We start from the raw sequence: 113,819 nt of genomic DNA, 5'->3' as shown, positions 1-113,819 counted from the left end.
AGGAGCCGACTCCCAGGCGGACCGGGTTGGATGGGGCCCGACCGCGCAGCTGACCGACCGGAGGGGACCCGACACCGCATGGGACCGTTCACCGACCTGCTCGACTGGCTCGCCGGCCGCGGCCTGGAGATCGTGCTGATCATCCTCGGCTCGGTCCTGGTGGCCCGCTTCATCAGCTGGGTCGGCGACCGGATCACCAGCCGCATCGACGCCCGCTCCACCGGCGGCGACGTGCTGGTCCGCTCCGAGGCGGCCAAGCACCGGCACTCGCTCACCCAGGTCCTCACCTGGACGCTCATCGTGCTCGTCTACACGGTGGCGGCGTTCTACGTGCTCGACCGGCTCGGCGTCCCGGTCACCGGCCTGGTCGCGCCGGCCACCGTGCTCGGCGTCGGGCTCGGCTTCGGCGCCCAGCGGGTCGTCGGCGACGTGCTGGCCGGCTTCTTCCTCATCACCGAGCGCCAGTACGGCTTCGGCGACGTCGTCTCGATCCAGGTGGTCGGCGGCGGCGACCCGGCCAACGGCACCGTCGAGGACGTCACGCTGCGGATCACCCGGCTGCGCTCGGCCGACGGCGAGGTGGTCACCATCCCGAACGGGCAGATCGTCAAGGTGGTCAACCTGTCCCGCGACTGGGCCCGCGCCGTCGTCGACGTGCCGGTGCCCACCACGGCCGACGTCACCCGGGTCAACGACGTCCTCCGCGACGTCGGCCGGGCGGCCTTCGCCGACCCCGAGCTGCGCCGCCTGCTGCTCGACGAGCCGAGCGTCATGGGCGTGGAGAGCATCGACCTCGACCAGGTCAACGTGCGGGTGGTGGCGCGCACGCTGCCCGGCCGCCAGTTCGAGGTGGGCCGCGACCTGCGCGAGCGCATCGTGCTCGCCTTCGCCCGGGAGGGCCTGACCATCACCCCCGAGCCGCCGGCCGCGGCGCCGGCCCCGGCGCGGCAGGGGGCCCAGCAGTGAGCGTCCCCGGGGCGCCCCGCCCGGCCGACGGCACCGTCGGCGACCCCGCGGGCCGCGGCCGGTTCGGCCTGTCCGGCCTCCTGCGCCGCTCGCCCGGCCGCATCGGCCGGGCCCGCACGTCGACGCTGGTCCTGGTCGCCCTGTTCCTCGGCCTCGGCCTGCTCTACCTCTACGTCAAGCCCGCCGACGCCGGCACCGACCCGGCCGGCGGCACCACGACGGTCACCACCCCGGCGCCGGCCCCGGCACCGACGACCGCCCCATCCACGACGGAGGAGGCGCCGGGCACGACGACGCCGGAGGAGACCGCGCCGACGACGACCGCCCCGGACACGACGGCGCCGGAGCAGACCGCGCCGGACCCTCCGCAGGCGCCGGCCCCGACGACGGCCGTCCCCACCACCGGCAGCGCGCCCACCTCCTGAGCCCCCGGGCTGGACGTCGCGCCTCCGCCCGCTAGGGTCGCCCCAGGCTCCTGAGTGACAGCGCGAAGTACCTGGCTGGCTGTCCGGCAACCTCTCCTCCGTCTGAGGTGCTCCCAGGGGAAGAGCCGGCCGCGCTGCGCCCGCAGCACGGCAAGGACGGAGCACCTGTGCGCCGCAGGTCCTCCGGTACGAGAGGAGACGGCGCGATGACCGACCCGCAGAGCTGGAGCTTCGAGACCCGGCAGATCCACGCCGGCACGAGCCCCGACCCCACCACCGGCGCCCGCGCGCTGCCGATCTACGCCACCACCAGCTACCAGTTCCGCGACACCCAGCACGCCGCGGACCTGTTCGCGCTGGCCGAGCTCGGCAACATCTACACGCGGATCATGAACCCGACGCAGGACGCGCTCGAGCAGCGCGTGGCCTCCCTCGAGGGCGGCGTCGCGGCGCTCGCGGTGGCCAGCGGCCAGGCCGCGGAGACCCTGTCGCTGCTGAACGTCGCCGAGGCCGGCAGCCACGTCGTCGCCTCCGCCTCGCTCTACGGCGGCACCTACAACCTGCTGCACCACTCGCTGCCCAAGCTCGGCGTCGAGGTGTCCTTCGTCGAGGACCCCGACGACCCGGAGAACTGGCAGCGGCTGGTCCGCGAGAACACCAAGGCGTTCTACGGCGAGTCCATCGGCAACCCGAAGGGCGACGTCCTCGACATCGCCACGGTCGCCGAGGTGGCCCACCGCAACGGCGTCCCGCTGATCGTCGACAACACCATCGCCACCCCGTACCTGGTGCGCCCGCTCGAGCACGGCGCCGACGTCGTCGTCCACTCGGCCACCAAGTACCTCGGCGGCCACGGCACCGCGATCGCCGGCGTGATCGTCGACGGCGGCCGCTTCGACTGGACGCAGGGGCGGTTCCCCGGCTTCACGACGCCGGACCCGACCTACCACGGCGTCGTCTACGCCGACCTCGGCGCGCCCGCCTACGCGCTCAAGGCCCGCGTGCAGCTGCTGCGCGACCTGGGCCCCGCGATCAGCCCGTTCAACGCCTGGCTCGTGGTGCAGGGCATCGAGACGCTGTCGCTGCGCATGGAGCGACACGTCGCCAACGCCCAGCGGGTGGCGGAGTTCCTCGAGGCCCACGACGAGGTGGAGTCGGTGCACTACGCCGGCCTGCCGTCCTCGCCGTGGCACGCCGCCCAGCAGCGCTACGCCCCGAAGGGCGCCGGCGCGGTGCTGGCCTTCGAGATCCGCGGCGGCGTCGAGGCCGGCCGGCGGTTCGTCGAGGGGCTGGAGCTGCACAGCCACGTGGCCAACATCGGCGACGTGCGCAGCCTGGTCATCCACCCGGCGTCCACGACGCACTCGCAGCTCACGCCCGAGGAGCAGCTCACCACCGGCGTGACGCCCGGCCTGGTGCGCCTCGCCGCCGGCCTGGAGGGCATCGAGGACATCCTCGCCGACCTCGAGGCCGGGTTCCGCGCCGCCAAGGGCGCCTGACGTGTCCGGGGTGCGGGACGCGGTGGCGTCCCGCACCCCGCCGCGCACCGGCGGGTGGCGCGAGGGCGACCCCGCCGGCGACCGGCTCTTCCTGGACCTGGACGGACCGGTCCGGCTCGAGCGCGGCGGGGTGCTGCCCGGCGTCCGGGTGGCCTACGAGACGTGGGGCGCGCTCGCGCCCGACGGCGCCAACGCGGTGCTGGTCGAGCACGCGCTGACCGGCGACAGCCACGTCACCGGCCCCGCCGGCCCCGGCCACCCGACGCCGGGCTGGTGGGCGTCGCTCGTCGGTCCGGGCGCGCCGCTGGACACCGACCGGTTCTTCGTCGTGTGCGCCAACGTGCTCGGCGGCTGCCAGGGCACCACCGGGCCGTCGTCCGCCGCGCCGGACGGGCGCCCGTGGGGCGGGCGGTTCCCCGAGGTGACCGTCGGCGACCAGGTGCGGGTCGAGGCCGCGCTCGCCGACGCGCTCGGCGTCCGGCGGTGGGCGGCCGTCGTCGGCGGGTCGATGGGCGGCATGCGGGTGCTCGAGTGGGCTGTGGCGCTGCCCGACCGGGTGGCCGGCCTGTTCTTCCTCGCCTCCGGCGCGGCGGTCACCGCCGACCAGCTCGGCACCCAGACCACCCAGCAGGCCGCCGTGCGCGCCGACCCGGGAACCGGGCTCGGCATCGCGCGGCGGATCGCGCACCTCACCTACCGGAGCGCGCTCGAGCTCGAGGAGCGCTTCGGCACGACCGTGCAGGACGACGGCCGCTTCGCCGTCGCCTCCTACCTGGAGCACCACGCCGACAAGCTCGTCGCCCGCTTCGACCCGGGCAGCTACGTGGTGCTCACCGAGGCGATGAACACCTGGGACGTCGGCCGGAGTCGCGGCGGGGTGGAGGCGGCGCTGGCGCGGGTGACCGCGCGGGCCGTCGTCGCCGGCGTCGACTCCGACCGGCTGTACCCGCTGGAGCTGCAGCAGCGGGTGGCCGACGCGCTCGGGGTGCCGCTGCACGTGGTGTCCTCGCCGTACGGGCACGACGGCTTCCTCATCGAGGCCGATGCCGTGGGCGCGCTCGTCCGTGGTCTGCTGGGCACGTGAGCGACGACCTCGACGCGCTGCGCCTGGCCTGCGACCGGGCCCTCAACGCCCACGGGCCGGTCCGCGCCGGCGCCCTGCTGGCCACCGTCCCGGCCGACACCGCGGTCGACCGCTACGGCGCGGGCGGCGTCGTCGCGGAGCTGGAGACCGAGGTCGCCGCGCTGCTGGACAAGCCCGCCGCGGTCTACCTGCCCAGCGGCACCATGGCCCAGCAGGCGGCGCTGCGGGTGCACGCCGGCCGCACGATGCGGCGCACCGTCGTCGCCCATCCCGAGTGCCACCTGTTCCGGCACGAGGGCGGGGCGCTGGAGCGGCTGCACGGCCTGGTGCCGCGCCCGGTCGGCGACCGCAACCGGCTGCTGCTGCGCGCCGACCTCGACGCCGTCGCCGAGCCGCCGGCCGCGCTGGTGGTGGAGCTGCCCCAGCGCGACCTCGGCGGGCAGCTGCCGCCGTGGGACGACGTCGTCGAGCAGGCCGCGTGGGCGCACGACGTGCACTCCGTGGCCCACCTCGACGGCGCCCGGCTGTGGGAGGCCTCCGCCGGGTACGAGATGCCCGCCTCCGACCTGGCGGCGCCGTTCGACACCGTCTACGTCAGCTTCTACAAGGGCGTCGGCGCGCTCGCCGGGTGCTGCCTGGCCGGGCCGGCCGACGTCGTCGCGGAGGTCCGCGAGTGGCGCCACCGGCTCGGCGGCACCCTGTGGGGCCTGTGGCCGGGGGCCGCCTCCGCGCTGACCTGCCTGCGCGAGCGGCTGCCGCTGTTCCCCGCCTACCTGCAGCGGGCCCGCGAGATCGCCGACGCGGTCCGGGACCTGCCCGGCGTGCGCGTGGTCCCCGACCCGCCGCAGACGCCGATGCTGCACCTGCTGCTCACGACGACGCCCGAGCGCTTCCGCGCCGCCGTCCGCGGGCTGGCCGAGGACGGGCTGTGGACCTGGAACGACGCCGCCCCGACCGCCGACCCGGCGGTGCAGCGGGTGGAGCTGTCGGTCGGCGACGCGACGATGGCGCTGCCGGTCGAGGAGGTCCGCGGCGCGCTGGCCCGCCTCGCCGGCGCCGTCTGACGCGCTAGTCCGCGGCGTCGCCGGGGACGTGGCCGGCCGAGGGCAGCGGCCGGCGCACGACCGGCCGCACCCGCCGCGCGGCGGGCAGCCGCTCGGTGTAGGCGAGCGCGTTGAGCCGGATGTGCGTGAGGTCGTCCTCGGTGGCCTGCCGGATCACCTTCGCCGGCACGCCGGCCACCAGCGAGCCGGGCGGCACCTGCGTGCCCTGGGTGACGACGGCGCCCGCGGCCACGATCGAGCCCGACCCGATGTGCGCCCCGTTCATCACCACGCTGCCCATGCCCACGAGCACGTCGTCGTCGACCCGCGCGCCGTGCAGGACGACCCGGTGCCCCACGGTGACGCCGCGGCCGATGACCAGCGGGAACCCGGGGTCGGAGTGCAGCGTGCTGCCGTCCTGCACGTTCGAGTCCTCGCCGATCTCGATCACCTCGGCGTCGGCCCGGGCCACCGCGCCGTACCAGATGCTCGACCGCGGCCCCATGGTCACCGCACCGACCACCACCGCCGTCGGCGCCACGAACGCCTCGTCGTCGATGGCCGGTGCGCCGTTGTCGAGCTCCGCGATGTAGTTGTCCGCCACGGCCCCACCCCAGCACACCGGACCCCGCGCGGCCGCCCGGGGCAGACTCCTCCCGTGCCCGTCGACCTGCCGTTCCTGCCCACCACCGTCGTCGGGAGCCTCCCGCAGCCCGGCTGGCTCATCGACCACGACCGCCTGGCCCACCAGTTCCCGCCGCGCGTGCGCGCCCGGGAGCTGTGGCGGCCCGCGCCGGAGCACCTGGAGGAGGCCCAGGACGACGCCACGCTGCTGGTGGTGCGCGCCCAGGAGGCAGCCGGCCTCGACCTGGTCGGCGACGGCGAGCAGCGCCGGGAGTCCTACTCCAACCACTTCGCCACGGCGCTCGACGGCGTCGACGTCGACACCCCCGGGACCGTCCTCAACCGCTCCGGGCAGCCGATCCCGGTGCCGCGGGTGACCGGGGAGGTCGCGCGCCGCGGGCCGATCCAGGCGCGCGACGTGCGGTTCCTGCGGGCGGCCACCGACCGGCCCGTCAAGATCACGCTGCCCGGCCCGTTCACCATGGCCCAGCAGGCGGCCGACGAGCACTACGGCGACGACCGGGCGCTCGCGCTGGCCTACGCCGACGTCGTCCGCGAGGAGATCGCCGACCTGTTCGCCGCCGGGGCCGACGTCGTCCAGATCGACGAGCCCTGGCTGCAGGCGCGGCCCGAGGTGGCCCGCCGCTACGGCGCCGAGGCGGTCACCCGCGCCGTGGAGGGCGCGCCCGGACCGGTGCACCTGCACCTGTGCTTCGGCTACGCGGCGATGGTCGCCGAGCGGCCGGAGGGCTACTCGTTCCTCCCGGAGCTCGCCGACACCCCGGTGGACACCGTGTCGGTGGAGACCGCGCAGTCGCACCTGGACCCGGCACAGCTGCGCCCGCTGCGCGGCAAGGGCATCGCGCTGGGCGTGCTCGACCTGTCCACGCCGGAGGTGGAGACGCCGGAGGTGGTGGCCGACCGCGTCCGCCGCGCCCTGGACGACGTCGACGTCGACCGGCTGGTGCTGTCCTCCGACTGCGGCCTGAAGTACCTGCCGCGGGCCTCCGCCGAGGGCAAGATGCGCTCGCTGGCCCTGGCCGCCCGGACGCTGCGCGCGGAGCTCTGAGCGCGGCTCAGCCGGCCCGCACGCTCCACCGGGCCAGGAACTCCTCCGGCCCGACGGCGGCCATCTCCGCGCGGACCGCCGTCAGCACGTGGGCGGTGCCGTCCTCGCTGGGCACTCGGAGCACCTCGGTGCCGTCGTCGCGGCGGCGCACGACGACGTCGTGCACGGTGGGCTCGGGCACCAGACCCTGCGCCAGCCCCGCGGCGAACGCCCCGGCCACGCGGGCCCAGTGCCGCACCCGCCCGCCCGGCCGGGGCTCGAGGGCGGCGGAGTAGCGCTCGTCGGCACGGTCCACCCGCACAGGGTGGCGCAGCGGGCGCCGCCGCCGCCAGGATCGCCGTCGTGACGCTGCCGACCGACCTGCCGGTGCTCGCCTTCCCCGACCAGGCCGCGTTCGAGGCGTGGCTGGAGGCCGAGTCGGCCACCGCGCCGGGCATCTATGTGAAGCTGGCCAAGAAGGGCGCCGGCGTGCCCTCGCTGACCCGCGACGAGATGGTCGAGTCGCTGCTGTGCTTCGGCTGGATCGACGGCCGCGCCAACAGCGTCGACGAGCACTGGTACCTGACCCGCGTCACCCCGCGGCGGCCGCGCAGCGTGTGGTCGGCCAAGAACGTCGGGATCGTGGCCGAGCTGGTGGCGGCCGGCCGGATGCGCCCGGCCGGCCTCGCGCAGGTGGAGGCGGCGCGGGCCGACGGCCGCTGGGAGCGCGCCTACGCGGGCCCGGCCACCATCACCGTCCCCGACGACCTGGCCGCCGCCCTGGCGGCCGAGCCGGCCGCCCAGGAGGCCTTCGCCGGGCTCGACGGCGCCAACCGCTACGCGGTGCTCTGGCGGGTGCACACGGCGGCGAGCCCCGCGACGCGGGCCAAGCGGATCGCGGCCCTCGTCACGATGCTCGCGGAGGGCCGCACGATCCACTAGGCGGCGAGCGGGTCGGCGTCCTCCGGGGCGACGCCGGGCCGCTCCTGCCAGAAGCGCCCGTCGCGCCGGCGCCACACGAGCATGAGCGCGACGCCGGCCAGCATGATCCCGACGCCGATCACCAGCGGCGGGCCCACGCCGAGCCAGGCCTGCCCGGTGTAGCTGTTGTCCGGGTCGGCGAGGTCGCGCACCGACAGGACGAGCAGCCAGGCCAGCAGCGCCGCGCCCACGAGCGGGCCGACGCCGAGCAGCAGCGCGTCGCGGAGGCTGTGCGCCAGCCGGCGGCGGAAGTACCAGGCGCAGGCGACGCCGGTGAGGGCGTAGTAGAGGGCGATCAGCAGCGACAGCGCGGTGATCGAGTCGAACAGCGCGTTCTCGCTGACCAGGTGCACGCCGACGTACCAGGCGACCGCCACGCCGGCGACCCACCAGGTGGAGACGTCGGGGGTGCGGAAGCGCTCGGACACCGACCCGAACCGCGCCGGCAGCGCCGCGCGCCGCGCCATCGACAGGCCGGTGCGCGACGCCGGGATGATCGTCGTCTGCGTGGAGGCGATCGCCGAGGTGGCGACGGCGGCCAGCACCACCCAGTCCCAGCCGCCCAGCGCCTCGGTGGACAGCAGCGCGAAGACCGCCTCCTCCTCGTCGGCGTTGCCGGCGAGGAACGCCGTCCCGGCAAAGGAGACGACGGCGACGGCCACGCCCACGTAGGTGAGCAGCAGGACCACCGTCGACCACACGCCGGCCCGGCCGGGGGCGACCCGCGAGTCGGTGGTCTCCTCGGTGAGGTTGACCGCCGACTCCCAGCCCCAGTACGCGAAGACGCCGAGCAGCAGCCCGCCGGTCAGTGCGGCGCCGCCGGCGCCGAAGGGGTCGAGCCAGTCCCACGCCGGCGTCAGCCCGCCGAAGGGCGAGTCCCCGCGCACGCCGCGCACGATCGCGACCACGGCGAACACCAGGAGCGCCGCCGTCTGGGCGAGGATCAGCGCGTTCTGCAGGCGTGAGGAGATCTCGGTGCCGAGCACGCAGACCGCCGACATGACGAGCACCAGCAGCACGCTCAGCGCGATGACGGCGGGCGTGGAGTCGGCCAGGGCGTCGAGGCCGACCATCAGCAGGGTGAACCGGACGCCGACCTCGGCCAGCGACCCCACCACCAGGACGCCGGTCATGGTGATCGCCCAGCCGCCGATCCAGCCGGCGGTCGGGCCGAAGGCGCGGGTGACCCAGGAGAACGTCGTCCCGCAGTCGGGGTCGGTGCGGTTGAGGGCGGCGAAGGCGCCGGCGATGAGCAGCATCGGCACGAACGACGCCAGCATGACTCCGGGCGCGTGCACGCCCACGAGCGCCACGACCGGGCCGATGACGGCGGCCAGCGAGTAGGCCGGCGACGTCGCGGCGAGGCCGATGACGAGCGAGTCGAGGAAGCCGATGGCCCCGGGCCGCAGTGCGGGCTCCGGTCGCGGTAGTGCCCGGGTCACGGTCGGCCACGGTACGGCCTGCCGCCGCCCCCGGCGCGGGGGCGGGCCGGAGGGCCGGGTGCGGCTAGGCGACGCGGACGGCGCCGCGGTACCCCGCCTGGTCCACGCTGGTCACCGCGACCGGCTGGCCGAAGGTGCGGGCGTGCACCATCTTCCCGTCGCCGATGTAGATGCCCACGTGGCTCACCGGCGAGTAGAAGTAGACGATGTCGCCGGGCAGCAGTTCCGAGCGCGAGACCGGGGTCCCCATCGTCGACTGGGCCTTGCTCGAGTGCGGCAGGGAGATGCCGGCGGCGGCGTAGGCGTACTGGGTCAGCCCCGAGCAGTCGAAGCCGTCCGGGCCGGAGGCGCCCCACACGTAGGGGTCGCCGATCTGCCCCAGCGCCGTCTGCACGGCGGTGGCGGCGGCGGGGCCGGGTGCGGCGGCCGCGGCGACGGCGGCCGACGGCGCGTCGAGCACGGGGCCGGCGAGCGCGGCGGTCACCCGCGTCTGCTCGGCGGCGGTGAGCCGGGCGAAGTCGGCCTCGTAGGCGTCGACCTGGGCCTGCACCTGCGCCTGCTGCTCCTGGAGGGTCGTGAGCGCGGCAGCGGCCTCGGCGGCCGCGGCATCGGCCGTGGCGCGGGCCTGGTCGGCGGCGGCCTGGGCGACGGCGACCTCGGTGAGCACGCCGTCGGTGTGGTCGGCGATGAGGTCGAGCATCGTCATCTGCGCGACGAGGTCGTCGGCGGAGTCGCTGCCGAGGAAGGCGGCCACGCGCGAGCGGGTGGTGCCGGTGTAGCCGCTCTGCGCGATGGCGCGGATGGCCGGCTCGAACTGCTGCAGCGTCGCCTCGGCGACGGCGGCGGCCTGGTCGGCCTCGGCGGCGGCCTGCTGCTGGGCGGCGACGGTGAGCTCGGCCTGGTGCACCTGCTCGTCGACCGCGGTGAGCTGCCGGCCGGCCTCCTCGACCAGCTGGGCGGCCTCGTCGGCGGTCGACGGCGCGGCGGAGGCCGAGCCGGGCGCGAGCACGAGGGCCACCAGGCCGGTGGCGGCGACGACCGCACCCGTCCAGCGCCGTCCCGTCGTCCGGTTGCGCTGCACGTCCGGCCTCCTCCTGCCGCCCCCGCGGGCGACGTCCCCCTGGTCTGGTCCGTACGGACGGTAGGGAGGAGGTGAGCGGAGCGTGTGCAGGGCGCGCGGTGATCAGCGGGCGGGACGGTCCCACCGGCCCCGTTCGTCCCACCCGCCCCGCGGGTCGCGGGAACGGGCCGGTCCTGTCAGGGGGCGGTGCTCCGCCGGCGGTCGGGAGCGAGCGGGACCAGCGCGTCGGCCACCGCGCCGGTGACGAAGGAGTAGACGGCCTTGCCGGCGAGGTCGACGACCCGGTCCCGGCGCGACCACGTCCACGGCGGGTCGCCGACGCCGGTCGCGTTCTCCAGCGTCTGGTCGGTGGCCAGCCGGACCGAGGTGTGCCAGGCCGAGGCGCGCCAGCCGCGCAGCCCGCTGGCCGCCCACACGCCGCGCAGCGCGCCGACGGCGGCGCCGGTGCCCCAGTGCATGAGGTGGTTGCGCACGAACGGGCGCTCGGAGCCGGGCGGACGGCGCCGAGTGGCCAGCGCCGTCAGCGTGCGCGCGGGCACGTAGGAGTCCGGCCGCCCGGTCACCTGCTGCTCGGCCTTCTCGGCCAGGGTCATCGCCGCGGTGCCGGCCAGTCCGGCCAGGGCACCGCGCATCGCCGCTCGTCCCAGCATGGCGACGTCCGTACCCCGCCGTCCGCGCGCGAAAGGCGGTCCGGGGAGGTGCCCCGACCGCGCGCCGCGGTGCCCGACCTCGCGCTGCAGCGAGAGGTCGGGCACCGCGGGGAGAGGGCGGGTCCCGCCGGAGGGCGGGAAGGTCCTTCCTCAGCCGGCGAGGGGCTCCTCGGCGTCGAGCCCGGCGACGACCTCCAGGTCGCGGAGGACGGCGGAGAGCTCGTCGGCGGTCCACGGCTCGCAGCAGTCGCAGCCGTCCTCGGCGAAGCAGCGCAGGCCGAGGGTGCCGCCGGCCTGGTCCTCGTCGATGGCCAGGTGCCCGCCCACGGGCGAGCGGTGGCAGGGGCAGCCGGCGGCGCACAGCCCGATGCCCCAGCCGGAGACGACGACCGTCCGGCCGTCGTCCCAGATCCTGCCGACCTGGAAGACGGACGGCTTCTGGTTGCGGGTCATGTGGGTGCTCCCCTCGCCGGCCCCACTGCCGGAGGCCTCCTGCGGTTGCGCGGAAAAATAATCCGGGAACCGTGTTTGAGGGGAGGTGCCGTGCGGTACAGGTGCGGGATTTCACTCCCCCGTCACAGGCGCCCCACGCGTGCGGCGGGCCGTCACACGTCGGTGACGCGCAGCCCCGCGTGCGCCTTGTACCGGCGGTTGACGCTGATCAGGTTGGCGGTGAGCGCCTCCACCTGGTGCGCGTTGCGCAGCCGGCCGGCGTAGACCCCACGCATGCCCGGCACCGCGGACGCCAGCGCCTGCACCAGGTCGGTGGCCTCGCGGTCGTCGCCGAGCACCATGATGTCCGTGTCGACCTCGGCCACCTCCGGGTCCTCGAGCACCACGGCGCTGACGTGGTGGAACGCGGCGACGACGCGGCTGTCGGGCAGGAGCGCCGCGGCCTGCTGGGCGGCCGAGCCCTCCTCGACCGGCAGCGCGAAGGCGCCCTGCTTGTCGAAGCCGAGCGGGTTGACGCAGTCGACGACGACCTTGCCCGCGAGCTCCTCGCGCAGGCCGGCGAGCAGCTCGCCGTGCCCGTCCCACGGCACCGCCACGACGACGACGTCGCCCGCGCGGGCCGCCCCGCGGTTGTCGTCGCCGGTGACGTCGCCGCCGGTGGCCGCGGCGAGGTCGGCGGCCGTGGCGCCCGCGCGGCCGGCGTCGCGGCTGCCGAGCACGACCCGCACCCCGGCCGCGGCGAACCGCCGGGCGAGCCCGCGCCCCTGCGGGCCCGTGCCGCCGAGCACCGCCACGGTCAGCTCCTCGGGCACGCCGGCCCCGGTCGCCTCGGTCACTGGACGCCTCCTCGCCGCGCTCCCCGGCGGAGCGCCCGGGTGCGGACGCTAGCTGACGCCCGCGTCACATCGATCCGCGGGACCCCGCTCAGGCGGCGGGCGGCACGTCCGCGCCGATGGCCCGCACCCACACGGTGGTCAGCGTGCGGAGCAGGGCGTCCCGGTCGAAGTCGCGGCCGAGGTTGAGCCACACGTAGCAGGTGTGGTCGACCATCGCCCCGAGCACCTCGGCGGTCAGCACCGGGTCCAGCGACTTGTCGGCGATGCCCGCCTCCTGCTGGTGGGCGATGCCCCGCGCGGCGCGCTCGACGAACGCCTCGCGCACCTGCAGCCGCAGGTGCTTGAGCTCGGGGGTGAACGTCCCGACCTGCTCGACCAGGGCGATGATCCGGGCCCGCGGCCGGTAGGCGTCGACGAACCGCTCCATCGCCGCGTGGGCCCGCTCGTACGGCGTCCCGGCGTGCGTGTCGGCCCGCAGGGCGACGAGCATCTCCCCCACGACCCCGGTGGCGACCGCCTGGAAGACGGCGTCCTTGGAGTCGAAGTAGGTGTAGAACGTCCCCTGGGCCACCCGCGCCTCGGCGACGATGTCGGCGACCCTGGTGTCGAGGAAGCCGCGCTTCTCGAAGACGCGGCGCGCGGCGTCGAGCAGGGCGGCCTTGCGGGCCTGGCCCTTGCCGGTCAGCGGCCCGGCCTCGCGGCGCTCCTGCTGGCCGGCGCTCGCGACGGCGCCGACACCCGCTCCCCGTGGTCCGCTCACCGGCCGCTCCTCCCGCTCGGGTCCCCGGCCCGCGTCACCCGACGGTGACGTCGCCGTCGACCGGCGTCCGGCCGTTCGGGGACCGCAGGATCGTAACGGCTGGGGCCTCTGTTCCCCACCCGTTGACCCCTGTCGCCCCAGACGGGGGAGCGCTACCGTGCCGCCATGCCAGTTGACACGCGCGTCACACGCATGCTGGGCATCGACGCCCCGATCATCTCCGCGCCGATGGGCTGGGTGGCCCGTCCCGAGCTCGTGGCAGCGGTCTCGGAGGCCGGCGGCATGGGCCTGGTGCCAGGCTCACTGCCGGTCGACCAGGTCCGCGAGGACATCGCGCGCACCCAGGACCTCACCGACCGGCCGATCGGCGTCAACATCCCGCTGGCCTTCGCGAAGGACCCGGCGGTGGTCGACGCCGTCGTCGACGCGGGCATCCGGTTCGTCACCACCTCGGCGGGCTCGCCGGACCGGTACACGCCGCTGCTCAAGGACGCCGGGCTGACCGTCTTCCACGTCGTCCCGACGCTCGCCGCCGCGCGCAGGGCCGTCGACGCCGGCGTGGACGGCCTCGTCGTCGAGGGCGTGGAGGGCGCGGGCTTCAAGAGCCCGCACGAGGTGGCCGCCATGGTGCTGCTGCCCCTGGTCACCCGCGCGGTCGACGTCCCGGTGGTGGCCGCGGGCGGCATCGTCGACGGCGCCTCGCTGCTCGCCGCCTTCGCCCTCGGCGCGGAGGGCGCGCAGATGGGCACCCGGATGCTCGCCTCGGCGGAGTCGGCGGTGCACGCCAACGTCAAGGACGCCGTCCTGCGGGCCACCGAGACCGACACCGTGCTGCTCAACCGGGAGCGCCGCCGGCCGATGCGGGTGCTGCGCACCGACCTGGTGGCCGCCGCCGAGGCCGATCCCGATCGCGATCCCACGCCGCTGCTCGGGCGGGTCCTGGAGACCTACCGCGACGGCGACCTCGAGGCCTCGCTGCAGCAGCTCGGGCAGGTGGCCGGGCGGATCGACGAGGTGATCCCGGCCGCGGAGATCGTCGCCCGCACGATGGCGGAGTTCGAGCACCTGCTCGGCACGCTGGCCGCGCGGCACCTGCCGGTCCCGGCCTGACCCGGTGGCCGGCCGGCGCCCGTTCGGCGGCTGGCGGGTCGTCGCGGCGCTCGCGTGGACCAGCGGCGTCACGGTCGGCGTCAGCTTCTACGGCGTCTCGGTCTACCTCGAGGCGCTGACCACCGGTCCCGGCGCCCTGCCGGTCGCCGTCGTCTCGCTGGCCACCGGCGCCTTCCTGCTGGTGAGCGGCGTGTCCGGGCTCGGCGTCGCCGCGCTGCTGGACCGGCTCGACCCGCGCTGGGTGGTCGGCGGCGGCGCGGTGCTGGTCGCCGCGGCCGCGCTCGGCCTCGGCCGGGTGCAGACCAGCGGCGAGTTGCTGGCCGCCTACGCCGTCCTCGGCGTCGGGTTCGCCGCCACCGCCGCCATCCCGGCCAGCACGCTGGTGGCCCGCTGGTTCGTCCGCCGCCGCACCACGGCGCTGTCGCTGGCCTTTCTCGGGCTCCCGATCGGCGGCGCGGTCCTCACCCCGCCGGTGGCGCTGCTCGTCGACGAGCTCGGCGTCGCCGGCGCCTCGCCGTGGCTCGCCGGCGGGCTGCTGGTCGCCGTCCTCCCGGCCGCGCTGCTGCTGCGCGCCGACCCTGCGTCGGCGGGGCAGCGGCCCGACGGCGACGCAGGCCCGCCGCTGCCCCCGGCCGGCGACGGCGGCGGCGCCCCCGGCGTGGGCCCCGCGCTGCGCACCGGCTGGTTCTGGGTGGTCACCGCCGCGCTGACCCTCGGCATGCTCGGGCAGGTCGGCACGCTGTCGCACCTGTTCAGCGCGGTCACCCAGCGGCTGGACACCGCGACGGCGGCGCTGGCGGTCTCGGTGACCGCCCTGGCGAGCCTCGCCGGGCGCCTGGCCGGCAGCTGGCTGCTCGCGCGGGTGCGCCTCGCACCGGCCGCCGTGGCGCTGCTGGCCGTGCAGGGCGTCGCGACGGCGGCGACGGCGGTGGCCTCGGGCGCGCCCGCCGTCGTCGGGGCGGCGGCCCTGTTCGGCGTGACGATGGGCAACCTGCAGGTGCTGCACCCGCTGCTGGTGGCCGAGCGCTTCGGCGGCGGCCGGGCCTACGGGCGGGTGCTCGCGGCCTCCAACCTCGTGGTCACGGCCGGCATGGCCGGCGGCCCGGCCGCGGTGGGCGCGGTGCGGGCGCAGACCGGCGGCTACACGGCGGCGCTGTGCCTGGCCGGCGCCGCCGCGCTCGCCGGGGCGGCGGTGCTGGCCGCCGGGGCCCGCACGGCGGGGCGGCCCGTGGCCGCCGGACCGGGCCGCGCGGCCGACGGCGTCGCCGTCCGGCCCGGGTGACCCGCCGGGACGGCCAGGGCGGCGGGCGACCTCAGAGGCGGGCGACCTCAGAGGCGGGCGACGAGCTCGTTCTTGCGGACCTTGCCCGTGGGGTTGCGGGGCAGCTCCACGAGCACGTGGTACTCGACCGGCACCTTGTAGGACGCCAGCCGCGCGCGGCACATCTGCTCGAGCGCCTCGACGGTCGGTGCCGGCTGCTCGCGGTGCTCGACGAAGGCCACCACGACCTCGCCCCACGTCTCGTCGGGCCGGCCCACGACGGCGGCGTCGGCGACCCCGGGGACGTCGGTGAGCACCTGCTCCACCTCGGCGACGTAGATGTTCTCCCCGCCGCGGATGATCATGTCGCGGCTGCGGCCGCCGAGGAACAGGTAGCCCCGCTCGTCCATCCAGCCGCGGTCCCCGCCCCAGAAGTAGCCGTCGTGCAGGGCGGTGGTGGTCAGGTCGGCCATGTCGAGATAGCCGTCCATGACGCAGTCGGTGCGGGCGGCGATGTTGCCGACGACGCCGGGCGGGCACGGGCGGCCCTCGTCGTCGAGGATGCGCAGGTCCACGCCGAGGATCGGCTGGCCGGCGGAGGCGAGCAGGTGCTCCTCCCCCGCGAGGGCGCGGCGGTGGTCGTCGGGGCGCAGCAGGGTCTGCAGGCCGGACTCCGTGCCGGCGCCGAAGAGGTTGTAGAAGTCGACCGACGGCCAGCGCTCCAGCGCGCGGCGCAGCAGGCTCGGCGGCATCGGCGCGGAGCCGTAGAGCAGGGTGTCCAGCCGTTCGCCGGGGCCGGGGCCGCCGTCGGCCTCCATCACCTGCTGGATCATCGTGGGCACGAGGAAGCAGCCGGTGAGCAGGCCGGAGGAGATGGCCCGGGCGACGACGTCGGGCTCGAACTGCGGGTGGATCAGTGACGTCGCCCCATGGGCCACCTGGTTGAAGACGATCGCCCAGCCGGCGATGTGGAAGATCGGCGAGGCCGTGTAGCGCACCGCGCCGGGGCGGGCCGCGGTCTCGCCGCCCATCCAGAGCATCGTCTTGAGCATCCGCGCGCTCTGCACGACGCCCTTGGGCAGGCCGGTGGTCCCGCTGGTGAACATGATCCCGAGGACGTCGTCGTCCTCGACGCGGACCTCGGGAGGCACGGGGCGGCCCTCGGCGACCAGCGTCTCGACGTCGTCGTCGAGGCAGCCGTCGAGCGACCAGAGCCGCACCTCGCCGGGCAGCGTGCCGAGCACCTTGCGGGCGGTCTCGAGGTAGCGCTCGCCGACGAAGAACCAGCCCGGCCGCGCCCGGCCCAGGACGTTCTCGATCTCGAAGGGCGCCAGCCGGTAGTTGACCGGCACGTAGGTGAGGCCGAGCTTGAAGCAGGCGCCGAGCAGCTCGGCGTAGGCGAAGGAGTCCGTGTCGAGCAGCGCGACCCGGTCGCCCTTCCGCGCCCCGCGGGCGGTGAGCGCGTCGCAGATCCGGTCGATGCGCTCGTCGACCTCGGCGAAGGTGCGCGACCGGCCGTCGACGGTGGTCCAGCACGCCCGGTCGGGCCAGCGGCGGGCGGCGTGGGCGAAGAGGTGTCCGAGGGGCCAGGAGGTGCTGGTCGTCGTCACGGGGAGGGCTCCTGCGTCGGCGGGGCGGGGGAGCGGGCGCCCGGGGCCGGCCGCGCGGCCGGCCCCGGGCGGGTGGTCAGCCGGTGATCGCGCGCTCGGCGACCGAGGTGTCGAGCTCGGTGAAGCCCTCGTCGTCGACCGGGGCGAGCGTCCCGTCGTCCTGGACCTCGAAGAAGATCGCCTCGTGGCTGCAGGCGCCCGGGCGGCCGGGCCACTGCTCGCCGTCGCAGGTCACCTCGGGCCCGAGGAACGTCTTGAAGTCCTGCACGGCCTTCATCGCGTCGGTGACCGCCTGCGCGGTGATCTCGCCGTCCATCTCGTCGAGGATGGTGGCGAGGTTGACGATGCCGGCGAAGGAGTACAGCGACCGGGCCGACAGCTCGTCCTCGTAGCCCACGGCCTCCATGGCCTCGGAGAAGGCGTCGAGCTCCTCCTGCACCTCGGGGGGCGCGTTGTCGTAGGAGCGCGGCACCCACAGGCGCGGCTGGACGATGGCGCCCGCGGCCTCGCCGCCGAGCTCCTCGATGAACTGGGAGCAGGAGCCGGCGAACATCGTGCCCTCGAAGCCGTTCTGCCGGAGTGCCTGGACCAGGCCGGTGCAGGCGTCCTCCGGGAGGGCGATGACCCCGGCGACGTCGGGGTCGCTGGCCAGCTCGGTCTGGGCGAGCACCTGGTAGTTCAGGTTGTCGACGGTGGTGTAGACGCCGGTGACGTCGAGGCCGAGCTCCTCGCCCAGCGGCTTGACCAGCTGGTCGACGTAGCCGTGCGACGACGGCGCGTCGGTGACGGCGAGCGCGGCGGTGGCGGCGCCCTGGTCGGAGAGCACGGTGACCATCCCCAGCGCGCTGGTCTCCAGTGGGCCGGAGAAGTAGAAGGCGGTGCCGTACTCGGCGGCCTCCGCCACTCCCTGGCCGGCGAGCGTGCCCACGATCGGGATGCCCGCCTCGGCGAGGATCGGCGTCATCGCGCCGACGCTCGTGCCGTCGTAGGCGTCGAACACGACGGGGACGTCGGAGCTGACGAACCCGTTCGCGCAATTGACACCGGTCTCAGGTGTGCCGTCGCCGGAGCAGATGTCGAGCTCGAGGGGGCGCCCGCCGATCCCGCCGAGCTCGTTGTTCACGTACCACTCGGCCGCCTCGGCCCCGTAGGTGTTCTGCGGGTAGGCGACCGGGCCGGTGTCGAGGGACTGCACCCCGATCACCACGGGGTCGCCGCTGAGGTCGCCGCTCGAGTCCGCGTCGGCCGCGGGCTCGCTGCACGCGGTGGCCAACAGCAGGACCGCCGCGCCGGCCGATGCGGCCGCCAGTCGCTTCATCTGACTCTCCTTCGAGTCCGGGTGGTGCGGACGGGACCGGCCGGGGCCGGTGGGGTGCCACGGCCTGTGGCACGCGTCACGCAGCGGAGCCTGGCCTGACCTGACGTTGACGTCAAGGTCTAGCGGTGCGCGGACCCGTCGGAGGACGCGAGGACGTCGTCGAGGGCGGCGAGCAGCGCTCGCTGGGTGCCCGCGACGTCGTCGAGCACCAGGTGGTGGGCCGCCCCGGCGACGGTGTGCTGCGGCACCGGCCGGCCCCACCGGCGCGCCAGCGCCGCCGCGGCGTCCGGGCCCACCAGCGCGCTGTGCTCGCCGCGGACGACCGACACCGGGCAGGTCACGCCGTCGAGGGAGTCGGTGAGGCCGGGGCGCAGCACGACGTCGAAGATCGCGCCGTCGACCTTCCACCCCACGCCGCCGGGCACCGGCCGCACGGAGCGCCCGGCCACGTACGCGAGCGCGGCCAGGTCGCCCACGTCCTGCGGCGGGGCGAGGCGGTAGGCCGCGACCGCCGCGGCGACGTCGGGGAAGACCCGGGTCCCGCGCGGCCGGGAGGGTGCCGGCGGGGGCTCCGGCGGGCGTGCGGGCTCCTCGGGGATCGAGTCGAGCAGCACCAGCCCCGACACCGCCTCCGGCGCCCGGGCGGCGGCGCCGGCGGCGACCAGCCCGCCGACGCTGTGGCCGACCAGCACCGGGCGGTCCAGGCCGAGCGCGGCGACCACGGCGAGCACCTCGGCCGACCAGCCGGCCATGGAGTAGCGCGCGCGGCGACCGCTGTCGCCGTGCCCCGACAGGTCGAGCGCGACGACGTCGTGCCGCCCGGCCAGCGCCGGGACGGTGCCGTGCCACCAGCCGGTGTGGGCGGAGGTGCCGTGCACCAGGACCAGCGACGGCGCCCCGCCCGGCCAGCGCTCCCAGGCGACGGCGGCGCCGTCGACCGAGACCGTGCCCCGCTCCGTCAGGAGGCCACCACCGCGGCGCTGGTGGCCCCGCTGCCGCCGGCCCCGCCGTCCGCGGCCCCGCCGGGGACGTCGCTCCCGGCGAACTCGTCGGCGCCGAAGTAGGCGGCCTCCACCTGGTCGCGGTGCGCCAGGAGGTCGCGGGCGGCCCCCTCGAGGACCACGCGGCCGTGGTTGAGGATCACCCCGCGGTCGGACACCGACAGGGCGAGCTCGATGTGCTGCTCGACCAGCACGACGCCGATGCCCTCCTCGCGGGCCAGCGCGCGGATCGAGGGCAGCATCTCCTGCACGATCTTGGGCGCGAGCCCGAGGCTCATCTCGTCGATCATGAGCACGCGGGGCCGGCCGAGCAGCGCCTTGGCGATGGTGAGCATCTGCTGCTCACCGCCCGAGCACAGCCCCACGCGGCGGCCCAGCAGGCCCTTCAGCGCCGGGAAGCGGTCGAGGACGGCGGCCTCTCGGGCCGGGTCCTGCCTGCGCTGGGCCAGCCGGAAGTGGTCGCGCACGGTGAGGCCGGGGAAGATCCCGCGGTCGTCGGGGACCAGCAGCACGCCGCGCCGGGCCAGCTCGTGCGGGCGCCGCACGTTGACCGGCCGGCCGAGCGCCGTGACCGACCCGGCCATCGGCGGCACCAGGCCGACGATCGCCAGCAGCGACGTCGTCTTGCCCGCGCCGTTGGGGCCGAGCACGGAGACGACCTCGCCGGCGCCGACGGTGAACGACAGGTCGCGGATGGCGGGGACGCCGTTGTAGCCGGCGGTGAGCCCGTCGACGACGAGCAGCGGGCCGCCGTCGGGGGCGGTGGTGTCAGGCATCGACGGTCTCCATCGGGGCTCCCAGGTAGGCCGCGACGACGGCCGGGTCGGTGCGGGCCACCGCGGGCGGCCCGGTGAAGATCGGCTTGCCGAACTCGAGGACGCACACGACGTCGCAGACGCCGAGCACCAGCGACATGTCGTGGTCGATGAGCAGCACCCCGGGGCCCTGGGCGGCGATGCTGCGCACCCGCTCGGCGAACTCGAGGCTCTCGTTGGAGTCCAGGCCCGCGGCGGGCTCGTCGAGCAGCAGCAGCCGGCAGGTGCCGGCCAGCGCCCGGGCGACGCCGACCAGCTTCTGCTGGCCGAGGGTCAGGTCGCGGGCGAGGGTGCCGGCCACGCCGGTGAGCCCGACGGCGTCGAGCGCGCGGCCGACCACCGCCTTCCCTGCGGCGTCCCGGCGGCCGAAGACGTCGCGCCACAGCGCGCCCGCGCCGCCCGGCCGGGCCGCCACCAGGATGTTCTCGGCGACGGTGAGGTTGCCGAACAGCTCCCCCGACTGCCAGGTGCGGGTGAGGCCCAGCGCCCGGCGGCGGTGCGGGGGCAGCCCGTCGAGCGACTGCCCGTCGAGTTCCACGGAGCCGGTGCAGGCGGTGAAGCCGGTGACGGCGTCGACGAACGTCGTCTTCCCCGCGCCGTTGGGGCCGATCAGGCCGACGACCTGGCCGGGCTCCACCGACAGCGAGATGTCGGCGTTGGCGACCACTCCGCCGTAGCGGACGGTCAGGGACGTGGTGTGCAGACCTGCGCGGGGCTCAGACACCGGTGGTCTCCCTCGGCTTCTCGGCGGGGACGGGGGCGGGCGCGGCGTCGGCGGCCGCCGGGGGCGCGGCGCGGCCGGAGCGCAGCTTCCTCTTGACCCACTCGACCTGGTGCCGGGTCTCGCCGGCGATGCCCGAGGGGTTGAGGACGGCGGTGAGGATCAGCCCGATGCCGGTGATCAGCGGGTAGGCGTTGCCCATGTCGAACACCGAGTGCAGGGCGGTGTAGACCAGCCCCAGCGGGCCGAGGACGCCGGCCACCAGGGCGCCGCCGAACGAGGTGATCCCGCCGAGGTAGGCGACGGCGAGCACCGAGAGGCCGACGACCACGGAGAACGACTCCGCCGACAGCTCGCCGCGGCTGTAGCCGATCAGGCACCCGGCGACGCCGGCGATGAACGCCGACAGGCCGAACCCGATGAGCTTGGTGCGCCGGACGTCGATGCCGACCGAGGCCGCGGCCCGCTCGTTGGCGCGGACGGCGAGGAAGGCGCGGCCGGTGTCGCCGCGGGCGATGCGGACGAACAGCAGCACCATCAGCACGAGGATCGCCAGGACCATCAGCGAGAACTCCAGCCGGGCGAGGTTGCGGCCCTCGCGGATGGCGAAGTCGATGCCGAAGAGCGTCGGCCGGCCGATCGGGTTCCCGGTGGGCGGCGTCAGGCTGTAGTTGTCGAAGACGAACCGCTCGATGGCCAGCGCCGCGGCGATGGTGACGATGGCCAGCTGCACGCCGCGGATCCGGAAGGCCGGCAGCGCCACGAGCATGCCCAGCGCCGCCGCCAGCGTCGCGCAGACGACGATCGCGATCGGGAAGGGCACGTCCCACGCCGTCGTCAGCTTCGACAGGGCGAACCCGGCGGCGCCGGCGAACGCCGACTGGGCCAGCGAGATCTGCCCGAGGTAGCCGGTGATGACCACGTAGGACAGGGCGAGGATCGCGATGATCAGCGACGTCGTCAGGCCGAAGCGGTAGCTCGGGGTGAAGAACACCAGGCAGGCGACGGCGATGCCGACCAGCAGGGCGGCCTTCCAGGGCACGAACCGCGGGACGACGACGTCGGGCAGCCGCACCGACTGCAGCGAGCCGCGGGCCGGCAGCCGCTTGCCGAAGGCGAACAGGATGATCATCACCAGGAGGAAGGGCAGCACCTGGTCCAGGCCCGACTGCGCCCACTGCGGCCACCAGCTGCGGGTGGCCAGCAGCGACAGCTCCGACTGGATGATCCCCAGCCCGATCGCGCCGGCCACCGCCAGGCCGATCGACTCCAGCCGGGCGATGAGCACGACGGCGAGGGCCGGGACGACCAGCAGCGTGTAGTTGGCCGGGCTCAGGCCGGTGAGCGAGCCGCCCATGACGACGGCCATCGTGCTGACCAGCGAGGCGAGCACCAGCGCGATGAGCGCGAGCCGGTCGGGCGAGAAGCCCATGAGCACCGCGCCGCGCTCGTTCTCCGATGCCGCGCGGGTGGCCCGGCCGGACGCGGTGAGCCGCAGGTAGGCCCAGACCGCCGCCGCGAGGACGATCATGATCGCCACCATCGTCAGCTCGCGGAGCGGCACGGTGGCGCCGAGGAGCTCGATCGAGCCGGTGGGCAGGATCGACTCCACCTGGATGCTGTTGGGCCCGAACCGGATGACCGCCAGCGCCTGCAGCGCGACCATCAGGCCGATCGAGACGACCACCTGGGCCAGCGCCGGCGCCCGCCGGACCGGGCGGAACACCAGGTAGTGCGCCAGCACGCCGAGCACGACGGCATTGGCCAGGCCGACGAGCAGGGCGACCGCCGTGCCCGGCGGCTCGGGGAACCAGATCGTGCCGATCGGCAGCACCAGCTCGCCGTCGTCCTGCACGCGGGCGAAGACGTAGGCGCCCCACATGGCCATGGCGCCCTGGGCGAAGTTGATGATCCCGGTGGCCCGGTAGACCAGCAGCAGACCGGTGGACAGGCCGATGTAGACGGCTCCGAGCCCCAGCCCGAGGGCGGCGAACTCGAGAAGGGTGGTCATCGTTGACTCCTCGCGGTCAGCGGAGGCCGGGGGTGCGGGCGGGCGGGGTCAGGTGCCGACGACGCGCTCGGCGACGGCGGTGTCGAGCTCGGTGAAGCCGTCCTCGGAGACGGGCGCCAACGTCCCGTCGTCCTGGACCTCGAAGAAGATCGCCTCGTGGCTGCAGGCACCCGGGCGGCCGGGCCACTGCTCGCCGTCGCAGGTGACCTCCGGGCCGAGGAAGCTCGGGAGGTCGCGGACGCCCTTCATGGCGTCGGTGACCGCCTGCGCGGTGAGCTCGCCCTCGACCTCGTCGAGGATGTTCGCGAGGTTGACGATGCCGGCGAAGGAGTACAGCGACCGGGCCGACTGCTCGTCCTCGTACCCGACGGCCTCCATGGCCTCGGCGAACGCGTCGAGCTGCTCCTGCACCTCGGCGGGCGCGTTGTCGTAGGACCGCGGCACCCACAGGCGGGGCTGCACGATCGCCCCGGCCGCCTCGCCGGCCAGCTGCTCGATGAACTGCGAGCACGACCCGGCGAAGACGGTGCCCTCGAAGCCGTTCTGGCGCAGCGCCTGGACCAGGCCGGTGCACGCCTCCTCGGGCAGTGAGATGACGCCCGCGACGTCGGGCTCGCCCGCGAGCTCGGTCTGGGCGAGCACCTGGTAGTTGAGGTTGTCGACGGTGGTGTAGACGCCGGTGACGTCGAGACCGAGCTCGCCGGCGAGCGGCTTGACCAGGTCGTCGACGTAGCCGTGCGACGAGGGGACGTCGTTGACCGCCAGCGCCGCCGTCGAGGCGCCCTGGTCGGCCAGCACCGTGACCATGCCGAGCGCGCTGGTCTCCAGCGGGCCGGAGAAGTAGAAGGCGGTGCCGTACTCGGCGGCCTCCGCCACTCCCTGGCCGGCGAGCGTGCCCACGATCGGGATGCCCGCCTCGCCGAGGATCGGCGTCATCGCCCCGACGCTGGCCTGGTCGTAGGCGTCGAACACGACCGGGACGTCGGAGCTGACGAACCCGTTCGCGCAGCTCACCCCGGTCTCCGGCGTCCCGTCACCGGAGCAGACGTCGAGCTCCAGCGGCCGCCCGCCGATCCCGCCGAGCTCGTTGTTGACGTACCACTCCGCCGCCTCGGCCCCGTAGGTGCTCTGCGGGTACGCCGAGGGCCCGGTGTCCTGGGACTGGACGCCGAGGACCACGGGGTCGCCGGACAGGCCGCCGGAGGTGTCGGTGTCCGCCGCCGGCTGGCTGCAGGCGGTGAGGGTGACGGCGAGCGCCGCACATCCGGCGAGGGTCTTCCTGGTGCGCAAGGGGGGTCATCCTGTCGTCGGCGGTCCGCCCGGCGTCGTCGCCGGGCGGGCTGTCGGGGGGCGGGCGGCGCCGCGGGCGGGCGCGCCCGGGTCCGGCCGCGGCGGCGTCGGACGCCGCCGCGGGACCGGGAGGGCGGTCAGGCGCCGGTGAGCCCGGCGGCCTTGAGGGCCAGCTGCTTGGCGCGGTCCATGTCGTAGTGCCGGCGGGTCACCAGCCGCTGGGCGAACATGCCGCCGCCGGACTGCAGGTTGGTGACGTGGTGCCAGCCGCCGTAGGCGTCCGCGGTGGTGTCGCGGATCGCGTGGAACAGCTGGGTCCGGTACCGGCCGCTGACGTCGTCGCCGGTGGACATGTACTTCTCGAGGAACGGCGCGAGCGTCTCGTTCTCGAAGTCGGAGTTCGACGGCGCGGTGAGCACGGCCCCGCCGGCGATCTCGTGCAGGTGACGCACCATCTTCGAGAACTGCGCGGCACCCTGGAACTTGGTGACGTTGGTGTACATGTCGTCGGGGTAGTAGTACCCCTGCGGCGTCGCGTGCGCGTGCAGCAGCGCCGCCTCCAGGCCGGCCCGCAGCAGGGTGGCGTGGATCATCATCTCGTCGATCTTCTCGCGGATGTGCGAGATCTTGGCCGCGCCGTTGGCCTCGGCGATCAGCTGCGCGAGGCCCACCAGCTCGTCGGCCTGCTCGACCATGAACGCGGTGCCGCCGAGGCGCTCCCACAGGCCCAGGGAGTGGGCGAAGACGGCCGCCTGCTCGGCCTGGCCGTCGAGGAAGACGCGCTCGTGGGGCACGAAGACGTCGTCGAAGATGCACATGCTGTCGGGCACGCTGATCTTGGCGCTGGTGGGGTGGTCGCGCTCGTCGCGGCCGTAGGGGTGGTAGCTGGTGTTGGTGATGTGCACGCCCGGCGCGTTCACCGGCACCGCGGCGCAGATCGCCCAGTCCTCCTCGCCCGGCCGCATGTTCTTGGTGGGCATGACCATGAGGTCGTGGCCGAGCGCGGCGGCGCTGATGTGCAGCTTGGCGCCGCGGATGACCACGCCGTCGGCGGTCCGGTCGACCACCCGCACGTAGGAGTCGGGGTCGTCCTGGGCGGCGGGGTGCCGGCTGCGGTTGCCCTTGGCGTCGGTGATGCACTCGGTGATCCGGATGTCGCGGCGCTTGGCGTCCTCGACGTAGGCGGTGATGCGCTCGACGTACTGCGGCGCCACGGCCTCGATCCGCGGCGCGGCCACCAGCAGCGTCATCAGCGACTGGTAGGTGACGTTGAGCAGCAGGTCCATCTCCATGAACACCGGGATCTTGTCCCGGAGCTCCTCGGGGGACCGCGGGGCGTCGATGAGCGGGTTCACCGCGCCGGGCTCGCTCGAGTAGTGCTTGTCGTAGCCGTCGGCGGCCACCTGCAGCGGGACCGCGAGCGCCGGCTCGGTCTCCATGTCCTCGATCTGCCGGCCCTGGAAGTAGACCTTCCGGCCGTCCTTCAGCGAGTCCTTGTACTGCTGTCCGGTCAGCATCCGGGGAGCTCCTCGAGGGGTCGGGGACCGCCGGCACGGGCCGGTCGGCCGGGCTCGCGGAGGGGGTCCGTCCGGTCCGGCGAGCAGAGAGTGACAGTGACGTCGGTGTCACATTGGCAGTGAGCCAGGACACTGTCAAGGGCCCTCCGGGACGCCCCCGTCCGCGGTCGGGCGGCCCGGTCGCGGGCACGCCGGAGAGGCCCCCGGGCGCCGCCCGGGGGCCTCTCCGCGCCCGTGCGCTAGACGCCGCGGCTGGGGCCGCGGGCGCCCTCCACGAGTCCTGCGACGGTGAGCGCCGCGTGCTTGGCGGCGTCCATGTCGTAGTGCTTGCGCGTGACGATCCGCTGGGCGTAGAGCCCGCCGCCGGCCTGCACGTTGGTGACCTGCCGCCAGCCGCCGAAGGAGTCCGCGGTGAGGTCGCGGATCGCGTGGAACAGCCGGGTGCGGTACTCGCCGTCGACGTCGGCCCGCGTGGACATGTACTTGCGGGCGAGCGAGCCGACCTCGGGGTTCTCCAGGTCGGCGAGCGTGGGCGCGGTGACCACCGCGGCGCCGGCGATGTCGTGCAGGTGCCGGACCATGAGGTTGTAGGCGGTGGCGCCGGTGTACTTGCCCGCGTTGGTGTAGAGCTCGCTGGGGAAGACGGCGCCCAGCGCCCCCGTCTCGGCGTGCACCAGCGCCGCCTCCAGGCACGCCCGGACGACGGTCGCGTGGATGACCATCTCGGAGATCTTCTCCTTGACGTGGCCGATCCGCGCCAGGCCGTTGGCCTCGGCGACCAGCTGCGCCAGCCCCACGAGCACGTCGGCGCCGTCGGCCATGGAGCTCAGCCCGCCCAGCCGCTCCCACAGGCCCAGCGAGTGGGCGAACACGGCGGCCTGCTCGGTCTCGCCGTCGAGCAGCACCCGCTCGGTGGGCACGAAGACGTCGTCGAAGATGACGAAGCCCTCGGGGAAGTGCTCCTGGCCGGAGATCGGGAAGTGCCGGACGTCGGGGTGCCGCGGCGCGTAGCTGGTGTTGATGATCTTCACGCCCGGCGCGTTGACCGGGATGACCGCCGCGATCGCGTAGGCCTCCTCCCCCGGCTTCATCGCCTTGGTCGGGATGGTCATCAGCTCGTGGCCGAAGGAGGCGGCGGTGATGTGCAGCTTCGCGCCGCGGATCACCACGCCGTCGGGCCCGCGGTCGACCACGCGCACGTAGGCGTCGGGGTCGTCCTGGCGGGTGGGCGGCAGCGAGCGGTCGCCCTTGGCGTCGGTGATGCACTGGGTCATCCGGATGTCGCGGGCCTGCGCGGTCCGGACCACCTCGTCGAGCCGCTCGACGTACTGCGGCGCGGTGGTCGCCAGCCGCCCGGCCGCCGTCGCCAGCGTCATGATCGACGTGTAGTTGACGTGCGCCATCATGCCGGCGGTGTGCACCAGCTCGACCTTCTCGCGCAGCTCCTCGGGCGTGCGCGGGACGCCCGCGGCGGGGTTGACGCCGTCGACCGCCTGCGAGGCCAGCCAGTCGTAGCCGTCGGCCACGTTCTGCACCACCTGGCCGAGCACGGGGTGGCCGGGCAGGTCCTTGACCCGCTCGCCCTCGAAGTAGGTGGCGCGGCCGTCGTCGAGCGTGGCCTTGTACTGCTCACCGGTGAGCACGGGACCTCCAGGGTGGGGACGGGTCAGGAGAGCTGGGCGCGGCCGCGGTCGAGCAGGCCGGCGCGGCGGCGCTCGACCTCGGCGGGGTCGTAGCGGGCCGACCACTCGGCGCAGGTGGCCGCCTCGATCTCGAGGCCGTCGCCGACCAGCTCGGCCTCGATGTCGCGGTAGGAGCGCAGCAGCCGGCGGACGGCGGCGCGGTCGTTGCCGGCGATGGTCGCGGCCAGCCGGCGGGCGGTGGGCAGCAGCTGCTCGTGCGGCACCACCTCGGTGACCAGGCCCGCGCGCAGCGCCTCGGCGGCGGGCAGGTGGTCGCCGGTCAGGCTCATCCGGCGGGCCAGGCCGCGGCCGACGGCGAGCGGCAGCAGCACCGACAGCCCCCAGCCGGGCAGGATGCCGACCCGCGCGTGGGTGTCGGCGAACCGGGCGCGCTCGGAGGCGACCAGCACGTCGCAGTTGAGGGCGAGCTCCAGGCCGCCGGTGACCGCCGCGCCGTTGACCGCGCCGATGACCGGCTTGGACAGCTGCGGCCACGGGTGCCAGGAGGGCCGGCCGCCGTCCCCGTCCCCGAGGGACAGGTTGTCGCCGCTGCTGCCGAGCTGCTTGAGGTCCAGCCCGGCGCAGAAGGCGGGGTCGGCGCCGGTGAGCACGACGGCGTCGACGTCGTCGTCGGCCTCGAGCGCCGCCATGGCCTCCCGCAGGCGGGCCATGAGCCCGGCCGACAGGGCGTTGCGCGCGGCGGGCCGGTTGAGGGTGACGGTGGCGACCGGTCCGTCCCGCTCGACGAGCAGCACGTCCTGCGCGGTGCCGGTGGCGGGCACGGCGGTCACCGGCCCCGCCAGACCGGCGGGCGCTTCTCGGCGAAGGCGGTGGCGCCCTCGCGGGCGTCCTCCGAGCGCGCGACCGGCCCGGCGATGACCTCCTGCTCGCGCCAGCCCTGCTCCTCCGGCCAGTCGAGCGCGGAGGCGACGATCCGCTTGCTGGCGATGACCGCGAGCGGGCCGTTGGCGGCGATGCCGGCGGCGAGCTCCAGCGCGGCGTCCAGCGCCGTGCCGTCGGGGACCAGCCGGTTGACCAGGCCGAGCTCGCGCATGCGGGGCGCGGGGACGTGGTCGCCGAGCAGCGCCAGCTCCATCGCCTGGTGGTAGGCGATGCGGCGGGGCAGCCGCAGCAGCCCGCCGCCGGCGGCGACCAGGCTGCGCTTGACCTCCGGGATGCCGAAGGACGCGCCCTCGGCGGCGACGACGAGGTCGCAGGCCAGCACGATCTCGAACCCGCCGGCCAGCGCGTAGCCCTCGACGGCGGCGATCAGCGGCTTGGCCGGCGGCCGCTCGACCAGCCCGGCGAACCCGCGGCCGGCGACCACCGGCGTCTCGCCGCGGACGAAGGCCTTGAGGTCCATGCCGGCGCAGAACGTGCCGGCGGCGCCGGTGAGCACGCCGGCGCGCAGGTGCTCCTCCTCGTCGAGCCGGTCCATCGCCTCGGCCACCGCGGCGGCCAGCGCCTCGTTGACGGCGTTGCGCGCCTGCGGCCGGTTGAGCGTGACGACCAGGACGCCGTCGCGCTCCTCGGTGAGCACCTCGTCGCTCATGGGGTCTCCTCTGCGGGGTCGGGGCCGGTCAGGCCGGCTCGAGGACGGCGTCGGCCAGCCGGGCGGCGGCTGCCGCCCGCCCGCCGAGCAGCGCGGCGTCGCTGACGGCGCGCTTGTAGTGCAGGTGGGTCGGGTGCTCCCAGGTGAAGCCGATGCCGCCGTGCACCTGGACGGTGCTCTTCGCGACCCGCAGGTGCGCCTCGGCGGTGACCACGGTGGCGAGGTCGGCGGCCAGCTCCGGGTCGTCGGTGCCGGCGTCGGCGGCCCAGGCGGCGTGGTAGGCGGCCGAGCGGGCGTGCTCGACGTCGACCAGCATGTCCGCGCAGCGGTGCTTGACCGCCTGGAACGACCCGATGGGCCGGCCGAACTGCAGCCGCTGGCGGGCGTACTCGACCGAGGAGTCGAGCATCCGCTGGGCGCTGCCCACGGCGGCCGCGGCGAGCACGACCGCGGCGGTGCGCCGGGCGGTGGCGACGGCGGCCGCGGCGGTGGCGGCGGCGGCGGACCCGACCGGGCGGGCCACGACACCGTCGAGGCGCAGCCGTGCCTGCCGGCGGGTGAGGTCGAGGCCGGACTGGACCTCGCGGGTGAGGCCTGCCGCGTCGCCGTCGACGAGGAACAGCGCGGGGCCGTCGTCGGCGGCGGCGAGGACGAGCAGCGCGTCGGCGGCGGCTCCGTCGAGGACGTGCGCCTGCTCGCCGGTGAGCCGCCCGCCGGCGCCGGCGGCGACCGAGGGCTGGGCCGGCGCCCAGCCGCCGCGGTCGTCGGTGGCGGCCAGCGCGAGCACGGTGGTGCCCTCGACGACGCCGGGCAGCAGCTCCTTGGCGACGGCGTCGTCGCCGGTGGCCAGCAGCGCCGGGACGGCCAGCGCCACCGTGCCCACGAGCGGGCCGGGCAGCAGTGTGCGGCCGGTCTCCTCGGCCAGCAGCGCGAGCTCGACCAGCCCGGCGCCGGCGCCGCCGTGCTCCTCGGGGACGGCGAGGCCCAGCAGCCCGACGTCGGACCCCAGCCGCCGCAAGACGGCGCGGTCGAAGCCCTCGGCGGTGCCCATGAGCCGGCGCACCTCCTCCTCGGGGGCGGACCGGGTGCAGACGTCGCGGGCGACCTCGCGCAGGGCGCGCTGCTCGTCGGTGAACTCGAACTCGACCACGGGCCGGTCCTCCTTAGAAGGTGCCGCCGTCGACGACGACGCGCTGGTCGGTGAGGTAGGAGCAGGCGGGGTCGACCAGCGCGCGGACGACGGCGGCGACGTCCTGCGGCGAGCAGACCCGCCCGAACGGCGAGCCGGGGTCGAGCAGCCGGATGTCGGTCACGTCCTGCGTGGCGCGGACCAGGCGGCGGCCCATCTCGGTGTCCACCAGGCCCGGGGCGACGATGTTGACCCGCACGCCGTGCGCCCGCTCCTCGCGGGCGAGCACGTGCGCCATGGCCTCGGCCGCGGCCTTCGCCATGGCGTAGGGGGCGCCGTTCACCGGCCAGGCGTCGCCGACGGCGATGCTGCTCACCACGACGACGTCGGAGCGCTCGTGCGCCCGCAGGTGCGGCAGCGCGGCGCGGACCAGCTGGTGCGGCCCGACGGCGTGCACGGCGAGCAGCCACTGCAGCTCCTCCGCCGTCGTCGCGGCCACCGGCAGGCCCGTGCTGGCCACGCCGGCGTTGCTGACCAGCAGGTCCAGGCCGCCGAACTCCGCGACGGCGGCCTCGACGGCGCGGGCGGAGGCGGCGGGGTCGTCGACGGACGCCTCGACCGCGAGCACCGCCGCGCCGCCGGCACCCAGCTCCTCGGCGAGCTCCTCGGCGGCGGCCCGGTCGCGGCGGTAGGTGAAGGCCACCGCGGCGCCGGAGCGGGCGAGCTCGGCGGTGATCGCCGCGCCGATCCCCCGGCCGCCGCCGGTGACGAGGGCGACCCGGCCGGTCAGCGGGCCCGCCGCCGTCGCGCGCCGGGCCGCCGTCGATCGCTCGGCCGCGGGGGCCTCAGCCACGGGGCACCTCGCGCCACGGCCGGCCGGTGTCCACCCGGATGTCGCCGGGCAGGCCGAGCAGCCGCTCGCCGAGGATGTTGCGCAGCACCTCCGACGTGCCGCCCTCGATCGTGTTGGCCCGGGAGCGGAGGAAGGCGCGCTGCACGTCGTGCGGGCCGGCGTGCTCGTCGGTCTCGTCGTCGACGCCGTCCGGCGGGTCGTAGGAGCCGTAGAGCGTGGCCTCGACCCCGAGCAGGTCCATGCAGAAGTCGTAGACGGCCTGGTTGAGCTCGGCGCCGACGAGCTTGCCGATGCTGCCCTCGGGCCCGATCGGCCGGTCGCCGCTCTCGACCCGCTGTCGCTCGCCGGTCAGCCGCGCGGCGTCGGCGAGGGCGAACAGCGCGGTGAGCCGGTCGCGCAGCGCCGGGGTGCGCAGGTCGGGGCGCTCGCGCCACAGCTGCAGGGCGGCGCCGATGCTGCCGCTGCCGCGTCGGCTGCTGCCCCCGCCGATGGCGCGCCGCTCGTTCATCAGCGTCGTCATGGCCACCCGCCAGCCGTCGCCGACCTCGCCGAGGCGGTGGGTGTCGGGGATGCGGGCGCCGTCCAGGTGGACCTCGTTGAACTCCGCGGCGCCCGTCATCTGGCGCAGCGGGCGCACCTCGACGCCGGGGTCGGTCATGTCGAGGACGAAGTAGGTGAGGCCGCGGTGCTTGGGGGCGTCGGGATCGGTGCGGGCCAGCAGGAGAGCGCGCCGCGCCCGGTGCGCCAGCGACGTCCACACCTTCGCGCCGGTGACCACCCAGGTGTCGCCGTCGAGGACGGCGCGGGTGGCCAGGCCGGCGAGGTCGGAGCCGGCGCCGGGCTCGCTGAACAGCTGGCACCACAGCTCCTCGCAGGTGGCCAGCGGGCGCAGCAGCTCGGCGGCCACCTCGGGGCGGGCGTGCTCGACGACCGTGGGCCCGGCCATGCCGTAGCCCATGGGGTTGATCGAGAACGGCACCGGCCCGCCGGCGCCCTGCAGGATCGAGTCGGCGACGTCCTGCAGGCCCGCCTCGACGCCGAGCCCGCCGGACCCGCGCGGGAAGTGCACCCAGGCGAGGCCCGCGTCGAAGCAGGCGCCGAGGAACTCGGCGCGCGGGGTGGACTCCGGCGGGTGCTCGGCGACGACCCGGCGGGCGGTGTCGGCGACCAGGTCGCGGTGGGTGAGCGGGGCGGTGGTGGTCACCGGTGACCTCCGGTCTCGCGGGTGGTGGCCGCCTTCCGCGCGCGGGAGGCGGACAGGGCCATGAGCGCTACAAGGGCCCTCTCGGGCGTCAGGCGTCGAGGAAGGACGGGGCGCGGCGGCCGCGGAAGGCCAGGGCCGCCTCGTCGGCGTCGCGGGTGTAGCTGGTGAGGATCTGCGTGCGGTTCTCCAGGTCGATGCCGGCCTGCAGGCTGCCGACCTCGAGCTGGCTCCACATGACCTCCTTGGTCATGCGCACGCCCATCGGCGAGTTGGCGAGCACCGCCCGCGCGGTCTCCAGCGCCGCGTCGAGCACCTCGCCGTCGGGGACGACGCGGCTGACCAGGCCCGAGCGGTCGGCCTCCGCGGCGTCGACCAACCGGCCGGTGAGCAGCATCTCGAAGGCCCGCGACGCCCCGACCAGCCGCGGCAGCAGCCAGCTGACGCCGATGTCGCAGCCCGACAGCCCGATCCGCACGAACGCCACGTTGAACCGGGCGCTCGCCGCGGCGATCCGGACGTCGGAGGCCAGCGCCAGTGCCAGTCCCCCGCCGGCCGCAGGGCCGTTGACCGCGGCGACCACCACCTGCGGCAGCGCACGCAGCTTGGGCACCAGCGCGGCGATGGACTTCTGCAGCGCCAGCCGCCGCTGCGGGCTGTCCCAGTCGTCGCGCCGGTCGGCGCCGCCCATGTCGTAGGCGGTGAGGTCGAGGCCGGCACAGAAGCCGCGGCCGGCGCCGGTGAGCACGAGCACCCGCACGGCGGGGTCGACGGCGAGGCGGTCGAGCGTGGTGTGCAGCTCCAGCAGCAGGTCCGGCGAGAGAGCGTTGAGCCGCTCGGGCCGGTCGAGGGTGAGGACGGCGATGCCCGGCTCGGGGTGCTCCAGGCGCAGGGTCGTCGTCTCGTCGGTGGTCTCGGTGGTGGTCACGGGGCGCTCCTCGGGTCAGGCGCGGCTGCGCTGGGAGAAGGGCAGGTCCTTCTCCGGGTCCGGGTCCTTGGGCAGGCCGAGGAGTCGCTCGGCGATGATCGTGCGCTGGATCTCCGAGGTGCCGCCGGCGATCGAGGTCTGCTTCATGGCCAGGAACTCATACGCGGCCGCCGGCAGCGGGGCGCCCTGCGGCCAGCCCAGCGCCGTCACCGGCTCCACCTCGGCGGCCAGTGACCCGGCGGTCTCCTCCAGGCCCGAGCTGACCAGCTTGCGGATCGACCCCTCGGCGCCGGCCATCGCGCGGCCGGAGGCGACCGAGGCGCGCACGGTGGTCATCTGCAGCACCCGCTCCTCGACCAGCATCGCCAGCAGCCGGTCGCGCAGCACCGGGTCGGCCCAGGTGCCGGCCGCCGCGGCGCGGCGGGCCAGGTCGTCGGCGACGCCGGGCCCGACGGCGGGCCGGCCGCTGAGGCCGTTGCGCTCCTGCATGAGCGTGGTGATCGCGACCGCCCAGCCGCCGTCGACCTCGCCGAGCAGCGCGTCGGCGGGCAGCACGACGTCGGTGAGGAAGACCTCGTTGAACTCCGCGTCGCCGGTCATCTGCTTCAGCGGCCGGACCTCGAGGCCGGGCGTGCGCATGTCGACGAGGAAGTAGGAGATGCCGTGGTGCTTCGGCTTCTCCGGCGACGTGCGGGCCATCAGCAGGCCCCGGTCGGCGATGTGGGCGAAGGAGTTCCAGACCTTCTGCCCGTCGACGCGCCAGGTGCCGTCCTCCTGCCGCACCGCCCGGGTGGACAGCGCCGCGAGGTCCGAGCCCGCGCCCGGCTCGCTGAACAGCTGGCACCAGCGCTCCTCGCCGCGGGCGATCGGGCGCAGGTACCGCTCCTTTTGCTCCGGCGTGCCGTGGGCGAGCACCGTCGGGCCGGTGAGGGTGAGGCCGATGAAGTCGTCCATCGGCCGGTTCGCCCGGTAGCGCATGAGCACGTCGGCGACGGCGGCCGCCTGCTCGGCGGAGAGGTCCAGCCCGCCGTACTCGCGCGGCCAGGTGGGCGTGGCCAGGCCCGCGTCACCGAGCGTGGCGAACCAGCGGCGCATGCCGTCGGCGTCGGCGAGGTGCGCGGCGACGACGGTGCGGTCGTCGTCGAGGACGGCCTTGAGCCAGGACGGCGGCAGGTTCTCGTGCAGCCAGCGCTCGGTGGCCGCGGCCACCTCGTCCTCGGTCGCGGTGGGGGACAGCTCGATCACGACGGCACCTCCGTGTGCCCGGGGGCGACGAGGTCGGGCAGGACCAGCGGGACCAGGGCGGCGCGGTGCTCCGACGGCGGCCCGGTGAGCGTCGCCGCGGCCCGGGCGCGCCGGAGGAACAGGTGCGCGTCGTGCTCCCAGGTGAAGCCGACGCCGCCGTGCAGCTGGATGGTGTCCTTCGCCGCCTGCAGGAACGCCTCGCCGCAGTACGACGCCGCCACCGCCGCGCCGAACGCCTCGTCGGCCGAGCCGGGATCCTGGAACGCCGCCCAGGCCGCGGCCGAGCGGGACATCTCCAGCTGCACCGCCATGTCGGCGAGCCGGTGCTTGACCGCCTGGAACGCCCCGATCGGCCGGCCGAAGGCGCGCCGGGTGCGGGCGTACTCGGCGGTGCGGGCCACCAGGGTGTCCATGGCCCCGACCTGCTCGGCGGCGACCAGGACGGCGGCCGCGCGGTGCACCCGCTCGACCACCCCGGCGCCGCCGCCGGTCAGCCCGAGCGGCCGGGCGGGGACGGCGGCCAGGTGCAGCCGGGCCATCGGCCGGGTGAGGTCGAGGACGTCGAGCCGCTCGACCGTCACGCCCTCGGCGTCCCGGGGGACGGCGTAGAGCGTCGGGCCGCCCTCCGCGCGGGCGAGCACGAGCAGCAGGTCGGCGTCGGCGCCGTCGAGGACGAGCTCCTCGGTGCCGCTGAGCACCGCGCCGTCCCCGCTGCGGGCGGCGACCGTGGTCGGCGACGACGGCCGCCAGCGGCCGGTGCTCCCCAGGACGGCGAGCGTGGCGGTGCGCTCGCCCTCGACCAGGCCGGGCAGGTGCTCCTCGAGCGCGGCGTCGTCGCCGGCGGCCAGCAGCGCCTCGATCGCCAGGACCGTGGGCAGCAGCGGGCCGCCGAGCAGCACCCGGCCGGCCTCCTCGAACACCAGCGACTGCTCGACCCGCGAGCCGCCGGCGCCGCCGTGCTCCTCGGGGACGCCGAGGGCGAGCAGGCCGGCCTGCTGGGTCATCGCACTCCAGGCGGCCTCGTCGCGGCGCTGCCCGGCCTCGGCCAGCTCGCGGGTGCGGGCCAGGGGCGCGCGGGTCTCCAGCAGCCGGCGGGTGCTGCTGCGGAGGTCGAGCTGCTCCGGCGTCCAGGTGAACTCCATCGTCCCTCCCGGGTGGCTCAGCGGCCGGTGAAGCGCGGGTCGCGCTTGTCGTGGAAGGCGGCGACGGCCTCGGCGAGGTCGTCGGTGGCGAAGTTGATCTGCTGGCTGCGCGCCTCGTCCTCCAGGGCCCGCTCCAGGCCGGTCTCGAAGGAGTCGGTCAGCATCCGCTTGGACTGCCGCATGGCCACCGGGGCGCCGCTCGCCAGCCGGGCGGCCAGCGCGGCCACCGTGGCGTCGAGCTCCCCGGCCGGGACCACCTCGCGCACCAGCCCGGCCTCCAGGGCCTCGGCGGCGCCGATGATGTCGCCGAGCAGCACGAGCTCCTTGGCCCGGCGCAGGCCGACCAGCCGGGGCAGCAGCCAGGAGCCGCCGAAGTCCACCGACATGCCGCGCCGCACGAAGATCTCGGAGAACCGGGCGCGGTCGGTGGCGACGACGAAGTCGCAGCCGAGGGCGAGGTTCATGCCGGCGCCCACGGCCACGCCGTCGACCCGGGCGATGGTCGGCACCGGCAGCCGGTGCAGCGCCAGGCACGCGTCGTTGACCTCGGCCATGCTCGCCATCGGCGCCGTCGGCCGGTCCTCGCGGGCGGAGAGGTCGGCGCCGGCGCAGAAGTCGGTGCCCGCGCCGGTGACCACGAGCACCCGCGCGTCGGAGCGGCCGACCTCGACGAGCGTCTCGCGCAGCATCCGCCACGCCTGCGGCGTCATCGCGTTCTTCCGCCGCGGGTTGGCCAGGGTGAGCGTGGCGACGTCGCCGTCGCGCGCGAGGGACACCGGCGGCGGCGAGCCCCCGTTGAGGGTGGCCGGGGCGGCCGGGGCGGTGGTCATCGGGCGGTCCTCCCGGGAGGGGTGGGGCGGGCGCCGGTCACAGGTCCAGCGCCAGCTGCTTGAGCTGCTCGACGGTGCGCAGCCGGTCGGCCCGGTCGGGCTGGACCAGGGAGGTGACGAGCGTGGTGACGCCGGCGTCGCGGAAGGCGGCCAGCCGCTCGGCGACCCAGCTCCGCGGGCCGACCAGCGAGGTGGCCGCGACCATCTCGTCGGGCACCGCGGCGGCGGCCTCGTCCTTGCGGCCGGACAGGTAGAGGTCCTGCACGGTGGCGGCGGCGTCGGGATAGCCGTAGCGGACGGTGAGCTCGTTGTAGAAGTTCTTGCCGCGGGCGCCCATGCCGCCGATGTAGAGGGCGAGGTCGGCGCGGGACTGCTCGCGCAGGCCCTCCAGCCCCTCCCCGATCGCGCAGGGGACGCCGACGCGCACGTCCAGCGGCCCGAGCGCCGGGTCCCGCCGGGCGAGGCCGGCGTCGACCGAGGCGCCCCAGGTCTCGCGGGCCTTCTCCGGCACGAAGAAGATCGGCTCCCAGCCCTCGGCGATCTCGGCGGTCATCTCGACGTTCTTCGGGCCGATCGAGGCCAGCGTGATCGGGATCCGCTCGCGCACCGGGGTGTTGATCAGCTTGAGCGGCTTGCCCAGGCCCGTGCCCTGGTCGGGTGGCAGCGGGATCGTGTAGTGCCGGCCCTCGTGGACGACGCGCTCGCGGCGCCACACCATCCGGCAGACCTCGACGATCTCCCGCAGCCGGGCCAGCGGCGCGTCGTAGCGGACGCCGTGGAAGCCCTCGACCACCTGCGGCCCGCTGGCGCCCAGGCCCAGGGTGAACCGGCCGTCGGAGACGAAGTCCAGGCCCGCCGCCGTCATCGCCGTCAGCGTGGGCGTCCGGGTGAGCGCCTGGAGGATGCCGCTGGTCAGCTCCATCCGCTCGGTGACCGCGGCGAGGTACCCGAGCTGGCTGACCGCGTCGAAGCTGTAGGCCTCGGCGATCGAGACCATGTCGAGGCCGGCCTTCTCCAGGTCGCCGATCTCCTGCGCGGCCTCCCGGAAGCCGCCGCTGTACTGCACCCGCATGCCGATGCGCATCGCGCCCGTCCCCTCTCCCCCGCGACCGGTCAGCGGGCGCCGGCGGGCTGCGCCGCCGCGTCCGGGCCGGGAGCGGGGCTCTCCACCGGTTCGGCTGGGAGGTCCCACAGCCGCAGCTCGCGCTTCAGGATCTTCCCGCTGGCGTTGGTCGGCATCGCGTCGACGAGCACGAGGTCGCGGGGCACCTTGTACCGGGCCAGCCGGCCGCGGCAGTGCTCGGCGAGCTCCCCGGCCGTCACCGTGGCGCCGGTGCGCAGCGTGACGAAGGCGCGCACCGCCTCGCCCCAGTGCTCGTCGGGGACGCCGACGACGGCGGCCTGCGCGACGGCGGGGTGCTCGGCGAGGACGGTCTCGATCTCGAACGGGTAGATGTTCTCCCCGCCGCGGATGACCATGTCCTTGCTGCGCCCGTGCAGGTACAGGTAGCCCTCCTCGTCGAGGTAGCCCATGTCCCCGGCGCGGAACCAGCCGTCGCGGAAGGCCCGCGCGGTGTCCTCGGGCATGCCGAGGTAGCCGTCCATGACCATGTCGCTGCGGGTGGCCACCTCGCCGACGGCGCCGGGCGGCAGGTCGCGCATCTCCTCGTCGACGATCCGCATCGCCACGCCCAGCGAGGGCCGGCCGGCCGAGCGCAGCAGCTCCTCCCGCCCGGCCAGCGCCCGGCGGTGGTCCTCGGGGGTGAGCACCGACTGCAGGCCCGCCTCGGTGCCGGCGCCGAAGGCCTGCAGGAAGTCGCAGCGGAAGGTGTCGATCGCCCGGCGCAGCAGGGTCGGCGAGATCGGCGCCGCGCCGTAGGTGATGAGCTCCAGCCGGTCGTAGTCGTACGCGTCGACGCCGTCGAGCTGCAGGATGCTGCTGATCATCGTGGGCACGAGGAAGACGGCGTTCACGCGGTCCTCGGCCATGAACCGGTGCACGGTGGCGGCGTCGAACTGCGGCAGCAGCAGGCTGGTGAACCCGCGGGTGACGCCGGCCAGCAGGCCCGAGACGCCGGAGACGTGGAAGGTCGGCGCTGCGCAGTAGCGGACGTCGTCCTCGCGCATCCGGTACTCGTTCAGGCAGATCGTGACCATGTTCTTGTGCATGCGCTGCGACTGCACGACGCCCTTGGGCAGGCCCGTGGTGCCCGAGGTGAACGCCAGGGCGAACGGGTCGCCGTCGCGGCAGACGACCGGCAGGACGACGTCGTCGCCGGTGGCGAGGAGGGCCTCGTAGTCGCCGTCCGGCCCGTCGAAGGTGATCGTCAGGCGCAGCGAGGGGTGGGCGGCGGTGACGCCGTCGAGCAGGCCGGCGTAGCGGGCGTCGGAGAACAGCGCGACCGGCTCCGACCGGCGCAGCAGCACGTCGACCTCGGGGCGGGTCAGCCGGTAGTTCAGCGGCACGAACACCGCGCCGGTCTTGGCGCAGGCGAGCACGACCTCCATGTACCGGTGCGAGTCGAGCGCGAACAGCGCCACGCGGTCGCCGCGGCCGACGCCCTGCCGGGCCAGGGCCGAGACGAGCCGGTCGACCCGGGCGTCGGTCTCGGCGAAGGTCTGCGCGCTGCCGTCGGGGAAGAGGAAGGCGGGCTTGTCGGGGTGCCGCCGGGCGCTCAGCGGGAGCATCTCGCCGAGCGTGATGCCGAGCCCGTCGGGCCGCTGCGGGCCGTGCGTGTCCATCGGGGTCCTTCCTGCGTCGTTGCGGGAGGCGTCGTGCGGGAGGCGGGGTGCAGGTGGGCCTCAGCCGGCGAGGGCGGCGGCCTGCGCGGGGGCGAGGCCCCACTCGTCCAGGACGGCGGGGTCGCCGGCCGAGGGCGGCCCGGAGACGACGGCCGGCGTGCGGTCGAAGCGCGGCGCGGGCGCCGGCTGGGTCACCCCGCCGAGGGTGAGGAAGGCGCCGCGCTCGCGGGCCTGCGGGTGCCCGGCCGCCTCGCCCGGGGCGAGCACCGGGGCCACGCAGGCGTCGGTGCCGTCGAACACCGCCGTCCACTCGTCGCGGGTGCGGGTGCGGAAGGCCTTGGCGAACGCGGCGTGCACCTCGTCCCAGCCGTCGCGGTCGAGCTGGGCGGGCAGGTCGCCGGCGGGGATGCCGAGCCGGTCGAGCAGCAGCGCGTAGAACTGCGGCTCGATCGCGCCGACGGCCACGTGCCCGCCGTCGCTCGTCTCGTAGGTGCGGTAGAACGGCGCCGCGCCGTCGAGCAGGTTGCTGCCGCGCTCGGGCGTCCAGGAGCCGGCGGCGAGCATGCCGTGCAGCGAGGCGGTGAGCAGCGCGGCGCCGTCGACCATTGCGGCGTCGACCACCTGGCCGCGGCCCGAGCGCCCGCGCTCGACCAGCGCGGCGAGCACGCCCGTGGCCAGGAGCAGCCCGCCGCCGCCGAAGTCGCCGACGAGGTTCAGCGGCGGCACCGGCGGGCCGCCGCGGGTGCCGATCGGGGACAGGGCGCCGGCCAGCGCGATGTAATCGATGTCGTGCCCGGCGGCCGCGGCCAGCGGGCCGGTCTGGCCCCATCCGGTCATCCGGCCGTAGACCAGCCCGGGGTTGCGCTCCAAGCAGACGTCGGGCCCGAGGCCGAGGCGCTCCATCACGCCGGGCCGGAAGCCCTCGACCAGAACGTCGGCGCGGTCGACCAGCGCCAGGACGGCGTCGCGGGCGGCCGGGTCCTTGAGGTCGGCGCCGACCGCGTGCCGGCGCCCGCGCAGCAGTACGTCGGTGTCGCGGGCGGGGACCGCGCCCGGGCGGTCGACCCGCACGACCTCGGCGCCGAGGTCGGCGAGGACCATGCAGGCGAAGGGAGCCGGCGCCAGGCCGGTGAACTCCACGACGCGGGTGCCCGCCAGGGGTCCCGAGGCCATCTGCCCTCCCGGTCGTTGCGGCGACGTCTCCATGGAATGACGCTGACGTCAAGTTCACGCAGTCAAGCCGGACGGGCGGCATGCTGTCAACGCCCCGCGGCGCGTCGGCCGGACGAGCACCCTCCGCGGTTGACGCCCTCCCGTCCGCGACGCTAGGAACACCTGATCCTGACGTCAATCCCGGCGGCGGCCCGGCCGCCGTGCGGGCCTCCGGAGGTGTTCCCGTGCGGCCCATGACGCGCGCCGGCCAGTTCCTCGCCCTGTCCGCCGCCCGGCACCCCGACCGGCCGTGCCTGGTCTTCGGCGACGGCTCGTCGCGCAGCTTCGCCGAGACCGACCGGCGGGTCGACCGCCTCGTCGACGCCCTCGCCCGGGCCGGCATCGGCCACGGCGACCGGGTGGCGATCGTCGCCGTCGACGGCGGCGGCTACGTCGAGGTGCTGCTGGCCTGCATGCGCGCCGGCGTCACCTACGTGCCGCTCAACAACCGGCTCGCCGACGACGAGCTGCTCACCCTGCTGCGCCGGGCGGCGCCGGCCGCGCTGTTCGCCAGCGAGCGCTACCTGCCCACCGTCACGGCGCTCGCGCCGCAGGTGGGGTCGGTGCGGCTGGTGTGCGCCTTCGACGGCCCGCCCGCCGACGGCTCCCTGCCCGACGGGGTGGTCGGCTACGAGGACCTGCTGGCCTCCGGCGAGCCGGTCCGCACCGACGTCCCGGTGGCCGACGACGACGTCCTCGGCCTCGCCTTCACCAGCGGCACGACCGGCCTGCCCAAGGGCGTGCTGCAGTCGCAGCGGATGGTCAAGGCGCTGTTCACGAACATGTCGATCGACTACGAGATCGCGCCGGACGAGTTCCGCTACACCGCCTCGCCGCTGTTCCACATCGCCGGGCAGGGGATGGTGCTCATGCACGTGTGGCGGGGCTTCCCCACCCTCGTGCTGCCGCAGTTCGACCCGGCCACCGTGCTGCGCTGGATGCAGGGCGGGCAGCTCACCGGCGCGTTCCTGGTGCCCACGATGATCAGCACGCTGCTCGAGCACCCCGACGTGCGCGCCGGGGACTACTCCTCGCTGCGCTCGATCATCTACGGCGGCGCCCCGATGTCGCCCGCGCTGCTGGAGCGGGCGATGGCCACCTTCGGCTGCGACTTCATCAACGCCTTCGGCGCGGCCACCGAGGGCGGCCTGCAGTCGGTGCTCGGCTCGGCCGACCACCGCCGCGCCGCGGCCGGCGCCACCCACCTGCTCGGGTCGATCGGCAAGCCCGCCTACGGTGTGGAGCTCCGGATCTGCGACGAGACCGGCCGCGAGGTGCCGCGCGGGGAGGTCGGCGAGATCGTCACCCGCTCCGATGCGGTGATGAACGGCTACCTGGAGATGCCCGACCAGACCGCCGAGGCCATCCGCGACGGCTGGTTCTGGGGCGGCGACCTGGCCCGCATGGACGACGAGGGGTACCTCTACCTGGCCGGCCGGTCGAAGGACATGATCATCCGCGGCGGGGAGAACGTCTACCCGGTGGAGATCGAGTCGGTGCTCGCCGACCACCCGTCGGTCGCGCAGGTCGCCGTCGTCGGCCGGCCCGACGACCACTGGGGTGAGGTCGTCGTCGCCGTCGTGACCGGCGACCCGGGCGGACCGGCGCCGGACCCGGAGACGCTGCGCGAGCACTGCCGGGGCCGGCTGGCCGCCTACAAGGTGCCCGCGGAGGTGGTCGTCGTGCCGGAGATGCCGCTCAACGCCAGCGGCAAGATCCTCAAGCGCCGGCTGCGCGAGCAGCTCCGCGAGGCCGCCGCCGTCCCGGTTCCGTAGCGGCATCGGAAGCTATCCGCACGTCTCGAGCGCAGAGACGTGCGGATAGCTTCCCGTGCCGCGTCCCGGGTCAGCGTGGGGCCATGCGGATGGCGCCGTCGAGGCGGATCGTCTCGCCGTTGAGCATCGGGTTCTCCACGATCGCCTGCACCAGCGCCGCGTACTCCGCGGGACGGCCCAGCCGGCTCGGGTGCGGCACCTGGGCGCCGAGGGAGTCGCGCGCCTCCTGCGGCAGCTGGCCGAGCAGCGGCGTCTCGAACAGGCCCGGGGCGATGGTGACGACGCGGACCTGCAGCGAGGCCAGGTCGCGCGCGATCGGCAGGGTCATGCCCACGATGCCGCCCTTCGACGCCGAGTAGGCCGCCTGCCCGATCTGCCCGTCGAAGGCGGCCACCGAGGCGGTGTTGACGACGACGCCGCGCTCACCCTCGACCGGCTCGGTGCGCGCGATCGCCTGCGCGCCCAGCCGCAGCACGTTGAACGTGCCGATGAGGTTCACCTCCACCACCCGGCGGAAGGCGTCGAGCGGGAACGGCCCGTCCCGGCCGACCGTGCGGACGGCGTTGCCGATGCCGGCGCAGTTGACCACCGCGCGCAGCGGGCCGCGCTCCTCGGCGGCGGCCACCGCCTCGGCCACCTGCTCCTCGCTGGTGACGTCGCCCGCCACGAAGGTGACCCGCCCGCCGAGCCGCTCGGCGACGGCCTTGCCCTGCGACGACGGCAGGTCGACGATCACCGCCTCCGCACCCGCACCCACCAGGCGCTCGACCGTCGCCAGGCCCAGCCCGGAGGCGCCCCCGGTCACCAGCACCGTCATGCCCGAGACGTCCACGTCCCACTCCCTCTGCTCGTCCGACCGACGGGCCGTGGATAGTCGACGTTGACGTCAAGTGTCAACGCTGTCATGGTCGGGGGGACCGGCACCGGCGCCGGACAGGAGGCCGCATGACCACGCTCGACCAGCCCGCCCGCGCCGCGGCGGACGGGGCCCTGCCCGGCTCCTCGCTGCCGCCGCGGCTGACCGCGGTCCTCGACGAGCTCGACGCCTTCGTGGCCGCCGAGATCGAGCCGCTCGAGCAGCAGGACAACAACGTCCGCTTCTTCGACCACCGCCGCGAGTTCGCCCGCACCGACCTCGAGGCCGGCGGTGTCCCCCGCGCGGAGTGGGAGGAGCTGCTCGGCGAGGTCCGGCGGCGCGCCGACGCCGCGGGCTGGCTGCGCTACGCGCTCCCGGCCGAGCTGGGCGGGCGCGACGGCGGCAACGTGGACATGGCGGTGATCCGCGAGCACCTGGCCCACCGCGGCCTGGGCCTGCACAACGACCTGCAGAACGAGCACAGCGTCGTCGGCAACCTGGTCATGCCGCACCTGCTGCACCTGTTCGGCAGCGCCGAGCAGCGCGCGGAGTTCGTCGAGCCGCTGATCACCGGCGAGCGGCGGATGTCCTTCGCGCTCACCGAGCCCGAGCACGGCAGCGACGCCACGTGGATGGAGACCCGCGCGGTCCGCCACGGCGACGACTGGATCATCACCGGCCGCAAGCGCTGGATCACCGGCGTGCACACCGGCACGCACCTGCTCGTCTTCGCCCGCACGTCCGGGACGCCCGGGCAGGCGCGCGGGATCACCGCGCTCGTCGTGCCCACCGACGCGCCCCGGCTGTCGGTGCCGCAGTTCTGGTGGACGCTCAACATGCCCACCGACCACGGCGAGGTCGTCCTCGACGGCGTCCGGGTGCCGGGCGCGGCGGTGCTGGGCGCCGAGGGCGAGGGCCTGGCGGTCGCGCAGACGTTCGTGCACGAGAACCGCATCCGGCAGGCCGCCTCCGGCGTGGGCGCGGCGCAGTTCTGCATCGACCGGTCGGTGGAGTACGCCCGCCGGCGGGTCACCTTCGGCAAGCCGCTGGCCGAGCGGCAGGCGATCCAGTGGCCGCTGGTGGAGCTGCACACCGAGGCCGAGCTGGTGCGCACGCTCATCCGGGCCACGGCGGCCGACCTCGACGAGCTCACCGCCCGCGGCGAGCCGGCGGTGACCATCGGCCACCGGGTGTCGATGTGCAACTACCGCGGCAACCGGCTGGTCTGCGACGCCGCCGACCGCGCCATGCAGGTGCACGGCGGCATGGGCTACTCGCGGCACCTGCCCTTCGAGCACATCTACCGGCACCACCGCCGCTACCGGATCACCGAGGGGTCCGAGGAGATCCAGATGCGCCGGGTCGCCGGGCAGCTGTTCGGCTTCCTGCGGTGACCGGCACGCTCGCCTCCCCCACGTCCACCGACGGGCTCGCCGGCGCGCTCGCCGCGCGGCTCACGCACCGGCTGGGCCGCCCGGTCGCCGTCGACGGGCTGACCCGGCTCACCGGCGGCGCCAACCGCGAGACCTGGGCGTTCACCGCCGACGACGGCGGCACGCGGCGCGAGCTGGTGCTGCGCGGCGGCTACTCGACCGGCGGGCGCCCGGTGGCGGTGGAGGCCGCCGCGATCGCCGCCGCCGCGCGGGCCGGCGTGCCGGTGCCCGACCTGGTCGACGTCGGTACCGGGGAGGACGCCCCCGGGCTGCCGGCCGAGTACCTGCTCATGGGCCGGGTCGACGGCGAGACGATCCCCCGCCGGCTGCTGCGCGAGGAGGCGTACGGGCCGGCGCGGGCGGGGCTGGCTCGCGAGCTCGGCGCCGTCCTCGCCCGGCTGCACGCCGCGCCGCTCGACGGCCTGGGCCGGGTGCCCGCCGTCGGCGACCCGCTGGAGCGGCTGACGACGTCGTTCCTCGTCGACGGCACCCCGCCGCCGCCCGGGCTGGCGCTGGGCCTGCGCTGGCTGCGGGAGAACCGCCCGCCGTCGCACGGGCCGGTGCTCGTGCACGGCGACTTCCGGATGGGCAACCTCATGGTCGGTCCCGACGGGCTGCGCGCGGTGCTCGACTGGGAGCTGGTGCACCGCGGCGACCCGCTGGAGGACCTCGGCTGGTGCTGCGCCAAGGTGTGGCGCTTCGGCTCGGCGCTGCCCGCCGCCGGCACCGGCACCCGCCGTGACCTGCTCGACGGGTACGCCGCGGTGGCCGGCTGGCGGCCGACGGCGGCCGAGCTGCACTGGTGGGAGCTGCACGCGACCGTGCAGTGGGGCCTGATGTGCCGGGCGATGACCGAGCGCCACCTGTCGGGCGCCGAGCCGTCGGTGGAGCTCGCCGCGATCGGCCGGCGGGCCGCCGAGCAGGAGTTCGACGTGCTGCTCGCGCTCGGCCTCGACCGGCCCGACGCCACCGCGCCCGAGGAGCCCGGCGGCGACGACGACCTGCTGTTCGGCCGGCCCACCGCGGCGGAGCTCGCGGCGGCGGTCGGCGGCTTCCTGGGCGGCGAGGTGCGCGGGGCGACGTCCGGGCGGACCTCGTTCCACGCGCAGGTGGCGGCCAACGTCGTCGCCACCGTCCGGCGCGAGCTGCTGCTGGGCGACGGGGCCCGCGCGCGGCGGCGGGCCCGGCTGGCGGGGCTCGGCGTGCGCGACGACGACGCGCTGTCCGAGGCGATCGCCGACGGCTCGCTCGACGACCGCTGGGACGAGGTGGTGGCCGCCGTGCGCGAGGGCGTGCGCGACCGCCTGCGGGTGGCCAACCCGCGGCACCTGGCCGTGCCCGACGCGGCCGGCGAGGGATGACACCAGGAGTGACCCGGCCGTCCGGCCGGGGTGCACGAGGACGGGCCGGCGGCCGACGCCGGCACGACGACGAGAGGGACCAGACATGCGTGACGCGGTGATCGTGGAGGCGGTGCGCACGCCGGTGGGCAAGCGCAACGGCGGGCTGTCCGGGGTGCACCCGGTGGACCTGTCGGCGCACGTGCTGAACGCCCTGGCGGAGCGGGCGGGCCTGGACCCGGCCGGCGTGGACGACGTCATCTGGGGCTGCGTGTCCCAGGTGGGCGAGCAGACGATGGACATCGCCCGCACCTCGGTGCTGGCGGCGGGCTGGCCGGAGACGGTGACCGGCGTGACCGTGGACCGGCAGTGCGGCTCCTCGCAGCAGTCGGTGCACTTCGCCGCGGCCGGGCTCGTCGCCGGGCAGTACGACGTCGTCGTCGCCGGCGGGGTGGAGTCGATGTCGCGGGTGCCGATGGGCGCCTCGTCGGCCGGCGCGGACCCGATGGGGCCGCGGTTCATGGAGCGCTACGGCGTCGCCCCGAACCAGGGCATCGGCGCGGAGATGATCGCCGAGCGCTGGGGCTTCTCCCGGCAGCAGCTCGACGAGTTCTCCGTGGGCAGCCACGAGAAGGCCGCCGCCGCGCAGGACGAGGGCCGCTTCGACGCCCAGATCGCGCCGGTGACCACGCCGGACGGCACCGTCGTCAGCCGGGACGAGGGCATCCGGCGGGGCTCGACCGTGGAGACCCTCGGCGGGCTGAAGACCCCGTTCAAGGCGGACGGCGTGATCAGCGCGGGCAACGCCTCGCAGATCTCCGACGGCGCCGCGGCGCTGCTCATGACGACGTCGGAGAAGGCCGCCGAGCTCGGCCTGCGCCCGATCGCCCGCGTGCACACCGCCGTCCTGGCCGGGGCCGACCCGGTGATCATGCTGACCGCGCCGATCCCGGCCACCCAGAAGGCGCTGGCGAAGTCGGGGCTGTCGATCGACGAGATCGGCGCGTTCGAGGTGAACGAGGCGTTCGCGCCGGTGCCGCTGGCCTGGCTCGCGGAGATGGGCGCCGACACCAAGGCGCTCAACCCGAACGGCGGGGCGATCGCGCTGGGGCACCCGCTCGGCGGTTCCGGCGCGCGGATCATGACGACGCTCGTGCACCACATGCGCGACAACGGGATCCGCTACGGCCTGCAGACGATGTGCGAGGGCGGCGGCCAGGCCAACGCCACGATCCTCGAGCTGCTCTGACCCGCCGGGTCCGCCCGCGTTGCCGGGGTTCCTCGTGCACTGCCGGTCCTGCAGCGCCGGCAGTGCGCGAGGAACGCCGGCAACGCCCTTCCTGCTGGGCGTTCCCCGGCCTCCGGGGCTCCTACAGGACCCCGGGAGCGCGGGATCGACCCCAGGAGCCGGCTCCCCGGAGGGCCAATAACGCGACAAACGCCCTCTACAGGGACGCGTAGAAGCGCAGGTGGGCCTCGGCGGCGGCGTCCCAGGTGTGCCGGGCGGCGAGCTCCTCCCCCGCCGCCCGGACCACCGGGTCGCGCTCCCCGCCGGCGGCCAGCAGCTCCGCGGCCAGCTCCGCGGGGTCGCCGGCGAAGCGCGCCGCGCCGCCGAACACCTCGCGCAGCACCGGCAGGTCGCGGGTCACCAGCGGCACCCCGGCCGCCAGCGCCTCCATGGCGGCCAGCCCGAAGCCCTCCTTGGTCGAGGGGAAGGCGAAGACGTCGGCCGCGGCCACCAGCGAGGGCAGCTGGTCGTGCGCCACGGGCCCGAGCACCACCGGGTAGACGCCGAGCTCCTGCGCCCGCGCCTCCACCCGCTCCCGGTAGCCGCGGTGGTCGAACAGCGTCTCCCCGCCGGCCACCACCAGCGACAGCTCCGGCCGCGCCCGCTGCACCGCCGCCATCGCCTCGACCAGGTCGAGCGTGCCCTTGCGCGGCTCGATCCCGCCCACGGCCAGCACGTACGGGCCCAGCCGCGCCCGCCAGCGGTTGCGCGATGCGGCGCCGCCCGGGCCGGCGGCCGCGGCGAACCGGGCGGCGTCGACGCCGTTGGGGATGACCGTCGCCGTCCGCCCGTACCCGGCCGCCACCTCCGCGGCGACGGCGGCGCTCACGCACACCAGCGCGGCAGGCCGGCGCACCGCGCGGTCGTGGCAGGCGACCAGCTCGGGCGTGGTGAACGCGTCGAGGTGGTGCACGGTGCGCACGCAGTCGGCGACGGCGTTGGCGCTGATGCAGTCCTGGGCGTGCACGACGTCGTGGCGCCCGCCCGCGGTGGCGAAGGCTGCGCCGAGCTCCTCGATCGAGCGCAGGATCCGCGCGCCGACGTCCTCCCCCGGCCGGTCGGGGAACGGCACCAGGCACACCCGGACGGCGGGGTCGACGGCGCGGAAGAAGCCGCCGTCGCCGCCACGGCCCAGCGACCACACGGTGACGTCGCACCCGGCGCGGGCCAGCGCCTCGGCCAGGGCGAGCGTGTGCACGACGCCGCCGCGCGGGCGGGTCGAGTAGGTCAGCAGTGCCACCCTCACCGGTAGGCCTCCGGTCGTCGCTCGCGCAGGTGGGACAGGACGGTGCGCGCCCGGGCCACCTCGGCGACGACGTCGAGCTCGGCCAGCGCCAGCCCCGCCTTGGCCCAGGTGCGGGCCAGCACGTCGCCGCCCGGGCCGACGACCTTCGCCTGCCCGAGGAACCGCAGCCGGCCCATCGACGCCGTCTGGTTCGCCGACACCCACACCACCTGGTTCTCCGCGGCGCGGGCGCAGTCGTAGAGGTCGAACAGCCTCGACTGGCGGTCCTGCACCAGCCGCGGCGCCCGGTCGGTGAGGCTGGCGGGCCACGCCGACAGGCAGGCCACCAGCAGCGCGCCGTCGGCGGCCAGCGTGCGGGCGGACTCGGGGAAGGTCTTGTCGTAGTCGACGAGCATGCCGATCCGGCCGAGCGGGGTGTCGAACGCGGCGAACCGGTCGCCGGCCCGGTAGGCCGTGCGCTCTCCGGCCGGCTGGTGCACCTTGCGGTGCCGGCCGAGCACGCCGTCGCCGGTCAGGCACACGGCGGTGTTGTGGTGCACGCCGTCGGCGACCTCCCGGTAGCCGACGCAGACGACCATGTCCTCCGCGGTGGCCGCGACGCGCTTCAGCTCGGGCGCGTCCTCGGGCAGGGCGGGCGGCAGCTCGCCGGCGTCGGTGCCGGACAGGTCGCCCAGGTAGCCGCCGAGGGTGGCGTCGGGGAAGACGAGCAGCTCGACGTCGCGCGAGCGGGCCGCGGCCACGATCGTCTCCACCTTGGCCAGGCACTGCTCGAGGTCGCGGCCGAAGTGCGCCGCCACCGCCGCCACCCGCACGGGTCTCAGCCCACGGTCGGCGCGGGGCCGGCGGCGGCCAGCGCGAGCTCGCGGTCCAGGCCGGCCCGGGGCGCGCCGGCCAGCCGGGCGGCGACGTGGTCGGCCAGGTGCTCCGCGTCCCGCCCCACCCCGGAGAACCGTCCCGACCCCCAGGTGTGCAGCCACGGCAGCCCCAGCACCGACAGCCCGGGCACGCTGGTCACCCCGCGCACGTGGGTCGGGTACCCGCGCCCGTCGAAGGCCGGCAGCCGCACCCAGCTCCAGTCACTGGTGAAGCCGATGCACCAGACGACGGCAGCGATCCGCGAGGCGTCCAGCGTCGTCGGCGCGTCCGGCCCGGGCGCCCACACCGGCGTGTACCGGGCCTCCTCGGGCGCGTCGATGCCCTCCGCGGCGATGAACCGGTCGACGGCGTCGAGCACGTCCTGGTTGACCCGGTCGGCCGAGTCGAGGTTGGCCGCGAGGTCGTCGGCGAAGGTGAGCGTGGCGCCGGAGAGCTCCCGCAGCACGCCGTAGAGCCGCATCCCGTCGCGGGCGAAGGCGCGCAGGTCGATGTCGCGCCCGCCGTCGCGGCCGGTGACGTAGTGGTTGGTGCCCAGCCGGGCGGCCTCGCCGTCGCGGTGCTCGGTCACCGGCATGTCGTAGTGGCCCATGTCCGACAGCCACGCGACGACGTCGCGCCCGCGGTAGGAGCGGGCGACGCGCGGCGCCCGGCCCACCGCCAGGTGCACCCGGCGCCCGGCCAGGTGCAGGTCCTCGGCGATCTGCGCGCCCGACTGCCCGGTGCCCACCACGAGCACCTCGCCGTCGGGCAGCCGGTCCGGGGAGCGGTACTCCGCCGAGTGCACCTGGACGACGTGCCCCGGCAGCTGGGACGCCCAGCCGGGGACGACGGGCCGGTGGTAGCCGCCGGTGGCCAGCACGACGTGCTCCGCGGTGAGCGGGCCGGCCGTCGTCGTCAGGGTGAAGCCGCCGCCGGGTGCGGCGTCGAGCCGCTCGACGGCGGTGCGCTCGAGCACCGGCGGGTCGAAGGACGCGGCGTAGCCGCGGACGTAGGCGACGATCTCGTCCCTGACCATGAACCCGTCGGGGTCGTCGCCGCGGTAGGGCCAGCCGGGCAGCCGGCACTGCCAGTTGGGCGTGACCAGGCAGAACGTGTCCCAGCGGGCGTCGGACCACTCGTGCGCGACGGTGTCCCGCTCCAGGACGACGTGCTCGATCCCGCGCCGCCGCAGGTGCCACGACATCGACAGCCCGGCCTGTCCCCCGCCGACGACGGCGACCGGCACCGACGACGGGAACGGGACGCGGGCCGTCCCCCAGCTGGTGCGCTCAGACACCGGCGAGCACCCCGTAGGCGTCGGGACGGCGGTCCCGCAGGTGGCCCATCGAGCGGCGGGCGCCGTCGAGCAGCGCTCGGACGTCGACGTCGGCCACGGCGGTGCCCTCGCCGACGCCGGTGGTGGCCAGCACGTCGCCGCCGGGGCCGACCACCTTCGCGCTGGCCACGAAGCGCAGCGAGCCGAAGGTGCCGGACTGGTTGGCCGACACCCACACCACCTGGTTCTCCAGCGCGCGGGCCTGGTCGAACAGGTCGAAGCGGCGGGTCCAGCGGTCGGCGGCGAGGTCGGGGCTGGTGGCGGTGCGCGCGGCCGGCCAGGCGGACATGCAGACGACGACCTCGGCGCCGTCGAGCGCGAGGGTGCGGGCGGCCTCGGGGAAGGCCTTGTCGTAGCAGATGAGCATGCCGATCCGGCCGACCGGCGAGTCGAAGGCGCGGAACCCCTCGCCCGCCGCGTAGCTGGCGTTCTCGCCCAGCGGCTGGTGGACCTTGCGGTGCACGCCGAGGACGCCGTCGCCGGTGACCGCGACGGCGGTGTTGTAGCGGGAGGTGCCGTCGGACTCGCAGAACCCGGCGGTGACCACCATGTCGCCGGCGAGCTGGGCGAGCAGCGCCACCTCGGGGCCGTCGACCTCCAGCGCCGGCGGCAGGTCCGGCGTCCCGCCACCGCTCAGGTCGGCGAGGTAGCCGCCGAGGGTGGCCTCGGGCAGGGCGAGCAGCTCGACGCCGCGGGCGCGGGCGTCCTCGATGAGCCGCCCGATGCGGGCGAAGGCGGCCTCCAGGTCGCGCCCGAAGGGCGCGGCGACCGCGGCGAGGGTGGTCACGCTGCTTCTCCTGTGGCTGGGCCGAGTCCGGTGACGGACCCGGGGAGGGCGGGGGTGAGTGAGCCGTCCGGCCAGCGCAGCCGCACGCCCGAGCCGGGGACGAGCTCCCCGCAGACGGCGGTGGTCGCGGGGCCGGCCGGGGCGACCGGGCGGCCGGGGGCGTCGGCGGTGAGGAAGGCGGTGCCGGGGAAGCAGGTGGCCCAGTCGCCGGTCGTGGCGCCGTCCGGCCGGGGGACGGCGGCGACGTCGAGCACGGCGCCGCAGCCGCTCGCCTCGGCGAGCATGCCGAGGGTGCCGACCAGCCCGGCCATGCTGACGTCCTTGGCGGCCGCGGGGGCGGTGCGGGCGACGACCGACCCCATGAGCTGCAGCTCCGCGCGGGTGCGGCCGCTGGTCGAGTCCCACTGCCGGCCGGTGTGCCCGCGCCGCCAGCCGCCGCCGAGGTCGGCGGTGAGCGAGACCGCGTGCCCGGGGCGCCCGCCGCCGGCGGGCACGGGTCGGTCGGTGCGGCCGAGGGCGGTGACGCCCAGCGCGGCCGGGACGCCGACCTGGGTGTGCCCGCCGAGCACCGGCACGCCCCACGCGTCCGCGGCCGCGCGGAGCCCGGCGAGCACCCGGGCGACGAACGAGGCGTCCCGCCCGGCGACGGCGTCGAGCAGCCCGAGGGGTGCGGCGCCCATGGCGGAGAGGTCGTTGACGTTGACCAGCACGCCGCACCAGCCGGCCCACGCGGGGTCGCGCTCGACCATCGACGGCAGGATCGCGTCGCACGCGGCGACGACGTCGGTGCCGGGCACCGGGGCGCCGTCGTCGCCGACGAAGCCGGATCCGCCCAGGTGCAGGCCGGCCAGCAGCCCGCCGAGCGGCGCCTTGGTCGCCTGCACGAGCGCCGTCAGCCGGCCGACCGGCCAGGTGACCGTGGTGTGCGGCGCCCCGCCGACCTCCGCCGCCCCGGTGACCCGCCAGCCGAGCCGGGTGAACAGCCGCAGGTACCGGTCCTGCACGGTGGCGTCGAAGCGCAGCGCCCCGGCGGCCTCGGCGTGCGCGCAGGCGGCGGCGACCAGCGCGGCGCCCGTGCCGTGCGGCGCGCCCGGCCGGACGACGAGCCGGGAGCCGGTCCACCAGCCGACGTCGGGGGCGCCGGGATCCGCAGGGCCGAGCCGGACGCCGCCGAGCACCGTCCCGTCGGTTCCACGTGCAACCAGGGTGACCGCGCGCGGGTCGTCGTCGGCGCCGTCGAGGTCGGTGCCCACGAACAGGCCCTGCTCCTCGACGAAGGCCGCGTGGCGCAGCGCCCGGTGCGCGGCGGCGCCGTCGGGCCCGGCCTCCTCCACCCGCCACGGCGGCGCGGGCGCGGCGAGCCGGTGGTCGACGAGCAGCACGCTGCGCTCGAGGCTGGCGAGCTCCTGCGGGCTCAGCACGGTCCTCATGCCGCCGTCCTCACGCGCCGGCCGCCGACAGCGCGGAGCAGGCGCCGCAGGCCGCGCAGCCGGCGCTCTGGTCGGCGCCGCGCATCGAGCGGGCGCGCAGGCCGGCGGCCACCCGGCGGGTCACGTCGTCGAGGACGAGCGGGTCGGGCGCTCCGACGCCGTCGGCCACCGCGAGCGTCCCGGCCAGCGGCCGGTAGGGGACGACGAACGGGTAGACGCCGCGGTCGGCGAGCCGCAGCGCGCCGGCGACCAGCTCGTCGGGGTCCTCGCCGAGGCCGACGAGCAGGTAGGTGGAGACCCGGTTGCGGCCGAAGACGCGTACCGCCTCGTCCCATGCCGCGTCGTACTGGGCCATCGGCACGGTGGCCTTGCCGGGCATCCAGCGGCGCCGGACGTCGTCGTCGAGGCTCTCGACGTGGATGCCGATGGCGGTGGCGCCGGCGTCCCGGAGCTCCTGGATGGCGTCGAGGTCCCCGGGTGCGGGCGGCTCGCACTGCACCTGGACGGGCAGTCCGGGGACGGCGGCGGTCACCGCCCGCACGCAGCGGGCGAGGTGGCGGGCGCCGCGGTCGCGGCCGTTGGTGGTGCCGGTGGTCATCACCACCTGCCGGACGCCGTCGAGCCGGACGGCGGCCTCCGCGACCTCCGCGAGCTGCGCCGGCGACTTGACCGCGGTGGTGGAGCCCGCGGCCAGCGACGCCTCGATCGCGCAGAACCGGCAGCGCTGGTCCTCGGCGTAGCGGACGCAGGTCTGCACCACGGTGGTGGCGAGGACGTCGCGGCCGTGCAGCCGGGCGATCTGCTCGTAGGGGACGCCGTCGGTGGTGGTGAGGTCGTAGAAGGCGGGCCGGCGCACCGGCGTCGCCTCCAGGCCCAGGTCGGCGCCGTCGAGCAGCAGCCGGCCGCCGCTGATCGAGTACGGGCTGTCCGGGTTGACCGGCAGCGCCGTCGGGACGCCGTCGAGGAGCACGTGCCCGTCGTCGCTGGGCCCGGCGCCGGCGCGGCGGGAGACGGGGGCGTCGACGCGGACCCCGAGGACAGCGACGTCCACGCGGGTGCCCACCCGCGTCGGAGCGCGTCCGGGAGCCGCGGTCCCCGGGGCCGCCGTCATCAGAGGTTGTAGGTGGAGTTGATGATCGCGCCCTTGCGCGCGTAGTGGATCAGCGCGTCCTGGACGTCGAGCGGGTGGCAGGGGATGCAGCCGGCGATGAGGTCCTCCTCGCGCAGGCCGTGGAGTGAGAGGCCGAAGCGGCAGACGTAGACCGTGCCGCCCTCCTCGATGAACCGCTCGATCTGGGTGTTGATGTTGTGCTCGCCCGGGAAGGCGGAGTCGCCGGTGGTGGGGAAGCCGCGGGTGGCCATCGCGTTCATGGCGGCCGGGCCGTAGAAGTAGAGGACCGACTCGTAGCCCTTGCGCAGCGCCCGCAGCGCCTGGAGGCACGCGACGAAGCTGACCGAGGACTCGTGCGCGATGCCGTGCACGAGCGTGAAGTACGACTCGCCCTCGCCGGCCTGGTAGTCCGGGAAGATCTTGGTCGAGCCGTAGAGGTTGCTGCCCGGCGGGAGCGAGGGGTGCGGGACCTCGGCGAGGCTGGCCTGCTGGGCTGCCTTCAGGTCCTCGTCGGAGATGAGCGGCGTGCCGGTGGTGGCGGGCAGGGTCTGGGTCACGGTCGTGCCTTCCTTCTCGAGGGGATCAGCCGAGGCCGTGGAGGGCCTCGAAGTTGCGGCGGAAGAAGAGGTCGGCGAGCTCGCCGTCGCCGGTGGCCGCGGCCAGCCGGGCGGACTCGCCCTCGAAGTCGCCCCAGGGCTGGTCGGAGGCGAACAGGACGCGGTCGGCGCCGGTGCCGTGGCGCTCGATCTCCCGGGCGAACCAGCGCGGAGCGAAGCCGATGGCCCAGCTGGTGTCGGTGTAGACGCGCTTGCCCTCGGCCACCCAGGCGAAGAAGCGCTGTCCGATGAGCTTGATGTGGCCGCTCATCCCGCCGCCCATGTGCACGAGGTGGACGGCGACGTCGTCGGCGTAGCGGTCGACCAGCGTGCCGACCTCGTCGAGGTCGCTGGCCGCGCCGGGGCTGGTGTGCACGTGGACGACGAGGCCGTGCTCGCGGGCCGCGCCGAAGATCGCGTCGAGCTGCGGGCGGCAGGCGTCGTCGCCGGCCCGGCCGCCGAGCAGGAAGGAGAGCTTGAGGGCCCGGACGCCCGGCTCGCCGGCCAGCGCCAGCGCCTTCTCGGTGGCGGCAGCGTCCTGCGGGCGGGGGCTGGTCCAGAGCCCGGCGACGACGCGGTCGTCGCGCTGGGCCGCCTCGACGACGAGGTCGTTCAGCGCGAACGACGTCGTCGGGTCGGGGACGCCGTAGTTCGGGATGACGAGCGCGCGCTCGGTGCCCTCGCGGTCGAGGTCGGCGAGCAGCTCGTCGATCGTGGCGCGGGCGGTGGTGTCGGGGTTGACCGGCGGGCCGCCGTAGAACGGGTGCGCGGGGAGGACGCCGAGGTGGCGGTGCGCGTCGTGCACCCGCCAGCGGGTCGGCGTCGTCATGGCGATGACCCTGGCGGCCTCCCGTTGCCCCCTGGTGACGTCCGGAACGAGTTCTCGTTTCCGGATCGAGCGCGCCGCTGACCTGCTGTTCCGGGTCTGTTGCCGGACCCGCACGGGCCGTCGTCACCCGGGTTGCCGGGGTTCCTCGCGCACTGCCGGTCCTGCAGCGCCGTCAACGCAGGAGGAACACCGGCAGTGCGGCCCCATCCGCCGTTCGCGCGCGGAAGGCAGGGGCCAAGAGCGCTACGAAGGCCCTCAGCTGGCCGGGGACACCGAGCTCATGTTGAAGTCCGGCACCCGGACCGGCGGCATCGCGGCGCGGGTGAACCAGTCGTTCCACTCGCGCGGCAGCGTCCGCTCGGTGCGGCCCGCCTCGGAGATCCGCCCGAGCAGGTCCACCGGCGACTCGTTCCACCGGAAGTTGTTCACCGCGCCGGTCACCTCGCCGCCCTCGACGAGGAAGACGCCGTCGCGGGTGAGCCCGGTCAGCAGCAGCGTCTGCGGGTCGACCTCGCGGATGTACCAGAGCGTGGTGAGCAGCAGGCCGCGGTCGGTGGCGCCCACCATGTCGTCCAGCGACGCCGTCGCCTCGGGGGCCTCGAGCACCAGGTTGTCGACGGCGGCCACGGCCGGCGCGGTGGTCTTGAGCGCCCAGGCCCGCGGCCGCACCAGGTTGGTGAGCACGCCGTCGCGGATCCAGTCGACCGCCGGCGTCGCCATCCCGTTGTCGAACACGCTCGCCGACCCCGATGACGCGCTGACCACCTGGAACGGCGCGGCCTCCAGGCCGGGCGCGTGCGGGTCGCTGCGCAGGGTCAGCGGGAGCTGGGCCAGCCGGTCGCCGATCCGGTTGCCGCCGCCGGCGCGGGCGAAGACGTTGCGGCCCTCGTCGGCGTCCCGCGCCTCCATCGTCCAGTAGGCGTAGAGCATCAGGTCGCTCACGGCCGACGGCGGCAGCACCGTCTCGTACCGCCCCGCCGGCAGGTCGACGCGGCGCTGCGCCCAGCCGAGCTTGCGCTCGACGTCGGCGGCGAGGTCGGGCACCGACACGTCGCGGAAGTCGCGGGTGCCCACGCCGGCCCACACCGACCGCGAGAAGTCGGTGCTCTTGCCGTTGAGCTCCACCCGGCCGGTGGGCTGGTCGTGCCGCAGCCGCAGGCCGGTCGAGGTGCCCACGTAGGTGGTGGTCAGCGAGTGCTCGGCGTAGCCGAACAGCAGGTCGCCGCGGGAGCGGGCGGCGCCGAAGGCCTCCCCCAGCGCCGGCGCGAACTCGGTGAACACCTCGATGGAGGTCTCCGCCGGGTCGGCGTCCCAGTCCCCCGCGCCCGCCGGCGCCTCCGACACCAGCGGCACCGCGTCCTCGGCGGGACCGGCGTCGCGCGCGGCCTGCTCGCTGGCGGCCACCAGCTCGGCGACGTCGGGCGTGCCGGTGCGCGCCACCGTGCCGGTGGCCATCCCGGCGCCGCCGTCGACGAAGGAGACGACGACGACCTGGCGCGAGCGCATCGCCCCGTTCGTCGTCAGGCTGTTCGACGCCCACCGCAGGTTCGCCTCGGTGCTCTCGACGACGTAGGCCACGCACCCGTCGGCGGTGGAGGCGGCCAGCGCCTGCTCGACGAGCTCCTGCGCGCTCAGCCGGCTCATCGCCCGCCCTCCTGCACCGTGTTGAGGATGGTGACGCCCTCGAAGAGCGCCGCCGGGCAGCCGTGGCTCACCGGCGCGACCTGCCCGGGCTGGGCCTTGCCGCAGTTGAACGCGCCGCCGAGGCGGTAGGTCGAGGGGCCGCCGACGGCGCGCATCGAGCCCCAGAAGTCCGTCGTCGTGGCCTGGTAGGCGACGTCGCGCAGCTGACCGGCCAGCCGGCCGCCCTCGATGCGGTAGAAGCGCTGGCCGGTGAACTGGAAGTTGTAGCGCTGCATGTCGATCGACCAGCTCTTGTCGCCGACGACGTAGATGCCGCGCTCGACCCCGCCGATCAGGCCGTCGAGGTCCGGCCCGTCGTCGGCCGGCTGCAGCGACACGTTGGCCATCCGCTGCACCGGCACGTGCCGCGGCGAGTCGGCGAACGCGCAGCCGTTGGAGCGGTCCATCCCGCCCATCCGCGCGGTGTTGCGGTCGACCTGGTAGCCGACGAGCACGCCGTCGCGGACGATGTCCCAGCGCTGGGCCTCGACGCCCTCGTCGTCCCAGCCGATCGTCGACAGCCCGTGCTCGGCCGTGCGGTCGCCGGTCACGTGCATGAGCTCGGAGCCGTAGCGCAGGCTGCCCAGCCCGTCGGGGGTGGCGAACGAGGTGCCGGCGTAGGCGGCCTCGTAGCCGAGCGCCCGGTCCAGCTCGGTGGCGTGGCCGACCGACTCGTGGATGGTCAGCCACAGGTTGGAGGGGTCGACGACGAGGTCGTGGCGGCCCGGCTCCACCGACGGCGCCTTGGTCTTCTCGCGGAGCAGCCCGGGGATCTCCGCGAGCTCCGCGGCCCAGTCGTAGCGGCCGTCGGTGAGGTACTCCCAGCCGCGGCCGACCGGCGGGGCGATCGTGCGCATGCTCTCGAAGGCGCCGGTGGCGCGGTCGACGGTCAGCGCCGTGAACTCCGGCGCGATGCGCACCCGCTGCTGCCGCGTCCGGGTGCCGGACGTGTCGGCGTAGAACTTCTGCTCCTTGACGTGCATGCAGCCCGACGTCACGTGCTCGACGCCGTCGGCGGCCAGCAGCCGCTCGGACCACTCGGTGAGCAGCGCGGTCTTGTCGGCGTCGGGCACCTCGAACGGGTCGACGTCGTAGGAGGACACCCACGCGCCCTCGTGCGGCGGCTCCGGGGCGAGCTCGACCCGGTCGGTGACCAGCGCCGCGGACACCTGCGCGACGGCGACCGCCTGCTCGGCCAGCCGCACCGCCTCCGCGGCGGTGAGCACGACGCCGGCGGCGAAGCCCCAGGTGCCCTCGTGGACGACGCGCACGGCGAGGCCGAGGTCCTCGCCGTCGGCCAGCGACTCGAGGCGGGCGTCGCGCAGGTTCAGCGACTGCGTGCGGATCCGCTCGACGCGCAGGTCGGCGTGCTCGCAGCCGAGGTCGACCGCGCGGGTGAGCGCCGCCTCGGCGAGCGCGGACAGGGGCAGGGCGAGGAAGGACTCGTCGACGTCCCGGGGCTGCACCACCGCCCCTGTCTACCAGCCGGGCCGCCCCCGCCCCGCCCTCAGTGCAGGAGCCGCTGCCAGTCCGCGGGGACCCGCCCGGCCGGCCCGGGGGCGGGCTGGTCGGCCGGGTGCTCGGTCGGCGGCGCGAGCCGCACGCCGCGCGCGTAGCGCTCGTCGACGTAGTCCCACGCCCAGTCCTCACCGGGCTCGAAGCTCTGCACGACCCGGTGCCCGGTGGCCGCCGCGTGGGCCGACGCGTGCTGCGACGGCGAGGAGTCGCAGCAGCCCACGTGGCCGCAGGCGGCGCACCGGCGCAGGTGGAACCACCAGCCGCCGGTCGCGTCGCACTCCACGCAGCCGGTGCCGCTCGGCGGGACGTCCGGGTCGATCTGCTCCATCGGGTCCTCCTGTCGGGGTGCGGCTCAGACCTGGTCCTGGCCGCCGTCGAGAACGAGCTCGCTGCCGGTCATGAAGCTGCTCTGGTCCGACGCCAGGAACAAGGCCCCGGCGGCGATCTCCTCGGGCCGGGCCAGCCGGCGCAGCGGGATGCCCGCCGCCATCCCCTCGACCATCGCGTCGGCGGCGGCGTCGTCCGGGGCCAGGCCGCGCAGGCCCGGCGTCGCCGTCGACCCGGGCACCAGGGTGTTCACCCGGATGCCGCGGCCGGCCAGCTCGACCGCCCAGGTGCGGGCGAGCTGGTGGATCGCCGCCTTCGACGCCGCGTAGAGGCCGAACGCCGGGGTGCCGTGCAGGGTCGCCGTCGAGCCGGTGAGCACGACCGACGCGCCGTCGTTGAGCAGCGGCAGCGCGCCCTGCACGGTGAAGACCGTGCCGCGGACGTTGCGGTCGAAGGTGTCCGCGTAGTGCTGCGGGGTGATCTCACCGAGCGCGGCGAACTCGCCGCCGCCGGCGTTGGCGAGGACGACGTCGAGGCCGCGCCCGGCCGCGGCGATCGTCTCGAAGAGCCGGTCGAGGTCGGCCTGCTCGGCGACGTCCCCCGGCACGCCCACCGCGCCGTGCCCGATGCCCTCCACCGCCTCGTCGAGCGCGTCCTTGCGGCGCCCCGTCACGAAGACCTGCGCACCCTCCGCCGCGAACCGCCGCGCCGCGGCCAGTCCGATGCCCGAGGTGGCGCCGGTGACCAGCGCCGTCCTGCCGTCCAGCTGTCCCATCGTTGGTCCCTCCCGTGTCGTGGTGTGCGCCCGGGAGAGCTCGCATGACATGTCACGCATTCCGCCGGCGGACGGGGACGCCGGCCGACGCCCCCGCCCTGCGTCAGGCGTCGAGCACGGTCCAGAGCCGGGCGATGCGGCCGTCCGCGACCTGGGCGACGTCGAGACCGCCGAGCACCGGCTCCGCACCCGGCGGGCCGAGGCGCCACGGCCGCATCCCCAGGTCACCGACCCCGCGGAAGGGCCCGGCCGGGGTGAAGACGAGGCCCGGCCCCTGCGCCAGCAGCCCGGTGACCGTGGCCGCCAGGTCCTCGCGCCCGCGCGCCGTGCGGCCGTCGTCGGTGAAGACGACGTCGTCGGTGAACACGTCGGCGATCGCCGCCGCCCGTCGCTGCGGGTCCGGCTCGTTGAAGACCTCCTGCAGCATCCGCTCCAGGAGCTCCTCCGCCCCGGCCATCAGTCGGTGCCGAGGACGCCGCGCAGGAACGCGATGCCCTGCTCGATCGCCGCCTGCGCGGCGAACGTGTGCCGCAGCGGGTTGAGGCCGACGAAGTCGTGGATGATCCCGCCGTAGCGGACGGCGGTGACCGGGACGTCGGCCGCCCGCAACCTGGCGGCGTAGGCCTCGCCCTCGTCGCGCAGCACGTCGGCCTCGGCCACGATCACCAGCGCCTGGGGCAGCCCGGCGAGGTCCTCGGTCGAGGCCCGCAGCGGCGAGGCGGTGATCTCCGCGCGCTGCGCCTCGTCGGTCGTGTACTGGTCCCAGAACCAGCGCATGCCCTCGCGGGCGAGGAAGTACCCCTCGGCGAACTGCTCGTAGGAGCCGGTGTCGAACGACGCGTCGGTGACCGGGTAGTAGAGGAGCTGCCCCCGGAACTCCACCCCGCCGCGCTGCTTGGCGAGGATCGTGGCGACCGTGGCCATGTTGCCGCCCACCGAGTCGCCGGCGACGGCGAGGCGGGAGGCGTCGAGCCAGTGCTCCGGGCCGTTCATGGCGATCCAGTCGGCGACGGCCCAGACCTGCTCGATCTGCGTCGGGTAGCGGTGCTCGGGCGCCAGGTCGTAGTCGGGGAACACGACGGCGGCCTGCACGCCGACGGCGAGCTCGCGCACCAGCCGGTCGTGGGTGACGGGGCCGCCGAAGACCCAGCCCAGGCCGTGCACGTAGAGGACGACGGGCAGCGGCCCGGTGGCGCCCCGCGGCCGGACGATGCGCACCCGCACCTCGCCGGTCGGGCCGCCGGGGACGGTGAGGTCCTCGACGTCGGCGGGCGCGAGGACCGGCGGCGGGTCGGTCTGCACCGCGACGGCGATCTCGCGACCCTTCTCCGGGGCCAGCTGGTAGAGGAACGGCGGGGTCGAGTTGGCGTCGGCGAACGCCTGCGCGGCGGTCTCGAGGACGGGCGGGACGGGCTCGGACATGGTTGCCTCTCGGCTCGAGGACGACGGATCGCGGTCCGGGGTCGACGCTGACGGGGCCGCCGTCCGGCAAATTACATGACATGTCACGCAATGGGGAGGGCCGGTGCTCACCGACGAGCAGCAGGAGACCTGGTTCGCCTACATGCGGGTGTCGCTGCGGCTGGCCTACGAGATGAACCACCAGCTGCAGACCGACAGCGGCCTGTCCCTCGCCGACTACGACGTCCTCAACGCCCTCGCCGACTCCCCTGGCCGGCGGCTCCAGACCAGCGCCCTGGCCACCCGCATCTCCTGGGAGCGCAGCCGGCTGTCCCACCACCTCAAGCGGATGGGCGGGCGCGGCCTGGTGGAGCAGGCCCCCTCGGCGCAGGACCGGCGGGCCACCGACGCCGTCCTCACCGACGCCGGGCTCGCCGCGCTGCGCGCCGCCACGCCGGGCCACGCCGCGCTCGTCCGCCGGCTGTTCTTCGACGGGCTGGACCCGGCCCAGCTCCCGGCGCTGCGCGCGGCCCTGGAGGCCGTGCACGAGCAGGTGGTCGAGCACGGCACCCTGCCCCGGCCGGCGGCGCACCAGCACCGGCTGCCCGGGTTGCAGACCGGCGGGTGACGGGTAGCGGGGAGCCATGGCCGACCCCGCGGACGACGTCACGCTGACCTTCGGCGGCAACGCGACGACGCTGCTGCGGCTCGGCGGCTTCACGCTGCTCACCGACCCGAACTTCATCGGCCGCGGGCAGCGCGTCTACCTCGGCAAGGGCCTGTTCGCCAAGCGGCTGACCGACCCGGCGCTGCTGCCCGACGACCTGCCCGACCTCGACGCCGTCCTGCTCTCCCACCTGCACGGCGACCACTGGGACCGGATCGCCTACGCGAGCATCGACACGGCCACGCCGGTCGTCACCACGCAGGCCGCCGCCCGGACGCTCGCCTCGCGGGGCTTCTCCGCCACGGCGGACCTGCGCCCCTGGCAGGTGCACGAGCTCGCCCGCGGCGAGGAGACGCTGCGGATCACCTCGGTGCCCGGCGAGCACGGCCCGGGAGTGCTCGCGCGCGTGCTGCCACCGGTCATGGGCAGCGTGCTGGAGCTGCTGCGCGGCGGCGAGGTCACCTGGCGGGGCTACGTCACCGGGGACACGCTCTTCCGCCCGTACCTGGCGGAGGTGCTGCAGCGCTGCGGGCCGCTCGACGTCGTCGTCCCCCACCTCGGCGGGACGAAGGCGCTGGGCTTCACGGTGACGATGGACGGCCGGCAGGGCGCCGACCTGGTGGAGCTGTTGCGGCCGCCGGTCACGGTGCCGGTGCACTACGACGACTACGACCGGTTCGCCTCGCCGCTCGGCGACTTCGTGCGGGAGGTCGCCGAGCGGCGGGCGCCCGGGGAGGTGCGGGTGGTGCAGCGCGGGGAGACGATCTCGCTGCGCGCCTGACGCGGCGCCCCCGCGCCCGGCCGCTCAGCGCGCCAGCACCTCGTCGAGGCGCTCGTAGCCCTGGACGACGCCGACCTCCATGCCGCTGGCCAGCATCGCGTCGCGGTCGGCGAAGGAGTCGCACAGCGACGTCGAGGTCAGCCGGGTGCGACCGTCGCCGAGGTCCTCCAGCACGAGCTTCTCCAGCGCGACGCCGTCGGGCATGCCCTCGAAGGTGAAGGTCTGCACGATCCGCTCGTCGGGGCGGACCTCGTGGAAGGAGCCGTGGAAGGCGTACTCGCCGTTCGCGTCGCTGTGCACGTAGCGGTAGGAGCCGCCGGTGCGGCAGTCGTAGTGGTCGATGCGCATCTCCAGCCCGCGCGGGCCGAGCCACTGCACGACCAGCTCCGGGTCGGTGTGCGCCCGGAACACCTTGGCCGGCGGGGCGTCGAACTCGCGGGTGATGCGGATGAGCGGGACGTCGGGGTCGGCGGCGATCCGGGTCTCGCGCGTGCTGGTGGTCATGACGGGTTCCTCTCCTGGGGTGGGTCCTCCGGCATGCCCGCGAGGACGTCGTCGAGGCGGCGGTAGCGCTCCTCGGCCTGCCGCCGGTAGCGCTCGATCCACTTCGTCATCAGGTCGAACACCTCCGCCTCCAGGTGCACCGGGCGGCGCTGCGCCTCCCGGCTCCGGCTCACCAGGCCGGCGTCCTCGAGCACCCGCAGGTGCTTGGAGACCGCCTGCACGGTGACGTCGTAGGGGGCGGCGAGCTCGCCGACCGTCGCGTCGCCGACCGCGAGCCGGGCGACCATGTCGCGCCGCGTCGGGTCGGCCAGCGCCGCGAACACCCGGGAGAGCGGATCTGCCGCCACCTCTCGACCTCCTCGTTCAACCAAGTGGTTGCAGACGACGGTAGGACCGTCCGCTCACGTTGTCAACCATCCGGTTGAGGAGGCCCAGGAGCCCGGTGGGTGGTCCGGGAGCGCGAGGTCGGCGACGACGCCGCAGTGGTCGCTCGCCCACACGCCGCCGACGGGCTCGTCGAGCACCCGGGCGCACGCGGTGACCTGCAGCGTCGGCCCGTGGACGCCGGCGCGCACCAGCACCCAGTCGATCCGCCGGCCGACGGCGGTGGCCACCTCGCCGGCCCGCACGAGCGGGTTGCGCGCGTCGAAGGTGAGCCCGGGGTCGCCGGGGTGCAGCGTCTCCCAGGCGTCCTGGTAGCAGACGCTCGTGCCGTCGAGCGACCGGCGGCCGCGCCAGAACTGCATGCTCGCGGCGTCGGGGGTGGCGTCGCAGTCGCCGAGCACCACCACGTGGTCGGCGGTGCCGGCGAGCCGCTCCAGCGTGCGCGCGGCGGCCAGGGCCTGCTGCTCCCGCTCGGCCTCGTAGTCGAACTGCCAGCTCGGCTTGTGGTGGGCAACCAGGGTGCGGCCCACCGCGGTGTCCACCTCGACGACGAGCGTGGCGCACCAGGCGAAGTCGCGGGCCCGCTCGGTGCGGCGCTGGTCGACCTCCTCGACCACCCGGTGCGGCGCGCGGGTGGCCAGCACCCCGCCGACGCCGTCGTCGGCCGCCCGCGAGAACGGGGTGACGGTGTAGCCGGACCCGAGGAGCTCCTCCACCGTGCCGCCCGCGACCGGCACCTCCTGCAGCGCGACGACGTCGGCGTCCAGCCGGCGCAGCGTCTCCCCGGTCAGCGCGCTGCGCCGTCGCCAGTCCGGGTTGGCCGGGCCGAGGACGTTCATGGTCAGGACCCGCAGCGACGCCGCCATGCCTCCGCAGTCAACCCGGGCGGGCGCCCGCCCTCCAGCCCCCGTCGCACGCCGGTCCTCCCCGGGTCCTCCCCCGGTCGGACGGCGGGCGGTCCCGCGGATCGTCCCGGCGGCCGACGCGCGCAGCGACCTGCGCGGACGACGCTCGTCCCGCCACCACGACGGTGGCCGAACGGGAGGAGGTCCGCGGTGCGCGGGACGGTCGGAGCGGTGCTCGGCGGGGCGGTCGCGGTGGCGGCGACGGCGGTGGCCGGGGTGCTGGTGGCGATGCCGGCGGGCGTGCACGGCGCCGGGGCGGTGCTGGCCGAGCTGCAGGGGCACACGGAGACGACCTCCCGCGACGACGCGGCGCGCGCCCCCGAGGGCTCGGTGCCGTTCTGGACCCGCTCGGTCGGGACCGACGTGACCGTCGTCCGGCCGGGCGAGGCGTACGGCGAGGACGACGGCAGCGTGCGCGCGGACATGGCGCTCGCGGCCGGGACGACGGCGCCCGGGTCGTGCACCCCGCTGGCGCACCCCGGCATGCCGTGGGACGGCGGCGGCTCCTGGCCCGACCTGACCGGCGAGCAGGCGCTGCTGTGCGACGGCTGGGTCACCGTCGTCGTCGACGGCCACCTCTACGCCTGGACGGGACCCGCCCCGCATGCCTGACCGGCGTCCTCCGGTCCTGGCGCACCTGCGCGGGTCCTGGCTCACCGCAGCGCCTCCTGGCTCACCGCAGCGCCTCCTGGCTCATCTCCGGCGGTGAGCCAGGACGCCGCACGATCAGGCGGCCTGATCGTGCGGGGTCAGCCGGCCAGGCGCGCCGCCCGGACGGCCACCTCGGCGCGCAGCGCGCCGGCGTCGACGGTGGAGACCGCCCCCTCGGCGACCACCTGGCGCCCGCCCACCCACACGTCGCGCACCTGCCGCGAGACGCCCGACCAGACCAGGTGGGTGAGCAGGTCGGCCGGGTCGCCGACGGGCTCGAAGCCCAGGTCGCCGGTGTCGACGTGCACCAGGTCCGCGCGCCGACCGGCCTCCACCTGCCCGAGGTCGGGCCGGCCGATCGCGTCGGCGGCCCCGCCGGTGGCCAGCCAGAACGCCTCGGCCGCGGTCAGCGCGAGGGCCGACCGCTCGCGCAGCCGCGCCAGCGAGGCCGCCAGCCGCACGTCGGCGAGCAGGTCCAGCCCGTCGTTGGACGCCGGCCCGTCGGTGCCCAGGCCCACCCGGAGGCCGCGGTCGAGCATGTCCCGCAGCCGCGCGACGCCGCTGGCGAGCTTGGCGTTGCTGGCCGGGCAGTGCGCGACGGCGACGTCGTACTCGCGCCACAGCTCGAGGTCGCCGTCGTCCATGTGCACGCAGTGCGCGGCGAGCACCCGGCCGCCGAGGACGTCGTGGGCGGCCAGCAGCGCGGGCACCGACAGCCCGTGCTCGGCGAGCAGGTCGGCGCCCTCGGTCGCGGTCTCGGCCGCGTGCAGGTGCAGCAGCATCCCGTGCTCACGGGCCAGCTCGGCCGCGCGGCGCAGCAGGGGCAGCGGCACGGTGTAGGCCGCGTGCGGGCCGAGGCCGTACTCGACGCTGCCGTCGTCGGGCACCCCCCGCGCGAGCTCCACCGCGGCGGCCAGCTGCTCCTCCAGCGGCGGCATGCCGGGCAGCGGAACCATCGGCGCGGCGATCACCGCCCGCGCGCCGGTGGCGCCGACCGCCGCGGCGATCCGCGCGGGCTCGAAGTACATCTCGACGCTGGTGGTCACCCCGCCGCGCAGCATCTCCGCCGATGCGGCGGTCATCGCCACCTCGACGTCGTCGGGGGTCAGCCGGGCCTCGCGCGGCCACATCACCTCGCGCAGCCAGCGGTCCAGCGGCAGCCCCTCGCCCTGCCCGCGGAACAGCACCATCGGCGCGTGCGAGTGGCTGTTGACCAGCCCGGGCACGAGCAGGCCGGGCAGTGCGACCACCTCGGCATCGCCGGCCGGCGGGGCGTCGGCGGCCGTTCCGGCCCACGCGATCCGGCCGTCCTCGACGTCGACGACGGCGTCCGGGACGACGGTGCCGGCCCGGTCCCCCACGATCACGGCCCGGGCGGTGAGTCGCTGGCGCATGGCGGAACGCTAGCCCCACCGGCCCCCGTGGTCCGGCAGCGTCCGGGCGACCCCCCGGGAGCCCCTCTACCGTGGTCGCATGTCGTTCCTCGCCGCCGCGTCCTCCGACCAGGGCGGGATCACCGGCTGGCTGCTCCAGCTGGTCGAGACCCTCGGGCCCCTCGGCGTCGGGTTCTCCATCCTGCTGGAGACGGTCATCCCGCCGATCCCCAGCGAGGCCGTGCTCGGCCTGGCCGGCGTGCTGATCAACAGCGGCGAGATGTCGATCGTGCCGGTCATCCTCTTCGCCACCCTGGGCTCGATCCTGGGGGCGATCTTCTTCTACTACGTCGGCCGGGCGCTCGGCCCTCGCCGCTCGCACGCCTTCCTCGACCGGCTGCCGCTGGTGGAGACCGCCGACGTCGACCGGACCTTCGCCTGGTTCGAGCGGCACGGCCGCTCGGCGGTGTTCTTCGGCCGCATGGTCCCGATCGTGCGCAGCTTCATCTCCGTGCCGGCCGGCGTCGTCCGGATGCCATTCCTCCAGTTCGTCCTCTACTCCGCCGCGGGCAGCCTGATCTGGAACAGCCTGCTGGTGACCCTCGGCGTCGTCGCGGGCGACTTCATCCAGGACAACCTCAAGTACTTCGACTACCTGGTCGCGGCCGTGGTCGTCCTGGGCGTGGGCTGGCTGGTCTACAAGCGGGTCAAGGACATCCGCCACCACCGCCGCCGGCAGACCACCGCCGGCCGCACCGAACCCGGCCGCCCCGGGGACACCGGCGACAGCACGACGGCGTGACCTCCCGGCCCGACGTCGTCGCGTTCGACGTCAACGAGACGCTGCTCGACCTCGCGCCGGTCGCCGCCGCGCTGGTCGAGCACGGGCAGCCCGAGGGCCTGCTGCCCACGGTCTTCGCCCGCACGCTGCACACCGGCACGGCGGCCACGGTCGCCGGGCTCCGGGTGCCCTTCCGCGCGGCCTTCGAGTCGGCCCTGGCGCAGCTGACCGACCTCTCCGAGCGCGACCGCGGCCGCGTCGCCGACAGCTTCCTGGAGCTCTCGCCGCACCCCGACGTCGAGCCCGCGCTGCGGCGGCTGGCGGAGGCCGGGGTGCGGGTGGTGACGCTGTCGCACGGGTCGCCGGGCGTGGCCGAGGCCGGGCTGGAGCGCGGCGGGATCACGCCGCTGGTGGAGCGCACGCTGACCAGCGAGACGGTGCAGGCATGGAAGCCCTCCCGGGAGGCGTACGTGTGGGCGGCCGGCGTCTGCGGGGTGGCGCCCGCGCGCATGGCGCTGGTGGCCGCGCACGCGTGGGACGTCCACGGCGCGGAGCGGGCGGGCCTGACCGGCGCCTGGTTCCCGCGCGCCGAGCGCGTCTGGGCGCCGGCGCTCCCCGCCCCCTCGGTGGTGGCCGCCGACCTCGCCGGGGCGGTCGACGCGCTGCTCGCGCGGTGAGCCCGCCGGTCCTCGTCGACACCCCGCTCGGCCCGGCCGCGGTACGCACCGCCGGCCCGGGCTCCGCCGCCGGCCCGGGGTCCGCCGTCGGCACGCTGGTGCTGGGGCACGGTGCGGGCGGCGCGACGGACGGGCCCGACCTGCTCGCCGTCACGGCCGCGGCGGCCGCGGCCGGCTGGCGGGTGCTGCGGGTGGACCAGCCGTGGCGGGTGGCCGGCAAGCGGATCGCGCCGGCACCCCCGCAGCTCGACGTCGCCTGGACCGCGGTGCTCGAGGCGCTGCGCAGCGGGGGCGTGCTGACCGGGCCGCTGGTGGTCGGCGGCCGCAGCGCGGGGGCGCGGGTGGCCTGCCGGACCGCGGCGACGCTCGGTGCCGACGGCGTGCTGGCGCTGGCCTTCCCGCTGCACCCGCCGGGCCGGCCCGAGCGCAGCCGGGCCGACGAGCTGCGGGCGGCCGGCGTGCCGCTCGCCGTGGTGCAGGGCGGGACCGACGCGATGGGCCGGCCGGAGGAGGTCGCCGCCGCGCTGGCGGGCGTGCCGGCGGCGTCGGTGCACGCGGTGCCGGGCGACCACTCGCTCGGGAAGGCCCCCGATGCGGTGGCCGCGGCGGCGCTCGCCTGGCTGGAGCAGCTGCCCCTCAGGTGTTGATCATCGGACGGTCGCCGCTCGCCGCGGCGTGTCCGCGCGTGTCGGCGGCAACGAGCCGATGATCAACTTGAGCGGGCGCCCCTCCTCGAGTCGATCATCGGATGCGTGCACGGGACACGCGCCGGCACGCCGGCCGGCCGTGCACGCATCCGATGATCACGAGCGCGCGGCGGCCTCAGCGGCGGCGCCGCCGGAACGCCAGCACCACGAGCAGCAGCACCGCCGCCACCGCGGCCCCGGGCGCCGCGTAGCGCGCCATCGCGGCCCCGCCGGCGACCTCCAGCAGGTCGATCGGCTCGGGCTCGGCGGCCGGCTGCGGCCGGGGCGCGGCGGACGGGGTGCTCCGCGGCGGGGCGCCGGTGGCCGGGCGGCCGGGAGGAGCCGTGTTGCCCGACGGCGGCGCGCTGGGCGCCCGGCCGGCGGACGGCGCGGCGGGCGTCCCGCCCGAGGACGGGGCGGTGTCCGACGACGCCGGGGCGGTGTCCGACGTCGCCGGCGCGGTGTCGGCGACCGCGGGCACCGGCGCGGTGTCCGTGGCGCCCACCGGGGTGATCGGCCGGGTGGGCGGGTTGGCCGCCGCGGTGTCGGCGTCGGCCGTCAGCGAGTCGGTGGCCGACGCGGCGGCCTCGCGGGCCTTCGTGCCGGCCGAGCGCACGGCCTCGGCCACGGCGTTGTCCCCCGGGGTCTGCTCGACCGACTGGGCGACCTCCTCCGCGACGCCGGTGGCGGTCGCGGCGGCCCCCGCGACGGCCCCCGTGGCGGCGCTCCCGGCCCGGTCGGCGTCGCCCTGGGCGTCGCCCTCGCCGAGCTGGGCGGCGAGCTTGTCGGCGAACTGGCCGAGCAGCTTGTTGCCGACGTCGGTCATGACCCCGCGGCCGAACTGGGCGGGCCGGCCGGTGATGTTGAGGTCGGTGAGCACGTCGACGCGGGTGACCTGGCCCTCGGCGAGCAGCTTCGCGGTGATGGTGGCCGCCGCGGTGCCGTTGCCGCGCTGGTCCTTGCCGCGGGCGTCGATGACCGCCCGGTGCGCGGCCTCGTCCTTCTCCACGAACGACGCCTTGCCCTGGTAGGTCAGGTTGATCGGGCCCAGCTTGACCTTCACCCGGCCGGTGAAGTCGTCACCGGTGACCGAGTCGAGGGCGGCGCCGGGCATGCACGGGGCGATCCGCTCGATGTCGAGGAGCACCCGCCAGGCCTCGTCGACGGGGACGGGGACGGTGAAGGAGTTCTCCAGCTGCACGGTGCGACCTCCGGGGGTGGGAACGGACCTCGGCCGGTCCGCCCGGGTGGGCGGGCCGGCCGAGGGGACGGGCGGAGCCGGGGTTGGGGCGAAACTACAACCCGGCGGCGGTGGCGACCGCCCGGCGAGTGAGCACCTGCGCGAGGTGCTCGCGGTAGTCGGCCTGGGCGTTGAGGTCGCTGCTCGGGCTGGTGCCCTCGGCCGCCGAGCGGGCCGCCTGCGCGACCGCGTCCGGCGACGCCGCGGCCCCGGCGAGGGCGGCCTCGGTGGCCGACGCCCGCAGCGGGGTCGGGCCCATGTTGGTCAGCCCGATCCGCGCCTCGGCGATGTGCCCGTTCTCCCGCCGGACCGCCGCGGCGACCGCGACGATCGACCACGCCTGCGCCACCCGGTTGAACTTCTCGTACCGCACGCCCCAGTCCCCGGCGAGCTTCGGTACCCGGATCTCCACGAGCACCTCGCCCTCGTCGAGGGTGGTGGTGAGGTAGTCGACGAAGAACTCCGACGCCGGCACCGTCCGCCGTCCCGAGGGCCCGGCGATCACCATCTGCGCGTCGAGGGCGAGCGCCACGGCGGGCAGGTCGCCGGCCGGGTCGGCGTGCGCCAGCGCGCCGCCGAAGGTCCCGCGCCGGCGGGTCTGCCGGTCGGCCACCGTCTCGGTCGCCTCGGCGATCAGCTTCGCGTGCTGGGCGATCAGCGGGTCGGTGACCACCTCCGCGTGCGTGGTCATGGCGCCGATCACCAGCGCGTCGCCCTCGTCGCGGACGCCGCGCATCTCCGCCACCCGGCCGAGGTCGACGACGGTCTCGGGCGCCGCCAGCCGCAGCCGCATGACCGGGATGAGCGACTGCCCGCCGGCCATGATCTTGACGTCCTCACCGCCCTCCGCGACCGCCTGGACGGCCTCGTCGACGGTGGTCGGCCGGACGTACTCGAACGCGGCGGGGATCACCGGTCACCTCCGAGGGACGAAGCAGGGGTCGAGACACCGGTCGTGGACTCGGTGGAGGCGCCGCCGTAGGCGTTGGTGCCGGCCGCGGCCCGGTCGCCGCCGTCGCCGCCCTGGTGGATGGCCCGCCAGACCCGCTCGGGGGTCAGCGGCATGCGGATGTCGCTCACGCCGAGGTGCCGGACGGCGTCGAGCGCGGCGTTGACCACCGCCGGGGTGCTGGCGATGCAGCCGGCCTCGCCCACGCCCTTGGCGCCGATCGGGTTGCCCGGCGCCTCGTGCACCGTGTTGCCGGTGTCGAAGTGCGGCAGGTCGGCGGCCGAGGGGACCAGGTAGTCGACGAAGGTGCCGGTGGTGAGGTTGCCGTCGGCGTCGTAGACGGCCTCCTCGTACAGCGCCTGCGCGATGCCCTGGGCCAGCCCGCCGTGCACCTGGCCCTCGACGATGAGCGGGTTGACGATCGTGCCGACGTCGTCGACGCACGCGTACTTGCGGATCTTGACGAACCCGGTGTCGGTGTCGACCTCCATGGCGCAGATGTGCGTGCCGTGGGGGAAGGAGAAGTTGACCGGGTCGAACGTCGCGTCGGCGTCGATCGAGGGCTCGATGCCCTCCGGGTAGTCGTGGGCGGCGAAGACGGCGAGCGCGATCTCCTGGATGGCGAGCGAGGCGCCCGGCGTGCCGCGGACGGAGAACCTCCCGTCCGCGAACTCCAGGTCGTCCTCGTTGGCCTCGAGCAGGTGCGCGGCGACCTTCCGGGCCTTGGCGATCACCTTCTCCGCGGCCTTCACCACGGCGGTCCCGCCGACGACCAGCGAGCGCGAGCCGTAGGTGTCCAGGCCCTTGGTGGCGATCGCGGTGTCGCCGTGCAGCACCTCGACGTCCTCGAAGGGCACCCCGAGGGCGTCGGCGACCAGCTGGCTCCACGCCGTCTCGTGGCCCTGCCCGTGCGGGGTCGAGCCGGTGACCACCTCGACCTTGCCCGTCGGCAGCATCCGGATGGCCGCGTGCTCCCAGCCACCGGCACCGAAGGACAGCGACCCGAGCACCCGCGAGGGCGCCAGGCCGCACATCTCGGTGAAGGTGGAGAAGCCGATGCCGAGCTGCACCGGGTCGTTCGACTCGCGGCGGCGGCGCTGCTCCTCGCGCAGCTCGTCGTAGCCGATCAGCTCGAGCGCCTGCTGGGTGGCGGTCTCGTAGTCGCCGCTGTCGTACTCGAGGCCCGCCACCGTGGTGAACGGGAACTCCTGGGCCTGGATCCAGTTCTTCCGGCGCAGCTCCAGCGGGTCCATGCCGAGCTCGACGGCGAGCTCGTCCATGATCCGCTCGATGGCGAAGGTCGCCTCGGGCCGGCCGGCACCGCGGTAGGCGTCGGTGGGCACCTTGTTGGTGAAGACGCCGTCGCACTCGAAGCGGTAGGCCGGGAACTTGTAGATCGCCGGGAACATGAAGGCGCCGAGCGCCGGCACGCCGGGGGTGATCAGCCGCAGGTAGGCGCCCATGTCGGCGAGCAGCCGCACCCGCAGGGCCTTGACGTTGCCCTCGCGGTCGCTGGCGATGTCGACGTACTGGATCTGGTCGCGGCCGTGGTGGGCGGTCATCAGCGACTCGCTGCGCGTCTCGGTCCACTTCACCGGCTTGCCGAGCCGCCGCGCCACGAGCAGCGCGATGACCTCCTCCGGGTTGACCTGCAGCTTGCCGCCGAAGCCGCCACCGACGTCGGGGGCGATGACGCGCAGCTTGTGCTCGGGCACGCCGGTGACCGAGGCGAGCATGACGCGCAGGATGTGCGGCACCTGGGTGGCCGACCACATGGTGTAGTTGTCGCCCTGGGGCTGGACGACGACCGAGCGGGGCTCCATGAACGCCGGGATCAGCCGCTGGTTGACGAACCGGCGGCTGACGACGACCTCGGCGTCGGCGAACGCCTGCTCGGTGTCGGTGCCCGTGCCGGCCTCGCCGGCGTCGAAGACGAAGTGGTAGCTGGTGTTGGACTGCGTGTGGTCGTGGCAGAGGTCGGCGTCGGCCTTGACCGCCTCCTCCATGTCGAGGACCGGCGGCAGCGGCTCGTAGTCGACGTCGACCAGCTCGATCGCGTCGGCGGCGGCGGCCCGCGAGCGGGCGATGATCACCGCGACGCCCTCGCCGACGTGGTTGACCTCGTCGACGGCGAGCGAGGGGTGCCCGGGGTTGACCATGTCCGGGGTGACCGGCCAGGCGCAGGGGATGGAGCCCTGCTCGTCGGCGATGTCACGGCCGGTGAAGACGGCGACGACGCCGGGCGCGGCCTTCGCGGCGCTGACGTCGATGCTGCTGATCTTCCCGTGGGCCACGGGGCTGCGGACCACGGACATGTGCAGCATCCCGGGCAGGACCATGTTGTCGGTCCAGGTGGTGCGCCCCGTGATCAGGCGCGCGTCCTCCTTGCGGCGGCGCGCCTTGCCGACCTCCTTCTCGACGGCGGTGGTCGCCGGGTCCTCGGTGAGGGTCATGCCTGCGCTCCGGTGGTCTCAGGGGCGGCGGTGCCGGCGGAGGAGGACTTCATCTCGCCCGCGGCCTGCTGCACCGCGCGGACGATGTTCTGGTAGCCGGTGCAGCGGCAGAGGTTGCCCTCGATGCCCTCGCGGACCTCGGCGTCGCTCGGGTCCGGGTTCTCCTTCAGCAGGTCGATCGAGGCCATGATCATCCCGGGCGTGCAGTAGCCGCACTGGAGACCGTGCATCTCGTGGAACGCCTTCTGCACGGGGTGCAGGGCGCCTCCGGGCTCCGCGATGCCCTCGATGGTGGTGACCTCGGCGCCGTCGGCCTGGACCGCGAGGACGGTGCAGGACTTCACCGCCTGCCCGTCGAGGTGGACGGTGCAGGCGCCGCAGTTGCTGGTGTCGCAGCCGACGACCGTCCCGACCTTGCCCAGGGCCTCGCGCAGGTGGTGGACCAGCAGCGTCCGGGGTTCGACCTCGTCCGTGTACGTGACGCCGTCGACCCGCATGCTCACCCGTGTCATGGATCCTCCGCTCCGTTGCAGGGCGCGTGGCGCCCGGCCCGCCGGGCGCTCTCCGGCGGAGTCTGGCAACGGGAGAGTGACTTAGGCCACGCTTACCTGCGGCGGAGGGAACAGCGGAGCCGCGGATGCGGGTTCCTCCCGCAGAAGAAACCCGCATCCGCGGAGGCCCTGCGGGACGCGCGCCCGCAGGAGAGAGGTTGCAGCGCTGTTGCAGCGCCTCAGGCGGCGACGAGGGCGCGCAGCTCGCGGCGGCGGAGCACGGCGCTGGCCGCCAGCGCGGCCAGGCCGAGGACCGCCAGGCCCGCCCCCACCAGGCTCGGCGCGGTGTAGCCGTACCCGGCGGCGATGACGACGCCGCCGAGCCACGCGCCGAGCGCGTTCGCCGCGTTGAGCGCGGAGTGGTTCAGCGCGGCGCCGAGCATCTGCGCCTCGCCGGCGACCTCCATGAGCCGCAGCTGCAGGCAGACGACCAGCGTGGAGGCGGCGACGGCGAGCAGGAAGATGCCGGCCAGCAGGGTGGGGCCGGAGCCGGCGGCCGGGCCGACCAGCAGGAGCAGCACGGCGAGGGCGACCAGCGTGCCCACCAGCGACCGGAACAGCGCCAGGTCGGCGAGCCGCCCGCCGAGCGCGGTGCCGATGACGCCGCCGACGCCGAAGGCGAACAGGACCCACGGCACGGTGCCGCGGGACAGCCCGGTGACCTCGGTGGCCAGCGGCGCGACGTAGCTGTAGACGGCGAACATGCCGCCGAACCCGACGGTGCCGACCGCGAGGGTGAGCAGCACCTGCGGCCGGCGCAGCGCGCCCAGCTCGGCGCGCACGGTGGCGTCGCGGTCGCCGGGGCGGGAGGGGACGACGGCGAGCACGGCGGCCACGGTCAGCACGGCGAGGACGACGACGGCCCAGTACGCCGCGCGCCAGCCCAGCGTCTGGCCGAGCCAGGTGGCGGCGGGCACGCCGGCCACGTTGGCCACCGCGAGGCCGAGCATCACGGTGCTCACCGCGCGGCCCCGCAGCTCGGCGCCGACCAGCGAGGCGGCGACGAGCGAGGCGACGCCGAAGTACGCGCCGTGCGGCAGGCCGCTGACGAAGCGGGCGAGCAGCAGCGTGGTGTTGCCGGGGGCGAGGGCGCTGAGCGCGTTGCCGACGAGGAAGGCGGCCATGAGCCCCACGAGCAGCGCCCGGCGGGGCAGGCGGGCGCCGAGGGCGGCCAGCACCGGGGCGCCGACGACGACGCCGAGTGCGTAGGCGGAGATGACGTGCCCGGCGGCCGGGATGCTCACGCCGACGCCGGAGGCGATGTCGGGCAGCAGGCCCATCGTGACGAACTCGGTGGTGCCGATGGCGAAACCGCCGAGCGCCAGGGCGACCAGCGCCACGGCCACCCGCGGGGTGGCCAGCGTGACGGGACGGACGGGGGCGGGCGGGGCGGCGGCGCGGGCACTCACGTAGCCGTGCCAAGTCCGCGTCGCCGGGCGGCATTCCCGAACCGGCGCGTCCGGATCAGGCCCGGGCGCCGCGCCGCAGGGAGAGGAGGTGGCCGGCGACGGCGCCGCGGCGGGGCGAGCCGGCCGGCAGCGCCTCGAGGCAGGCCTGCCAGACGGCGACGTCGTCGCGGGCCTCGGGCAGCGCCGTCCACCGCAGCAGCAGCTCGGGACGGCGGCTGCGCAGCACCGCGGACCGCAGCGCGGCGGCCGTGCGGCGGCGGGCCGCGACGACGCCGGGTGCGCACGAGCGCGGCAGCACCGGCCCGGGGTAGCGGTCGAGGGCGGCGCCCACCGCGCCCCGGTCGAGCAGGGCGCGCACCCGGTCGAGGTCGGTCTCCAGCGGCCCGAGCAGCCGGTAGGGGCGGGACCCGACGAGGTCGGCGCCCACGAGGCGGCGCAGCCGGGACAGCTCGGCGCGGACGGTGACGGCGGCCGTGTCGGCGGCGTGGCACTCGGCGGCCAGCTGCTCGGTGGTGCGCCCCTCCCCCGCGGCGGCGGCCTCGGCCAGCAGCAGGAGCAGCTCGGAGTGGCGCAGCGAGAGCTCCAGCGGCCCGCGCGGCGTCGTCAGCCGGGCCCGCTCGCGGCCGAGCACCTCCAGCAGCGGCGCGGTGGCCCGGACGGGCGCCGGCCGGGCCGGGCCGCGGGCCTCCTCCTCGCGGTGCAGCCAGCGCAGCTCGGACTCGACGGCGGCCACCGTGGCGCGCACGAGGGTGAGCACGTGCGGGCTGGCCACGTGGTCGCCGCCGGTGACGTCGATGGCGCCGAGCAGGACGCCGGTGACCGGGTGGTGCACGGGCGCGGCCGAGCAGCTCCACGGCTGCACGGGACGGCGGTAGTGCTCGCTGCCGTAGATCTGCACCGGGTGGTCCAGCGCCAGCGCCGTCCCGGGGGCGTTGGTGCCGGCCACCTCCTCCGACCAGCGGGCGCCGGCGACGAAGTGCATGCCCTCGGCCAGGGTGCGCAGCCGCCGGTCGCCCTCGACCCACAGCATCCGGCCCTCGGCGTCGGTGACCGCGACGATCATGCGGTCGGCCTCGGCGTCCTCGACGAGCAGCCGGCGGATCACCGGCAGCACCGGCGCGAGCGGGTGGGCGGCGCGGTAGGCGGCCAGGTCGTCGTCGAGCAGGTCGACCGGCGGGTGCTGGCCGTCGGGGTCGACGCCGCTGCCCAGGCTGCGCCGCCAGGAGTCCCACACCACCTCGCGCACGGCCGACCGGGGCGGCGGGGAGCCGCGGGTCACCAGCGTCTCGTGCGCGGCCCGCAGCCGGCGGGTGTGCGCCGGCGACGGCCGTCCCCCGGGCAACGCGAGCCACGGGCTGACGGCGGTCACGGCACGCTCCCGGGGCTGAGGGACATGGTGCGCCCATGGTGACCCGGATCGCACCCCCGGCGCCAGGGGACCGCCGCGGGGGTCCCGCCGCAGGTCAGGCGGCCGGTGGGCGGACGGGCAGCAGGCACCGGGGGTTGCGGGCCCGCAGCGCGCCGGCCCACAGCCCCGCGCCGTAGGCGAGGTCCTCCAGGCGGCGGGCCGCGGCGAAGCGCGGCAGGTCCACCTGCCCGCGGTGCGGCCACCACCCCAGGACGGCGTCGGCCGCGGCGACGGCGACGGCCGCCCGGCGGGCGCGGCGGGAGACGGCGGCGGCCGCGACGGTGAGCGGCCAGTGGTGGCGGGTGGCCGAGCGGGCGAGCGTGCGGGCGCCGGCGGCGGTGCCGCGGAGCACCAGCCCGGCGGCCCGGCCGTACGGCGGGCGCCCGCCGGCCGGTGCCAGCCGGTGCGCCAGGCGCGCCGCGGCGACGCCGAGGACGCCGGCCGCGGCGACCCGGCCGCCGCGCCCGGCCAGGGCCAGCCCGAGCGCCGCCGCCGACCACGGGCTGATGACCACCGGGGCCACGAGCGCGCCGTGCCGGGCGGCCAGCGGCGCGGCCCCGGTGCCGTAGAGCGCGCGGCGGCGCAGCCACGCAGCCGTCGCGGACGGGTGCTCGTGGGCCACCCGCGCGGCCGGCTCGTAGCGCACCCGCCACCCGGCCGCGGCCAGCCGCCACACGAGGTCGACGTCCTCGGCCACGCGCATCCGCTCGTCGAAGCCGTCGCCGAGCGCCGCCCGCCGGGCCAGCAGCGCCGCGCTCGGCAGGTAGGACAGGCCGGTCAGCGGCGCGACCGGACCGGGCGCCGGGCCCATGTCGAGGGCGCTGACCGCGGTCTCGTAGGCGCTCAGCCAGCCGGGGCGCTCCGGCGGCAGGGCGGTGACGCGGGGGGCGACGACGGCCAGCCGCGGGTCGGCGAGGTGCGGCAGCAGCACGTCGAGCCAGCCGGGGACCGGGACGACGTCGGAGTCGAGGAACGCCACGGCCTCGGTGGTCGCGGCGCGCAGGCCGGTGTCGCGGGCGGCGGCCGGGCCCCGCGACCTCGGGTGGCGCAGCACCTCCACGCCCGCGGGGGCCAGGGCGTCGGCGAGGGCGGCGGCGAGCGCGGCGGGGTCGGCCGAGCCGTCGTCGACGACGAGCACCCGCACCCCGGCGGTCGACGGGTCGGCCCGCAGCGCGGTCAGCAGCCGGGCGACGCCGTCGGGGCGGTCGCGCACCGGGACGACCACGGTGACGTCGTCCGGGCCGGGCGCGGGGCCGGCGGGCTCGGGCACCGCGACGCCGGCGTCGAGCAGCCGGGCCGCGAGCGCCGCGGTCCGCGCGTCCGCCACGGTCAGCCGGTCGCCGTCGAGCAGGCGCCGGGCGGCCGGGGAGAGCCGCAGCAGGCGCAGCGGCGAGCCGCCGACGAGCGCCGTCCCGTCCTCCACCCGCCGGGTGCCGGGGGCGAGGCGCACGGCGTACCCGTCGGGCAGCCGGGCGTCCGGCGGCGCGGGGAGGGCCGGGGTCACCGGCCCAGGAGGTCGGCCGTGGTGGTGAGCTCGACGAGCGGGGCGTAGAGGTCCATGAGGTGCAGGGCGCGCTCGTGCTCGTCGTCGGAGGAGCCGGCGCACGCGTCGGTGACCACCCGGACCGGGACGCCGGCGTCGGCGGCGGGCAGCACGGTCGAGACCACGCAGCAGTCGGTGGCCACGCCGGCGACGGTCAGCGGCCCGCCGCCGACGACCTCGGCGAGCTCCGGGCCCCACTTGCCGAAGGTGGTCGCCGTCTGCACGAGCGCCGGGCCCGGGTCCTCGACCAGCTCGTACAGCGGCGCGTCGGGCGGCTGCAGCGCGAAGGGGTACCGGTCGTAGTAGGCGGCCCACGCGCCCTGCGGCTCGGCCGGCGCGACGAACCGGGTGAACACGACGCGCTCCCCGAAGGCCGCGACCAGCCGCCGGATGCGCGGGCGGACCTCCTCGAAGCGCGGTGCCGTCCACGGGGAGTCGGGGTCGCCGAAGACCCGCTGGAGGTCGACGACGACCAGCCAGCCGGAGAAATCTGCCACGGCCGGACCCTAACCAGCCGCGCCGCCCGGCCGGTCCGGCGGGGACGGGTCAGGTTAGGCTGCCCTTCCTTTCTACCGAGGAGTACCGCGATGCCCCACGCCCTGTCCCGGCGGGCCGCCCTGCTGGCGGCCGCCCTGACCACCGCCGCGTCGCTGGCCGCCTGCGGCTCCGACGACGGCGGCTCGTCGGCGGGGTCGTCGGCCCCCGCGTCGGGCGGGGGCCAGGCCGGTGCCTTCCCCGTCACCGTGAGCACCGCCTTCGGCGACGTGGAGATCGCCGAGGAGCCGCAGCGCGTCGTCGCCCTGGGCTGGTCCGACGCCGAGACCGCGCTGTCCCTGGGCGTGCAGCCGGTCGGCGCGAGCGACTGGCTGGGCTTCGGCGGCGAGGGCGTGGGCCCGTGGGCCGAGGGGCTCTACGACGAGGCGCCGGAGATCATCGAGACGCTGGAGCCGAGCCTGGAGGCCATCGCGGCGCTCGACCCCGACCTCATCCTCGACACCCGCTCCGACGGCACGCAGGAGCGCTACGACTCGCTGTCCGCGATCGCCCCGACCGTCGGCGCGCCCGAGGGCGTCGACGCCTACCAGACCACCTGGCAGCAGCAGCTCGAGCTGGTCGGCCAGGCGCTGGGCCGCACCGAGGAGGCCGAGCAGCTGCGGGGCGAGGTCGAGCAGGCGTTCGCCGACGCCGCCGCCGAGCACCCGGAGTTCGACGGCACCGAGGTCGCCGTCGGCGCCTACACCTCCGAGGGCTTCGGCGCCTACGTCCGCGGCGACACCCGCGTCGACTTCATGGAGGCGCTCGGCTTCACCAACAAGCAGGCCATCCAGGACCTCGCCACCGAGAGCTTCTTCGTCCCGGTGTCCGAGGAGCAGGTCTCGCTGCTCGACGCGCCGCTGACCGTCGCCTTCCCGATCTTCGTCGACCCGGCGCAGATCACGTCGAACCCGCTGTGGCAGACGCTGGGTTCGGTGCAGCAGGGCAACGCCGTCGTCCTGGAGGACGAGACGCTGGTCAACGCCTTCTCCAGCGGCTCGGCCCTGGGCCAGCAGTACGCGCTCGAGAACGCCGTCCCGCTGTTCGCCGAGCCGCTGCAGGACTGAGGCCCTCCAGGGCCGAGGTCCTCCAGGGCCGAGCCGCTCAGTACGCAGGAGGCCGTCCCGGCACCGCCGGGGCGGCCTCCTGCCGTCGCACGGCCCCGCGGCGCAGCGCGAGCGCGCCGAGCAGGCCGACGGCGAACGCGGCCAGGACGCCGAGGTTGGCGAAGGCCCAGGCGCCCTCGCGCCCGCCGAGCCCCAGCGGGCCGAGCAGGTAGCCCTGCCAGGTCAGCCACCCCGCCGCGCCGTTCGTCACCAGGCCCCAGCCGAGCACGGTGCCCGCCGCCAGGAGCAGCAGCGGGACCGCCGGCGCCGCGCCGTAGCGGCCGCGGGCGTCGTAGAGGTCGGCGTCGGAGTAGTCGCCGCGGCGCAGCGCCAGGTCGCCCAGGAAGACGCCGCACCAGGCCGCGACCGGCACGCCCAGGGTGATGAGGAAGCCCTGGAACTGGACGGAGAAGCTCGCGTCGGCGAGGAACACCACCCAGATCGCGCCGAGCACCATGAGCGTGCCGTCGATGCCCGCGGCGACCGGCCGGGGCACCCGCACGCCGGCGGCCAGCAGCGACAGGCCGGACGAGTAGATGTCGAGCAGCGCACCGCCGACCAGGCCGAGGACGGCGACGACGACGAACGGCACGAGGAACCAGGTCGGCAGGAGCGAGGCCAGCGCGCCGATCGGGTCGCCGCCGACGGCCGCCGAGAGCTCCGGGTCCGACGCGGCGAGCAGCAGGCCGGTGGCCAGCAGCAGCACCGGCGCGAGCGCCCCGCCGACCGTCGTCCAGCCGACGACGCCGCGGGTGGACGCCGCGCGCGGCAGGTAGCGGGAGTAGTCGGCCGCGGCGTTCACCCAGCCGAAGCCGTAGCCGGTCATCGCCAGCACCAGCGCGCCGACGACGGCCGCCGTCGACCCCGCGGGCGCCGCGCCCACCGCCGACCAGTCGACCTCGCCGGCGACCAGGGCCACGTAGACGACGGTCAGCACGCCGCTGACCACGGTGATCACCCGCTGCATGCGCATGATCGCGTCGAAGCCGAGCACGCCGCCGGCCACGACGAGCAGCGCGACGACGAGCAGCGCCACCGCCTGCGTCGCCGTCCCGCCGCTCCAGCCGAGCTCGGTGAAGACGGTCGCGGTGGCGAGTGTCGCCAGCGAGACCAAGACGGTCTCCCAGCCGACGGTCAGCACCCACGACAGGACCGCGGGCACCCGGTTGCCGTGCACGCCGAACGGCGCCCGGCTGAGCACCAGGGTGGGCGCCGAGCCGCGCTTGCCGGCGATCGCCACGAGCCCGCAGAGCAGGAACGACACGACGATGCCGACGACGCCGGCCACCAGCGCCTGGGCCGCGGAGATGCCGAAGCCGAGCAGGAACGAGCCGTAGGCCAGGCCCAGGACGCTGACGTTCGCGCCGAACCACGGCCAGAACAGCGACCGCGGGGCGCCGTGGCGCTCCTCCTCGGCGATGACGTTGATGCCGTTGGTCTCGACGGCGACCCGCGGCGCCGCCGTGTCGGTCCCCGTGTCCTGCCGCTGGGCCACTCGGCTCTCCTCCCCGGTCGGTGTCGCCGGTCATCCTGACGTCCCGGGCGCGGGGCGGCCCGCTCAGCCCAGCCGGCCGTCGTCCCCCACGTCCCAGCGGGCGGCGGCCGCCGCCAGCCGCGCGGCCATCCCCGCGAGCAGCCGCGCCCCCTCGTCCGCCGTGGCGCCGGCGGGGTCGCCGAGCACGCCGGTGGGGCTGACCCCGCGCACGCCCTCGGCCCGCAGGCGGGGCAGCAGCTCGGCGACCGGCGTCGTCACGCCCGGGACGGACCGGTCGGTCCGCACCGCCGCCGGTTCCACGTGCAACAGCAGCGAGGTCTCGGTCCGCCCGGCGTGCGCGTCGCCGCCGGGGACGGCGCAGGGGAACCAGGCGGCGTCGCGGCCCTCGGCGCGCAGCAACGGGACGGCGCGACGCAGGGCGTCGAGGTTGCCGCCGTGGCCGTTGACCACGAGCAGCCGCCCGGCCCAGCGGCAGGCGGAGCGGCCGTACTCGACCAGCAGCGCGGCCAGCGCCTCCGTGCCGATCGAGACGGTGCCCGGGAAGCCCTCGTGCTCGCCGCTGGCGCCGTACGGGACGGCCGGGGCCAGCACGCCGTCGAGGCCCGCCGCCCGCGCCACGGCCTCCGCGACGACGGTGTCGGTGGCCAGCGGCAGGTGGTGCCCGTGCTGCTCCACCGACCCGAGCGGGACGACGAGCAGCGGCCGCCCGGGGAGCTCCGGCCACACGGCGCCCGCCAGGTCGGGCACTAGCCGGCCTGGGCGGGGGCGTCGGCCTCCACGGGCAGCTGCCAGGGGCGGACGACGGCGAGCAGCACGGCCATGGCGAGCACCAGCGCGGCCACCACGACGACGCCCATCGCGACGGCGTCGTTGCCGAGCACGCCGACCAGCGGGGCCACGACGGCGCCGACGCCGAACTGCACCGCGCCGAGCAACGCCGCGGCGGTGCCGGCGGCCTCCCCGTGCCGGCTCAGCGCCAGGGCGGGGGCGTTGGGCAGCGCGAGCCCGCACGCGGCGAGGACCGCCCACAGCGGCAGCACGATGGCCCAGAGGCCGCCGGTGCCGGTGGCGGCCAGCGCGACCAGGACGACGCCGGCCAGGGCGCCGCCGGCCACACCGGTGACCAGGACCTGCGCCGGCGAGAACCAGCGCAGCACCACCGGGTTGAGCTGGGTGGCGGCGATCAGCCAGAAGGCGCCGGCGCCGAAGAGCAGGCCGAACTGCTGCTCGTCGAGGCCGAACTCGTCCTGGAAGACGAAGGAGGAGCCGGACACGTAACTGAACAGCCCGGCCATGGTCAGGCCGGCGACGAGCACCAGGCCCACGTAGGCGCGGTCGCGGAGCAGGCCGCGGTAGCTGCGCAGGGTGCCCGCGAACCCGCTGCTGCGCCGCCGCTCCGGCGGCAGCGTCTCCCGGACGCCGTACCGGCCGAGGACGAGCAGGCCGACGCCGTAGAGCCCGAGGATCAGGAAGACGCCGCGCCAGGAGGTGACCCGGAGGACCTCGCCCCCGATGGTCGGGGCGAGCACCGGCGCCGCCCCGAGGACGAGGAAGAGCCGGGACAGCATGGTCGCCGCCGCCCGGCCCTGGAACAGGTCGCGCACGACGGCGAGGGCGATCACCGCGCCGGCCGCCGTCCCCACGCCCTGCAGGAACCGCAGCAGCCCGAGCACCTCGATCGACGGCGCGACCAGGACCAGCAGCGAGGCGACGACGTGCAGCGCCGTGCCGGCCAGCAGCGGCCCCTTGCGGCCGAGCGCGTCCGACAGCGGGCCCAGGACCAGCTGGCCGAGCGCGAGGCCGACGAGGGTGCCGGTGAGCGTGAGCTGCACCGTCGACGCGCTGGCCCCGAGGTCGTCGGCGATGGTCGGCAGGGCGGGCAGGTACATGTCCACCGTCAGCGGTCCCAGGGCCACGAAGGCGCCGAGGGTGAGGGCGGTTCGGGCCGTCCCGGGACGGGCGGGGGTCTGCGGCGCCGCGACGGCGGCGGGCCGGTCCTGGGTCGCTGTCACGGAAGGGGGCAAGCCGCGGCGGGCGCCGGGCATTCCGGAACGCCCGCGTGTTCACCGGCCGGTCGCCGGACCGACATCCGCGGACAGCGGTGTCAGCGCCCGGATCCGGGGAAGGGCAGGGACATGACCACCGACTCCCCGGACGCCATCCGCAAGGTCGCCGAGATCCTCAAGGACCAGCGGCTCGGCTTCCTCACCACGACCATGCCCGACGGCCGGCTGACCAGCCGCCCGATGGCCCTGCAGGAGGTCGAGTTCGACGGCGACCTCTGGTTCTTCGCCGAGCAGGACGCCCCCTGGCTCACCCACATCGCCTCCTCGCCGCAGGTCAACGTGGGCGCCGGCTCCGGCGGCAGCTGGATCTCGCTGACCGGCACCGCGCAGGTCACCGCGGACGTCGCGAAGAAGAAGGAGCTGTGGAACAAGGGCGTCGAGGCCTGGCTGCCGCAGGGCCCCGAGGACCCGTCGGTCGTGCTGGTGAAGGTGCACGGCGACACCGCCGAGTACTGGGACTCCCCCGGCAACCGGCTGGCGACGGCGCTGAGCTTCGTCAAGGCGAAGACCACGGGCAGCCAGCCCGACACCGGCGAGAAGGACGTCGTCGACCTGCCCTGACGCGGGACGGGTGCGGCGGCCGGGCGGCCGCCGCACCCGCGGTCAGCGGATGGTGTAGCCGGCGTCGACCGGCAGCATCGCCCCGGTGACGTAGCGTGCCTCCTCGGAGACGAGGAACAGCACGGCGTTGGAGATGTCGACCGGGTCGACGTAGGGCACCGGCAGCGGGTGCAGCGTCTCGAACAGCTCGGCGAACTTCTCCCGCGTCGGCTCCGGGTCGTCGGGCGTGAACAGGCCCCACGTCTTCTCGTTCTGGATCATCACGGTGTCCACGCCGGTGGGGTGGACGGTGTTGACCCGGATGGACTGCTTGCCGAACTCGTTGGCCAGCGTCCGCATGATCCCGACGACGCCGTGCTTAGCCGCCGTGTAGTGGATCGTGTTCGGCGTCCCCTTGATGCCGGCGGTCGAGCTGGTGATGACGATCGACCCGCCGCCGCCCTCGATCAGGTGCGGCAGGGCGACCCGGCAGGTGTTCCAGACACCGGTCAGGTTGATGTCGATCATCTCCTGCCAGTCGCCGTCGGTGAGCTCGAGCGCGGGCTTGATCTCGAACACGCCGGCGTTGGCCAGCACGATGTCGAGCCGGCCGAGCTGGGCGACGCCGTCGTCGACCGCCGCGCGCAGCGCCGCCGGGTCGCGGACGTCGGCCTTCGCCGCCACGATCCGCCGGTCGAGCGCCTCGACCTGGCGGACGGTCTCGGCCAGGTCCTCCTCGGTGGCCGGCGGGTACATCCCGATCGAGTCCACCGGCCCGCAGAGGTCGACGGCGATGACGTCGGCGCCCTCCTGCGCGAGCCGCAGCGCGTGGCTGCGGCCCTGGCTGCGGGCGGCTCCGGTGATGAAGGCGACCTTGCCCTCGACGCGGCCGGCCACTACTTGATCACCGACCCGGCGTCGACCGGGAGCTGGACGCCGGTGACGTACCGGGCGTCGTCGCTGACCAGCCAGAGGATCGCGTTGCTGATGTCGGCCGACTCGACCCACGGCACCGGCAGCGCGTTGAGCCCCTGGAACATCGGGGCGACGTCGTCCCGGGTCACCTCGTCCTCGGGCTTGTCGGGGACGAAGTTCCCGTAGGTCTTGCGGTTGTGGATCATGTCGGTGCTCACCGACGTCGGGTGTACCGAGTTGACCCGGATCATGTCCGGGGCGAGCTCGTTGGCCAGCGTCTTCACCAGCCCGACGACGCCGTGCTTGGCGGCGACGTAGTGGGCGAGGTTGCCCAGGCCCTTGATGCCGGCGGTGGAGCTCGTGAGCACGATCGCGCCGCCCTGACCGTGCGCCCGCAGGTGCGGGACGGCGGCGCGCACCGTCTTGAAGACACCGGTGAGGTTGACGTCGATCATCTCGTCCCACATCTCGTCGGTGAGGTCCTCCACCGGCGCGAAGCTGGCGATGCCCGCGTTGGCCAGCACGATGTCGAGGCGGCCGAGTTCGGCGACGCCCTCGTCGACGGCCGCCCGCAGCGCGGCGGTGTCCCGGACGTCGGCGACCCGGGCGACGATCCGCCGGTCGAGCGCCTCGACCTGCCGGACGGTCTCGGCGAGGTCCTCCTCGGTGGCCAGTGGATAGCCGACCGTCGGCATGTCGGCGCACCGGTCGACGGCGATGACGTCGGCGCCCTCCTGTGCCAGCCGGAGTGCGTGGCTGCGGCCCTGGCCGCGGGCCGCACCGGTGACGAGTGCGACCTTGCCGTCGAGTCTTCCCATGTGGACTCCCTGCTCGGCGCTGCGCTGGGCCCCCGTGACGCACGTGTCAACCTAGGCGGAGGCCGCCGGGCCGGGCAATGACACCGACGTCAGCCTCACGGACGGCGCACGGGCTCCGCCGGGGTCGTCCAGCCGACTCCCAGGCAGCGCACGGCCGGCGGTCAGCGGCCGCGTCGATCCTCGGTCGTGCCTCCTCCGGAGCGCCCGTGTCCCCCGTCGCGGGCGCTCCGGGGGAGCACCGGACCCCGAGGAGGACCCGTGCTCACCGTCGCCGTGCTCGTCGCCCTGCTGCTGACCATGACCCTCGCGGACCTGGCCCCCGGGCTGCTGCCCGACGGCCCGGGGCCCGCGGGGGTGGCGCCGACCCGCTGAGCCCTCAGCCGAGCTGCAGGCCCGCCAGGGGCGACTCGTCGCAGATCCGGGCGGGCGGTGCGGGTGTGGACGCAGCGGGGACGGCCGGCATGCCGAGCAGCGTCGGCTGGCCGCGGACCGGGCCGGTGTGCGAGTGGTCGAGGTGGCTCTTGGGCTTCACCAGGTCGAGGTCGCGGGCGGCCAGCGCGGTCTCGCCGTAGCCCTGCACGCACTCCGGGTCGGGGCCGTCCAGCGGCAGGCCGGTGAAGAATTTGGCCGCCATGCAGCCGCCCCGGCAGGCGTCGAAGTGCGCGCACCTCGTGCAGGCGCCGCCGGTCTGCGGGCTGCGCAGCTCGGCGAACAGCTCGCTCTGCTGCCAGACCCGCTGGAAGCCGCCCTCGCTGCGCACGTTGCCGGCGAGGAACTGCTCGTGGATGGCGAAGGGGCAGGCGTAGACGTCGCCGACCGGGTCGATCAGGCAGACCACCCGCCCGGCGCCGCACAGGTTCAGGCCCGGCAGCGCCTGCCCGTAGGCCGACAGGTGGAAGAACGAGTCGCCGGTGAGCACCCGGTCGCCGTTGGCCAGCAGCCAGGCGTAGAGCTCGCGCTGCTGGGCCTGGGTCGGGTGCAGCTGGTCCCACACGTCGGCGCCGCGGCCCGACGGGCGGAAGCGGGTGATCCGCAGCTGGGCGCCGTAGCGGTCGGTCAGGGTCCGGAAGTCGTCGAGCTGGGAGACGTTCTCCCGGGTGACGACGACGGAGACCTTGAAGTCCTTCATCCCCGCCTCGGCCAGGTTCTCCAGGGCCTTCGTGGCGGTGGCGAACGAGCCGGTGCCGCGGACGCGGTCGTTGACCTCGGCGGTGGCGCCGTCGAGGGAGATCTGCACGTCGACGTAGTCGGTGGCGGCCAGCTGCTCGGCGCGCGCCCGGTCCAGCTTCACGCCGTTGGTGGAGAACTTGACGCCGACGTCGTGGCCGATGGCGTAGTCGAGCAGGTGCCAGAAGTCCGGCCGCACAGTGGGCTCGCCGCCGCCGACGTTGACGTAGAAGACCTGCATCCGCTGCAGCTCGTCGATGACGCCCTCGGCCTCGGCGGTCGTCAGCTCGCGGGGGTCGCGCCGGCCCGAGGAGGACAGGCAGTGCACGCACGCGAGGTTGCAGGCGTAGGTGAGCTCCCAGGTGAGACAGATGGGGGCGTCGAGGCCGTACTCGAACTGGTCGACCAGGCGGCCGCCGGTGGGGCGCTCCGGGGCGGCGGGTCGGCTCGGCAGGACGGCGGTCATGCGCGCACCTCTTCGGGACGGCGTTCGATCATCTGGGAGCGGGCGAGGTCGGCCAGCGCCTTCACGTAGGCGGGCCGCTGGGCCTCGGGGACGCCGCACGCGACCAGGGTCGCGGTGGCGCTGGGGTGGTCGGCCAGCGTCTCCACGACGGTGACCAGCGTCCTCGACTTCAGGAACGACAGCTTGCGGTTGCCGAAGTGGTAGACCAGCGCCCCGAACGGCTCCGGCCGCAGCGCCACCGACCGGGCGCGCCGCCAGGGCAGATCGGGGTCGAAGAGGTCCGCGGCCGGAGCGGTCGGGGTCGTCACGGTCGGCTCAGTAGACGCCGCACATGCCGTCGATGGAGACCTCCTCGACGAGGGACTCCTCGACCAGCGCCTCCTCGGCTCCCGTCTCGACGGCGGTGGCCTGCGCGGTTCCGTCCTGGGTCTCGGTCTGGGTCGTCTCGGGCATGCGGACCTCCGGATCAGGTGGGTCGGGGGATGCGGAGGACGCTAGAGGCACCGAGTGCCACGGGCAACCGTGTGGGTGAGCGGGGCCACACCGGCGGCTCCCGGCCGGCCGGAACGGGCCAAGATGTGCCGGTGACCGACGTGCTGCGCGCCGACCTCCGCGAGGACACCCGGGCGCGGATCGAGCAGGCGGCCCTCGAGCTGTTCAGCGCGGCCGGGTTCGAGCAGGTCACGATCGAGGAGATCGCGGCCGCCGCGGGCACCAGCCGCCGCACGTTCTTCCGCACCGTGGGCAGCAAGGCCGACGCCGTCTGGGGCGACTTCGACGGCCACGTCGACCGCCTGGCCACCCTGCTCGAGCACTCCGGCGACGACGTCCCGGTGCTGACCGCCGTGCTCGGCGCCTACGTCGAGGTGAACGACTACGCGCCCGAGGACCTGCCGGTGCTGCGCCAGCGGATGCGGCTGATCCTCACCGAGCCGGCGCTGCAGGCCCACTCGCAGCTGCGCTACGCCGACGTCGACCGGGTGGTGGCCGGCTACGTGGCCCGGCGCTGCGGGGAGCAGCCGACGGCGCTGGTGCCGCGGCTGGTCGCCACGGCCACCCGGGCGGCGGCGACGACGGCGTTCGAGGCGTGGCTGTCCGGCGCCGCGCCGTCGCTCGCCGACGCGCTGCGGACGGCGTTCGGCCAGCTCGCGGAGGGCTTCCCCGGCCTGCGCTGACGAGGCGCTTCACGAGGCATTGGATCCGATCCGCACGTCCTGGGCCGCGATACGTGCGTAGAGCTCCCTATGCCCGGCCCACCGCGGCGCGGAGGCCGTCGAGCAGCCGGTCGACGTCGGCGTCGTCGGTGTAGGGCGCGAGCCCCACCCGCAGGCCGCCGGTGTCGCCGAGGCCGAGCCGCCGGGACACCTCGATGGCGTAGAAGCTGCCCGACGGCGCGTTGACCCCGCGGGCGGCGAGCTCGCGGGTGACGTCGGCGGCGGCGCGGCCCGCGAAGGTGAGCAGCAGCGTGGGCGTGCGGCGCGCCGCCCGCGACCACAGCGTGACGCCGGGCAGCTCCGCGAGGGCGTCCTCGATGCGCAGCCGCAGCCGGTCCTCGTGCTCCTCGACGGCGGTCAGCCCCGCGACCAGCCGCGCCCGCCGGTCGCCGTCGTCCCCGCCGAGGCCGGCCAGGTAGTCGACCGCGGCCGTCGTCCCGGCGAGCAGCTCGTAGGGCAGCGTGCCCAGCTCGAAGCGCTCGGGGACGGCGTCGGTGGAGGGCAGCAGCTTGTCCGGGTGCAGCGTCTCCAGCAGCGACGGCGCGGCGACCAGGCAGCCCAGGTGCGGGCCGAGGAACTTGTACGGCGAGCAGGCGTAGAGGTCCGCGCCGAGCGCCGCGACGTCGACCGGCGCGTGCGCGGTCAGGTGCACGCCGTCGACGTGGGTGAGTGCCCCGGCCTCGTGCGCCAGCGCGGTGAGGGCGGCGACGTCGGGGCGGGTGCCGATGAGGTTGGAGGCGCCGGTCAGCGCGACCAGCCGGGTGCGGTCGGAGAGCACGGCGGCCAGCGCGTCCGGCGTCAGCTCGCCGGTGTCCGGGTCGAGGTCGGCCCACCGCACCGTGGCGCCCCGCGCCTGCGCCGCCTGCACCCACGGCCGCACGTTGGCGTCGTGGTCGAGCCGGGTGACCACGACCTCGTCGCCCGGGCCCCAGCCGGCGGCCAGGGTGCGGGACAGGTCGTAGGTCAGCTGGGTCATCGACCGGCCGAAGACCACGCCGCCGGGGTCGCCCGCCACCAGGTCGGCAACGGCGGCACGGGCGGCGACCACCACCGCGTCGGCGTTGCGCTCGGCCTCGGTGACCTGCCCGCGGTTGGCGATCGGCGAGCCGAGGGTGGCCGCCACGGCGTGCGCGACCTGGCGGGGCACCTGCGAACCGCCCGGCCCGTCGAAGTGGGCGGCGCCGGCCCGCAGGGCGGGGAAGTCGGCTCGGACGGCGGCGACGTCGTAGGCGGTGGCTGCGGTCACCCCCGCAGCATGCCCGTCCCCCTCCGGTCGGGCAGGTGGGCCTGGCCGGGTGGCCGGACCTGCTCCTCCGGTCGGCCGGTTCCGTCCCGCCGCCCCTGCCCGTCGGTGGACCGCCGCTCATAGCGTGCGCCGACGGCTCCCCCTGGCAGACGGAAGGACCCCTCCCATGCAGGTCGAAGAACTCCTCAGGCCGTTCCCCATCAAGGAGTTCCACCCGTTCCCGCGGGCACTCATGGGCCCCGGCGCCCACGAGATCATCGGCCCGGAGGCGCTCAAGCTCGGCTTCAAGAAGACGCTGATCATGACGTCGGGCCTGCGCGGCTCGGACATCGTGGAGAAGATCGCCGGCTCGATGCGCTATCACGGGCTGGAGGTCGTGGTCTACGACAAGGTGGAGTCCAACCCCAAGGACTACAACGTCATGGACGCCGTCGCGCTGTACCAGGAGAACCAGTGCGACAGCTTCGTCTCCATCGGCGGCGGCTCCAGCCACGACGCCTGCAAGGGCGCGCGCATCTCGGTGGCCCACGACGGCCGCAGCGTCAACGAGTTCGAGGGCTTCAACCAGTCGGAGAACCCGAGGAACCCGCCGCACATCGCCGTCTCCACGACGGCCGGCACCGGGTCGGAGACCTCGTGGGCCTACGTCATCACCGACACCACGACCGACCCGGACAACCCGCACAAGTACGTGGCGTTCGACGACCACTGCCTGGCCACGCTGGCGATCGACGACCCGGTCCTCTACTACGACTGCCCGATCGACTACACCGCCCAGTGCGGGTTCGACGTCCTCGCGCACGCCAGCGAGCCCTACGTCTCCCGGCTGGACTTCCCGCCGTCGCTGGGCAACGCCCTGTACGCGATCAAGCTGACCGCTCAGCACCTGCGCCAGGCGGTGTGGAACGGCCAGGACCTCGGCGGCCGGCAGGGGATGATGTACGCCCAGTACATCGCCGCGCAGGCGTTCAACTCCGGCGGCCTGGGGATCATCCACTCGATCAGCCACGCGGTGAGCGCCTTCTACGACACCCACCACGGCCTCAACAACGCCATCGCGCTGCCCCGCGTCTGGGCGTTCAACATGCCCACCCACTACCAGCGCTTCGCCGACATCGCCGAGGCCATGGGCGTGGACACCCACGGCATGACCGCCCCGCAGGCCGCCGACGCCGCTCTGGCCGCGGCGATCCGGCTGCTGCGCGACGTCGGCATCCCGGAGCGGTTCACCGACGTCACCCAGGACAGCTACTCGAAGAACCGGCTGGGCCAGGGCCCGACCGCGTTCTACGAGAAGGCCACGGTGATCACCGGCGACGACGCCGACGTCGACCGGATCACCCGGCACGTGCTCGGCGACGCCTGCACGCCCGGCAACGCCAAGGAGTGCACGTTCGAGACCGTGCGCCCCGTCGTCGAGCACTCGATGAACGGCGACCTCGACGACCTGCTGTCCTGACCGGCCCTGCGGGGGCGGGGCGACGCGACGTCGCCCCGCCCCTCCGCCGTCTGCCCTCCCCTGCCCTCCCTGGAGCCGTGTTGACCGTGCAGCCCGTCCACCCCGACCCGGCGCCGGGGGTCTTCGCCGACCCCGACGACGTCGCCCGCGCCTTCGCCGGGCAGGGGTACGTCACCGACCGCCGCCTGGCGACGACGACCTTCGTCATGACCCGGCTGGCCAAGCCGCTGCTGCTCGAGGGCCCGGCCGGGGTCGGCAAGACCGAGCTGGCCAAGACGCTGGCCGCCGCCACGGGTCGCCGGCTGCTGCGCCTGCAGTGCTACGAGGGCCAGGACGAGACCAAGGCCCTCTACGAGTGGGACTACGGCAAGCAGCTGCTCTACACGCAGATCCTGCGCGAGCGCACCGCCCAGCTGCTGGCCGACGCCGACACGCTGGAGGCGGCCGTGGAGCGGGTGGCCGGCGCGGACAGTGCGTTCTTCAACGAGCGCTTCCTCGCGCCCCGGCCGCTGCTGGAGGCGGTGCGCTCGCCCGAGCCGGTGGTGCTGCTCGTCGACGAGGTGGACCGCGCCGACGAGGCGCTGGAGGCCGTGCTGCTGGAGATGCTCGCCGAGTACCAGGTGTCGGTGCCCGAGATCGGCACCTTCGTCGCGCAGCAGCCGCCCTACGTCGTCCTGACCAGCAACAACACCCGCGACCTGTCGGCCGCGCTCAAGCGCCGCTGCCTGCACCTGTTCCTCGAGTACCCCGACGCCGACCGCGAGCTGGAGATCCTGCGCTCCAAGCGCACCGGTCTCGCCGAGGCAACGGCCCGCCGGCTGGTCGAGATCGTCCGCGGGCTGCGCGGCCTGGACCTCCGCAAGGCCCCGAGCATCTCCGAGACCATCGACTGGGCGCGCACGCTCGCGGTGCTCGGCGTGTCCGAGCTGACCGCCGAGGTGCTGTCGGACACCGTCTCCGTCGTCGCGAAGTACGAGCGCGACGTGCAGCGCTCCCGCGAGGCGCTGCCCCGGCTGGTCGACCCCAACGCCGAGGTCCCGGCCTCGCTCGGGCACAGCCACTCGCACGGCGGGCACACCCACGGCGGGCACACGCACGACCACGACCACCCGCACCCCCACGACCACGAGCACCCCGACGACGACGGCCGGCGGGCCCGCGCCGCCAAGGACCGCCCCGGCCGCCACGACCGCAACTACTACGGCCAGCAGGGGTCGGCCGAGGTCCCGGAGCCGGCGCCGCGGCGGCAGGTGGGCACCGGTCAGGGGGCGCGCTCGTTCCCCGCCGGCTCCCGGGGCGGCGCACGGCGCCGGCCGGTCTGACGTGGAGGACGCCCTGCACCGGTTCGTCCGGCTGCTGCGGCTGCGCGGCATGCGGATCTCCACGGCGGAGGCGATCGACGCCTTCGAGGCGGCGGCCGCGGTGCGGGTCGGCGACCGCGACGCGCTGGAGGCCGCCCTCGGCGCCGCGCTGCTCAAGGACCGCCGCGACGCCGAGGTCTTCGCCGACACCTTCGACCGCTTCTTCACGCTCCGGCCGGTGGTGCCCGCCGAGGAGGAGCACGGGCACGCGCACGACGACCTCGAGGACACCGGCGAGCTCACCCGGATGACCTGGTCGGCCGAGCCGCCCACCGACGTCCAGGAGGGGCACAGCCACGGCAAGCCGGTCGACATCCGCGACTTCTTCCGGCCCGAGGACCTGGCCGCGCAGTACAACCTGCACCAGGAGGCGAACAAGCTCGACCTGGCCTCGCTGACCCAGCAGATCGTGCTGTCCTCGGAGAGCCCGGCGGGCCCGGCCGACGACGCGCAGCAGGTGCAGCTGGAGGTGTCCCGGCTGCACGACCCGGGGCTGCCCGGTGACCTGGTGCGCGCCGGCGGCACCCCGCTGGACCTCGAGCTCACCGTCGCCCAGCAGCAGGCCCTGCGGAACTGGCTGGCCGACCCGGTCGACGACCTCGACCCGGAGCTCGCCGAGCTGCTGCGCCGCTCGCTGGCCGGGGTCATCGAGGACCTGCCCGAGCTGCTGGCCGCGCATCTGCAGAAGCTGGCGGAGCTGACCGACCTGGCAGTCGAGGAGCGCGAGCTCGCGCGGGCACCGGTGGAGCGGATCACCGAGGCCGAGCGGGCGCGGATCGAGGACTCGCTGCGCCGGCTGGCCGGCTCGCTGCACGGCGGGCTCACCCACCGCAAGCGCCAGTCCCCGCGCGGGCGGGTCGACGTCTCCCGCACGATGCGCCGCAACCTGCGCTACGACGGCGTCCCGTTCCGGCCGGTCACCACCCGGCTGGCGGAGGACAAGCCGCGCCTGGTCGTGGTCGCCGACGTCAGCCTGTCGGTGCGGACGGCGGCGCGCTTCAGCCTGCACGTCGTCCACGCCCTGCAGGACCTGTTCGCGCAGGTGCGCACGTTCGCCTTCGTCGACGACGTCGTCGAGATCACCGACCTGTTCGACGAGCACCCGCTCGAGCACGCCCTCGGGCTGGTGTTCGGCGGGGACGTGATCGACGTCGACGCCTCCAGCGACTACGGCACGGTGTTCGCCCGGCTGGCCGCCGACCACTCCGGCGCCTTCAGCCGCCGCTCGACGCTGCTCGTCCTCGGCGACGGCCGCGGCAACGGCAACGCCCCGCGCCTCGACGTCTTCGCCGACCTGACCCGGCGGGTGCGCGAGACGATCTGGCTGACCCCCGAGCCGCGGTACTCCTGGGCGCTGGGCGGCTGCGACCTGCCGGCCTACGCCGAGCACTGCGACCGGGTGGAGGTCATCCGCGACCACAGCGGGCTGGAGAGCTGGGCGACCGACGTGGTCACCCGCGCCTCCCGGCGCTGACGGCAGACTGCACCGCGTGACCGACCTGACGCACTCGGACTCCGTCGTCGTCGCCGCCTCCCCGGAGGCGCTGTACGACCTGGTCAGCGACGTGACCCGCACCGGCGAGTGGAGCCCCGTCTGCGTGGCCTGCTGGTGGGACGAGGGCGCCACCGGCCGGGCCGGCGACTGGTTCACCGGCCGGAACGTCACGCCGGAGCGGACCTGGGAGACCCGCAGCCGGGTGGACGTCGCCGACCGCGGCCGGGATTTCGCCTGGCTGGTCGGTGGCTCGCGCGCCCGCTGGGGCTACGTGCTCGAGCCGGTCGAGGGCGGCACGCGGCTCACCGAGACGTGGGCGTTCCTCCCGGACGGCATCGCCTTCATGACCGAGCGCTACGGCGCCGACGAGGCCCCGGCCCAGGTGCAGGCCCGCATCCGCGCCGCGCGGGAGGGCATCCCGGCCACGCTCGCGGCGATCAAGCGCGTCGCCGAGGCCTGAGGTCGTGCACGTCCGCGGAGACGCCCCGGGCGTCTCCGCGGACGTGCACGGCCCGGGTCAGTCCGGGCAGAGGGACGTGCCGAAGTGGCAGGCCACGACGGCGGGGGTGTCCACCGGGCGGCCGGCGTCGACGGCGTGCGCCAGCCGGACGAACCCGCCGTGCGTCCACGACAGGGGCGTGGCGGAGAACGTCGGCTCGCCGGGCACGAACTCCGTCCCCTCCGCGGACGGCGGCTGGTCGTCCCAGACCTGCTCAGCCATGAAGAACGACTCGTCGTCGGCCGCACGGGCCATCGTGTCCAGCCGTTCCTGGGCGGTCGCCGCGGCGTCGCCGCCGAGGGCCAGCTCGAACTCGCCGCGCTCGCCGGTCAGCAGCGGCCACCCGCGGCCGATGGTCTCGCGCGAGCCGGGGTCCACCGGTTCCCACTGCGTCCCGTCGGCCCGCTCGCCGTACCCGTCGAAGCTCGACCGGTGCCAGAACCGCCCGTTGGCGGTGTCGTAGCCCAGCTGCTCGTCGACCAGGCGCAGGGTGTTCGCCACGACCGGGTCGTCGGCCGGCACGATCCCGAGCCGCACCAGGTCGAGGAAGCTCGGGTCGAGCACCTCGCGCTGGTCGACCAGCGGGCCGCCGTCGGCGATCTGGATCTGCGTGCCGGCGTCGGCGTCCCCGTCGTCGGTGATGCGCAGGTAGTACGGCTCGGGCGAGAGCGGGCCGGTGGTCGTCACCGTCCACTCGGCCAGCCGCGCCCGCCAGTCGTCGGCGGTGGCCAGGTAGGTGCCCGCGCGGGCGTCGTCGCCGTTGTCGCGGGCGATGTCGGCCGCGGTGACCAGGCCCGCGATCTCGGCCGCGATGGTGTTGGGCGACCAGCCGGCCAGGTTCTCCCAGCGCTCCTGCTCGGTGTCCGGGCCCTCGGCCACGATGAAGTCCGCCGACAGCCGCACCCGCTCCCAGTCCTCAGGGCCGGTGCGGCCGAGCTGCCAGGCCAGCACGATCGGCAGCGCGACCTCGTCCATCTGCAGCCCGCCGAAGACGGCCTCGCCGTCGAGCCGGGCGTTCTGCGGGAACGACCCGTCGGGACGTTGCTGGACCGTCCACAGGTGGTCCAGCGCCCGCTCGGCGGCCGCCTCGTCGCCCATCGCGATCAGGGCGGTCGCGTGCTGGTACAGGTCCCGGGACCAGACCTGGTGGTACACGGGGAAGTGCTGCAGCTCGTTCGCCCAGGCCCACGGCTTGCCCGGGGAGGCGATGAACCCGCCGCGGAAGGTCTTGTCCTCGCTGGCCGCGACGACCATCGCCGAGACGAGGTACTCCGTGCGCCACTGCCCGGCGCTGGCCGGCACGGGCGCCAGGCCGTCGAGGTAGCCGTGCCAGCCCTCGCTGTAGGCGGCCAGCGCGTCGTCGAAGCCGCGGTCGAGCGCGGCGTCGGCGGCCTGCGCGGCGTCGTCCTCGGTCGTCCCGAAGCCGAGGGCGAGGGTCAGGTCCTGCCCGCCCGCGACCCCGGTGAGGGCGGTCCGCCCGATCTGCACCACGTTGCCGGGGGTCCGCGCCTCCCACGCGTCGTCGAGCACGAAGTCGTCGCGCAGGTCGGCCCAGCCGTCGCTGCGCTCGAGGTAGCCGGTGGAGGTGTCGGTCAGGCCGGTGGAGGTGACGACGGCGCTGCTCAGCGCGCCGTCGGTGGCCAGCAGCCGCCCGCCGTCGGAGCGGCCGGTGTCGTCGTTGGCGTTGAGCCCGAGGGCGGCGTCGTGCAGCAGGTAGACGTCGTAGGGCTGCCCGTCGAGGGACTCGAACCGCACGTCCACGAGCACCGCGGACCGGTCGGGGTCGGTGGTGTAGGTCTTGGTGATCCGGTAGCGGCCGCTGGTGGCGGTGTTGACCTGGCGGTACACCAGCGCCCGCTCGTCGACGAGCTCGACGACGGAGTCGGTCGCCTCGTCCTCGCGCTCGGCGAAGGTGGCGCCGTCGGAGACGACGAACTGGGTGTCGCGGGAGCTCGGGGTGTCGATCCGCGGGGCGAAGACCTCGCTCAGCGTCCCGTCGTTCAGCGTGTACCAGGCGGTGCTGTCGAGGGCGCCGATCGCCGTCCCGAAGCCGTCCTTGTCCCCCGGCGACCAGTCGGCCGCCTCACCCGGGTACCCGGGCGCCTGGTCCGCGCCCTCCGGCGGGCCTCCGGCGGGGGCGTTCGCCGCCGCGGGGGCCGCCCCGAGGACGAGGACGCCGACGGCGGCGGCCAGGAGGGCCCGGCGGCGTCCCGCTCGGGGCGAGCTGGTGGAGGTCATGGCGGCTCCTGGCGGTGTCCCCCGTCCGAGTGACGTGCGTCACACCGTAAGGGGTCCCCGGTGGTCCCGCCCGGCCGTCAGATGAGGCCGAGCTTCGACCCGGCGTAGACGGCCTCGGCCCGCCGGGAGACCGCCAGCTTGCGCATGAGGTTGGTGACGTGGAACTTCGCCGTCGTCGCGGAGATGTAGAGCTCCCGGCCGATCGCCTCGTTGGACAGCCCGCGCGCCAGCAGCGCCAGCACCTCCCGTTCCCGGGCGGTGAGCTCCGGCGACGACGGCGACGACGACGGCCGCGCCGGCGCCGGGGCGGCCAGGGAGCGCACCACCATCGCCGCGCTGTGGCTGTCGAAGGCGCTCTCCCCGCGGCGGACGGCGCGGATCGCGGCCACCAGCGCGACGGCGTCGACGTCCTTGAGCACGTACCCGCGGGCGCCGCGCTGGATGGCCTCCAGCAGCAGCCGCTCGTCGAGGAACGTGGTCACCACCAGCACGCCCGGGGCCGGGACGCGGGCGGTGAGCTCGCCGCACAGCGCGAGCCCGGCCACGTCGGAGCCCGCCGAGAGCTTGAGGTCCAGCAGCACGATGTGCGGCCGGACGGCGGCCACCAGGTCGAGCGCGTCGGCCGCGGTGGCCGCCTCGCCCACCACCTCGACGTCGGGCTCGCGCTCCAGGATCGAGCGCAGGCCCTGCCGGACGATGGCGTGGTCGTCGACGATCACCAGGCGGATCGGGTCATCCACCGGCGTCCTCCGGGGGCAGCGGCAGCCGGACCTCGACGCGCACCCCGCCGAGCCGGGCACGGGTGAAGCGCAGCGCAGCGCCGATCTCACGACAGCGGGAGTCGATGTTGACCAGGCCGCGGTGGTAGCCGTCGTCGCGGCGGGCGGCCGCGCGCAGCGCCCGGCGCAGCGTCTCGGGGTGGCCGGTGCCGTCGTCGGCGACCGACAGGCGCAGCCCGTCGGGGCGGTAGCCCAGCCGCACGGTGGCCCGGGCCGCGCCGGCGTGCCGCGCCGTGTTGGACAGGCACTCCGACGCGATGCGGAACAGCGCCTGCTCGACGTCGGGCGGCAGCGGCCGGGGCCGGCCCTCCACCCGCACCGCGACGGCCAGGCCCGGCGCGACCGGCACCCGGTCGAGCAGCCCGGGCAGTCCCGGGCCGGGGACCTCGTGCTCGGCCACCGACAGCGCGTGGATGGCGCCGCGCAGCCGCTCGACCGCCTCGCGGGTGAGGGCCTTGGCGTGCCCGAGCCGCTCGTGCACCTCCGCGTGGTGGGCCACCTCCGGCCGGCACCACTCGATCGTCATGCCCGCCGAGAGCACGTGCTGGGCCACGCTGTCGTGCAGCTCGCGGGCGATCCGGTGCCGCTCGGCGTCGACCGCCTCCCGCTGCGCGGCGACGTCGAGGGCGTGCTCGGCCTCCGCGAGCTGGCGGTGCCGTTCGGCGAGGTCGCGCGCCCGCTGCTCGGCCTCGGCGTAGAGCCGCTCGGTCTGCCGGCGCAGCGACTCCGAGCGGGCGAGCAGGTGGTCGGCGTGCAGGGCCACCGCCGACTGGTTGGCCACGATGCGCAGGATCGCGAGGTCGGCCGCGCCCACCGCGCGGCGCGGCCCGCCGCAGGCGACCAGCGCGCCCACCGGGTCGCCGTCGACGACCAGGGGCACGACGACGGCGCCGTCGGGCGTCTGCCAGGGCTCGGTGCCGCCGGCCGACAGCGCCGCCGTCACCGGCCGGGCGACCACCTCCGGCAGCGCGCCGACCTCGCCGACCGGGTGCCCGGCCGGCCCCCGGCCGAGCAGTCTCGGGCAGGCCAGCGGCAGGACGCCGTCGGCCAGGGCGAGCACCACCCAGGGGACGTCCAGCTGGTCGGCGGTCGCGTCGACCACGGCCCGGCACAGCGCCTGCGCGCCCTGCCCGGTCGCCGACAACACGGAGGCCACGTGCTCGAGCTGGTCGAGGGCCCGGTGCAGGTCCTCGGCCGTCTGCCGGTACTCGGCGTACCAGCTGGGCTTCGACGAGCGCAGGCCGGTGAGCTCGGGGATGCCCGGTGCGGGCGCGGGGGGCGTCACGGCCGGCGGCCGCTCACAGTGCGGTCCGGAACAGCGCGGCGATCTCCGCGCGGTCGGCGTCGCGGGGGTTGGTCGACAGGCATGCGTCGCCGAGGGTCGTCGTCGCCAGGGTCTCGACGTCGGCCTCGCTGACCCCCAGCTGCGACAGCCGGCTCGGGCAGCCGAGGTCGGCGGCGAGCCGGGCCACCAGGTCGGCGGCCTCCTCGGCGGCGACGTCGTCGGGCAGCCCGGCGACGTCCACGCCCATGGCCCGGGCGACCGGGACGAACCGCTCGGGCACCGCGCGGGCGTTGAACCGGATGACGTGCGGCAGCAGCACGCCGTTGACGACGCCGTGCGGGACGTCGAGCAGGCCGCCGACCTGGTGGCTCATCGCGTGGGTCGCGCCGAGGATCGCGTTGGTGAACGCCAGCCCCGCCTCGAGGCTGGCCTGCGCCATCCCGGTCGTGGCGGCGGGGTCCACCGGGCCGGTGACGGTGTCCCGCAGCGAGGAGCAGATGAGCTGGACGGCGTGCAGCGCGTGGACGTCGGTGAGCGGGCCGGCGGCGCGGGAGACGTAGGCCTCGATGCCGTGCGTGAGCGCGTCGAGGCCGGTGGCCGCGGCGAGGTCGTCGGGCATCGTGGTGAGCAGCCGCGGGTCGGTGACCGAGATGTCGGGGACCAGCGCGCGGCCGATGAGGGTGGCCTTGAGCCGGCGCCGGGTGTCGGTGATGACGGCGAACTGCGAGACGTCGGCGCCCGTGCCGGCCGTGCTCGGGCACATGACGGTGGGCGGGATGGCCGCGGTCACCCGGTCGACGCCCTCGTAGTCGAGGATCGACCCGCCGTTGCTCGCGACGACGGCGACGGCCTTGGCCGCGTCGATGACCGAGCCGCCGCCGAGCCCGACGATGACGTCGCAGCCGCTCTCGCGGTACCGCTGCACCCCCTCGGCCACCTCGTGGTCCTTGGGGTTGGGGGTGAGGCCGGTCCAGACGGTGGGCCGCAGCCCGGCGTCGGCGAGGTGGGCGGACAGCTCGTCGAGCCACCCGGCCTCGACCAGCCCGGCGTCGGTGACGACGAAGGGGCGGACGGCGCCCAGCCGGCGGGCGGCGTGCCCGGCCTCGGCGAGCGCGCCCCAGCCGAAGACGACCTCGGGGACCAGGTACTTCGTGAAGCCGGCGCCCGCGACCGGCACGGGACGGCGGGCTGGCCCGGGGCCGACCGGCAGGCGGATCGCGGGCGGGCCGGCCCGCAGCGGGACCGCGGTCACCGGCGCGCGAGGGACGGCGGGACGGGCGCGCGGTCGGGCACGGTGACCTCCGGGGCTCGGGCGGCCCGCCCACGATAGCGGCGTCGTGACGCCCGTCACAGGTTCGTGCGCCACTGGCCCCCGCCGGGTCGGTGCGCTCCCGCGCCGGCGCACCGTGCCCGTCCGCGGGGTACGCGGTGCACCCCGCGGACGGGCACGAGGGGTCAGCGGCCGAGGATGCCGCCGATGGCGCCGCCGAGGCCGCCGCCCTGGCCGCCACCACCCCCGCCGAGCATCTTGATGAGGTCCATCGGGTCGATGCCGAGCTTCTGGAGGAGGCCGGCGTGCTGGTCGGTGTCGACCTGACCGGGCAGTTCCTGGTCGGCCTGCTGCGCCTTGGCGTCGTCACCCTGCGACTGGAGCAGCTGGAGGATCTGTGCCTTGTCGATCTGCATGGGCGGGCCGGTACCCACTCAACCCGCCGCCCTCACCACCCGGTCGGGACGGACGACGACCCAGCGGGCCCGGCCCCCGCCCAGCCAGGCGGTGAGGGCGCCGTCGACGTCGTCGAGCAGCGCCCGCCGGCCGCCCGCGGTGAGCGTGAGACCGGACGGCGCCAGGGCCAGCACCGCGGTGCCGCTCCCGAGCACGTCGTCGAGCCGGCACTCCCGGCCGTCGACGCGGACCCGGGCGCGCGGGACCAGCGTCCCCGCCAGCCGCCGCCCGGCCGGCCCGCCGCGGTCGACCAGCGGCCCGCGGCGCAGCGGCGGTGTGCGGCTGTCGGTGGCGTAGGCGGCGAGCGCCGGCACCCGACCGACGGCGGCCAGCACCGCGCGCCGCACCGGCACCGCGCCCGCTCCCCCGCCGGTCATCAACCCGCCGACCAGCGCGGCCATCCGCACCAGCGCCCGGGCGTGCGGCCCCCGCTCGGCGCCGTGGGTGTCGAGCAGCGCGTCGTCCGCGCCACCGGTGACGACGGCGGCGACCTTCCACGCGAGCTGGTGCACGTCGCGCAGGCCGAGGCCGAGCCCCTGGCCGACGAAGGGCGGGGTCAGGTGCGCGGCGTCGCCGGCCAGCAGCACCCGCCCGCGCCGCCACCGGTCGGCCACCTGCGCGCGGTAGACGTACTCCGCGGCGCGGACCACCTCGGCGCCGTCGGCCCCGAACGGCGCCAGCAGCGGCCGCAGCACCTCCGGCGCGGTGAGCGCGGCCGCCGTCCCGCCGTCGAGCAGCCGGGTCTCGAAGCGGTACCGGTCGCCGCTGACCGGCATGAACGTCGCCGCGCGGGCCGGGTCGCAGACCTGGTGCACGCCGGGCCACACCGGCAGCGGGGACGGCGCGCGCAGGTCGACCACCAGCCAGCGGTCGGGCCGGGCGAGGGTGCGCATGCGGGCGCCGGTCAGCCGCCGCACCGTGCTGTGCGCCCCGTCGCAGCCGAGCACGGCCGCGGCGTCGAGCCGGGCCCCGCCGGCCAGCGCCACCGTGACGGACCGGTCCGGCCGCTCCGTCAGGCCGGTCACCTCGGCGGGCGCGCGCAGCGTGACCCGCGGCGCCCGGTCGACGGCGGCGCGCAGCACGGCCTCGAGGTCGGGCTGGTGGAACATCGACGCCTGCGGCCAGCCGTGCCGGCCGGCGCCGGGGTCGCGGGCGAACTCGGCGAGCACCCGGTGGCCGGCGTCGAGCAGCCGCAGCCCCGCCATCGGCCGGCTGACGGCGAGGAACTCCTCCGCGACCCCGGCGTCGGCCAGCGCGCGCAGCGCCTCGTCGTCGAGGTGCACGGCCCGGGGGACGGCGGGCGGCGCGGGCCGGCGCTCGAGCAGCAGCACGTCGATCCCCCGCCGCGCGAGCAGCAGCGCCGCGGTGCAGCCCACCGGCCCGGCGCCGACGACGACCACCGGCAGCTGCGACACGCCGCCCAGTGTCGCGGACCGGGCGCCGGCGCCCGTCCTGGCATCGTGGTCCCGCCATGGCCCCGACGTCCGCCCCCGCGCCGCCGCGCGAGTGGCGCCGCCACGGCCGGCCCGCCGGAGAGCGCTGGCGCACCCTCGTCAGCGGCCTGGGCCAGACGCTGGTCACGGCCGGCGTCGTGCTGCTGCTGTTCGTCGCCTACGAGCTGTGGGTGACCGGCCTGTTCACCGCGCACGACCAGGACCGGCTCGCCGACCAGCTGGCCACCGAGTGGTCCGGCGGCTCACCCGGTGCGGACGCGCCCGTCGTCGGGACGCCCACCTCCCCGGCCGCGCCCGGCGTGGGCGAGCCGTTCGCGGTGCTGCACGTACCGCGCCTGGGCGAGGACTGGTCGCGGGTCGTGCTCGAGGGCACCACCGAGGACCAGCTCGCCCAGGGCCCGGGCCACTACGTCGGGACGGCGATGCCCGGCGAGCAGGGCAACCTCGCCGTCGCCGGCCACCGCGTGGGCCGCGGCTCGCCGTTCCTCGAGCTCGACGCGCTGCGGCCGGGCGACGCCGTCGTCGTCGAGGTGGCCGACGGCTGGTTCACCTACCGGGTGCTCGGCGCCGGCGACGACCTGGCCGCACCCGACCCCAACGGCGTCCCCGGGCGGCAGATCGTGACGCCCGACCGGGTCGACGTCCTCGCGCCCGTCCCCGGCGGCGCCGCGGACGCCGCCCCCGCCGGCGCCTACCTGACGCTCACGACCTGCCACCCGCGGTACTCGGCGCGGCAGCGCCTGGTCGTGCACGCCGTGCTGGAGGGCCCGGGCGTGACCCGGGCCGACGCCCCCGACGGGCCGCCGGCCCTGACCGAGGACTGAGCCGTGTACCGCTGGATCTGGCGCCACCTCCCCGGGGGGACGGCGACCCGCGCGGCGCTGTCGCTGCTGCTGGCGCTCGCCGCCTGCGCGCTGCTGCTGTTCGTCGTCTTCCCCGCCGTCGAGCCGCACCTGCCGTTCAGCTCGGTGACGGTCGACCCCGGCCGCTGAGGGCCGCCCGCCGCAACGGTTGCGTCCCCTTGACGGCACCCGGTGCCGCGCACAGTCTGTGGCGCGGCGCACAGTCGCAGCGGCGGCCCGTCGACGGCGACGGGCGGCGACCGCGCGCGGACGGACGGAGGCACACCGGGTGAAGACCAAGGGCGCGATCCTGTGGGGCGTCGGCGAGGACTGGTCGATCGAGGAGATCGAGCTGGGCGACCCGAGGGAGGGTGAGGTCCAGGTCCAGCTCGCCGCGTCGGGCCTGTGCCACAGCGACGAGCACCTGGTCACCGGCGGCACGCCCGTCGCCTTCTACCCGGTCATCGGCGGCCACGAGGGCTCCGGCGTCGTCACCAAGGTCGGCCCCGGCGTGACCGGGCTGCAGGAGGGCGACCACGTCGTCACCGCCTTCATCCCCGCCTGCGGCCAGTGCCCGCCGTGTTCGAAGGGGATGCAGAACCTCTGCGACCTCGGCGCCAGCCTGCTGGCCGGCACCGCGATCTCCGACGGCAGCTACCGGGTGCAGGCCAAGGGCCAGGACGTCATCCCGATGTGCCTGCTCGGCACGTTCTCCCCCTACATCACCGTGCACCAGGCGTCGGTGGTGAAGATCGAGCCCGACATCCCGCTGGAGATCGCCGCGCTGGTGGGCTGCGGCGTCACCACCGGCTGGGGCTCGGCCACCAAGGTCGCCGACGTCCGGCCCGGCGAGAACGTCGTCGTCATGGGCGCCGGCGGCGTCGGCATGAACGCCGTCCAGGGCGCCGCGGCGGCCGGGGCGAAGCGGGTCATGGTCATCGAGCCGGTCGCCCGCAAGCGCGAGTGGGCCATGGACCTCGGCGCGACGCACGTGTTCGAGTCGGCCGAGGAGGCCACCGAGAAGGTCAACGAGCTGACCTGGGGCCGGATGGCCGACAAGACGATCATCACCGTCGGCGACATCCAGGGCGAGGACATCCAGACCGCGCTGAGCCTCACCGGCAAGGGCGGCCGCGCCGTCGTCACCGGCATGGGCAACGCCGCGAACACCGACGTCAAGCTCAGCCTCTTCGAGCTCACGCTGCTGCAGAAGGACCTGCAGGGCGCGATCTTCGGCGGGCTGGCGCCGCGGGCGGCGATCCCCGAGCTGCTCAGCCTCTACCAGGAGGGCCAGCTCAAGCTCGACGAGCTCGCGACCACGAAGTACAAGCTGGAGGACATCAACCAGGGCTACCAGGACATGCGCGACGGCAAGAACATCCGCGGGATGGTCGTCTACACCGACGCCGACCGCTGAGCCGTCCTCTCCTCCGACACGGTCGTGCTCTGCCCACGGATGTGGGCAGAGCACGACCGCGTCCGGGGACGGGTCAGGTGCCGCGCAGCTCCGGGAAGTCGGTGTCGGCCCAGTCGGTGCCCGTGCCCGCCGGCGCCGCCTGCTCCTCCCGCTGCCGCAGCTCGACCCGGCGGATCTTCCCCGAGACCGTCTTGGGCAGCTCCGCGAACTCGATCCGCCGCACCCGCAGGTAGGGCGCCAGCCGCTCGCGCGCGTGCCGCAGCACCGCCAGCGCCGTCTCCGGCCCCGCCTCCCAGCCCGGGGCGAGCGTCACGTAGGCCTTCGGCACGGCCAGCCGGACCGGGTCGGGCACCGGCACGACGGCGGCCTCGACCACCGCGGGGTGCTCGATGAGCACGCTCTCCAGCTCGAACGGGCTGATCTTGTAGTCGCTGGCCTTGAAGACGTCGTCGGTGCGCCCGACGTAGGTGATGTAGCCGTCGGCGTCCCGGGTCGCGACGTCGCCGGTGTGGTAGTACCCGCCGGCCATCGCCTCGGCCGCCCGCTCCGGGTCGCCCTGGTAGCCGGTCATCAGCCCGACCGGCCGCTGCGAGAGGTCCAGGCAGATCTCGCCCTCGCTGCCCTGCTGCCCGGTGAGCGGGTCGACCAGCACCACGGGGACGCCGGGCAGCGGGCGGCCCATGGAGCCCGGGCGCACCTCCGCGCCGGGCGCGTTGGCCACCGACGCCGTCGTCTCGGTCTGCCCGTACCCGTCCCGCAGCGTGAGCCCCCAGTGCCGGCGGACCTGCTCGATGACCTCGGGGTTGAGCGGCTCGCCGGCGGCGACCACCTCGCGCAGCGTGCCGGGGCCGCCGGAGAGGTCGGCCTGGATGAGCATCCGCCAGACCGTGGGCGGCGCGCAGAAGGTGGTGACGCCGGTGCCGCGGACGTGCTCGAGGACGCGCGCGGCGTCGAACCGCGTGTAGTTGAACAGGTCGACGGTGGCCTCGGCGGCCCACGGGGCGAAGAAGCAGCTCCACGCGTGCTTGGCCCAGCCGGGCGAGCTGATGTTGAGGTGCACGTCGCCGGGCCGCAGGCCCAGCCAGTACATCGTCGACAGGTGCCCAACCGGGTAGCTGACCTGCGTGTGCTCGACCAGCTTGGGCCGGCTGGTGGTGCCGCTGGTGAAGTACAGGAGCAGCGGGTCGCCGGGTTCGGTGCCGGGGTGGCCGAGCGGCGCGTCGGGGGCGCCGGCGCTGTCGGCGTAGGGCGCCCACCCGGACGGCGCGTCGCCCACGGTGATCCGGCCGTAGTCGCCCGGCACGGCGTCGAACTTGGCGGCGTCGACGGCGTTGACGACGACGTGCCGGGCGCCGCCGCGGCCGATCCGGTCGGCGAGGTCGTCGGGGCCGAGCGCGGTGGTGGTCGGCATGATGACCGCGCCGAGCTTCATCACCGCGAGCATCGCCTCCCACAGCTCGACCTGGTTGCCGAGCATGAGGACGACGCGGTCGCCGCGCCCGACGCCGCGCTCCCGCAGCCACGCGGCCACCTGGTCCGAGCGGCGGGACAGCTCGGCGAACGACCAGCTGCCGCTCGTGCCGTCCTCCTCGGTGATGCGCAGCCCGGGCCGCTCCACGCCGCGGGCGACCTCGTCGAACCAGTCCACCGCCCAGTTGAACGGGCCCTCCACCCGCGGGAACGCGAACTCGGCGGCCGCCGTCGCGGGGTCGCCGCGGAGGGCGAGCAGCCGGTCGCGGGCCTCCCGGTAGGCGGTGGTGGCGGTGCCGGGCATGCGGGGGCTCCCTCGGTCGTGCGGTCGTGGGCCCCGGCATGGTCGGACGCGCCCGTCCGGCACCACCACCCCCGATCGCGCCGGGCGTTGCCGCACGTTGCAGGGGAGGACGGCCCCCGGCGCCCGCGGCGCTACCGTGACGCGGGTCACCGCCGTCCGCCCTGCCCGAGGAGGTCCCCCGTGTCCCTCCCCGCCACCGCCCGGCCCGACGACCGCGACGTCCTGCGGGCCGCCGTCCGCGAGGTGCACGCCCGGTCGGGGATGGGCGTGGTGTTCGCCGGCCCGGTGCAGGGCGCGGCCATGCGGATCGAGGAGATGGTGGGCGGGCGCACGCGGTACCTGCACGGGCTGCAGGTGCGCACGGGCGCGGGCCTGGGCGGGCGGGTCCTCAGCGAGGGCCGTCCGGCCGGCGTCGAGGACTACGAGCGGGCGCTGGACATCACGCACGAGTACGACGGGCCGGTGCTCGCCGAGGGGCTGCGCACGGTGGCCGCGGTGCCGGTGCTGGTCGACGGGCGGGCGCGGGCGGTGCTGTACGCGGCCAGCCGGGAGGGCGGCTCGGTGGGCGACCGGGTGCGCGACGCGCTGGTCCGCGCGGCCGGGCGGATGGGCGCGGAGCTCGCCGTCCGCGACGAGGTGGACCGCCGCGTGGCGCTGATGGCCGCCGCCCCGGCCGGCCCGTCCGCCGCGGAGGACCCGGCGCGGTGGGAGGAGGTGCGCGCGGTGCACGCCGACCTCCGGCTCGCCGCGCAGGCCACCGACGACGCCGCGCTGCGCGACCGGCTGCTGTCGGCGTGCGGGCGGCTCGCGGCGCTGGGCGCCCCGCGCGGGACCCGGCCCGCCGTGCGGCTGTCCGCGCGCGAGGTCGACGTCCTCACGCAGGTGGCGCTGGGCTGCAGCAACCGCGAGACCGCGACCCGGCTGTCGCTGCGCCCGGAGACGGTGAAGAGCTACCTCGGCTCGGCGATGACGAAGCTCGACGCGCACACCCGCCTGGAGGCCGTCGTCCAGGCCCGGAGGCTCGGCCTGCTCCCGTAGGCACTCCTCGCGTCGATCATCGGACCGGTGCACGGGACACGCGACGACACGCCGGCCGGCCGTGCACGCATCCGATGATCAACTGGCTGGCACCCGGCGGACCCGTCAGCCGAGCAGGCGGGTGAGCGCCGGGCCGAGGTCGCGCACCGTCCGCACCATCTGCGCGCTCCCGCCGCCGCGCGCCGCGAGCGCCCGCGCGGCCTCCTCCGCCTCCGCCGTCGGCAGCGGGCACAGCACGTCCACCCGGTCCAGGCCGGCGAGCGCGGTCTCCGGCGGGTCGCCGGTGGTGTGCAGGCAGTCCGACAGCAGGACGACGCGCCGCTCGTCGGCCACCTCGGCGTCGAGCTGGCGGCGGGCGGCCCGCAGCGCGCCGGCCAGGTCGGTCATCCCGTGCCCGCGCAGGCCGATCAGGTGCGTGACGACGTCCTCCGCGGCCCGCCGCTGCCCCGGCCGCTGCACGACGTCGACCTCCCGCCCGAAGGTGATCAGGCTGGTCCGCAGCTTGTCGTCGCCGGTGAGGACGACGCCGGCCGCCGCCACCGCCGCGATCGCCACGCCGAGCCCGGTCATCGAGCCCGACGTGTCCACGGCCAGGCACACCGAGCGCCGGTGCCCGGTCCACGTGCGCGTGACCAGGTCCTCCGGCGCCAGCGGCGAGCCGACCTCCCAGCGGTCGAGCGTGCGGTCCAGGTCTAGGTCGCCGTCGCCGCGCCGGTCGGGCACCAGCCGCCGCGTCCCCCGCGTCCGGACGCGGCCGACCCGCCCCACCTGCACGAACACCCGCGCGGCCAGCCGCTGGGCCGCCGAGCGCAGGTCCCGGTCGGTGGCGGCGGCGAGGTCGGTGAGCAGCGCGGCCGCGGCGTCGGCGTCCTCGGCCATCAGCGCGGCGAACGCCTCCTCGTCGAGCTCGCCGACCTCCGGGCTGACCTCTTCGAACGCGTCGTGGCGCGCCGCCATCTCGCGGCGGCTGGTCTGCCGGCGCCCGCCCCCGGAGCGGCGGTCGCGGCGCAGGGACGAGGCCGAGTCCTGGCCCGCCGGGGACTCCGGCGGGCCCTCACCTTTTCCCGGGTCGTCACCACCTGCGGCGTCGGCGGGGGGCTGCTCGTCGGGTGGCGGGGGCGAGCCGTCCGGTGGCCAGACGCCGTCGAGGATCTCGTCGATGACCGCCTCGGGCGTGCGCTCGACGCCCTCGGCGATGCGGATCCGCCCCGACAGGGCGGCGTAGGCGGCGTCCCGGGCGGTCTCCCGCGCCCCCTCGGCGCCGAGCCCCGACTGCCCGCGCACGTCGAGCAGCCCGCCCAGGAGCAGCACCAGGTCGGTGGCGCCGCGCACCGACGAGCCCATCCGGACGTCGCGGTGCTCGCGCGAGGCCCGCACCAGCCGGACGGCGAGGCCGATGAGCGCCGGCGGCGCCCCGGTCACCGCGGTGACGATCGCCCGCTCGGCCGCGGCGTCCTGGTAGCCGAGGACGACGCGGCACATCCGGTCGGCGATCGCCTGCCCGACCCGCGCCGTGCCGATCGCGTCGAACGGGTTCATCGCCGCGATCAGCCGGAACCCCGCGGCGGCGCGCACGTGACCGAGCCGCGGCACGGTGATCTCGCCCTCGGTGAGCACGGTGATGAGGACGTTGAGCGTCTCCTCGGGGATCCGGTTGAGCTCCTCGAGGTACAGCAGCCCGTGCCCGCGCATCGCCGTCAGCAGCGGCCCGTCGGTGAAGCTGCCCGGCACGTAGCCGTCGGCGAGGACGGCGGCGGGGTCGTACTGGCCGATCAGGCGGGCCGGCGTCAGCTCGGCGTTGCCCTCGACGAACACGACCTCCTGGCCGGTCTCCGCCGCGATCGAGCGCAGCAGCGTGGACTTGCCCGTGCCGGGCGGCCCCTCGAGCACGACGTGCCGGTTGGTGCGCAGCGCGACGGTGAGCACCTCCCGCTCACGACGCAGCCCGATGACCGGGTGGGGCGCGGACGGTGCGCTCACGCGGCTCCTCTCGTGGTGCGGGACCTGCGCACCCGAGGGGGGCGGGTGCGCAGGTCCCGGGTCGGCGGACGGCGGGCGGCTCAGGCCGGCGCGCCCTCCAGCGGCGGGGTGTCGTAGACGATGACGCCGCGGATGTTCTTCCCGTTGACCAGGTCCTCGTAGCCCTCGTTGACCTGGTCGAGCGTGTACGTCTTCGTGATCAGCTCGTCGAGCTTGAGGTCGCCGGACTGGTACAGCTCGATCATCTTCGGGATGTCGTGGAACGGGTCGCCCGAGCCGAACAGGCTGCCCTTCACGGTCTTCTCGAACAGCGTGAGCAGCGAGCTGGACAGCTCGATGTTGTTCTTCGTGGGGTCCGCCAGGCCGGTGATCACCGCCGTCCCGCCCTTGCGGATGGTGTTGACCGCGTCGGTGACGACCTTCGCGTCGACGACGCCGACGGTGATGATCGCCTTGTCCGCGCCGACGCCGCGGGTCAGCTCCTGGACGAGCTCCATCGCCTCCTCGGCGGTCTCGCAGCTGTGCGTGGCGCCGAGCTGCTCGGCGGCCTCCCGCTTGTTGGGCAGCGGGTCGACGGCGACGACGTTGCGCGCCCCGGCCAGCGCCGCGCCCTGCACGCTGTTGATCCCGATGCCGCCGATCCCGTAGATGACGATCGTGTCGCCGGGCTCCGTGGCCGCCGCGTGCACCGCCGACCCCCAGCCGGTCGGGACGCCGCACCCGATCAGCACGACCTTGTCCAGCGGCAGGTCGGGGTCGACCTTGACGGCGGAGTTCTCGCTGATGACGGCGCGCTCGGAGAACGTGCCGAGCATGCACATGCCGCCGTAGTCGTTGCCGTCGTCGTCGTGGAAGCGGTACGTGCCGTCGGGCAGGTTGCCGACCAGGATCGAGGCGCCCATGTCGCAGAGGTTCGACTTGCCCGTGGAGCACCAGCGGCAGTGCCCGCACACCGGCAGGAACGAGCAGACGACGTGGTCGCCGGGCTGGAGCCGGGTCACGCCCGGGCCCACCTTCTCGATCACCCCGGCACCCTCGTGCCCGCCCACGATGGGGAACTGGGGGACGATGTCGCCGTGCCGCAGGTGCTCGTCGGAGTGGCACAGGCCGGCGGCGACGTAGCGGATGAGCACCTCCCCGGCCTTGGGTTCGTCGAGCTCGAGCTCGGTGATCTCGAACGGCTTCCCGACGTCGCGCAGTACGGCTGCCCTGGTCCTCATCGACCCTCCCGTCGTCGGCCGCCGCGACTCGGCGGCACCTCCCGGCGCGGGCCATCGTCGTGACGCCGGTGTGACCGGGGCCACCCCCGGACGGGGGGATGCTCAGCCGCGGGGGCGGGGCATCACCCGGTGCACCTCGCCCGCGCGCGCCGGGTCCAGCGGCACCGCGCTCGCCAGCACCGCCGGGCCGAGCCGCAGGACGCCGTCGGTCAGCGGGGCGCAGCGCACGCCCGCGCGGCCGCGCATGCCGCGGTGGGCGCCGGGCGCGAGCACGGTGTCCAGCCACGCGCAGGGGTTGGCCGGGCGCCCGCCGCGCAGGACGACGACCCCCTCCCCGCAGTCGAGGGAGAACTCCGCGCCGCGCAGCGCCTCCACCTCCGCGCCCCGCAGGACGACGTTGCGGCGGGCGAGCAGCGGGTCCAGCGCCCCGGCGCCGAGCTCGGCGGCCAGCGCCTCCACCGACTCGGCGGCGAGCACCGTGACGGCGGCGTCGCGGTGCGCGGGCCGGCCGGCGTAGCGGTCGCCGACGACGCCGTGCCCGGCCCGCACCTCGACCCGGCCGACCCGGTCGCCGTCCTGTGGCGGGACGGCCCCGGCGGGGCGCCCGTCGTAGCGGTGCACCGGCGAGACGAGCAGCCCGACGACCTCGACGTCGTAGGTGTGCGGGAGCCCCGTCACCGCTCGGCGGTGCGGTGGATGGGGCCCTCGGTGCCGGTCAGCCGCTCCCCCGTGCCGCCCCAGCGCCCGGCGATGACCTCCGCGGCGATGGACACGGCGGTCTCCTCGGGCGTGCGGGCGCCCAGGTCCAGGCCGATCGGCGAGGACAGCCGGTCCAGCTCGGCGTCGGACAGCCCGGCCTCGCGCAGCCGCTCCAGCCGCTCGTCGTGCGTTCGCCGCGAGCCCATCGCGCCGACGTAGGCCACCGGCAGCCGCAGCGCGACCTCCAGCAGCGGGACGTCGAACTTCGGGTCGTGGGTGAGCACGCACAGCACGGTGCGCTCGTCGATCCGGCCGGCGTCGACCTCGGCCTGCAGGTAGCGGTGCGGCCACTCGACGACGACCTCGTGCGCGTCGGGGAAGCGGCGGGCGGTGGCGAACACCGGGCGGGCGTCGCAGACGGTGACGCGGTAGCCGAGGAAGGCGCCCACCCGCGCGACGGCGGCAGCGAAGTCGATGGCCCCGAACACGACCATCCGCGCCGGCGGGGCGAAGGAGGAGACGAACAGCGTCAGCTCGTCCCCGCGCCGCTCGCCGTCGTGGCCGTAGGTCAGCGTGCCGGTGCGCCCGGCGGCGAGCATGCCGCGGGCGTCGTCGGCGACGGCGTCGTCGAGCCGCTGCAGGCCGAGCGTGCCGGAGCTGCGGTCGGGCCAGAGCACCAGCCGCCGGCCGATGCGGTCCTCCGGCCCGCGGACCACCGTGACGACGGCGACCGGCTCGTGCCGGCCGACGGACTCGGCGATCTCCCCGAGCTCGGGGAACGACTCGCGCGACACCGGCTCGACGAAGACGTCGAGGATCCCGCCGCAGGTCAGCCCGACGGCGAACGCGTCGTCGTCGCTGACGCCGTAGCGCTCCAGCGTCGGGACGCCGGACTCGACGACGTCCTTGGCCTCCTCGTAGACCGCGCCCTCGACGCAGCCGCCGGACACGCTGCCGACCGCCGTCCCGTCGGGGCCGACGAGCATGGCCGCACCGGCAGGCCGCGGCGCCGAGCGCCACGTGGCGACCACGGTCCCCATGCCGACCGTCTCCCCGGCCTGCCACCACCCGACCAGGTCGTCCAGGACTTCACGCACGCGAGATCACCCCTGACAGTTCCTCGAAGGCGGCCAGGCTGTGGCCCGACACGAACGCGTCAACCGACGGCAGCGCCGCCTGCATCCCGCCGGTGAGCGGCTCGTAGCCGGCCCGCCCCTTGTGCGGGTTGACCCAGACGACGGCGTGCGCGAGCCGGCGCAGCCGGGCCATCTGCTCGCGCAGCAGGTCGGGGCTGCCCCGCTCCCACCCGTCGCTGCACACGACCACGATCGCGCCGCGCGCGGTGCCGCGCTGCCCCCACCGGTCGAGGAAGGCCTTGAGCACCTCACCGAGCCGCGTGCCGCCGGACCAGTCGGGGATCGCGTCGCCGCTGGCGGTCAGCGCCCGGTCGGGGTCGCGCAGCCGCATCTCCCGGGTGACGCGGGTGAGCCGGGTGCCGATCGTGAACACCTCGGTGGACGCCGGCCGGGCGCGCACCGCCGCGTGCGCGAAGCGCATGAGCGCGTCGGCGTAGGGGCTCATGGAGCCGGAGACGTCGACCAGCAGCACCACCCGCCGCGGCCGGGGCCGGGACCGCCGGTGCATCAGCCGGGTGACCTCGCCGCCGTCGCGCAGCGCCCGCCGGACGGTGCGCGCGGGGTGCACCACGCCGTGGGTGTCCGCGCGCCGCCGCCGGGACGGCCGCATCGGCGCGGCCGGGCGGACCAGCGCGAACAGCCGGCGCAGGTGCTCGCGCTCGGCCGGCGTCAGGTCCGCGACGTCGCGGTGGCGCAGCACCTCGTCGCCGGACGCCGCGACGGCGAGGTCCGCGGGGTCCTCGCCCCGCTCCCCCGTCCCGCCGCCCTCCTCCAGGGGCGCGGCGGTGGACACCAGCGGCGGCGGCTCCTGCGCGGTCGCGGGCCGGCGCCGGGGCGCCTCCCCGCCGAACCAGGCGGCGAACGCGGCGTCGTAGCGGTCGAGGTCGTCGGGCCCGGAGCACAGCGTCAGGCGGCCGGCCCAGTAGACGGCGGTGGCGTCGAGGACGTCGAGGGCCGCGACCGCGGACAGCATCGCCTCGACCCGGTCGGGCGAGGCGGCCACGCCGGCGGCGCGCAGCGTGCGGGCGAACCCGAGGACGACGCCGACGACGTCCCCGGCGCGCTCAGCCGCCACCGAACAGCGCCCCGCGGGCCAGGGCGTGCACCCGGTCGGTGTCCTCGCGGTACTTGAGCACCGCCCCGAGGGTGCGCGCGGCGAGGTCGGGGTCGAGGTCGCGGGCGCCGAGGGCGTGCAGCGCGCTGGCCCAGTCCATCGCCTCCGCGACCCCCGGCGGCTTGAGCAGGTCCAGGCTGCGCAGCTTCGCCGTCGCCCGGGCCACCTCGCGGGCGAGCTGCTCGGTGACCTCCGGGAGCCGGGTGCGCAGGATGGCGACCTCGCGCTCGAAGTCGGGGTGCTGCAGCCAGTGGTAGAGGCAGCGGCGCTTGAGGGCGTCGTGCACCTCGCGGGTGCGGTTGGACGTGAGCACGACCAGCGGCGGGACGTCGGCGTGCACGGTGCCGAGCTCGGGGATGGAGATCGTGAAGTCCGAGAGCACCTCGAGGAGGAACGCCTCGAACTCGTCGTCGGCGCGGTCGACCTCGTCGACCAGCAGCACGCTCGGGGAGTCCTCGAGCGCCTGCAGCAGCGGCCGGGCGAGGAGGAAGCGGCGGTCGTAGAGGGAGGCCTCCAGGGCCTGGGTGTCCCCGGTGGCGTGCGCGGCCTCGGCGGCGCGCAGGTGGAGCAGCTGGCGGCCGAAGTCCCAGTCGTAGAGGGCCTGGCTGGCCTCGAGGCCCTCGTAGCACTGCAGGCGGTAGATCGGCCGGCCGGTGACCTGGGCGAGCGCCCGGGCCAGCGCCGTCTTGCCGACGCCGGCCTCGCCCTCGAGGAACAGCGGGCGGCGCATGACCAGGGCCAGGTAGGCGGCGGTCGCCAGTCCCTCGTCGGGCAGGTAGCCGGTGTCCTGCAGGGCGGCGGCCAGCTCCTCGGGGCTACCGAGGAGCCCGTCGGTGCGGAGGACGGCGGCCGTGGTCTCGCTCACGCCGCCGAGCATCCCACCTGGCCGCGGGGCCGGCCGCCCCCGACCGGGGGTCCCCCGACAGCACGGTGGCCGGCCGGGAGTCGAGGTCTCCGGCCGGCCACCGCCGACTGTGGTGCGTCCCGCCCCTACGGGCGGGAGGGCGTCACCGCCCGATCTTGCCGTCGTTGTCGCGGTCGAGGGCGTCCTTGGCCTTCTGCACGAAGCCGCGGTCGTCCCGGCCGGTGGTGCCGGTCGTGGTGCCGGTGCCGGCGGTGCCGGCGA

109 protein-coding genes and 1 riboswitch (1 of these 110 running past the window's edge) are annotated in these 113,819 nt (G+C 75.7%); of the genes, 31 read left to right on the top strand and 78 right to left on the bottom strand.

Annotated features, from left to right (window positions below):
• The 6 genes from BUE37_RS14175 to BUE37_RS14150 form a co-directional block, all read left to right on the top strand.
• A protein-coding gene (locus BUE37_RS14175) for a thioesterase family protein (protein ID WP_073420941.1) crosses the window boundary here: on the top strand, positions 1-53 show its 3' portion. Its footprint begins 784 nt before the window's first position; the window shows 53 of its 837 coding nt (coding positions 785-837); its start codon lies beyond the left edge, outside the window; it ends in the stop codon at positions 51-53.
• A 25-nt stretch (positions 54-78) separates the two neighbouring features.
• The gene (locus BUE37_RS14170) at positions 79-966 is read left to right on the top strand and encodes a mechanosensitive ion channel family protein (protein ID WP_073420940.1); all 888 of its coding nucleotides are present in this window, start codon (positions 79-81) and stop codon (positions 964-966) included.
• Positions 963-1,391 (top strand): Rv3103c transmembrane domain-containing protein, encoded by a 429-nt coding sequence (locus tag BUE37_RS14165; protein ID WP_073420939.1) that lies wholly within the window; start codon positions 963-965, stop codon positions 1,389-1,391. The genes BUE37_RS14170 and BUE37_RS14165 overlap by 4 nt, the downstream gene beginning before the upstream one ends.
• A 46-nt stretch (positions 1,392-1,437) precedes the next feature.
• Positions 1,438-1,554: riboswitch (SAM riboswitch) on the top strand.
• A 43-nt stretch (positions 1,555-1,597) separates the two neighbouring features.
• Complete coding sequence (locus BUE37_RS14160) at positions 1,598-2,890, top strand: bifunctional o-acetylhomoserine/o-acetylserine sulfhydrylase (RefSeq protein WP_073420938.1); 1,293 nt, start codon at positions 1,598-1,600, stop codon at positions 2,888-2,890.
• Between the two features lie 22 nt (positions 2,891-2,912).
• A complete protein-coding gene (gene metX, locus BUE37_RS14155; protein ID WP_217651271.1) occupies positions 2,913-3,974 on the top strand; it encodes a homoserine O-acetyltransferase MetX in 1,062 nt (353 codons plus the stop codon).
• A complete protein-coding gene (locus tag BUE37_RS14150; protein WP_073420936.1) occupies positions 3,971-5,038 on the top strand; it encodes a threonine aldolase family protein in 1,068 nt (355 codons plus the stop codon). The genes metX and BUE37_RS14150 overlap by 4 nt, the downstream gene beginning before the upstream one ends.
• 4 nt (positions 5,039-5,042) lie before the next feature.
• Here BUE37_RS14150 and BUE37_RS14145 read toward each other — a convergent pair whose 3' ends face one another.
• Positions 5,043-5,621 (bottom strand): gamma carbonic anhydrase family protein, encoded by a 579-nt coding sequence (locus BUE37_RS14145; protein ID WP_073420935.1) that lies wholly within the window; start codon positions 5,619-5,621, stop codon positions 5,043-5,045.
• A 54-nt stretch (positions 5,622-5,675) separates the two neighbouring features.
• Here BUE37_RS14145 and BUE37_RS14140 point away from each other — a divergent pair, with 54 nt between their 5' ends.
• Positions 5,676-6,710: a uroporphyrinogen decarboxylase family protein gene (locus BUE37_RS14140; RefSeq protein WP_073420934.1), complete on the top strand. Its 1,035-nt coding sequence runs from the start codon at positions 5,676-5,678 to the stop codon at positions 6,708-6,710.
• Between the two features lie 7 nt (positions 6,711-6,717).
• Here BUE37_RS14140 and BUE37_RS14135 read toward each other — a convergent pair whose 3' ends face one another.
• The gene (locus tag BUE37_RS14135; RefSeq protein WP_139252990.1) at positions 6,718-7,005 is read right to left on the bottom strand and encodes a hypothetical protein; all 288 of its coding nucleotides are present in this window, start codon (positions 7,003-7,005) and stop codon (positions 6,718-6,720) included.
• A gap of 47 nt (positions 7,006-7,052) precedes the next feature.
• Between BUE37_RS14135 and BUE37_RS14130 the strand changes: the two genes are divergently transcribed.
• The gene (locus BUE37_RS14130; RefSeq protein ID WP_073420932.1) at positions 7,053-7,631 is read left to right on the top strand and encodes a YdeI/OmpD-associated family protein; all 579 of its coding nucleotides are present in this window, start codon (positions 7,053-7,055) and stop codon (positions 7,629-7,631) included.
• Here the strand turns inward: BUE37_RS14130 and BUE37_RS14125 are convergent.
• The 6 genes from BUE37_RS14125 to BUE37_RS14100 all read right to left on the bottom strand — a co-directional run bounded on the left by BUE37_RS14125 (position 7,628) and on the right by BUE37_RS14100 (position 12,892).
• Positions 7,628-9,112 carry an APC family permease gene (locus BUE37_RS14125; RefSeq protein ID WP_073420931.1) on the bottom strand — a complete coding sequence of 495 codons (1,485 nt, stop codon included), beginning with the start codon at positions 9,110-9,112 and terminating at the stop codon, positions 7,628-7,630. The two genes, BUE37_RS14130 and BUE37_RS14125, sit on opposite strands and share 4 nt — an antisense overlap.
• A gap of 64 nt (positions 9,113-9,176) precedes the next feature.
• Positions 9,177-10,193 carry a C40 family peptidase gene (locus tag BUE37_RS14120; protein ID WP_073420930.1) on the bottom strand — a complete coding sequence of 339 codons (1,017 nt, stop codon included), beginning with the start codon at positions 10,191-10,193 and terminating at the stop codon, positions 9,177-9,179.
• A 176-nt stretch (positions 10,194-10,369) separates the two neighbouring features.
• Positions 10,370-10,843 carry a hypothetical protein gene (locus BUE37_RS14115; RefSeq protein WP_073421868.1) on the bottom strand — a complete coding sequence of 158 codons (474 nt, stop codon included), beginning with the start codon at positions 10,841-10,843 and terminating at the stop codon, positions 10,370-10,372.
• Positions 10,844-10,993: 150 nt separating this feature from the next.
• Positions 10,994-11,296, bottom strand: a complete 303-nt coding sequence (locus BUE37_RS14110; protein WP_073420929.1) for a hypothetical protein — start codon at positions 11,294-11,296, stop codon at positions 10,994-10,996.
• A gap of 152 nt (positions 11,297-11,448) precedes the next feature.
• Positions 11,449-12,132 carry an NADPH-dependent F420 reductase gene (npdG, locus tag BUE37_RS14105; protein ID WP_073420928.1) on the bottom strand — a complete coding sequence of 228 codons (684 nt, stop codon included), beginning with the start codon at positions 12,130-12,132 and terminating at the stop codon, positions 11,449-11,451.
• An 88-nt stretch (positions 12,133-12,220) separates the two neighbouring features.
• Positions 12,221-12,892 (bottom strand): TetR/AcrR family transcriptional regulator, encoded by a 672-nt coding sequence (locus BUE37_RS14100; RefSeq protein WP_083628694.1) that lies wholly within the window; start codon positions 12,890-12,892, stop codon positions 12,221-12,223.
• 129 nt (positions 12,893-13,021) lie between these two features.
• Here BUE37_RS14100 and BUE37_RS14095 point away from each other — a divergent pair, with 129 nt between their 5' ends.
• Entirely contained in the window at positions 13,022-14,002 is a 981-nt protein-coding gene (locus tag BUE37_RS14095; RefSeq protein WP_281248095.1) for an NAD(P)H-dependent flavin oxidoreductase, read from the top strand.
• A 4-nt stretch (positions 14,003-14,006) separates the two neighbouring features.
• The gene (locus BUE37_RS14090) at positions 14,007-15,284 is read left to right on the top strand and encodes an MFS transporter (protein ID WP_073420926.1); all 1,278 of its coding nucleotides are present in this window, start codon (positions 14,007-14,009) and stop codon (positions 15,282-15,284) included.
• A 47-nt stretch (positions 15,285-15,331) separates the two neighbouring features.
• Here BUE37_RS14090 and BUE37_RS14085 read toward each other — a convergent pair whose 3' ends face one another.
• The 21 genes from BUE37_RS14085 to BUE37_RS13985 all read right to left on the bottom strand — a co-directional run bounded on the left by BUE37_RS14085 (position 15,332) and on the right by BUE37_RS13985 (position 40,023).
• A complete protein-coding gene (locus tag BUE37_RS14085; RefSeq protein WP_073420925.1) occupies positions 15,332-16,873 on the bottom strand; it encodes a class I adenylate-forming enzyme family protein in 1,542 nt (513 codons plus the stop codon).
• 76 nt (positions 16,874-16,949) lie between these two features.
• Positions 16,950-18,191, bottom strand: coding sequence for an ABC transporter substrate-binding protein (locus BUE37_RS14080; RefSeq protein ID WP_073420924.1), 1,242 nt, complete (start codon positions 18,189-18,191; stop codon positions 16,950-16,952).
• Between the two features lie 119 nt (positions 18,192-18,310).
• Entirely contained in the window at positions 18,311-19,072 is a 762-nt protein-coding gene (locus tag BUE37_RS14075) for an alpha/beta fold hydrolase (protein ID WP_281248094.1), read from the bottom strand.
• Positions 19,073-19,149: 77 nt separating this feature from the next.
• Positions 19,150-19,968, bottom strand: a complete 819-nt coding sequence (locus BUE37_RS14070) for an ABC transporter ATP-binding protein (RefSeq protein WP_073420922.1) — start codon at positions 19,966-19,968, stop codon at positions 19,150-19,152.
• On the bottom strand, positions 19,961-20,731 hold the full coding sequence (locus BUE37_RS14065; protein ID WP_217651303.1) for an ABC transporter ATP-binding protein: 771 nt from the start codon (positions 20,729-20,731) through the stop codon (positions 19,961-19,963). Before BUE37_RS14065 ends, BUE37_RS14070 begins: the two co-directional genes overlap by 8 nt.
• Positions 20,724-22,739, bottom strand: a complete 2,016-nt coding sequence (locus BUE37_RS14060) for an ABC transporter permease (protein ID WP_073420921.1) — start codon at positions 22,737-22,739, stop codon at positions 20,724-20,726. Before BUE37_RS14060 ends, BUE37_RS14065 begins: the two co-directional genes overlap by 8 nt.
• 48 nt (positions 22,740-22,787) lie before the next feature.
• Positions 22,788-24,029 carry an ABC transporter substrate-binding protein gene (locus BUE37_RS14055; RefSeq protein ID WP_073420920.1) on the bottom strand — a complete coding sequence of 414 codons (1,242 nt, stop codon included), beginning with the start codon at positions 24,027-24,029 and terminating at the stop codon, positions 22,788-22,790.
• A gap of 137 nt (positions 24,030-24,166) precedes the next feature.
• Entirely contained in the window at positions 24,167-25,546 is a 1,380-nt protein-coding gene (locus BUE37_RS14050) for a 4-hydroxyphenylacetate 3-hydroxylase N-terminal domain-containing protein (protein WP_073420919.1), read from the bottom strand.
• Positions 25,547-25,785: 239 nt separating this feature from the next.
• Complete coding sequence (locus tag BUE37_RS14045; protein WP_073420918.1) at positions 25,786-27,189, bottom strand: 4-hydroxyphenylacetate 3-hydroxylase N-terminal domain-containing protein; 1,404 nt, start codon at positions 27,187-27,189, stop codon at positions 25,786-25,788.
• A gap of 23 nt (positions 27,190-27,212) precedes the next feature.
• Entirely contained in the window at positions 27,213-28,010 is a 798-nt protein-coding gene (locus BUE37_RS14040) for an enoyl-CoA hydratase (RefSeq protein ID WP_073421865.1), read from the bottom strand.
• A 5-nt stretch (positions 28,011-28,015) separates the two neighbouring features.
• A complete protein-coding gene (locus tag BUE37_RS14035; protein WP_073420917.1) occupies positions 28,016-28,780 on the bottom strand; it encodes a crotonase/enoyl-CoA hydratase family protein in 765 nt (254 codons plus the stop codon).
• A gap of 28 nt (positions 28,781-28,808) precedes the next feature.
• Positions 28,809-29,930, bottom strand: a complete 1,122-nt coding sequence (locus BUE37_RS14030; protein WP_073420916.1) for an acyl-CoA dehydrogenase family protein — start codon at positions 29,928-29,930, stop codon at positions 28,809-28,811.
• 13 nt (positions 29,931-29,943) lie between these two features.
• Positions 29,944-30,762: an SDR family NAD(P)-dependent oxidoreductase gene (locus BUE37_RS14025; protein ID WP_217651270.1), complete on the bottom strand. Its 819-nt coding sequence runs from the start codon at positions 30,760-30,762 to the stop codon at positions 29,944-29,946.
• Positions 30,755-31,966 carry an acyl-CoA dehydrogenase family protein gene (locus BUE37_RS14020; protein ID WP_073420915.1) on the bottom strand — a complete coding sequence of 404 codons (1,212 nt, stop codon included), beginning with the start codon at positions 31,964-31,966 and terminating at the stop codon, positions 30,755-30,757. The genes BUE37_RS14025 and BUE37_RS14020 overlap by 8 nt, the downstream gene beginning before the upstream one ends.
• A gap of 88 nt (positions 31,967-32,054) precedes the next feature.
• Positions 32,055-32,891, bottom strand: coding sequence for an enoyl-CoA hydratase/isomerase family protein (locus BUE37_RS14015; RefSeq protein WP_217651269.1), 837 nt, complete (start codon positions 32,889-32,891; stop codon positions 32,055-32,057).
• A 15-nt stretch (positions 32,892-32,906) separates the two neighbouring features.
• Positions 32,907-34,136 carry an acyl-CoA dehydrogenase family protein gene (locus BUE37_RS14010; RefSeq protein ID WP_083628693.1) on the bottom strand — a complete coding sequence of 410 codons (1,230 nt, stop codon included), beginning with the start codon at positions 34,134-34,136 and terminating at the stop codon, positions 32,907-32,909.
• Positions 34,133-35,278 (bottom strand): acyl-CoA dehydrogenase family protein, encoded by a 1,146-nt coding sequence (locus BUE37_RS14005; protein ID WP_073420914.1) that lies wholly within the window; start codon positions 35,276-35,278, stop codon positions 34,133-34,135. Before BUE37_RS14005 ends, BUE37_RS14010 begins: the two co-directional genes overlap by 4 nt.
• 17 nt (positions 35,279-35,295) lie before the next feature.
• Positions 35,296-36,108 (bottom strand): enoyl-CoA hydratase/isomerase family protein, encoded by an 813-nt coding sequence (locus BUE37_RS14000; RefSeq protein WP_073420913.1) that lies wholly within the window; start codon positions 36,106-36,108, stop codon positions 35,296-35,298.
• A 37-nt stretch (positions 36,109-36,145) separates the two neighbouring features.
• The gene (locus BUE37_RS13995) at positions 36,146-37,192 is read right to left on the bottom strand and encodes an LLM class F420-dependent oxidoreductase (protein WP_073420912.1); all 1,047 of its coding nucleotides are present in this window, start codon (positions 37,190-37,192) and stop codon (positions 36,146-36,148) included.
• A gap of 29 nt (positions 37,193-37,221) precedes the next feature.
• Positions 37,222-38,850 (bottom strand): class I adenylate-forming enzyme family protein, encoded by a 1,629-nt coding sequence (locus BUE37_RS13990; RefSeq protein WP_073420911.1) that lies wholly within the window; start codon positions 38,848-38,850, stop codon positions 37,222-37,224.
• Between the two features lie 60 nt (positions 38,851-38,910).
• Positions 38,911-40,023, bottom strand: coding sequence for a CaiB/BaiF CoA transferase family protein (locus BUE37_RS13985; RefSeq protein ID WP_073420910.1), 1,113 nt, complete (start codon positions 40,021-40,023; stop codon positions 38,911-38,913).
• A gap of 233 nt (positions 40,024-40,256) precedes the next feature.
• On the opposite strand from BUE37_RS13985, the gene BUE37_RS13980 reads away from it, so the two are divergent.
• The gene (locus BUE37_RS13980) at positions 40,257-41,837 is read left to right on the top strand and encodes a class I adenylate-forming enzyme family protein (RefSeq protein ID WP_073421861.1); all 1,581 of its coding nucleotides are present in this window, start codon (positions 40,257-40,259) and stop codon (positions 41,835-41,837) included.
• A gap of 70 nt (positions 41,838-41,907) precedes the next feature.
• Here BUE37_RS13980 and BUE37_RS13975 read toward each other — a convergent pair whose 3' ends face one another.
• Positions 41,908-42,669 (bottom strand): 3-hydroxyacyl-CoA dehydrogenase, encoded by a 762-nt coding sequence (locus tag BUE37_RS13975; RefSeq protein ID WP_175562892.1) that lies wholly within the window; start codon positions 42,667-42,669, stop codon positions 41,908-41,910.
• Positions 42,670-42,782: 113 nt separating this feature from the next.
• Between BUE37_RS13975 and BUE37_RS13970 the strand changes: the two genes are divergently transcribed.
• The 3 genes from BUE37_RS13970 to BUE37_RS13960 all read left to right on the top strand — a co-directional run bounded on the left by BUE37_RS13970 (position 42,783) and on the right by BUE37_RS13960 (position 46,715).
• Positions 42,783-44,087: an acyl-CoA dehydrogenase family protein gene (locus BUE37_RS13970; RefSeq protein WP_073420909.1), complete on the top strand. Its 1,305-nt coding sequence runs from the start codon at positions 42,783-42,785 to the stop codon at positions 44,085-44,087.
• Entirely contained in the window at positions 44,084-45,487 is a 1,404-nt protein-coding gene (locus BUE37_RS13965; RefSeq protein ID WP_073420908.1) for a phosphotransferase family protein, read from the top strand. Before BUE37_RS13970 ends, BUE37_RS13965 begins: the two co-directional genes overlap by 4 nt.
• Before the next feature lie 85 nt (positions 45,488-45,572).
• Entirely contained in the window at positions 45,573-46,715 is a 1,143-nt protein-coding gene (locus BUE37_RS13960; RefSeq protein ID WP_073420907.1) for a thiolase family protein, read from the top strand.
• A gap of 196 nt (positions 46,716-46,911) precedes the next feature.
• Here BUE37_RS13960 and BUE37_RS13955 read toward each other — a convergent pair whose 3' ends face one another.
• The 14 genes from BUE37_RS13955 to BUE37_RS13890 all read right to left on the bottom strand — a co-directional run bounded on the left by BUE37_RS13955 (position 46,912) and on the right by BUE37_RS13890 (position 60,669).
• A complete protein-coding gene (locus tag BUE37_RS13955; RefSeq protein WP_073420906.1) occupies positions 46,912-48,000 on the bottom strand; it encodes an MSMEG_0565 family glycosyltransferase in 1,089 nt (362 codons plus the stop codon).
• On the bottom strand, positions 47,997-48,812 hold the full coding sequence (locus tag BUE37_RS13950) for a carbon-nitrogen hydrolase family protein (RefSeq protein WP_217651268.1): 816 nt from the start codon (positions 48,810-48,812) through the stop codon (positions 47,997-47,999). Before BUE37_RS13950 ends, BUE37_RS13955 begins: the two co-directional genes overlap by 4 nt.
• A gap of 5 nt (positions 48,813-48,817) precedes the next feature.
• Positions 48,818-50,152, bottom strand: coding sequence for an MSMEG_0569 family flavin-dependent oxidoreductase (locus BUE37_RS13945; RefSeq protein ID WP_073420905.1), 1,335 nt, complete (start codon positions 50,150-50,152; stop codon positions 48,818-48,820).
• Entirely contained in the window at positions 50,145-50,978 is an 834-nt protein-coding gene (locus BUE37_RS13940) for a carbon-nitrogen hydrolase family protein (protein WP_073420904.1), read from the bottom strand. The genes BUE37_RS13945 and BUE37_RS13940 overlap by 8 nt, the downstream gene beginning before the upstream one ends.
• The gene (locus BUE37_RS13935) at positions 50,975-52,408 is read right to left on the bottom strand and encodes an MSMEG_0567/sll0787 family protein (RefSeq protein ID WP_073420903.1); all 1,434 of its coding nucleotides are present in this window, start codon (positions 52,406-52,408) and stop codon (positions 50,975-50,977) included. Before BUE37_RS13935 ends, BUE37_RS13940 begins: the two co-directional genes overlap by 4 nt.
• A gap of 10 nt (positions 52,409-52,418) precedes the next feature.
• Positions 52,419-53,459 (bottom strand): MSMEG_0568 family radical SAM protein, encoded by a 1,041-nt coding sequence (locus tag BUE37_RS13930; RefSeq protein ID WP_245794609.1) that lies wholly within the window; start codon positions 53,457-53,459, stop codon positions 52,419-52,421.
• Between the two features lie 59 nt (positions 53,460-53,518).
• Entirely contained in the window at positions 53,519-54,076 is a 558-nt protein-coding gene (locus BUE37_RS13925; protein WP_217651267.1) for an MSMEG_0572/Sll0783 family nitrogen starvation response protein, read from the bottom strand.
• A gap of 25 nt (positions 54,077-54,101) precedes the next feature.
• Positions 54,102-54,944 carry an amidohydrolase family protein gene (locus BUE37_RS13920; protein ID WP_073420901.1) on the bottom strand — a complete coding sequence of 281 codons (843 nt, stop codon included), beginning with the start codon at positions 54,942-54,944 and terminating at the stop codon, positions 54,102-54,104.
• Positions 54,945-55,199: 255 nt separating this feature from the next.
• Positions 55,200-56,588: a metallopeptidase TldD-related protein gene (locus BUE37_RS13915; protein ID WP_073420900.1), complete on the bottom strand. Its 1,389-nt coding sequence runs from the start codon at positions 56,586-56,588 to the stop codon at positions 55,200-55,202.
• Positions 56,585-58,096, bottom strand: coding sequence for a TldD/PmbA family protein (locus BUE37_RS13910; RefSeq protein ID WP_139252989.1), 1,512 nt, complete (start codon positions 58,094-58,096; stop codon positions 56,585-56,587). The genes BUE37_RS13915 and BUE37_RS13910 overlap by 4 nt, the downstream gene beginning before the upstream one ends.
• Before the next feature lie 38 nt (positions 58,097-58,134).
• Positions 58,135-58,473, bottom strand: coding sequence for a UBP-type zinc finger domain-containing protein (locus BUE37_RS13905; RefSeq protein WP_073420899.1), 339 nt, complete (start codon positions 58,471-58,473; stop codon positions 58,135-58,137).
• Between the two features lie 24 nt (positions 58,474-58,497).
• Positions 58,498-59,247, bottom strand: coding sequence for an SDR family NAD(P)-dependent oxidoreductase (locus BUE37_RS13900; RefSeq protein ID WP_073420898.1), 750 nt, complete (start codon positions 59,245-59,247; stop codon positions 58,498-58,500).
• A 103-nt stretch (positions 59,248-59,350) separates the two neighbouring features.
• Entirely contained in the window at positions 59,351-59,704 is a 354-nt protein-coding gene (locus BUE37_RS13895; protein ID WP_073420897.1) for a nuclear transport factor 2 family protein, read from the bottom strand.
• On the bottom strand, positions 59,704-60,669 hold the full coding sequence (locus BUE37_RS13890; RefSeq protein WP_073420896.1) for an alpha/beta hydrolase: 966 nt from the start codon (positions 60,667-60,669) through the stop codon (positions 59,704-59,706). The genes BUE37_RS13895 and BUE37_RS13890 overlap by 1 nt, the downstream gene beginning before the upstream one ends.
• A gap of 103 nt (positions 60,670-60,772) precedes the next feature.
• Between BUE37_RS13890 and BUE37_RS13885 the strand changes: the two genes are divergently transcribed.
• Positions 60,773-61,276 carry a MarR family winged helix-turn-helix transcriptional regulator gene (locus BUE37_RS13885; RefSeq protein ID WP_073420895.1) on the top strand — a complete coding sequence of 168 codons (504 nt, stop codon included), beginning with the start codon at positions 60,773-60,775 and terminating at the stop codon, positions 61,274-61,276.
• Positions 61,277-61,292: 16 nt separating this feature from the next.
• Complete coding sequence (locus BUE37_RS13880; RefSeq protein WP_073420894.1) at positions 61,293-62,096, top strand: MBL fold metallo-hydrolase; 804 nt, start codon at positions 61,293-61,295, stop codon at positions 62,094-62,096.
• A gap of 24 nt (positions 62,097-62,120) precedes the next feature.
• Here BUE37_RS13880 and BUE37_RS13875 read toward each other — a convergent pair whose 3' ends face one another.
• Genes BUE37_RS13875 through BUE37_RS23395 form a run of 3 tightly spaced genes read right to left on the bottom strand, consistent with a single transcriptional unit; the run spans position 62,121 to position 63,850 of the window.
• Positions 62,121-62,600: an SRPBCC family protein gene (locus tag BUE37_RS13875; RefSeq protein ID WP_073420893.1), complete on the bottom strand. Its 480-nt coding sequence runs from the start codon at positions 62,598-62,600 to the stop codon at positions 62,121-62,123.
• Positions 62,597-62,947, bottom strand: coding sequence for an ArsR/SmtB family transcription factor (locus BUE37_RS13870; RefSeq protein ID WP_073420892.1), 351 nt, complete (start codon positions 62,945-62,947; stop codon positions 62,597-62,599). Before BUE37_RS13870 ends, BUE37_RS13875 begins: the two co-directional genes overlap by 4 nt.
• Before the next feature lie 54 nt (positions 62,948-63,001).
• The gene (locus BUE37_RS23395; RefSeq protein WP_073420891.1) at positions 63,002-63,850 is read right to left on the bottom strand and encodes an endonuclease/exonuclease/phosphatase family protein; all 849 of its coding nucleotides are present in this window, start codon (positions 63,848-63,850) and stop codon (positions 63,002-63,004) included.
• A gap of 189 nt (positions 63,851-64,039) precedes the next feature.
• On the opposite strand from BUE37_RS23395, the gene BUE37_RS23390 reads away from it, so the two are divergent.
• The gene (locus BUE37_RS23390; protein ID WP_073420890.1) at positions 64,040-64,501 is read left to right on the top strand and encodes a hypothetical protein; all 462 of its coding nucleotides are present in this window, start codon (positions 64,040-64,042) and stop codon (positions 64,499-64,501) included.
• A 137-nt stretch (positions 64,502-64,638) separates the two neighbouring features.
• On the opposite strand, the gene BUE37_RS13855 is transcribed toward BUE37_RS23390, so the two are convergent.
• Positions 64,639-65,934 (bottom strand): amidohydrolase family protein, encoded by a 1,296-nt coding sequence (locus BUE37_RS13855; RefSeq protein WP_073420889.1) that lies wholly within the window; start codon positions 65,932-65,934, stop codon positions 64,639-64,641.
• Positions 65,935-66,013: 79 nt separating this feature from the next.
• Here BUE37_RS13855 and BUE37_RS13850 point away from each other — a divergent pair, with 79 nt between their 5' ends.
• Genes BUE37_RS13850 through BUE37_RS13840 form a run of 3 tightly spaced genes read left to right on the top strand, consistent with a single transcriptional unit; the run spans position 66,014 to position 68,018 of the window.
• Positions 66,014-66,715 (top strand): DedA family protein, encoded by a 702-nt coding sequence (locus BUE37_RS13850; RefSeq protein WP_073420888.1) that lies wholly within the window; start codon positions 66,014-66,016, stop codon positions 66,713-66,715.
• The gene (locus BUE37_RS13845; RefSeq protein ID WP_073420887.1) at positions 66,712-67,371 is read left to right on the top strand and encodes an HAD family hydrolase; all 660 of its coding nucleotides are present in this window, start codon (positions 66,712-66,714) and stop codon (positions 67,369-67,371) included. The genes BUE37_RS13850 and BUE37_RS13845 overlap by 4 nt, the downstream gene beginning before the upstream one ends.
• Positions 67,368-68,018: an alpha/beta hydrolase family protein gene (locus tag BUE37_RS13840; protein WP_073420886.1), complete on the top strand. Its 651-nt coding sequence runs from the start codon at positions 67,368-67,370 to the stop codon at positions 68,016-68,018. The genes BUE37_RS13845 and BUE37_RS13840 overlap by 4 nt, the downstream gene beginning before the upstream one ends.
• A 175-nt stretch (positions 68,019-68,193) precedes the next feature.
• Here BUE37_RS13840 and BUE37_RS13835 read toward each other — a convergent pair whose 3' ends face one another.
• The 8 genes from BUE37_RS13835 to BUE37_RS13800 form a co-directional block, all read right to left on the bottom strand.
• A complete protein-coding gene (locus BUE37_RS13835) occupies positions 68,194-69,258 on the bottom strand; it encodes an SRPBCC domain-containing protein (RefSeq protein ID WP_073420885.1) in 1,065 nt (354 codons plus the stop codon).
• Between the two features lie 94 nt (positions 69,259-69,352).
• Positions 69,353-70,210 carry an FAD binding domain-containing protein gene (locus tag BUE37_RS13830; RefSeq protein ID WP_073420884.1) on the bottom strand — a complete coding sequence of 286 codons (858 nt, stop codon included), beginning with the start codon at positions 70,208-70,210 and terminating at the stop codon, positions 69,353-69,355.
• The gene (locus BUE37_RS13825) at positions 70,207-72,699 is read right to left on the bottom strand and encodes a xanthine dehydrogenase family protein molybdopterin-binding subunit (RefSeq protein WP_073420883.1); all 2,493 of its coding nucleotides are present in this window, start codon (positions 72,697-72,699) and stop codon (positions 70,207-70,209) included. Before BUE37_RS13825 ends, BUE37_RS13830 begins: the two co-directional genes overlap by 4 nt.
• Positions 72,696-73,211 (bottom strand): (2Fe-2S)-binding protein, encoded by a 516-nt coding sequence (locus tag BUE37_RS13820; protein ID WP_073420882.1) that lies wholly within the window; start codon positions 73,209-73,211, stop codon positions 72,696-72,698. Before BUE37_RS13820 ends, BUE37_RS13825 begins: the two co-directional genes overlap by 4 nt.
• A 218-nt stretch (positions 73,212-73,429) precedes the next feature.
• A complete protein-coding gene (locus tag BUE37_RS13815) occupies positions 73,430-74,659 on the bottom strand; it encodes an MFS transporter (protein WP_073420881.1) in 1,230 nt (409 codons plus the stop codon).
• 55 nt (positions 74,660-74,714) lie between these two features.
• Positions 74,715-76,028 (bottom strand): sigma-54-dependent transcriptional regulator family protein, encoded by a 1,314-nt coding sequence (locus tag BUE37_RS13810; RefSeq protein ID WP_073420880.1) that lies wholly within the window; start codon positions 76,026-76,028, stop codon positions 74,715-74,717.
• A 94-nt stretch (positions 76,029-76,122) separates the two neighbouring features.
• A complete protein-coding gene (mftF, locus tag BUE37_RS13805) occupies positions 76,123-77,571 on the bottom strand; it encodes a mycofactocin biosynthesis glycosyltransferase MftF (RefSeq protein WP_073420879.1) in 1,449 nt (482 codons plus the stop codon).
• Positions 77,568-78,107: a cysteine hydrolase family protein gene (locus tag BUE37_RS13800; RefSeq protein ID WP_083628690.1), complete on the bottom strand. Its 540-nt coding sequence runs from the start codon at positions 78,105-78,107 to the stop codon at positions 77,568-77,570. Before BUE37_RS13800 ends, mftF begins: the two co-directional genes overlap by 4 nt.
• 90 nt (positions 78,108-78,197) lie before the next feature.
• Here BUE37_RS13800 and BUE37_RS13795 point away from each other — a divergent pair, with 90 nt between their 5' ends.
• Positions 78,198-79,211, top strand: a complete 1,014-nt coding sequence (locus BUE37_RS13795) for an iron-siderophore ABC transporter substrate-binding protein (RefSeq protein ID WP_073420878.1) — start codon at positions 78,198-78,200, stop codon at positions 79,209-79,211.
• 37 nt (positions 79,212-79,248) lie between these two features.
• Here the strand turns inward: BUE37_RS13795 and BUE37_RS13790 are convergent, their stop codons facing one another.
• From BUE37_RS13790 to BUE37_RS13780, 3 genes are all read right to left on the bottom strand, one after another.
• Positions 79,249-80,745: a purine-cytosine permease family protein gene (locus BUE37_RS13790; protein WP_073420877.1), complete on the bottom strand. Its 1,497-nt coding sequence runs from the start codon at positions 80,743-80,745 to the stop codon at positions 79,249-79,251.
• Positions 80,746-80,808: 63 nt separating this feature from the next.
• Complete coding sequence (mftE, locus tag BUE37_RS13785; protein ID WP_073420876.1) at positions 80,809-81,492, bottom strand: mycofactocin biosynthesis peptidyl-dipeptidase MftE; 684 nt, start codon at positions 81,490-81,492, stop codon at positions 80,809-80,811.
• On the bottom strand, positions 81,492-82,757 hold the full coding sequence (locus BUE37_RS13780; RefSeq protein WP_073420875.1) for a multidrug effflux MFS transporter: 1,266 nt from the start codon (positions 82,755-82,757) through the stop codon (positions 81,492-81,494). Before BUE37_RS13780 ends, mftE begins: the two co-directional genes overlap by 1 nt.
• Before the next feature lie 123 nt (positions 82,758-82,880).
• Here BUE37_RS13780 and BUE37_RS13775 point away from each other — a divergent pair, with 123 nt between their 5' ends.
• A complete protein-coding gene (locus BUE37_RS13775; protein WP_073420874.1) occupies positions 82,881-83,372 on the top strand; it encodes a pyridoxamine 5'-phosphate oxidase family protein in 492 nt (163 codons plus the stop codon).
• 42 nt (positions 83,373-83,414) lie between these two features.
• On the opposite strand, the gene BUE37_RS13770 is transcribed toward BUE37_RS13775, so the two are convergent.
• From BUE37_RS13770 to mftA, 5 genes are all read right to left on the bottom strand, one after another.
• Positions 83,415-84,248: a mycofactocin-coupled SDR family oxidoreductase gene (locus BUE37_RS13770; protein WP_073420873.1), complete on the bottom strand. Its 834-nt coding sequence runs from the start codon at positions 84,246-84,248 to the stop codon at positions 83,415-83,417.
• On the bottom strand, positions 84,248-85,084 hold the full coding sequence (locus tag BUE37_RS13765) for a mycofactocin-coupled SDR family oxidoreductase (protein ID WP_073420872.1): 837 nt from the start codon (positions 85,082-85,084) through the stop codon (positions 84,248-84,250). The genes BUE37_RS13770 and BUE37_RS13765 overlap by 1 nt, the downstream gene beginning before the upstream one ends.
• A gap of 376 nt (positions 85,085-85,460) precedes the next feature.
• The gene (gene mftC, locus BUE37_RS13760; RefSeq protein ID WP_073420871.1) at positions 85,461-86,717 is read right to left on the bottom strand and encodes a mycofactocin radical SAM maturase; all 1,257 of its coding nucleotides are present in this window, start codon (positions 86,715-86,717) and stop codon (positions 85,461-85,463) included.
• The gene (gene mftB, locus BUE37_RS13755; protein WP_073420870.1) at positions 86,714-87,025 is read right to left on the bottom strand and encodes a mycofactocin biosynthesis chaperone MftB; all 312 of its coding nucleotides are present in this window, start codon (positions 87,023-87,025) and stop codon (positions 86,714-86,716) included. The genes mftC and mftB overlap by 4 nt, the downstream gene beginning before the upstream one ends.
• 7 nt (positions 87,026-87,032) lie before the next feature.
• Positions 87,033-87,170: a mycofactocin precursor MftA gene (gene mftA, locus BUE37_RS24215; protein ID WP_073420869.1), complete on the bottom strand. Its 138-nt coding sequence runs from the start codon at positions 87,168-87,170 to the stop codon at positions 87,033-87,035.
• Positions 87,171-87,301: 131 nt separating this feature from the next.
• Here mftA and mftR point away from each other — a divergent pair, with 131 nt between their 5' ends.
• A complete protein-coding gene (gene mftR / locus BUE37_RS13745) occupies positions 87,302-87,892 on the top strand; it encodes a mycofactocin system transcriptional regulator (RefSeq protein WP_073420868.1) in 591 nt (196 codons plus the stop codon).
• 67 nt (positions 87,893-87,959) lie between these two features.
• Here mftR and BUE37_RS13740 read toward each other — a convergent pair whose 3' ends face one another.
• A complete protein-coding gene (locus BUE37_RS13740; RefSeq protein ID WP_073420867.1) occupies positions 87,960-89,177 on the bottom strand; it encodes a cysteine desulfurase-like protein in 1,218 nt (405 codons plus the stop codon).
• 166 nt (positions 89,178-89,343) lie between these two features.
• On the opposite strand from BUE37_RS13740, the gene mdo reads away from it, so the two are divergent.
• The 4 genes from mdo to BUE37_RS13720 all read left to right on the top strand — a co-directional run bounded on the left by mdo (position 89,344) and on the right by BUE37_RS13720 (position 93,952).
• On the top strand, positions 89,344-90,636 hold the full coding sequence (gene mdo / locus BUE37_RS13735) for an NDMA-dependent methanol dehydrogenase (protein ID WP_073420866.1): 1,293 nt from the start codon (positions 89,344-89,346) through the stop codon (positions 90,634-90,636).
• Between the two features lie 77 nt (positions 90,637-90,713).
• The gene (locus BUE37_RS13730; protein ID WP_245794608.1) at positions 90,714-91,958 is read left to right on the top strand and encodes an AAA family ATPase; all 1,245 of its coding nucleotides are present in this window, start codon (positions 90,714-90,716) and stop codon (positions 91,956-91,958) included.
• A 1-nt stretch (position 91,959) separates the two neighbouring features.
• Complete coding sequence (locus BUE37_RS13725) at positions 91,960-93,471, top strand: VWA domain-containing protein (protein ID WP_073420864.1); 1,512 nt, start codon at positions 91,960-91,962, stop codon at positions 93,469-93,471.
• A gap of 16 nt (positions 93,472-93,487) precedes the next feature.
• A complete protein-coding gene (locus BUE37_RS13720) occupies positions 93,488-93,952 on the top strand; it encodes an SRPBCC family protein (protein WP_073420863.1) in 465 nt (154 codons plus the stop codon).
• A 57-nt stretch (positions 93,953-94,009) separates the two neighbouring features.
• On the opposite strand, the gene BUE37_RS13715 is transcribed toward BUE37_RS13720, so the two are convergent.
• The 6 genes from BUE37_RS13715 to BUE37_RS13690 form a co-directional block, all read right to left on the bottom strand.
• The gene (locus BUE37_RS13715; protein ID WP_073420862.1) at positions 94,010-96,229 is read right to left on the bottom strand and encodes a glycoside hydrolase family 15 protein; all 2,220 of its coding nucleotides are present in this window, start codon (positions 96,227-96,229) and stop codon (positions 94,010-94,012) included.
• A gap of 77 nt (positions 96,230-96,306) precedes the next feature.
• Complete coding sequence (locus BUE37_RS13710) at positions 96,307-96,969, bottom strand: MadR family response regulator transcription factor (RefSeq protein WP_175562891.1); 663 nt, start codon at positions 96,967-96,969, stop codon at positions 96,307-96,309.
• Positions 96,962-98,293: a GAF domain-containing sensor histidine kinase gene (locus BUE37_RS13705; protein WP_073420860.1), complete on the bottom strand. Its 1,332-nt coding sequence runs from the start codon at positions 98,291-98,293 to the stop codon at positions 96,962-96,964. Before BUE37_RS13705 ends, BUE37_RS13710 begins: the two co-directional genes overlap by 8 nt.
• A 13-nt stretch (positions 98,294-98,306) precedes the next feature.
• A complete protein-coding gene (locus tag BUE37_RS13700) occupies positions 98,307-99,470 on the bottom strand; it encodes an iron-containing alcohol dehydrogenase (protein WP_073421855.1) in 1,164 nt (387 codons plus the stop codon).
• Between the two features lie 278 nt (positions 99,471-99,748).
• A complete protein-coding gene (locus tag BUE37_RS13695) occupies positions 99,749-99,979 on the bottom strand; it encodes a hypothetical protein (RefSeq protein WP_073420859.1) in 231 nt (76 codons plus the stop codon).
• Positions 99,980-99,997: 18 nt separating this feature from the next.
• The gene (locus tag BUE37_RS13690) at positions 99,998-101,434 is read right to left on the bottom strand and encodes a bifunctional 3-(3-hydroxy-phenyl)propionate/3-hydroxycinnamic acid hydroxylase (protein WP_073420858.1); all 1,437 of its coding nucleotides are present in this window, start codon (positions 101,432-101,434) and stop codon (positions 99,998-100,000) included.
• Between the two features lie 56 nt (positions 101,435-101,490).
• Between BUE37_RS13690 and BUE37_RS13685 the strand changes: the two genes are divergently transcribed.
• The 3 genes from BUE37_RS13685 (at position 101,491) to BUE37_RS13680 (ending at position 103,732) form a co-directional block, all read left to right on the top strand.
• Positions 101,491-102,297 carry a class E sortase gene (locus BUE37_RS13685; RefSeq protein WP_083628686.1) on the top strand — a complete coding sequence of 269 codons (807 nt, stop codon included), beginning with the start codon at positions 101,491-101,493 and terminating at the stop codon, positions 102,295-102,297.
• 3 nt (positions 102,298-102,300) lie between these two features.
• A complete protein-coding gene (locus tag BUE37_RS23900) occupies positions 102,301-102,465 on the top strand; it encodes a hypothetical protein (RefSeq protein WP_175562890.1) in 165 nt (54 codons plus the stop codon).
• Positions 102,466-102,604: 139 nt separating this feature from the next.
• Positions 102,605-103,732, top strand: coding sequence for an NDMA-dependent alcohol dehydrogenase (locus BUE37_RS13680; protein WP_073420857.1), 1,128 nt, complete (start codon positions 102,605-102,607; stop codon positions 103,730-103,732).
• 73 nt (positions 103,733-103,805) lie between these two features.
• On the opposite strand, the gene BUE37_RS13675 is transcribed toward BUE37_RS13680, so the two are convergent.
• Positions 103,806-105,506, bottom strand: a complete 1,701-nt coding sequence (locus BUE37_RS13675; RefSeq protein WP_073420856.1) for an AMP-binding protein — start codon at positions 105,504-105,506, stop codon at positions 103,806-103,808.
• A 180-nt stretch (positions 105,507-105,686) separates the two neighbouring features.
• On the opposite strand from BUE37_RS13675, the gene BUE37_RS13670 reads away from it, so the two are divergent.
• Positions 105,687-106,544 (top strand): helix-turn-helix transcriptional regulator, encoded by an 858-nt coding sequence (locus tag BUE37_RS13670; protein WP_073420855.1) that lies wholly within the window; start codon positions 105,687-105,689, stop codon positions 106,542-106,544.
• A gap of 105 nt (positions 106,545-106,649) precedes the next feature.
• Here BUE37_RS13670 and BUE37_RS23380 read toward each other — a convergent pair whose 3' ends face one another.
• The 6 genes from BUE37_RS23380 to BUE37_RS13640 all read right to left on the bottom strand — a co-directional run bounded on the left by BUE37_RS23380 (position 106,650) and on the right by BUE37_RS13640 (position 113,558).
• Complete coding sequence (locus BUE37_RS23380; RefSeq protein WP_073420854.1) at positions 106,650-108,524, bottom strand: AAA family ATPase; 1,875 nt, start codon at positions 108,522-108,524, stop codon at positions 106,650-106,652.
• Positions 108,525-108,604: 80 nt separating this feature from the next.
• On the bottom strand, positions 108,605-109,744 hold the full coding sequence (locus BUE37_RS13660) for an NDMA-dependent alcohol dehydrogenase (RefSeq protein ID WP_073420853.1): 1,140 nt from the start codon (positions 109,742-109,744) through the stop codon (positions 108,605-108,607).
• A gap of 102 nt (positions 109,745-109,846) precedes the next feature.
• Complete coding sequence (locus BUE37_RS13655; protein WP_073420852.1) at positions 109,847-110,422, bottom strand: MOSC domain-containing protein; 576 nt, start codon at positions 110,420-110,422, stop codon at positions 109,847-109,849.
• Positions 110,419-111,540, bottom strand: coding sequence for an XdhC family protein (locus BUE37_RS13650; RefSeq protein WP_073420851.1), 1,122 nt, complete (start codon positions 111,538-111,540; stop codon positions 110,419-110,421). Before BUE37_RS13650 ends, BUE37_RS13655 begins: the two co-directional genes overlap by 4 nt.
• Complete coding sequence (locus tag BUE37_RS13645; RefSeq protein WP_073420850.1) at positions 111,533-112,654, bottom strand: vWA domain-containing protein; 1,122 nt, start codon at positions 112,652-112,654, stop codon at positions 111,533-111,535. The genes BUE37_RS13650 and BUE37_RS13645 overlap by 8 nt, the downstream gene beginning before the upstream one ends.
• Positions 112,644-113,558, bottom strand: coding sequence for an AAA family ATPase (locus tag BUE37_RS13640; RefSeq protein ID WP_217651266.1), 915 nt, complete (start codon positions 113,556-113,558; stop codon positions 112,644-112,646). The genes BUE37_RS13645 and BUE37_RS13640 overlap by 11 nt, the downstream gene beginning before the upstream one ends.
• Between the last annotated feature and the right edge of the window lie 261 nt (positions 113,559-113,819).

It is taken from the genome of Geodermatophilus nigrescens (assembly GCF_900129495.1).
GTDB lineage: Bacteria > Actinomycetota > Actinomycetes > Mycobacteriales > Geodermatophilaceae > Geodermatophilus > Geodermatophilus nigrescens.
The sequence above is the reverse complement of the archived record's forward strand: the minus strand, read 5'-3'. Positions and strand labels throughout refer to the sequence as shown.

Bases quoted from the DNA above. Each gene is read 5' to 3' on its own strand.
- BUE37_RS14170 (WP_073420940.1), top strand. From the start codon at position 79: ATGGGACCGTTCACCGACCTGCTCGACTGGCTCGCCGGCCGCGGCCTG.
- BUE37_RS14160 (WP_073420938.1), top strand. From the start codon at position 1,598: ATGACCGACCCGCAGAGCTGGAGCTTCGAGACCCGGCAGATCCACGCC.
- BUE37_RS14115 (WP_073421868.1), bottom strand. From the start codon at position 10,843: ATGCTGGGACGAGCGGCGATGCGCGGTGCCCTGGCCGGACTGGCCGGC.
- BUE37_RS14110 (WP_073420929.1), bottom strand. From the start codon at position 11,296: ATGACCCGCAACCAGAAGCCGTCCGTCTTCCAGGTCGGCAGGATCTGG.
- BUE37_RS14080 (WP_073420924.1), bottom strand. From the start codon at position 18,191: ATGAAGCGACTGGCGGCCGCATCGGCCGGCGCGGCGGTCCTGCTGTTG.
- BUE37_RS14070 (WP_073420922.1), bottom strand. From the start codon at position 19,968: ATGCCTGACACCACCGCCCCCGACGGCGGCCCGCTGCTCGTCGTCGAC.
- BUE37_RS14060 (WP_073420921.1), bottom strand. From the start codon at position 22,739: ATGACCACCCTTCTCGAGTTCGCCGCCCTCGGGCTGGGGCTCGGAGCC.
- BUE37_RS14050 (WP_073420919.1), bottom strand. From the start codon at position 25,546: ATGCTGACCGGACAGCAGTACAAGGACTCGCTGAAGGACGGCCGGAAG.
- BUE37_RS14035 (WP_073420917.1), bottom strand. From the start codon at position 28,780: ATGAGCGACGAGGTGCTCACCGAGGAGCGCGACGGCGTCCTGGTCGTC.
- BUE37_RS14005 (WP_073420914.1), bottom strand. From the start codon at position 35,278: ATGGAGTTCACCTGGACGCCGGAGCAGCTCGACCTCCGCAGCAGCACC.
- BUE37_RS14000 (WP_073420913.1), bottom strand. From the start codon at position 36,108: ATGACCACCGCCCCGGCCGCCCCGGCCACCCTCAACGGGGGCTCGCCG.
- BUE37_RS13995 (WP_073420912.1), bottom strand. From the start codon at position 37,192: ATGCGCATCGGCATGCGGGTGCAGTACAGCGGCGGCTTCCGGGAGGCC.
- BUE37_RS13990 (WP_073420911.1), bottom strand. From the start codon at position 38,850: ATGGACACGCACGGCCCGCAGCGGCCCGACGGGCTCGGCATCACGCTC.
- BUE37_RS13985 (WP_073420910.1), bottom strand. From the start codon at position 40,023: ATGGCCTCGGGACCCCTGGCGGGCACCCGCGTCGTGGAGTTCACCGGC.
- BUE37_RS13980 (WP_073421861.1), top strand. From the start codon at position 40,257: ATGACGCGCGCCGGCCAGTTCCTCGCCCTGTCCGCCGCCCGGCACCCC.
- BUE37_RS13970 (WP_073420909.1), top strand. From the start codon at position 42,783: ATGACCACGCTCGACCAGCCCGCCCGCGCCGCGGCGGACGGGGCCCTG.
- BUE37_RS13960 (WP_073420907.1), top strand. From the start codon at position 45,573: ATGCGTGACGCGGTGATCGTGGAGGCGGTGCGCACGCCGGTGGGCAAG.
- BUE37_RS13935 (WP_073420903.1), bottom strand. From the start codon at position 52,408: ATGAGGACCGTGCTGAGCCCGCAGGAGCTCGCCAGCCTCGAGCGCAGC.
- BUE37_RS13920 (WP_073420901.1), bottom strand. From the start codon at position 54,944: ATGACGACGCCGACCCGCTGGCGGGTGCACGACGCGCACCGCCACCTC.
- BUE37_RS13915 (WP_073420900.1), bottom strand. From the start codon at position 56,588: ATGAGCCGGCTGAGCGCGCAGGAGCTCGTCGAGCAGGCGCTGGCCGCC.
- BUE37_RS13905 (WP_073420899.1), bottom strand. From the start codon at position 58,473: ATGGAGCAGATCGACCCGGACGTCCCGCCGAGCGGCACCGGCTGCGTG.
- BUE37_RS13900 (WP_073420898.1), bottom strand. From the start codon at position 59,247: ATGGGACAGCTGGACGGCAGGACGGCGCTGGTCACCGGCGCCACCTCG.
- BUE37_RS13895 (WP_073420897.1), bottom strand. From the start codon at position 59,704: ATGGCCGGGGCGGAGGAGCTCCTGGAGCGGATGCTGCAGGAGGTCTTC.
- BUE37_RS13890 (WP_073420896.1), bottom strand. From the start codon at position 60,669: ATGTCCGAGCCCGTCCCGCCCGTCCTCGAGACCGCCGCGCAGGCGTTC.
- BUE37_RS13880 (WP_073420894.1), top strand. From the start codon at position 61,293: ATGGCCGACCCCGCGGACGACGTCACGCTGACCTTCGGCGGCAACGCG.
- BUE37_RS13875 (WP_073420893.1), bottom strand. From the start codon at position 62,600: ATGACCACCAGCACGCGCGAGACCCGGATCGCCGCCGACCCCGACGTC.
- BUE37_RS23395 (WP_073420891.1), bottom strand. From the start codon at position 63,850: ATGGCGGCGTCGCTGCGGGTCCTGACCATGAACGTCCTCGGCCCGGCC.
- BUE37_RS13855 (WP_073420889.1), bottom strand. From the start codon at position 65,934: ATGCGCCAGCGACTCACCGCCCGGGCCGTGATCGTGGGGGACCGGGCC.
- BUE37_RS13850 (WP_073420888.1), top strand. From the start codon at position 66,014: ATGTCGTTCCTCGCCGCCGCGTCCTCCGACCAGGGCGGGATCACCGGC.
- BUE37_RS13825 (WP_073420883.1), bottom strand. From the start codon at position 72,699: ATGACCCTCACCGAGGACCCGGCGACCACCGCCGTCGAGAAGGAGGTC.
- BUE37_RS13820 (WP_073420882.1), bottom strand. From the start codon at position 73,211: ATGACACGGGTGAGCATGCGGGTCGACGGCGTCACGTACACGGACGAG.
- BUE37_RS13795 (WP_073420878.1), top strand. From the start codon at position 78,198: ATGCCCCACGCCCTGTCCCGGCGGGCCGCCCTGCTGGCGGCCGCCCTG.
- BUE37_RS13775 (WP_073420874.1), top strand. From the start codon at position 82,881: ATGACCACCGACTCCCCGGACGCCATCCGCAAGGTCGCCGAGATCCTC.
- BUE37_RS13765 (WP_073420872.1), bottom strand. From the start codon at position 85,084: ATGGGAAGACTCGACGGCAAGGTCGCACTCGTCACCGGTGCGGCCCGC.
- mftC (WP_073420871.1), bottom strand. From the start codon at position 86,717: ATGACCGCCGTCCTGCCGAGCCGACCCGCCGCCCCGGAGCGCCCCACC.
- mftA (WP_073420869.1), bottom strand. From the start codon at position 87,170: ATGCCCGAGACGACCCAGACCGAGACCCAGGACGGAACCGCGCAGGCC.
- mdo (WP_073420866.1), top strand. From the start codon at position 89,344: ATGCAGGTCGAAGAACTCCTCAGGCCGTTCCCCATCAAGGAGTTCCAC.
- BUE37_RS13715 (WP_073420862.1), bottom strand. From the start codon at position 96,229: ATGACCTCCACCAGCTCGCCCCGAGCGGGACGCCGCCGGGCCCTCCTG.
- BUE37_RS13695 (WP_073420859.1), bottom strand. From the start codon at position 99,979: ATGCAGATCGACAAGGCACAGATCCTCCAGCTGCTCCAGTCGCAGGGT.
- BUE37_RS13685 (WP_083628686.1), top strand. From the start codon at position 101,491: ATGGCCCCGACGTCCGCCCCCGCGCCGCCGCGCGAGTGGCGCCGCCAC.
- BUE37_RS13675 (WP_073420856.1), bottom strand. From the start codon at position 105,506: ATGCCCGGCACCGCCACCACCGCCTACCGGGAGGCCCGCGACCGGCTG.
- BUE37_RS13660 (WP_073420853.1), bottom strand. From the start codon at position 109,744: ATGAGGACCAGGGCAGCCGTACTGCGCGACGTCGGGAAGCCGTTCGAG.